The organism is Pseudomonas sp. BIC9C (genome assembly GCF_034541995.1).
Lineage (GTDB): Bacteria > Pseudomonadota > Gammaproteobacteria > Pseudomonadales > Pseudomonadaceae > Aquipseudomonas > Aquipseudomonas fluorescens_CC.
Genome location: NZ_JAWDGM010000001.1, coordinates 115,344 through 230,686 on the forward strand (window position 1 = coordinate 115,344; position 115,343 = coordinate 230,686).

Below are 115,343 nucleotides of genomic sequence, written 5' to 3' on the forward strand. Positions count from 1 at the left end.
CCGGCGCTTCGTGGCTGAAATGGACACTCTGCGGGTTCCACTGGCTGCCCATGACCGATTTGCACGTACGGTGCAGAATTCCAATGGCCAGTTCGGTGGCTTGTCGCTTGGGCACGCCCGCCTCTGCCATGACCTCCTCCCGGATCAGCACCATCTTGCCCACCGTTTCCAGGTTCATGGCCAGCGTCCGATTAAGCAGGTGTCGATACTCGATACTGGTCAGCAACATGTCCCGCAGCGTGCGCTGATGACTGAGCAGCAAACTGACGACGCCGATATCCGACATGCGCCGGGCCTCTGCCATGCGCAGGCCAAAGGTCGGGCACGATGAATGATCCGCGGAACTCTCCAGCAGCCTGAGCGCCGCATCCAGCGGCAGCAAGGATTCCGGATCGTTGAGCATGGTCGGCGTCAGCCCGACACCGCGCAGCATTTCCCCCGGATTCAGACCAAGAGTCTGGGCTACCTCCATGTAGTGCTTGAGCGTTGCAGCTCTTACGAACGCGCCCATCTCGTCTCCTCTGCGCACTGTCGACCGCAATCAGCAAAGCCTGCAATCGATTATATGGCACCGATTGATCACACCTCCGTTCCTGGCACGAAATGAAAGGTATTTGGCATGACATGAGAAGTTTGCGTCTGCCAGCTACCCCACAGTGCAAGCCACGAACACGCGTCACAAAAACAACAACAGATTGGAGTCATGCATGAACTTTCTCGACGGATCCCTGCACCCAGAAAATCAACAGAAGCTCGTCATCACCGTTGCCCCCTACGCTCCGGAGTGGATGCCTTCGGACTTCCCGGAGGACATCCCCGTCACCATGGCAGAGCAGGTGCAGATGGCGGTTGATTGCTATAACGCCGGCGCCACTGTGCTTCACCTGCATGTCCGTGAACTGGATGGCAAAGGCTCCAAGCGACTGTCCAAGTTCAATGAACTGATCGCCGGCGTACGTGAAGCGGTACCGGACATGATCATTCAGGTCGGTGGCTCGATTTCCTTCGCCCCGGAAGGTGATAGCGACGTCGCCAAATGGCTCTCCGATGACACCCGCCACATGCTTGCCGAACTCTCGCCCAAGCCCGACCAGGTGACGATTGCCATCAACAGCAACCAGATGAACATCGTCGAGCAGATGTGCGAGGCCGATCTTGCCGGCACCAGCATTGCCACACCAGAGATCTATCGCGCATACCGCGAAATGACCATTCCGGCCGGCCCGGAATGGGTTGAAGAGCACATCAAGCGCCTCTCGGCAGCTGGCATTCAGACGCAATTCCAGCTCGGCAACATCCCCTCGTTCGAAACGGTCGAGCGCATGATGCGCCGTGGCGTCTGCAACGTGCCGTTGGTCCTGACCTGGGTGGCGATTGGTGGTGGCTCCGACGCGCCCAACCTCTACAACCTGGCGAACTTCGTGCGTGCCTGTCCGGACGGTGCCGTGCTGACTCTGGAAACCGCCATGCTCAATGTCTTGCCGCTGAACGTGATGGCGATTGCCATGGGCATGCATGTGCGTTGCGGCACCGAGGACAACCTCTGGACCCAGGGCCGTGATCGCAAGATGAGCAACGTCGAGCAGATCGAGCAACTGGTGCGCATTTCCAGGGAAATGGGTCGTGAAGTGGCCAATGGCAAAGAAGCCCGCGAGATCTACAAGATCGGCACGTTCTACAAGGACGCCGACGAGACGCTGGCCGAGAACGGCTTTGCGCCGAACCGTCAATCCGGTCAGAAAGGCTTTACCCAATTCGGCTGAGCTCACCCTGCGGGGGGCACGCTTGCCAGACCGGCGTGCGTCCCGCAAACCCCGCAACACGTCATTTCAAGAGCTGCGAATTGCACGCGGCCGTAACAAGAGGAAAGACTCCGTGACTTTGCATGCACCAATGGAAGTACGCAGTGACACCTGGCGACGCGTCGCAAGGCCCTACGCCTGGGTGGTCTTCGCCCTCACCTTCGGCCTGCTGCTGTCAGACTTCATGTCGCGGCAGGTGCTGACGGTGGTTTTTCCGCAGCTCAAGGCCGAATGGGGCCTCTCCGATTCCGAGCTGGGCGCGCTGTCCGGCGTCGTCGCCATTGCCGTCGGTGTGCTGGCCTTTCCGCTGTCGGTGGTCGCCGATCGCCTGGGACGCATCCGCAGCCTGATTCTGATGGCGGCGATCTGGAGCCTGGCCACCCTGATGTGCGGTTTCGCCTCCGACTATCAGGAAATGTTCGTGGCGCGCTTCTTCATCGGCGTCGGTGAAGCGGCCTATGGCAGTGTCGGACTGGCCGTGGTGCTGAGCATCTTTCCACCGCAGCAGCGCTCCACGGTCACGGGGGCCTTCCTGGCCGGGAGCATGGTCGGTTCCGTGCTCGGCATTGGCCTGGGCGGAGTGCTGGCGAGCCATTTTGGCTGGCGAGCGTCCTTTGTTGGCATGGCCATCTATGGCATTGGGCTGACGGTCGTGTACGCGTTGGTCGTGCACCCTGGCCGTCTTGAATCGCCACGCACTAGCGCGGGCTCGAGCCCGGCCAAGGCTCATCCTCCACTCAGCAGCCTGTTCTCGACGTCGTCGGTGCTGAGCATCTACATCGGCAGCGGCCTGCAGTTGTTCGCCATCGCCGCCTTGCTGACGTGGTTGCCCAGCTATCTGAATCGCTTCTACGACATGCCGCTGACCAGCGCCGGTGCCATCGCCGCCCTCTTCATGCTTTGCACGGCGGCCGGCATGCCACTGTGCGGCGCCATCGCCGACCGGCTTTGCAACGGTTCGCCAACCCGCAAGATCTGCTTGACCATGGGCTATTGCCTGCTCTGCAGTGCGCTGTTGACCCTGGCCTTTGCGCTGCCGGTGGGTATTGCTCAACTGGTGATGATCGGCCTGGCCATGTTCGTGGGCGGCGGCATCGTCGGCCCCTCCGGCACCATGGTCGCCGACCTGACGCCGCCGGCCCTGCACAGCACCGCCATGGCCACACTGGCGATTGCCAACAACCTGCTGGGCATGGCCCCGGGCCCCTTCGTCACCGGCTTGCTCGCCGATCGCATTGGCCTCGCCTCGGCCCTGCAACTGCTGCCCTTGGCGGGGATTGCCGCCGCGTTGGTGCTGATGGTGGGGGTTCGCAACTATCGCACTGATCTTGAGCGCATCTGCCCGCAACCCTGTTCCTGATCGGGCGCCATCGCAAGCGCTAGTCGCCGGCCAAGCCCTGCCACACTCTGGAGGCAAAACATGACGCATACCCTGGATGTGCCCGGTTCCGTTGACCTGGGCATCGGTAAGCGCGCTCGCGTGCGATCCGACGGCGTCGATATCGCAGTGTTCAACATCGATGGCCAGATTTACGCCATCGACGACAGTTGCCCCCACAGCGGCGCCTCGCTGTTGTTCGGCAAACTCGAGGGTCGCTTCGTGCGATGCCCCGCCCATGGCCTGAGCTTCGACCTTGCCACTGGCTGCATGCGCGGCGGTGGCATGAACGTGCGCCCCTATCCGGTAGAGGTCGTCGACGAACGCATTCGTATCACTCTGCCCCAACCCATCACCCGCCACCAATAACTTCAATAGCAGGTTGATCATGACCACACCCTTCACTCCCCCTCGTCATTGGCAACAGAGTTACGACGCCCGCGTACCTGCCGATATCAACCCGGATGCCTGTCCTACCGTTGTCGCCATGGCCGAACAGGCCATGCAGCGTTATGCCAGCCACACCGCATTCCACTGCTTCAAGCGTTCACTCAGCTATGGCGATGTAGACCAGCAGTCACGCGCAATGGCTGCCTACCTGCAGCACCTGGGCGTGCAGCGCGGGGATCGTATCGCGGTCATGCTGCCCAATATCCCGGCGTTTCCAGTCGCCATGTTCGGTATCCTGCGGGCCGGTGCAGCCCAGGTTAATGTCAACCCGACGTACACCCCGCAGGAGCTCTTGCACCAGCTCAATGACGCCGGGGTCCAAACCATTATCATCATCGCCAGTGCCCTCCCTACACTGGAATCGATACTGGTCAGCACCACCATCAGGAAAGTCATCGTGGTCCACCCCGGCGACACCCTGGACGGGCCCGTGGGGACCGGCGAGTTCGACCTCCCCTCATCGCCGGCCTTTCCGATAACGCGTTTCACCGATGCCCTGCACGAGGGCGGCCAGCTGGCGTTGACACCGGTCGAGCTGACGGGCGACGACTTGCTCTTTCTGCAGTACACCGGGGGTACCACGGGCCCCTCGAAAGGTGCGGCGCTGTCTCACCGCAATCTGATCGCCAACATCCTGCAGGCGCGCGCTTTTCTGCCTGACATGTTCGACACCGAGGGTGCCAACGTGGTGGTGACGGCGCTACCGCTGTTCCACGTGTTTGCCCTGACGATCAATCTGTTGATCGGTTTTTCGGCCGGCGCCGAGAACTGGCTGGTCCCCGATGCGCGTAACAGCGATGACCTGGTCGACACACTGATCAAGGCCCGGCCGACGCTGTTGACCGGGGTCAATACGCTGTATGGCGCGCTGGTCCGCCACCCGCGCATCCGTGAAGTGGATTTCTCGCGCCTGCGCCTGGCCATTGGCGGCGGCGCGGCGGTTCTGCCGGCCACCTCCACACAGTGGAAGACCATCACCGGGCAGGAAATCCTCGAAGGCTACGGTCTCTCCGAGACGTCGGCCATCTTGTGCCTGAACGTCATGGGACGCAGCCAGTTCTCGGCGGCTGTGGGCTTGCCCCTGCCTTCGACCGACATCGTGCTGCTCAAGGACGATGATCAACCCGCCACCCTCGGCGAGGCCGGGGAAATTTGCGCCAAGGGGCCGCAGATCATGTCCGGTTACTGGCAAAAACCCACTGCCAATGCCAAGGCGTTTACCGCCGATGGTTACTTTCGCACCGGAGACATTGGCATCTTTGCCGCCGATGGTTTGCTCAAGATCGTCGACCGCAAAAAGGACTTGATCATTGTCTCGGGTTTCAACGTCTACCCCAACGAAGTGGAGGTCGTTGTCGCCAGTTGCCCAGGTGTCAGCGAATGCGCGGTAATCGGCATGCCGGATGAGCGCAGTGGTGAATCCGTCTGCCTTTACGTCGTCAAGGCGACCAACGTCACACTCGACGAAGCCACGCTGATCCAGCACTGCCGCGCACACCTTGCGGCCTACAAGGTACCGCGCCAGGTGCGGTTCCTCACGGCACTGCCCAAGTCCACAGTGGGCAAGATATTGCGCAAGGACTTGCGCGTACTCGCCACCGCGGGCAGTTCGCCTGAATCGATCCTGGTCGGATGAACGACGCTACACCGGGTCCATGGCGCCCTGCTCGACCCGGCAATCCAGCGGCCGAATCTGGCATCAATTGAAAGGTCGCTGGCATCAAATGAGAAGCTCTCCAGCGGCCATCGCCTTAGAGTGAATCATCTGCCGCACTGGCAGCTGCCCACCTCCCCATGGCATCGCCTGCGAGGACAAAACTCCATGAGCTCTATCGCTCTCGTCAATATTCACACCCGCGCACTCGACCTTGCGCCGGGTTTTTTCGTCAGCGTGATCGTTGCCATCGCGGCGACCTTCCTCGCCGAGCACTATGGCGCACCGGTGATGCTGTTCGCGCTGCTGCTCGGTATCGCGATGAATTTTCTGGCCGGCGATGGCAAGTGCAAGGCCGGAATCGAGTTCACCGCGCGTACTGTCCTGCGCCTCGGTGTAGCCCTGCTGGGCATGCGCATCACCCTGGAACAGATTGCGACGCTGGGCTTCAAGCCCGTGGCATTGGTGGTGATCGTTGTGGTGGCGACCATCGCGGTGTCGGTGGTAGCGGCCAGGGTCCTGGGCTTCAAGCGTATATTCGGCATGCTCACCGGTGGTGCCACGGCTATCTGTGGCGCCTCGGCGGCACTGGCCCTGGCTGCCGCGCTGCCCAACCATCCGCAAAAGGAACGCGCCACCCTGTTCACGGTGATCGGCGTGTCGGCGCTGTCCACGGTGGCGATGATCCTCTACCCGATGATCGCGAACTGGTTTGCCTTGTCGCCGCAGGACGCCGGCGTGTTCCTGGGCGCGACCATCCATGATGTCGCCCAGGTGGTGGGTGCCGGTTACAGCATGTCCACCGAGACCGGTGACACCGCCACCGTGGTCAAGCTGATGCGCGTGGCCATGCTCCTGCCGGTCATCCTGTGCGCCACGCTGATCACTCGTGCACAGGGCGCGGACGCCACTGGCAAGCGCCCTCCGCTGCTGCCCATGTTCGCCGTGGGCTTCCTGCTCCTGGCCTGTATCAACAGCACCGGCTGGATCGCGCCGGCGGTGCAAGGCTTCGTCAACGAACTGTCGCGCTGGTGCCTGGTGATCTCCATCAGCGCCCTGGGCATGAAGACGCAGCTCAAGGAACTCGCCACGATCGGCCTCAAGCCGATCCTGCTGATGGTCGGGGAAACCGTATTTCTGGTCGGGCTGGTGCTGCTGTTGCTGCACTGGGGATTGTAAAGCGCGGATCAGCGAAGGCCGATCCGGCCTTCGCATCAGAGCAGGAGGAGTCTTGATGATTTCAGAATGTGCCTTGTACCGGTCCCTCGTCGGCGAGTCTTTTGGCTTCCTCGATGAGGATCGGCGCGCCTAGCGCCATGCTGTGGATGCCCAGTATCGAGGTCAGCTGCAGCACCGCCAGGATTTCCTCGACAGTGACGCCCAGCTCCAGTGCCTTGCGGATGTGGCGACGCACGCCCGGGGCATACATATGGGTGCAGGAGGCATCGACGGCGATGGCGATCAATTCGAAGGTCTTGGGTTCCAGAATCCCCTTGCGGATCGGGTGTGTGGCCATGCCGAAAAATTTTTCCACCCATTGCGCATCCAGCTCAGCCAGCGAGTCCCAGGCGGGATTCCAGTTACCGGCATCACGCATGGCATCGCAGGTTGGGGTGCCGGTTTTGCTCTGGTCTTCATTCATCTGCAGTTCCTCAAGGTTGAGTGGTTGCTTTCAACTCTAAGCATTCCAATGTCCCCTGTATTGACTCCAGGGGGCACAGGCATGACATCTCGGGACACGTGCAACGTATGGGTAACTCCTCAATGAAAGGTCTTGTTCGCAGTGCCAGCCTCACCCACTACGCGGAAATTGCCCGCTCGTTGAACGTCGACCCCATGCAGCAATTGCGCGCGGTAGGTCTTGACCCGCGTTGCTTGCTGCAGCCAGACCTGAAAATTTCAATCGATGCGGTGGCACGGTTGCTGGACAGTTCGGCGCGCCAAGCCGGCGTGGAAGATTTCGGCCTGCGCCTGGCAGAAAGTCGCAAAGCCTCCAATCTCGGGCCCCTGGCACTGCTGTGGCGCGAGCCGACCTTGCGCTCGGCCTTGAAGGCGCTCCAGGAGTTTCTCTATCTGCACAATCAGGGGCTGGTGCTGGAGATCGAAGAAAGCGCCGGTGTGGCGGTGTTACGGCTTGAACTGGTGACGGTCAGCCACGTGTTTGTGCGCCAGTCCGTGGAGTTGGCGGTAGCGGTGACTCACCGGATGCTCAAGACCCTGCTGGGCAACCACTGGCACCCTTCAGCGGTGTGTTTGCGCCACTGCGCTCCACGGGACGATAGCCGGCATCAGCGTGTGTTCGGTACGGCGGTACAGTTCAACTGTTTGCTGGACGGCATTGTCTGCCGCACCAGTGATCTCGACCGGCCCCTGCCCAGTGCCGATCCGGAAATGGCTCGCCACGTTCACCAGTATCTGAAAAGTATCCACGAAGATTCCAGGACAGCCCTGCTGGAGCAGGTGCACCAGATGATCTGGACGCTGCTGCCGACCGGGCGTTGTTCGGTAGAACAGGTTGCAGCCCACCTTGGCCGCGACAGACGGACACTGCACCGGCAACTGACGCGCGAGGGTGAGACGTTTTCTTCGCTGCTGGATCAAGTACGCAGGGAACTGGCGGCACGTTACCTGGCAAACCCCCACCATCCGTTGAGCGAAATTGCCGGCGTTCTCGGCTTTTCCGAACTGAGCGCCTTCTCCCGCTGGTTCAGCCGTCTCTTCGACTGCAGTCCATCGTCCTGGAGAACCCAGCCTCCCCGAGCCCCCCAAGAGGTTCCTGAAGTCAGTACTTTTTAGTGCACTTTAAAGGTAGAACAATCCAAGCAATCGCCTAAGCTCCAGGGAGGGTTTCTGGTGTGGACATTGCATTACAGCCTAAGGAGGACTTTGATGGACCGACGCGAATTTCTTGAGAGCAGCGCCCTCGGTCTCAGCGGCCTCGCCATGGCAAGCGCCATGGTTGCCTCGGCTTCCACCGAGGCGGCGGGAGAATCTTCGCAGACCAAGGCCATCGACATGGTGCGGAAATGGGGCCCTGCAAAGCCGAGGCATACCTGAAGGTGAACACGAATCCGTGGACAAACGGTATTCTCGACATCAAGACCATCGAGCTGATTTGCGTCGGCCTGAACGCCGCCTGCACGAACCTGCAGCCAGAACCCACGCGCGGTCACATCAGAGCTGCGCTTCAAGCGGGCGCCACCCGAAACGAAATCCAGCTGGTGATCGAGGGAGCTGCGTTCATGGCGATCCATGCGTGCAGTCTCGGCGCGCCAATTCTGCTCGAGAAGGGTAAGGCGGCCGGGAAGACCCCAACAGTCAAAAAAGTTGCGACTCCTTTGGTCGATATGATGAAGGAAAATGGGATCTGGAATACGGCATGGGACCCGTTCTTCAACCTTGACCCCCTATGGACCGATCAGTTCTTTGCGGCCGTTGGGGGCATTTACGACGGCAAAACCCTCCAACCGAAGTTCGTCGAACTGCTCAGCATCGCATTGGACGCGTCGGTTACGCACATGTACGCACCCGGCACCCGGCACCCGGCGCCATATCAAGGGTGCCCTGGCCCTAGTGTCTCGAGCGGCTAGTTCATTTACTAACGTGTAAAGATATACTGTGTGCCCCCTCGCCCCGAGATGGTTCCACGCATGCCTCGACCAATTGCTCCTTTTGCACTGCAAGCCGCCGACGTCATTACGCTTCAAGGTTGGTTGCGCATGAGTACGCTGGAGCAAAGCCTCGGCCAGCGGGCGCGGATACTCCTTTTACTCGCTGAAGGGTGACGCCCATGGCCATCTGTGGGCAGTTACAGATCACTTCACCGACGGTGTTCAAGTGGCGAAAGCGCTACCTTGAGTCCGGCATCGAGGCCTGAGCGACCTGCCGCGTAGCGGTCAGCCCCCTGAAGCTGGGTGCTGAGAAAGTCAAAGAAATCCTGACCCTGACAACTCAGCGGGTTCCCAAGGAAGCAACGCATTGGAGCGTTCGGTTGATGGCCAAATACGCGCGCGTTACCACCTGGCAAGTTCGACAAATCTGGGCTGCGTCCGATCTCAAACGCACCGGCTGAAGACATTCAAGATCAGCAATGATCCGCACTTCGCCGAAAAGGTCATTGATGTGGTCGGGCTCTATCTGAGCCCTCGGACAACGCCATGGTGCTCTCGGTTGACGAAAACCCAGATCCAGGCGCTGGACCGTACTCAGCCGATGCTGCAACTTCGGCCCGGGCAGATCGAGCGGCGAACCCATGATTACAAGCGCCATGGCACGGCAAGCCTGTACGCCGCGTTTGACATCATGACGGGTGAGTTATGGGCCGGATCACCCAGCGGCACCGGGCCAAAGAGTTCTTGGATTTTCTGCGACAGATTGACAGCAACACGCCTGCCGAGCTGGATCTCCATGTGATTCTGGACAACAGTTCGACCCATAAAACCGCTGCGATCAAGGCCTGGCTGGAAAACATCCGCGCTTCAAGTTGCACTTCACACCGACCAGCGCGTCTTGGCTGAACGCAGTGGAAGGCTGGTTTTCGCAGTTGGAGAGACGGGCGTTGTATCGAGGTGTCTTCTCCAGCGTTACTGACCTGAAAGCTGCGATCCGCCAATTCATAACGGCTCACAACGAGCATTCGGCCAAGCCGTTCAAATGGAACAAGACGGCAGAGGCCATCATCAGCTCGGTACATATGGCAAAGCTGAGCGCGATGAAAAATAAGCTAATGAATTAAGCGATCGGGACACTAGGTGCGACCATGGAAGAGATCATGGAGACGCTCAAGATCGCCACGTCCTTCGGGCAAGTGAGCATCAACATGGCGATACCGATCCTCGCCCAGGAAATTGCTGCATTCGAGAAGACGAAATAGTCTGACTGGTCGGCATATTCCCCCCTAATAGTCGCTCGTAGCGATGAGCGCTTTCGGCGTTGCGAACTCAAGTCATTGTTCAATCACTTGGCATGGCAGCGGCAACTTCAGCTTACGTGCGTTCAAGTCACAACAAGTCTGGTCCGACTATCGTGCATCGAAGGCTGTAGATAAACCCAAGCAATCACCTACGCTCGTACGAGGGATAGCAGTGCTTACATATTTATAGCACCACACTATGAAGCACGCGCTACTGATGCGATTCCATGGATTGAATCCAAGCCACTGGCCCTTCAAGTGTCGGAGATGCCTATGTTCAAGTATTTGCATTTGAGTCCAATTTTTTTACTTGCCGCTACCATCTGTATGGGTGGATCGTCGTGCCACGATCCTAAAGATGAAGATAATTCGCAAAGCAACCCATCGATGAGTGGTGGCCCAAATCGGACGGGAGCAGGGATTGTGCCACGAACACAAATTCAACCCAGAATGAACAGAACGCACTGACTTTGGACACGTCAGCGTATAAGAGTGCTGATGCCGATGCTGAATTGACCCAAATGCCGACACATTGATGACCCAAGCACCTTTGGTAAAAATCCCGCGTTGGCAATGGTTTAGAAAGTAGGAGCTAGGGTCAGTGAAACTTCGGCAACAGCAAGATCGCTCGCAGCGTCCATGAAGCCGCTCGTGATGTGGCACGGCGCATTGCAGCATCGCCGGCATATCAGCGCTCTCGCCACGAACGTAAAAAGGTCGAAATGTTGTTTGCCCACCTCAAGCGCATCCTGAAATTGGATCGCCTGCGGCTACGTGGCATGAGTGGTGCGACCGATGAGTTCGCGCTGGCCGCTGCGGTGCAGAACCTGCGACGGCTGGCCAAATTTACCTCTCAAGGGCCACCGGTCCCGGAATAGGTGCACCTGCACCTGGCGAAAAACCTCAAACCAAGTCCACCCAATAACCGAGCAGCAAAGGTCAACGAAGGGCCGAGAAACGACTCAATGTGGTGAGTAGGTTCTCCAATGGTGGTCGTGCCTGAGTTCGGCCCAGCTGAAAATCCGACTTTTTCAACAGAATCGGCCGTTTCCAGCCTTTCGCCATTAACAGCCATGAGTCGAAAGTTGCCAGTTACCAGTTACCACGTGACGCAATCGACCTCGTGGTGTCTTCTCCCATATTGCCATTGGCCAAGAGGTAAAACGTGTTGATTCAAATGACACACTGGCGCCTGGAGAAACCAACAAAAGTGGGGCCAAACGGGCCACCACTAACTATCAGAAACAGCAGAGTCCATCTAGGACGACCTCTGCTTGGAGATATGTGGCGGATACTTAGAACTTTATACCCGAAGAGGAAAACGCTTTTCCGTATTAACGATAGCAATCGTGCAAGGCTCGCGACCCGAGTCGCTTGAACACCCGCTAACGAGCACCTTAGGTTAATTCCCTACCACCCGACCAACGGATAATCGAAATCCTCAGTGGGGCAAAAAGTGGGGCAAAAATCCGCACCGCGAAAAAATAGTAACCCATAAAAAAATCCAGTCACTGCTAAGTCACTGGATTTCTTAAAGATAAATGGTCGGGACGGAGTGATTCGAACACTCGACCCCTAGCACCCCATGCTAGTGCGCTACCGGACTGCGCTACGCCCCGACTAGGCGTGAAACCTGTTCCTCATCTCGAGGAACGCTCAAGAATATATCGCAAGCTTTTGAAAACTGGAAGTATTTAAAGCAGGAATTTATTTCTTGAGCACCACCAGAACATCTTCGAGCTCCGCGATCATCTGGCGGATCATTTGCTTGTATTGAGTGGTGTCGTCTTTGGCTTCATCACCGGACAAACGCAGGCGCGCGCCGCCGATGGTGAACCCCTGATCATAAAGAAGCGCGCGAATCTGCCGGATCATCAGCACGTCCTGGCGCTGATAATACCGGCGGTTTCCGCGGCGTTTGACAGGGTTGAGTTGAGGAAACTCCTGCTCCCAGTAGCGCAGCACGTGTGGTTTGACCGCACACAGCTCGCTGACTTCACCAATGGTGAAGTAGCGTTTGCCCGGGATGACGGGGAGCTCGTCGTTATGACTTGGTTCCAGCATAAGCCTCAACTCGGGCCTTCAACTTCTGCCCTGGACGAAAGGTGACCACACGGCGAGCCGTGATCGGGATTTCTTCCCCCGTTTTCGGATTGCGGCCAGGCCGCTGGCGTTTGTCCCGAAGGTCGAAATTGCCGAAACCGGACAATTTGACTTGTTCGTTGTCTTCGAGCGCGTGCCTGATTTCTTCAAAAAACAGTTCGACCAATTCCTTGGCCTCCCGTTTGTTCAGGCCCAGCTCTTCATACAGACGTTCCGCCATTTCAGCTTTCGTCAGAGCCCCCATACGTCACTTCCTTAACGTGGCGTTCAACCTTTGTTCGAGCGAGGTGAGGATGTTTTGCGTTGCGGTATTCACCTCATCGTCATTAAGAGTGCGCGATGGATGCTGCCAGGTCAAGCCGACTGCGAGGCTTTTTCTATCAGGATCAATGCCTTTACCCTGATACACGTCAAATAGCCTGAGGTCTGTCAGCCATTCGCCTGCATTTTCACGGATTACATCCAGTACAGCCGTGGCTGCAACGTCTTTGTGTGCAATCAGTGCAAGGTCACGACGCACTTCAGGAAAGCGCGATAACTCGTGGAATTCAGGCATTTTGCCCAGCGCCACTTCCGCAAGAACCAACTCGAAGACGAAGACCGGACGGTCGAGACCGAGGTTTTTCGACAATTCAGGATGGATGGCGCCAATGAAGCCGACCAGACGACCTTCACGCTCGATGCGCGCGGTTTGACCCGGGTGCAACGCCGGGTGCTTGCCCGGCACGAAAGTGAAGGAATCCAGTGCACCGGCAAAACCCAGAACCGCTTCGACATCGGCCTTGACGTCGAAGAAGTCGACGGTATCGCGACCTTGCGCCCAGCCTTCTGGCAGACGGCTACCGTAAACAACACCCGCCAACATCGGCTCTTGCTTCAAACCTTCGAGCTGGCCAACGAAACGCAGGCCGCTTTCGAACAGACGCACGCGATCCTGCTGACGGTTGAGGTTGTGCTGAAGCGCCTTGACCAGCCCCGGCCACAAGGACGAGCGCATGGCAGCCATGTCATTGGAGATCGGATTGGCGAGCAGCAACGGCTCCACACCCGGATTAAACAGCTCGAACTGTTTCGGATCGATGAAGCTGTAGGTAATTGCTTCCTGATAACCACGGGCAACCAGCAGGCGGCGCAGTTCAGGCAGATCGCTACGCGCCTCTGCCTTGGCTTGTGGCGCCAGACGGGCTTGCGGGTAGCGAACCGGCAAACGGTTGTAGCCGTAAAGGCGCGCCAGTTCTTCGATCAGGTCGACTTCCAGGCTGATATCGAAGCGATGGCTCGGTACGTCTACACGCCACTGCCCTGCCCCGTCGGCGGTAATGGTCAGGCCCAAAGCGCTGAGCAGACGCTCGACTTCGGCCGAATCCATTTCCATGCCCAGCATCTGGGTGATGCGTTGGGCACGCAGGGTGATCGGCGCGATCGACGGCAAGTGTTGTTCGCTGACGGTTTCGACGATCGGGCCCGCTTCGCCACCGGTAATTTCCAGCAGCAGGCCGGTGGCGCGCTCCATGGCTTCACGAGCCAGCTTCCAGTCCACGCCACGCTCGTAGCGATGCGAGGCGTCGGTGTGCAGGCCATAGGAGCGAGCCTTGCCAGCAACGGCAATCTGATCGAAGAACGCGCTTTCAAGGAATACATCACGCGTGGTCGCGGAAACACCGCTGTGCTCGCCACCCATGACACCGGCAATTGCCAGCGCTCGGGAATGGTCGGCAATCACCAGCGTATCGCTACGCAGGCTGACTTCCTGACCGTCAAGCAGCACCAGCTGCTCGCCATCTTCAGCCATGCGCACACGGATACCGCCATTGATTTCGGCGAGATCGAAGGCGTGCAGCGGCTGACCCAGCTCCAGCATCACGTAGTTGGTGATGTCGACGGCAGCATCGATGCTGCGCACATCTGCACGACGCAGACGCTCAACCATCCACAGCGGTGTAGGCCTGGACAGATCGACGTTACGAACCACACGACCCAGGTAGCGCGGGCACGCGGCGGGCGCCAGCACTTCTACCGAGCGCACTTCGTCGTGCGCGGCAGGAACCGGAGCCACCACCGGACGGACGACCGGAGCGGCATACAGTGCACCGACTTCACGAGACAGACCGGCCAGGGACAGGCAGTCGCCACGGTTCGGGGTCAGGTCGACCTCGATGCTGGCGTCTTCCAGATCCAGATAAACACGGAAATCCTCACCCACCGGCGCATCGGCCGGCAGCTCCATCAGACCGTCATTACCTTCACCAACCTGCAGCTCGGTTTGCGAGCACAGCATGCCGTTGGATTCAACGCCACGCAGCTTGGCCTTCTTGATCTTGAAGTCACCTGGCAGCTCGGCGCCAATCATGGCGAAAGGAATCTTCAGGCCCGGGCGCACGTTTGGCGCACCGCAAACAACCTGGAAGGTTTCCGAACCGTTGCTGACCTGGCACACGCGCAGCTTGTCGGCGTCCGGGTGCTGCTCGGTGCTCAGCACCTCGCCAACTACCACGCCACTGAAAACACCGGCGGCCGGCGTAACGCTATCGACCTCAAGACCGGCCATCGACAGACGGGCAACCAGCTCGTCGCGACTTACCTGCGGGCTAACCCAGCCACGCAGCCATTGTTCACTGAATTTCATCCTGCTCTCCTAAGAATTCGTTACGACTAGCGAAATTGCGCGAGGAACCGCAAGTCGTTGTCGAAGAACAGACGCAAGTCGTTCACGCCGTAACGCAGCATGGCCAGACGCTCTACGCCCATGCCGAAGGCAAAGCCCGAGAACTCTTCCGGGTCGATACCGGACATGCGCAGCACGTTCGGGTGAACCATGCCGCAGCCCATCACTTCCAGCCAGCCGGTCTGCTTGCAGACGCGACAGCCTTTACCGCTGCACATCACGCATTCCATGTCGACTTCAGCGGATGGCTCGGTGAACGGGAAGTAGGAAGGACGGAAACGCACCGCCAGTTCCTTTTCGAAGAACACCCGCAGGAACTCTTCGATGGTGCCTTTGAGGTCGGCGAAATTGATGTCGCGATCAATCAGCAGGCCTTCGACCTGATGGAACATCGGCGAGTGGGTGATATCGGAGTCGCTACGGTATACACGGCCTGGGCAGACGATGCGGATCGGCGGCTGTTTCGACTCCATGGTGCGGACCTGTACCGGCGAGGTATGGGTGCGCAACAGCATGTTCGCATTGAAATAGAAGGTGTCATGCATCGACCGGGCCGGGTGATGGCCTGGGATGTTGAGCGCTTCGAAGTTGTGATAATCGTCTTCGACCTCAGGGCCCTCGGCAATGCCGTAGCCAATACGGGTGAAGAACTGTTCGACGCGTTCCAGAGTGCGGGTAACCGGATGCAGACCACCAGAGGTCTGACCACGGCCAGGCAGGGTCACGTCAATGGACTCGGCAGAGAGTTTGGCAGCCAGGTCGGCTTCTTCAAACAATGCCTTGCGCGCATTAAGGACCTCTGTGACACGCTCCTTGGCAACGTTGATCAGCGCACCGACCTGCGGACGCTCCTCTGCCGGCAAATTCCCCAGGGTCTTCATCACCTGAGTCAATTCACCCTTCTTGCCAAGGTAGTGAACCCGGATTTGCTCCAGGGCATTGATATCTTCAGCGCTTTGCACAGCCTCTAGAGCTTGAGAGACGAGCGCATCCAGGTTTTCCATGTACAGACTCCAGATACAAAATAGGGGAAGAGCTTGAAGGCTCTTCCCCTATTTATGACGTTTAACACCTGGCCCCACAGATGCGAGGCCGGGTGACTGTCGGGGGTACTTAAGCCAAGGTGGCTTTAGCTTTCTCGACAATCGCAGCAAACGCCGCTTTTTCGTTCACTGCCAGATCAGCCAGAACCTTACGGTCGATCTCGATGGACGCTTTTTTCAGGCCGGCGATGAAACGGCTGTAGGACAGACCGTTGATACGAGCACCAGCGTTGATACGAGCGATCCACAGAGCGCGGAACTGACGTTTTTTCTGACGACGGTCACGGTAGGCGTATTGGCCTGCCTTGATTACCGCTTGCTTGGCAACACGGAATACGCGCGAGCGAGCGCCGTAGTAGCCTTTAGCAAGTTTCAGAATTTTTTTGTGACGTTTACGGGCAATGACGCCACGCTTTACACGAGCCATGAGTTACTTCCTCTATTCTTGACTAAAATTAACGAAGGCGCAGCATGCGCTCGACTTTTGCCACGTCAGACGGATGCAGCAAGCTGCTACCGCGCAGTTGACGCTTACGCTTGGTCGACATTTTGGTCAGGATGTGGCTCTTGAAAGCGTGCTTATGCTTGATACCGTTAGCAGTTTTCAGAAACCGCTTAGCAGCACCACTTTTGGTCTTCATTTTTGGCATGTTCGGATACTCCGCATTCAGTTGATAAACATAATCAGAAGGCCTGCCGTGCCCTGTTGATTACTTCTTCTTTTTCGGGGCGATGACCATGATCAGCTGGCGTCCTTCCATCTTAGGATGCTGTTCGACCGAACCGTACTCGAGCAAGTCACCTTCAACTCGCTTGAGGAGTTCCATCCCCAGCTCCTGGTGGGCCATCTCACGGCCGCGGAATCGCAAGGATACCTTGGCCCTGTCCCCGTCACTCAGGAAACGTACCAGGTTGCGCAGTTTTACCTGGTAATCCCCTTCCTCCGTCCCTGGACGAAACTTGATTTCTTTAACCTGAATCTGCTTCTGGTTTTTCTTGGCCGCAGCAATCTGCTTCTTCTTTTCGAAGATCGATTTGCCGTAGTCCATCAGTTTGCAAACAGGTGGTACTGCATCGGCGGAAATCTCCACCAGATCCAGCTTGGCCTCTTCAGCCTTAAGAAGCGCGTCTTCGATTGACACAATCCCGAGCTGTTCACCTTCAGCCCCAATTAACCGAACCTCGCGTGCCGAGATATTCTCGTTGATCGGGGCTTTCGGTGCAGTTCGTTTATCTTGTCTCATTTCACGCTTAATAATAATTACTCCGAATCTTGGCGACCACGCCGGGAAACCGCTTGGGCGAGGAACTCAGCGAACTGGGCGACGGGCATCGAGCCCAGGTCAGCACCTTCACAGTACGCACAGCGACAGTCTGCATCTCGACTTCCCGATCTCCGATAACCAAGAGATAAGGAACCTTGAGCAAAGTATGCTCGCGGATTTTAAAGCCGATCTTTTCATTTCTCAAGTCAGACTTGGCACGAAACCCGCTTTCGTTGAGAGTTTTTTCGACTTCGGCGGCAAAATCTGCCTGTTTATCAGTGATATTCATCACCACTGCCTGGGTCGGAGCCAGCCACGCCGGGAATGCACCCTCGTAGTGCTCGATCAGAATTCCGACGAAGCGCTCGAAAGATCCCAGGATCGCCCGGTGCAACATGACCGGGTGCTTGCGACTGTTATCTTCGGAGACGTATTCGGCTCCCAGACGGACAGGCAGGTTAAAATCGAGCTGCAGGGTACCACACTGCCAGACGCGACCGAGGCAATCTTTCAGCGAGAACTCGATCTTCGGACCGTAGAACGCACCCTCGCCCGGCTGCAGATCGTACGGCAGGCCTGCGCTATCAAGGGCTGCGGCCAGCGCAGCTTCAGCGCGATCCCAAAGCTCATCGGAACCGACGCGTTTTTCCGGACGAGTGGACAGCTTCATCTCAACATCTTTAAAGCCGAAATCGGCGTAGACGTCCATGGTCAGCTTGATGAACGCAGCGGACTCGGCCTGCATCTGCTCTTCGGTGCAGAAGATGTGGGCGTCGTCCTGAGTGAATGCGCGCACACGCATGATGCCGTGCAAGGCACCCGATGGCTCGTTACGGTGGCATGCACCAAACTCGGCCAGGCGCATCGGCAACTCGCGGTAGCTTTTCAGGCCCTGGTTGAACACCTGCACGTGGCAAGGGCAGTTCATTGGCTTGATCGCGTAGTCGCGGTTTTCCGACTGCGTGGTGAACATGTTGTCGGCGTAGTTGGCCCAGTGCCCGGATTTCTCCCACAGGCTGCGGTCAACGACTTGCGGCGTCTTGATTTCGAGATAGCCGTTGTCGCGCTGAACCTTGCGCATGTACTGCTCGAGCACCTGGTACAAGGTCCAGCCATTCGGGTGCCAGAACACCATGCCCGGCGACTCTTCCTGGGTGTGGAACAGGCCCAGGCGCTTGCCGATCTTGCGGTGATCGCGCTTTTCGGCTTCTTCGATGCGCTGGATGTAAGCCGCCAGTTGTTTCTTGTCCGCCCATGCGGTGCCGTAGACGCGCTGCAATTGCTCGTTCTTGGCATCACCGCGCCAGTAGGCGCCGGACAGCTTGGTCAGCTTGAAGGACTTCAGGAAACGAGTGTTCGGCACGTGCGGACCGCGGCACATGTCGACGTATTCTTCGTGATAGTACAGACCCATGGCCTGTTCGTTCGGCATGTCCTCGACCAGGCGCAACTTGTAGTCTTCGCCACGGGCCTTGAACACTTCGATCACTTCGGCGCGCGGAGTGACTTTCTTGATCACGTCGTAATCTTTCTCGATCAGCTGCTGCATGCGCTGTTCGATGGCAGCCAGGTCGTCCGGGGTGAAAGGACGTTCGAAGGCGATGTCGTAATAGAAACCTTCGTCGATGACCGGACCGATGACCATTTTGGCGGTCGGGTACAACTGCTTGACCGCGTGGCCAACCAGGTGGGCGCAAGAGTGGCGAATGATCTCCAGCCCCTCTTCATCCTTTGGCGTGATGATTTGCAGCGACGCGTCGCTGTCGATGATGTCGCTGGCGTCGACCAGCTTGCCATTGACCTTGCCGGCAACGGTGGCCTTGGCCAGGCCTGCACCAATGGATGCGGCGACCTCGGCTACGGAAACCGGGTGATCGAATGAACGTTGACTGCCGTCGGGAAGAGTAATAGTTGGCATGGCGCCTCCTCTCCTAGTGGTGACCCCTACCAAAGGTCACGTGGGTTGGGATGAGCCAGTACAAGATCCGGTCCAGGCCATTCAATGACGAACGCCTGCCTTACAGCGGCAGAAGCCTTGCGGCCAACCGGGAAACCGAACCAGAGTGACTGGGATTCAAATCAGGGTTAATCGCGCATCTGCCGCTACCGGGACCAAGGGTCCGCCGAAGCCTGCAAACGCCCGAGCGAGGCATGCTAGCACAGATGAACGGTTATCGACTTGCACGCATTCAGACCGTGAAGATTTCCTCACTTTTGGCGCAGAGTGAACTTGAGATGTACGAGTCGCCTCAAATTGACTGAGAATCGCCACAGATACCGATCCCAAGGAGTTCATGTCATGCGCCTTATCCGTCTTTTTGCCGTTGTCGCCCCGCTTGCCCTGCTGCTGCCACTGAGCGCCCACGCCGCTTGGCCAGCGGGCGTGAAAGCACAGTACATGGGCGACTGCACAAAAGCCGCAAGCCAAAGTATTAACCCGAGCGAAGCAAAGAAACACTGCGCATGCGGCGCCGACGTGCTGGAAAAGAAATTCACCACACAAGAGATCGCGCAGCTGATGGACAAAAACAACCCGCCCAGCGCTGAACTGGGCCAGCGCGCCCTGAAAGAAATCTCGGTGTGCAGAGTCCAGAAATAGAGCTCCGCAGGACGCTTTTTGAGTAATCCGGGGGCCTAAAACAGCCAAATATCGGCTGATTCACATAATTTACGCAGCTTTTATGGGTTTTTTTAATCCCCTATTTTGCAGCGCAACCCCCCTGAAACCGGGGCTCACAGCCATTCATGACGGTGAAAGACGTGCAATATGAAAGCAAACAACGCGTCTGGGGGGCTCCCAAAGCGAACATTTCGACTATGATACCCGGGTGTGCCCAGTTGGCCTGAGCAGCACAGTACTACTGAAAATATATGTTTCTTGGAGATACACCATGTCTAATCGCCAAACCGGCACCGTTAAATGGTTCAACGATGAAAAAGGCTTCGGCTTCATCACTCCTCAAGGTGGCGGTGACGACCTGTTCGTACACTTCAAAGCTATCGAAAGCGACGGTTTCAAAAGCCTGAAAGAAGGCCAGACCGTTTCCTTCGTGGCTGAGAAAGGCCAAAAGGGTATGCAAGCTGCTCAAGTTCGCCCAGAGTAATTTCCAGGCGCACTAAAAAAACCCCGTCCATGTGACGGGGTTTTTTATGGGCGAAACAAAAGCCGAAGGATCAGCCGCAGTTGACCCGGGTGACCACCCTGTTGGCATCGGTGTTCAGGTTCAGGCGATCGGAACGGTACTCCAGCGTCACCATGTCGGTTGGCAGCAGGAATCGTGCGTTTTGTGCCCCTGCGCGGGTACGCGCCTGCTCAAGCAACTGCGGCGATGCCTGTTTGCCAATGGTGAACTCCGCAGCCTTCGCTTCACAGCGACTGTGACCCGTGTCAGTCGTCGCAACATCAGCGGTTGCCGACTCCGTAGAGGCAGTGCTGCAACCGGTCAGCGTGGCAACGGCCAGCAAAGTACCCAATGACGCGAGCTTCCAAGGCATGAAGCCTCCTTATTCAATGATTAAGCTGAGATCGTGCGACAACCAGACTGGCGTTTGGTTTCACAGGGAGCACCGGCACCCTGCCCATGATCCGGACGAGCCGCGATTCTGCCTGAGCGTCGCCCTGCCCTTAATCACTGAATCGTGACTGAATATGAACGACGCTCAATAGACGTCGATATAGTCGTAAGGCGGATTGGGCCAGTTCTCTTTCAAGGCATTGAATATCTGCATGACCCAGACTTCATCGCTGGCCGCGACCCGCCCGACATAACCGGAGCCCTTGGCCCAGGTTTCGAGACGAAACAACAACCCGTCGATTTCGGTACCGCCCACGACACCCGAGGAGATATAGGCAATGCCTCCTTTGGTGACCCGCAACTGGGTGTGCTCATCGTCACTGGCGCCAGCCAGCAACTGACGCACGGCCTCGAGGGTCAGGCCATCAGGAGAGTTCAGATCGATCTGCACAGCGCGTTCCTTGAATATTCGTCAGAGACCAAGTGTCGCATAGCCCACCTTTGCTGCCTAAGTCGGCGTGTCAAAAGCCCCGCAAAATGGTTAACTCGGCACTCAGACCTCCCCGATTTCACGAGTGCCAATATGACCACCGTAAGCATCGACGCTGACATCAAGGCCAAGTGGCAGGACGGCCACAGCTCCTACAGTCCAAGCAGCACGGAAGAGCTTGCCATTATCGGTATCGACCTGCTGGTCAGGGATCTTGGAACCGAAGCCGCCCAATCGTTCATCGAGCAGATTTTCGAGAAACATCTGTCGGACCAGAAGGCCTGAGCTGTCAGCGGGCGGAAGTGAAACCCGCAGGCAGGCACCTGCGGGACATGGCGCTTATTTCAGACGAGCCAGACGCTCGGTCAGCAGGTCGAAGAAGCCCTGGGCATCGCCGCTTTCAACCCAGAAGGCATTCCTTGGCGCTTTCAAGCTGTCATACCAGTCAACGATGGTTTGTCCAAAGGTCGGTCCTTCGCGGCTGTCGACAACCACGTTGACCGAGCGACCGCTGAACAACTGCGGCTTGAGCAGGTAAGCGACCACCGTGGCGTCATGCACCGGGCCGCCCGGAATGCCGTAGTGTTCCATGTCGCCCTTGATGTATTCATTGAGAATGTCGCCCACCAGCCGGCCGGCATTGTTGTTCAGTGCCGCAATCTGTTTCAGGCGCGCTTCGCTGGTAAGGATCTTGTGGGTCACATCCAGCGGCAGGTAGGTCAGCTTCACGCCACTCTTGAGCACCACTTCGGCGGCGTGCGGGTCGGCGAACAGGTTGAACTCGGCCACCGGCGTGATGTTGCCGCCATTGAAGTGCGCACCGCCCATGACCACCACTTCCTTGATGCCCTGGACAATACCCGGCTCCTGGATCAGCGCCAGGGCCAGATTGGTCTGCGGCCCAAGTATGGCGATAGTAATGCTGTGGGGCCTGGCCGATTTAAGGGTATCGATCAGATAAGTGATGGCGTTGCCTCGGGCCAGGCCCTGCCTGGGCTCATGCACGGCAATGCCCGACAACCCTTCCTTGCCATGAATGTCCTCGGCGTAGATGGGGGTACGCATCAGGGGCTTCGGCGCCCCCGCATAGACCGGCACCTCTTCGCGCCCCGCCCATTCCCGGGCCAATCGCGCATTGCGCGACGTCTTGTCCAGGCGAACGTTGCCCGCAACGGTGGTCAATGCCCGAACATTCAGCTCGTCAGGCGATGCCAGGGCGAACAACAAGGCAACGATATCGTCAGCCCCCGGATCGGTGTCGATGATCAAATCAATCTTTTGTGCCGCCTGGGCGTTCGTTGCGGTAATCAGGGACAAAAGCAGCAGACTCCGGAGCAGTTGGTGCAGTTTCTGAGCATAGCGATACATGGCGCACTCCTTGCGCATGGAAAATCAAAAAACAGTCAGCCAGTCAAAACGTAACCCCGGCGACCAGCACAATGTTGCAATACGGCTGGCACTCGCCTGTACGAACAATCGCCCTTGCCTGCCGGCTCAGGACCTTGAACTGGTCATGGGTGAGCACCTCACGCCGCCCCAATGCGCCTTCGCCGTTCAGTTCTTCCAGCGCTATCAGGGGCGACGGCTTTTTATCGAAAATTTCCTGCGCCAGTACGTGGCTTTCGACCTGCATCTCACTGAGCACGACCTTCAAGGTGCTGACAAAATCCGGAAGGCCATGGGTCAAGGCCAGGTCGATCAATTCAACGCCCGGAGGAACCGGCAGCCCGGCATCCCCGATGACGACCTTGTCACCATGCCCCAATGAGGCAATCAGCCGCGACAGTGCAATGTTGAGCAATGGTGTCTTTTTCATGGAGTTTTGAACGCCTGTACATCGCTCAAGGCGGGAATCGAAGGTTGCGCGCCGGCACGGGTGACCGACAGCGCCGCAGCCACCTGCCCGAAGCGAATCGCCTGTGCCTCGTCTTTACCCGCGGCCAGCGCCGCAGCGAAGCCGCCCACGAACGTATCGCCGGCCGCCGTGGTATCGACAGCCTTTACGGCGGGCGCGGGGAAATGCTCGAAGCGCTGGCCATTGGCAAACAGCGAGCCTTGCGCACCGAGGGTGATGATCACCTTGCCGGCGCCCAAGGCAATCAGACAGGTTGCCGCGGCTTGCGCGGTCTCCAGGGAGTCGACCGCCAGACCACTCAGGGCCGACGCTTCGCTCTCGTTGGGAATCAGGTAATCGATAGACGCATACCATTCCGATGGCAGCGGACGGCTGACCGGTGCCGGGTTGAGGATAACCGTCTTGCCCAGTTCGCGGCCACGCTTGAGCGCATGGCCAACGGAAGCATCGGGCACTTCCAGCTGGCAGATGAGCACGTCCGCCGCCTGTATCACCGAATCAAAACGATCAATGGCTTCAGCGGTCAATGCACCGTTGGCACCGGGGACGATCACGATGGCGTTCTGGCTGCTGTCGTCGACCACAATCAACGCCACGCCGCTGGAGCCGTCGACGGTGCTGACCGCCTGACAATCGATCTGCTCAGCCAACAGCGCCCCGCGCAGCGCCTCACCATAGGCGTCATTGCCCACGCACCCGATCATCGACACCTGAGCTCCCAGCCGCGCAGCAGCCACGGCCTGATTGGCGCCCTTGCCGCCGGAGACGGTGGCAAACGACTCACCAATCAGCGTTTCACCGCCCTTGGGCAAGCGCGGTGCCCGGGTCACCAGGTCCATGTTCAAACCGCCTATTACCACTACTTTTGCTGGCATACATTGCTACTCATCGATTCTGTTTCGGCGGCGCTGTTGGTTTAGCGGCTTTCTATTTTCAACGGCTCTCTGTTTTCAACGGAATTGGGCAAACACGCCGGCCAGTGGCGCAGTCGATTCACGAATGACAATACTCGGCGTCACGATCCGCTGATCGGTCATCAGGTCTGGCGTGGCGATTCGCCTTAAAAGCACTTCGGCGGCCATTTCGCCGAGTTGCAGGATCGATTGCCCCACCGTGGTCAACGATGGATAGACATACCGACTCATCTGGATATCGTCGAAGCCGATCACCGACAACTCGCTCGGTACGCGAATATTGCGCTCAGCGGCGGCCCGCAGCACGCCGATGCCAATCATGTCGTTGGCCGCAAAAATGGCGCTGGGCGGATTGCTTTCCAGCAAAACCGTGGCAGCACTGTAGCCGCCGGTGCTGGTGAAATCGCTTTCCAGCATGCGCCCGGGAGAGACTTCGACGCCCGCCTCCTTCAAGGCCCGGCGATAACCCGCCAGACGCATCTGCGCCACACTGGTGTTTTCCGGCCCACTGATCGTGGCGATATCCCGGTGCCCCAACTCCAGCAGGTGCCGGGTCGCCAGGTACGCACCGTATTCATGGTCGATGCGCACCAGGTCCGCATCGACAGCGTCCAGTCCGCGGTCGACGAACACCATGGGTGTGCGGACGCCTTTCAGGCCTTGTGCCAGGCCACTGTCACCGCCGGCCGAGGCGACAATCAGGCCGTCGATGCGCTTTTCCAGCAGCACACGCAGGTAGCTGCGCTGCTTGTCCGGATTGTCGTCGGAGTTGCACAGGATGACGCAGTAACCATTTCGCTCGCAGTAATCCTCGATACCCCTGGCCAGTTCGGCGAAATACGGGTTGAGGCTGTTGGGGACCAACAGACCGATGGTGGCCGTGGTTTTGGCCTTGAGTGAACGGGCCACGGCACTGGGAACGTAGTCGAGGGTCTTGATCGCCGCCTCGACCTTGATCCGCACCTCTTCACTGACCGGGCGCGTCTTGTTCACCACATGGGACACCGTGGTGTAGGAAATGCCCGCCAGGGCTGCCACATCTTTGATAGTCGCCATGACTCAGGTCCGCCGGCTTGCGCGTTGACTGCGATAAGTGTCCAGCACAACCGCCACCACAATCACCGCGCCGGTAATGATGCGCTTGGTCGGCTCGGTTGCGCCGATCTGCGCCAACCCCGCGGCCAGTACGGAAATGATCAGGACGCCAAAAAACGTGCTGATCACCGAGCCGCGCCCGCCCATCAGGCTGGTCCCGCCGATCACCACGGCCGCGATCACTTGCAACTCAAGACCGGAACCGGCATTCGGGTCGGCGGCTTCCAGGCGAGATATCTGGAACAACGCGGCAATACCGGCCAGCAATCCCATCAGGCTGAAGACCAGGATCTTGTAAGGCTTCGGATTGATCCCCGCCAGCCGTACGGCCTCTTCGTTGGTGCCGATCCCGATCAGGTAGCGACCGAACACCGTGCGGGTCAACACGGCCTGGGCGACGAAAATGATCAGCAATGCGATGATGAACGACGGCGAAATGCCGAAGGCGATCGGATTGGACAACCAGGCGAACGCATCGCCGATGTAGGCCGTACGCGAACCGGTCATCTGGTACGCCACCCCGCGAGCCATTTCCAGCACGCCCAGGGACACGATGAACGACGGAATCCGCCACGCCACCGTGATCGAGCCGGTGATGGTACCGGCGAGCGCCGCGACGGCCATGCCCAGCAGCGCCGCCGGCAGAACGCCCCAGCCCCAGCCAAGAATCGCCACGCTCACGGTCGAGGCCGCCAGCGCCAGCACCGAGCCTACCGACAGGTCGATGCCACCGATGATCAACACGAAGGTCATGCCGACCGCCAGCACCATCAGGTCCGGAATCTGGTTCGCCAGGGTGCTGAAAGTGTCGTACGAGAGGAAATGACTGCTCAGCACCGAGAACAGCACGATCATCGCCAACAAGGCACCCGCCAGGCCCAGATAGGTGCCCAGGCCGTAGAAGTTGCCACTGCGGTTGCCGGCGAAAGAAGCGGTTTTCATGGAAGATCCCTAGGCGCGGCTTCAAAGAGCTGCGCATCACGTTTTTGGTAGCCGGCGAAAGCCGCGGCGAGCAACTCATCCTGGGTCCAGCTGTCGCGATCGAATGTATCGATCAGGCGCCCCGCCGACAGCACACCGATCCGGTCGCAGATCAGCATCAGCTCGCGCAAGTCGCTGGAGACCACCACCAGCGCCTTGCCCTGGCGGGTCAACTCACCGAGCAGGTTGTAGATATCGAACTTGGCGCCGACATCGATGCCCCGGGTCGGCTCGTCGAACAGCAGTACCGAGCAGTCGCGCTCCAGCCAACGACCGATGACGACTTTCTGCTGATTGCCGCCGGACAGCTCGGACACCAACTGTGCCGGACCGGAGCTACGAATGCGCATAGCGTCAATCTGACGCTGGGCCAAGGCGCTTTCCTTTTCGTTGTCGACAAAGCCCGCACCGGAGATGCCGGGCATGTTGCCCAAGGCGATATTGGCGCCGATCGATTGCGTCAACAAAAGGCCTTCGCCCTTGCGATCCTCAGTGATCAACGCGATGCCATGACCAACCGCATCCACTGGCGAACGAATGCTGACGACTTGCGCCGGCGCGCCCAGGGCGATCGTGCCGCTGTCGGCGATATCGGCACCGAAGATCAGACGCAGCAACTCGGTGCGCCCCGCACCGATCAAACCGGAAATGCCGAAAATCTCACCGGCCCGGACTTCGAACGACACGTCGCGCACCTTGTCGGCACGGGACAGGCCCTTGACCGTCAACACCGGAGCGCCGATCTTGCGCACGCCCATATCGATGTGTTCGCCAAGCTCGCGCCCAACCATCAAGGTGACCAGTTGCTCGCTGTTGTAGTTGGCCATCGGCGCGACACAGACCAGGTTGCCATCACGTAGCACGGCAATTCGCTGCGCGACCTGCGCCAACTCTTCGAGGCGATGGGAGATGTAGATGATCGATACGCCGCGAGCCTGCAGGCGGGTGATCTGCTCGAACAGCATTTCAACTTCGCGCGCAGTCAGCATTGCCGTCGGCTCATCGAGAATCAGCACCTGACAATCGCCAATCAGGTTGCGGGCGATCTCGACCATTTGCTGGTGGCCGATGCCCAGTTCACCGACCAGGGTGTCCGGGTCAATGGCGTCGAGTCCGACCTGAGCCATGGCCTCGATGGCAGCCTTGCGTAACAGCTTGCGACTGATCCAGCCACCGTTGCTGGGCAGATTGTGCAGAAACAGGTTTTCCGCCACCGACAAGGTCGGCAGCAAATTGAGTTCCTGCATGACCATGCGGATACCGAGGTCTTCAGCCTGAGTGCGGCTACCCGGGCGATAGTCCTGCCCTTGAAACTGCATCTGACCGGTGGTCGGCGTGACCAGCCCGCCAATAATCTTCGAAAGCGTGCTTTTGCCTGCGCCGTTCTCGCCGGTCAACGCCAGCACTTCGCCGCGCATGAGCGTCAGGTCGATGCCGGCCAGAACCGGTTGGGCGTAGGTCTTGCCGATACCGCTGACCGAGAGGACAGCGTTCGTAGCGCAAGCGGACATAAAAATTCTCCATGCGCTCGTCCGGCTGGACGAGCGCCGTTGCGTTGCCAGAAGGCTACTGGGTGACCAGCTCTACCGGCGTTTCGATCACGCCATTGGCGCCGCCGTCGACCTTGTCGCCCTTGAGAATTTTCAATGCCGTCTCGATGCCGAACACTGCTTGTCTGGCCGCAAACTGGTCCGCCGTGGCCAGCACACGACCATCCTTGAGCATTGGCTGGATCGCGTTGATGTTGTCGTAGCCGACCACTTGCACCTTGCCGGCCTTGCCCGCGGCGCGCACCGCAGACACCGCACCGACCGCCATGCTGTCGTTGCCGGCCAGCAGGGCCTTGGTTTGCGGGTATTCACTGAGAATCGACGCGGCCACCTTGTTACCTTTGTCGATCTCCCAGTCACCGGATTGCAGGGACACGACCTTGATCTGTGCCGCTTCCATCGCATCCTTGAAACCCGCGGTCCGCTGCTGGGCATTGGTGGTGGTGGACACACCTTCGATGATGCCGACTTCGTCACCGGCCTTCAGCTGTTTGGCCAGGTAATCGCCCACCAGCCGTGCGCCCTTGCGGTTGTCCGGGCCTACGAACGGAACGTTGATGTTTTTGCTTTTGACGACGGCGGGGTCCAGCTGGTTATCGATGTTGATCACGGTGATACCGGCATCGATGGCTTTCTTGATCACAGGAACCATGGCTTTGGAATCTGCCGGCGCAATGACCAGTGCATTGACCTTGGCCAGGATCATTTGCTCGACGATGCGCGTCTGGCCTGCGGTGTCGGTTTCATCCTTGATGCCGTTGGAGATGAGGTCGAATTCGCCGGAGTGATCCTTCTGGTAGGCCTTGGCGCCGTCCTCCATTGTCAGGAAGAACTCGTTGGCCAGGGATTTCATGACCAGCGCGACTTTCGGCTTTTCAGCGGTTTCAGCAAAAGCCGAAGAGACGGGCAGTGCAGCGGATGCGGCAGCCAGCATAGCGACAGCGAGAAGACGTCCAGCGAATGGCAGCTTCATGGGTTCACTCCGATCTTATGATTATTGTGAGCAACGCTTGCGCTGGCGTGAGCTTCACGACCCACCGCGATGAATAGTCACCACTGGAGCCGCGCAAACGTTTGCGTGAACCGAACTATGCGAACCCTGCCGCTATTTGTCAACGACCTGAAAAATGCTTTCAGCAATGTTCTGCGAAAAAAACCGCATTCAGCTCATGCCGTGGTGTTGACCACCGATCCCGTGCCAGAACCCTTGGTCAGCTCTTTGATCAGACTCGCACTCACTTGCAGGATGGCGCCGTTGGTTTCGGCAACCTGCCCCTGAATGGCCGCTACCGCGGTGGTCTTGGCCTGCGGAGTCGGATAGGACGCCGCCTGGGCCTGCGCCAGTTGCTGCTGTTGCTCACGCAGTTGCTGCTGCAGCTCCTTCAGACGTTTAAGCAAGACCTTCACCGCAACACTGGTGTTATCGCTCGCTTCCGTTTCGGCCTGTGCGCCGGCACTTTCTCCCAGTCCTACCGGGCCCGTTTTAACCTGGGTGCCGCCTTCCTTTGCCCCCAGCGCTTGAGCAGCCACATCCTCTGTCACATCGCCCAAAGCACGAATGGTCGTCGCAGACTTTCCCCCGATGGTGATGCCCGCGGCATTTGGGAAGCCAATAGATAACGACATGTGAACTCCTGCAAAAAAGATCCCTTGAAGGAGCATCGACCGACGCACGCATTTCTTTAGTCGTTAACGACGATTCGATGCGTTGAAATCTTAAACATGACTGCCATCCGTTTCGGAGAGCCGAACGTAAAAGCCGAACATGTTCGGCAATCCGAACATCCAGACTCGAAATCACATCGAGCACAAACGACAATACCGTTACAAATCATTAAGTTACGCGTGTTTTTCGATTCAAGGTATTGCTGGTACAGATCCTGCTCTTCCCCTCGTACCCCGGCGTTCAGATTCGCCTGGGGCGCATCTAGATGAACTTGCATCAGCACCGTCTCACAACTAGAAGAGAAAAATAATGACATCTGCACTCAAGACCTTTGTTCCGGGCGCCTTGGCCCTCCTGCTGCTTCTGCCCACTGCCCTTCAGGCCAAAGAAGCCGAAACCCAACAGAAACTCGCCAACGTGGTGATTCTGGCCACCGGCGGCACCATTGCCGGCGCGGGCGCCAGCGCCGCCAACAGCGCGACCTATCAAGCGGCGAAAGTCGGCATTGAACAGTTGATCGCCGGCGTTCCCGAGCTGAGCCAATTGGCTAACGTTCGCGGCGAACAAGTCATGCAAATCGCCTCCGAAAGCATCACCAACGAAAACCTGCTGCAATTGGGTCGTCGCGTAGCCGAGCTGGCCGATAGCAAAGACGTTGATGGCATCGTGATCACCCACGGCACCGACACCCTGGAAGAAACCGCATACTTCCTGAACCTGGTGGAAAAAACCGAGAAGCCGATCATTGTCGTGGGCTCCATGCGCCCGGGCACCGCGATGTCCGCCGATGGCATGCTGAACCTGTATAACGCGGTGGCCGTGGCCAGCAGCAAAGACGCACGGGGCAAAGGCGTGCTGGTGACCATGAACGATGAAATCCAGTCGGGTCGCGACGTCAGCAAAATGATCAACATCAAGACCGAAGCGTTTAAAAGTGCCTGGGGTCCGCTGGGCATGGTCGTAGAAGGCAAATCCTACTGGTTCCGCCTGCCGGCCAAGCGTCACACCATGGATTCGGAATTCGACATCAAGACCATCAAGAGCCTGCCTGACGTCGAGATCGCCTATTCCTATGGCAACGTCAGCGACACTGCCTACAAGTCCCTGGCTCAGTCCGGCGCGAAAGCCATCATCCACGCCGGCACCGGCAATGGCTCGGTATCGTCGCGAGTGGTCCCTACCCTGCAAGCCCTGCGCAAGGATGGCGTGCAGATCATTCGCTCCTCCCATGTCAACGCCGGCGGTTTTGTATTGCGCAACGCCGAACAGCCTGACGATAAATACGACTGGGTCGTGGCTAACGATCTGAACCCGCAAAAAGCCCGGATCCTGGCGATGGTCGCGCTGACCAAAACCAACGACAGCAAAGAGCTGCAGCGGATGTACTGGGAATATTGATTTGCCCTCGCCCGACCGGACCCGGTCGGGCACCCGGTGCGCCATTCGCCAACCCTGGCGAGTGGCTGCCACTCGATCTGACAAAAAAACTCCCTTCGCCTTACGCCAAATGCAACAAACCGCTGTCAGAGGATTTTCTTGATTTTTAAGCAGTTGCGAAATGGCCTACAGTTAAATACTGTATGCACGTACAGCTTAATAAGAATAATTCCGTGGACACCACCTCTACCTCTCCTGACACCTATGTACGCATGGGCCTGCGTGTTCAGAAAATCATCAACTCTCCCACTGCACAAAAGGCCAGGGCAGCGCTGATCTTCCGCCTTCCTGATGAGCCGGTGGATGAATGGGAACGCTTGCTGGAGGAAATCGACGAGAACGATAACGTCACCCTCGCCTATCGCGACGATGGCGGTGTGCAGATTTTCTGGGTTGTGCCGCAGGAAGATTGAGTCGATGAGTGTCCGCTGGTTTGCTTTGTTGTTTCTGTTTTTTGCCATGGCCGCGCAAGCCGACGCTCCGCGCACCTTCACCGAAGCGAAAAAGGTGGCATGGAAGCTCTACGCTCCCCAATCCACCGAGTTTTACTGTGGCTGCAAGTACACCGGCAACCGGGTGAACCTGGCCGCCTGCGGTTATGTGCCACGTAAAAATGCCAAACGCGCATCCCGCATCGAGTGGGAGCATATCGTTCCAGCCTGGCAAATCGGTCATCAACGCCAGTGCTGGCAAGAGGGCGGCCGCAAGAACTGCACCCGCTACGACCCGGTTTATCAGAAGGCCGAGGCTGATTTGCACAACCTGGTGCCCAGCATTGGCGAGGTCAATGGCGATCGCAGCAACTTCAGTTACGGCTGGCTGCCCGAGCAGTCGGGGCAGTATGGTTCCTGCCTGACCCAGATCGACTTCAAGGCCAGGAAAGTCATGCCCCGCCCCTCGGTTCGCGGCATGATCGCCCGCACCTACTTCTATATGAGCAAGCAGTATGGCTTGCGCCTGTCGAAACAGGATCGGCAACTGTACGAAGCCTGGGACAAAACCTATCCGGTACAGGCCTGGGAGCGCCAACGCAACCAGAGCGTGGCGTGCGTCATGGGGCGCGGCAACGAGTTCGTCGGCCCGGTAGACATGAAGGCCTGCGGCTGAATCCAGACTTCACCTGAATCAAAAAAGGCCTCGGAGCTGAACACCCGAGGCCTTTTTGTTACGTCAACGTCTGCGCTACACAATGTTATTGAGCGGCCGGACGCTCGAGCACCAGCAATTCGATGTTCTGCTTCTTGGCGCGAGTGAGCGCCGCACGGACTTCATCCTGCTTGGCTTCGGCCTCGGCTTTCGAATTGAACGGCCCCATCAGGATTCGCGTACTGCCATTGTCCTTGACGACACTGGACATGAAACTGTGCTCGATCAGCCAGCCACTCAAATCGCTGACCGCCTGGGGGGTTTCACCTCGCACTTCAAGATCCCATTGCGGGCCGGACACTGCCGCGGGTACGGCAGCCATGGCCGGCTTCGGCTTCGGCGCATCCACACGGCTGCCCTCGCCACATCCCGCCAGTGCCAATATCGCGATGACCAGAACCATTTTGCGCACGACGCTTCCCTCCAAATGCATAAAGCGGCGATTTTAACATCCATGAATACTTCACGAGTGCCGTAAAATGGGCTCAAAACTACGAGAATGATGGTTGCGGCCTCTGTATAGTTACGCCTTGGGGATTAATGCCGCATCTGCGCGTCAGAAAGAGGCACCCAAACCGTGAGACTTCGCACTAATCTATACATACCACCGACCTCTGCACTGTCCGAATCAGGTGCCCCACAAAGCAATCAAGGAGAAGACCATGCTGATACTCACCCGCAAAGTCGGTGAAAGCATAAACATAGGTGATGACATTACGATCACCATCCTCGGCGTAAGCGGCCAGCAAGTCAGGATTGGCATCAACGCTCCGAAGGACGTTGCAGTGCATCGTGAAGAAATTTATCAGCGCATTCAGGCCGGCCTGACCGCCCCGGAAAAGCCGCAACCCTGAATTCTGTTGCAGTCAGTAGCCAGCCCGTTCAGTCCGGAATCACGGCTGGCTAAAGATTCAGCATCGCTTCGCTTCCGCTTGCTTTCCCACACACGCCTCCAGGGGTCGATACTAGCGACAAACTCAACGCCCTGGCTGTCAGACTTTTCTGGTTTATCCCAAGGAAGGGCGCGTTCGCTCCGTGGCTAACCGAACATCACACCACGCGCCATGCCAGTCGCCGCCACCACCATCAACAACACCAGCAGCGCCTCGACATGACTGATCCGTGCAAACAGCCTCGTACGGCCAGTATCGATAGCCACTTTACGGCCCAGCGCTATCCGCCATTTGATCAACGTCACCATTGGCGCAATTTCCAGCAGCAGGATCAGGACGAACAGCGTCATCTTCAGATGAAACAGCGGCTGATGCAGGTAATAGTCCGTGCCTTTCTCGTACCCGCCAAAGGCTCGCATCCCCCCGCTGACCAGCAAGACGACAGCTGAAATACCCCAGATATTGTCCGCTATCAGAACACTGCGCACTTCTGCGGCCCCATCGGCCAAACGCCGAAAAGCGCTGCCTCGAACCAACACCGCCCAAAATCCCAAGACAACTGCCAGAAGATGAACCGCCGCTAGTAACCAGTGAGTCAGCATCGAGAAACCCCTGCCAGATCGAAGTTGTATGAGCCTGTCAGTAGTAGCCCATGAAATGCCTGCTTGCACGGCAACTGTGGACAATGCCCGGAACACAATATGACAGACCAACTAGACTCCACTGCGCTGGTATTGAGTATCCGCGGCAGTACCAGCCCCCAACAGCAACTCACTCTCACCTCATTGAACTGAGTAAACAAAATCATGTGTAAATCATGTGATTCAAGCTCTGCTTCAAACACAACAGGCCGCCGTCGTTTTCTTCAATTTGCCGGATTGAGCGCAGGCGCCCTGCTGCTGACCGGTACACTGCCCGGCCAGATCATCCAGGCAGCCGAAAAAGCGACAGCCCCACCAAAACCCCAAAACGTAATCAGTCCCGATATGGCGTTGAAAAGACTGATGGAGGGTAATGAACGATATGTAAGCGGTACTTCCACTACACATGATTTCAAGGCCGAGCGAGAGGCCTTGGTTTCCGGTCAAAATCCGTTTGTGGCAGTACTGAGTTGCTCTGACTCGCGGATCGCCCCGGAATACGCGTTTGACACCGCGCGCGGCGATCTTTTCTCGATCCGCGTCGCGGGCAACTTCGTGACCCCGGAAGGCTTGGCCAGTCTTGAATACGGAGTTGCCGTACTTGGCGCCCCGTTGATTCTCGTACTGGGACATGAGAGCTGCGGCGCCATCGAGGCAGGTATCAAGGCCGTGAAGGATCATACGGTATTTCCAGGCCATATCCCGAAACTGACTGATGCACTCAAGTCGGCTATCGAGACAGTGCTGAAGCAACCCGGGAGCTTGATGGAAAACGCCACCGCACAGAACGTCAGAAACTCTGTCAACAGCCTGAAACAGGCCTCGCCCTTGCTGACCGATGCACAAAGCAAGGGCATGCTGAAGATCGTGGGAGGTGTCTATCGCCTGGCGAGCGGCAAGGTAGAGCTGGTCGCCTGAACCGCAATACGCACATCGCCCGCATCGGAGCACAACCCCGCATGCAAAGAGCCCAGCGCGATGGCTGGGCTCTGTTTATCTTCGGTTTTCCATCATTTTGTCAGCAAGGGTTTTGGCCCTCTCGATCAACAGGTTTTGCCTGTCTTCGTGAGTAGCCCCGCCAACAACCGGGGCAGTCAAATTGCTTTCGGCAATCAATGCAGCGCAGAAGTATTGATCCCAAACAGTCTTGTCCACAGATGCCTGCTTGATGATTTGATCGGCGTTCATGGGCGGCTCCTTTCAATGAGGCAGCACCACTAGTTTACGCCGGAATGACAAAGAAACCGGGCTATCACCCACAGTGGCCCGCCATTCGTCGCCTGCGAAAATCCAGCGAAGAAATCACTCGCATCCGTGGCTTGAGGATTGCAAAGTACGCGCGTAGCCGCGCCGGAACGACATGATTCTGACGCAGCAGCCATTCAATCAATGCTTAAGGACTCCAGCGATACGCTAGGTCAGTCACCGGGAGATGTAACGTGTCAACGCTCAACGAAATCGCAATGAACCACGCGAGAATGGCTAAGGAAAAGGCAGCAGAGTCGACCGAACTGAGCGAGCGACACCTCCAGATCGTAGGGAGCTTCGAGGTACCATCCATTGAAGTACAGCAGAACATCCCGATGCACCTGATCGCTGGAGTGCAGGATGGCCAACATGGCATTGCGGCGACCTTTGCCCTCTGACTGCTACCGAGCGCACAGGTCTTGCCCCGACTGCCATTAGCACCTCCACACTGAAGCGTGAATCACACTGCAGACTCAACAAATAACACGCAATATTTGTGGATTTAAAATCCATAGTCCAAACATGACCCCCTCTGTCAGCCCCCACCTATCGATAATGACTCCTGGCAAAAGGGCCCACCTTTAGGTGAGCCCTTCCAGACCGCCCGGCAGAGCGGATTTTGATGGTTAGACACGATGACTCATGGATTGATAGCTAGTAGTTACTTCGCGACATACTTCGCGCCATGTGGAACGTTAAGTTTTGCCTGCAACATCCCCCACTCGCGCTGAATGATCGAATAAGGAATAAAGATGCTGAGCCTCTCGGCCCCCTTTACGCCGGGGTGATCGCTCACATCGTTCAGAGTGGTTGAGTAGAAACCGATATTGATACCGACAATACAGCCGTCGCTGGCAAGAACCGGCCCACCCGACATGCCCTTGACCAGCGGGGCATCGTGGATGGCATAGAGATCACCGCTGTGTTCATCAGCATTGATGAACGGCGTTTGATACACCTTGCCTTTCCCGGAAGCGGCCATGAGGTAAGGACTCGCCCCAGCGGCAGTTATGCTCTCGCCCACACGCGGTGCGCGCCATGATGGGTAACGACCGTTGGCCTTGTGCTGGATGAAGACGAGATCGCAGCCTGTGCTGCAGCTGTACTTCACATTGGGGATGAACGGAGTGTGACGGGTGGTTACGGCGTAGTCCTCGTTCCATTGCACGGCCGAGGCCATGTATAGATACGGCACAGGGAAGCCCGAATAGACTGAAAAATATGAATCATTAGTTGGCCCCGAAAAGTCGGGTTTAACGATGCCGTTGCATCCTGCAGTTACAGCTCCAATTAAAAAGTAGGCCATGATCTTGATCATGATATATCACCGACTTAATAGGGAGAATGTGACTGTTTTTTGTTGTCATTATTTTGGCTTTTATCGGGTTGCAGTACTCCTCGCCACTTGTTCCAGTTGGACGTTTTCTTACTTATGGCCGAGATTGTAATGACGCGTATGAATAAATTGCGCTAAGGTCAATCGCTTTTCGAACAACTGCAAAAGTTCAAATATTTGGCGCCTGAAAAACATTAAACACGAGGAATTAAAACAAGAGCGGCTATCGTTAATATCGTCCGCCTGAATCAATCGCCACGCCCGTCACCCATAATAGCGACAAGAAGCCTGATGTTTGGCACAAACAGTTGCTGCTCTCGGCTCATCTGGTGGAATAGTGCTACTTGGGGATCGAACGTACATAGCAAGCACCCTGGTAATTCCAAGGGGAGTCATTATCCAGGGCGAGAACATTTACATCAGAACCAATGGCTCACTCGGCCAGATCACTGTGGATGGCGGCCCGTTAGAAATTGATGCGGGATTGCGCTTGAATCCCGAGAGCCTCTTGTGAACGTTTTCCTGGGCAAAGAAAAAAGGGAACCCTTGCGGATTCCCCTTCACACCGCTCAGCAGAGCGAATTTCGTTTGGTAGGCGCGACTGGACTCGAACCAACGACCACGCCATGTCAAGGCGACCCGAAACGAAGAATTCATCAAGATGACGGAGTGACTTCTCCGTGTCACAGCCCTGGTTACTGAAAACCTCTATCCAGACGCGATGCGCACCTAATTCCCCCCAACCAAAACAAACGTACGTTCGCGGCTTTTTGAAGATTTCACTCAAGATGAAACGTATCATCAGCGAAATTATCCAGACAGCCACAAAGCGCCTACGCTTTGATCTGCGCCACCACTTGCCTCAACACCTTCCGAATATCGTTCCTGCCCGGAGCGATGTGTGCGAGCAGGTCCATAAGCCAACGGATTAAAGAGACAACGCCATCACAATGATCGTAGATAAAAAAACATCAACACTCGCCTTCGGCACGCCAAGCCCTGTTGGAATAAACAACTCCCTCGAATCACTCATAGCAAAACTACAATCCTGGACGTTCAACAAACCAGAATGCTTGCTGATTAGCGATAAAACGACTATCAACTTGACTCCCACGGAATGCATAGTGCTGGACTTATTAGCAAGTGGATCTGAACGCGTTGTAAGTAACGAAGAAATCCTTGCAAGGTTAAACAAGGACCCTGGCAACTATAAAGGATTGCGCATGTGCCTCAGCAGGCTACAAGCAAAATTCAAGAAAGTTACCAAGGGCGATAACCTCTTTCGGCCGGTAAGAAATCGTGGTTACTGCCTCATCCAGGTAATACATCCTGATTGAGCCCGATATCTCAGGGGCATGTGGCGCCGTGATCGCCCCAGCCCGGTTCGCCAACGTGTACTGCTACAAGGGGCCATGATGGCAAGGGTTCGCCCCGCCAGCCACTTCAGGAGGGGAGCTGCGTTTGACGCAACTGGCGAGGCGAACGATTAAACGCTAGCTGAATTGCCTAGCCAGTCGCCTTCATCCTGTCTGAATGGGTGCCCACCCTGACCAGTTGCTGGCCATTCAGTAATCCATCTGAAACACACCAGGCCGGGCAAGCGGTCATGACTTTACCCAGCGCAGCGCCAAGTGTCCCGAACACAATCCTGAACAAAATTAACATTGAGCCTGCCGGTGAACGGCGCGCAAGGGTCCGGGAAGACGAAGAACCATGGGAAGCCAGTACACCTGGAGATTGTCATGGGCCAGGCGCTGCGGGAGGTGGTGCTGGAGTGCATGAAGTCGCCGATGGTCTGTCCCCTCCTTATCCACTACTCACCGAAGGCGCGCAAACGCCCCAAACTGGACGCCAAGCTACACTGGAGCGCAGTGACGTCGGACCACCTGACCAAATCGCTTGCCCAGGCGCAGGACGACTCGTAGGCCTACGAAGAGCTGCCGGCCGGTGAGCGCCCTACTTTCCATGAAATCCGCACACTCGATGCCTGGCTGTACGAGCAGCAAGGTTTTGAGCAGGAATACATTCAGGGCCTGATGGGGCACCGAGCATTATCAGCCTGGACACAGCGATGATGAGGTGGCTTACAGAAAGGTGAATACCGATTTGAAACTTTGAAAAGTGGTTGGTTTTTCGAAATCGTTTCCAGCGTTTTTCAAAACGGCAACAAAAAAGGGCCCACCTTTCGGTGAGCCCTTCCAGACCGCCCAGCAGAGCGGATTTTGTTTGGTAGGCGCGATTGGACTCGAACCAACGACCCCCACCATGTCAAGAGCCACCATGCTAAGCGCTGAGCCACGCAGCTCAAGGCCTTAAGAGAACGCCCATTCACATTATGAGGCGTCAACAATGGCTAACATCCGCTCCTTACCGTCAGGAAACTGGAACGCTCAGGTACGACTGAGAGGGAAACCTGCCCAGTCCAAAACCTTCCCTACTCAGGCACTGGCCCAAGCATGGGCTAACCAGCTTGAAGCCGTCACCAAGGAACACCAAACCCATACGATTTACACCTTGGGCATGACCTATTGCGAAACCCTACTCAAGGGTAAGGGTAGCTATGACCATGCTATCAAGATCGTTGACCAGCTCTTTGCTGCATTCCCTCAGTCAATCCATGACATCACCCCTCAGCTAGTCAATGACTTCAAGCTGAAGCGCCTACAGACGGTCAAGCCTGCTACCTGTCGCATACAGTTAGCGTTCATGTCCCGTTTTTTCAGGTTCGCTAAGCGTGGCCTGCTAATCGACATACACAACCCCGTAAGTGACATAGCCCTACCCAAGCCGGACAAGTCGAGCGACAAGGTAATCAGTGCTGGCGAACTAAGACAATTGCTCAACAAGCTCTCCCCCACCATGGCGCTCATCGTAGAGCTCGCCTATGAAACGGCTATGAGACGCTCAGAAATACTCAAGCTCACTACTCACTGCCTTCACCTGGAGGAACGTATTGCGGATGTAATTGACGGGAAGAACGGCACTAGGTCTGTGCCTCTAACATTGCGTGCCATAGAGCTACTGAAGGAAGCACAGCGACTAGCATTAGCAGACCGAGCAAGCAAGGGAAGACTATTCACTGTGACGCCTCATAGCGTGTCACAGGCAGTCAGGATAGCAAGGAACAAAGCAGGCCTTGATAGTAGCGTTAGGCTTCATCAGTTGAGGCATACACGCATTACCAATGTAGCCAAGAAAGGATTTAACAACGCTCAGATAATGATTGTGTCGGGACACAGAGACACTAGGTCTGTAGCTAGATACTCTCACTTGAACGCCAAGGATGTACTTCACCTGATTGATTAAGTGCTCTTTTAACCCACAGAAACGACGTTGATTGTAGACACCCCCTTACAACCATACGTTGTCATAGCCCCTTTACAGGGGCTTACAGCGTCACAGAGTAATGGAATACGAGCAACATAGAGTTACTAATAGAAAATAATTTCAGATGCCATGTAGACAATCCTCTTAAAAAATCAGTATATATAAATATAAGGTGTTAATTTTCACCACTTCCTTGAGTCAGTGAGGGGAACTGACTTTGTCTGTATGTTAGAAAAGAAACACCATCACCAACGTAACAGATCGAGCTTATAACCATGATTATCACACTAGAAGAAATCGTAGCTGTACAACATCAAGCGTTAAACACACTACCCCGCAAGATCATCTACTTAATGATTCGCAACGGAAAAGGCAACACAGGTTGGACTACAATATCCAGAGGGCAATTCTCCAGAGCAACTTCACTATCACGCCGTAGCATTGACTACGTAATAGAACACCTAACAAGTATTGGGCTGATCGAACGTCAAAAATCAGCAGCCAATGCCAACGCCCCATACCAATATCGAGTAATTGAAGCTTAAGGAACCATATGAAAACTATTACAATGAGTGATGTACACGAGCTAGCTCGTCGCACAGGTAATTCACCTCAAGCTGTACTGACCGAACTATTCGCAGATGGCTATCAGATTGCAGAGGAAGCCCCTCAACCCAGAGGTAATCCGCTCACATCATCTAAAGACGCCCTTGCACAATGGAAAGCATCTAAACAAAAAGTAGCTGACGAACTTTACAAGGGCGACCCCCTAGTACGCCAGATGATGGATGTAGAGAATACCTATAAAGGGTTTGGCGCCCAACCTCATAAGAGCGTAGTAGTAAGAGATGAAGCTGGAAACGTTTCAGGAACTACTAAGTCCATGCTTACTGGTGCCACAGCGAAAGAGCAAGCTGAACTGATGGCAGCCATCCGTGCTACCTACAATCAAGGGGAGTGATTATGAAGAACGTAGAATTGACACAATCAGAACTGAGAGCCTTAGAAGAACGCCGCTCATCGTTAGGCGCTATAGATTGCAGCATAGCAGAAAAGAACAAACTCATCACAGGCATCAGAGATTATAAGGGGAGCGAATATGGCATGAGCCAATATGGCTCGTATCAGGTGCTTTCCGTTCATGGTTGCAGCTCACTTCCTGTAGAGCTTCAGGGCATCTTCACAGACCCTAGGCAAATCACACGAACAATAGATACTCTAATCACAGAAGGGAAACTGATTGAACCCAAGTGAGCCGAAGGTTATTTACGTAGCAGAAGCCACGCCAGGAACAGGCAAGACAGAGCAATTCATTAGGGAGCTAGACTCAGCACCTTACAAACGCTATCTCTATGCTGTACCTACCAAGGTATTGTCAAAGGATGTTGTTAAGCGCATTCAAGCAATCGGAATCAATCACATCTGCGTAATCAATAGTGACACTCACAAACACGTCACTAACACAGTAGAATGCACACTGCTAGAAGATGACCCTAAGGTTCTTATCATTACGCATAAGACACTATTAGACCTTGACCCTTGCTACCTGCAAGACTGGGTTGTGGTCATTGATGAAGTCCCATCGGTCGCTAACAATCTCACCAGAGATATTGGAGACCATGCTTATACTAACTTCTTAGAAAAATTCATTGAGATTGATGGCGTCTCGACCAAAGCGTCTATCAAACAAGGAATGACAAAGGAAGCAAGGGCCATCTACTCAGATGTAATAGATGACAAGGGAATGTCAACCATCACTACTTGTCTTGGGGCACTCCTTCGGGGCAAGGCTGATGTATTCATCAAGGAGTATCTCAGCAAGAAGGAAAACAAATGGAAATGGCAAGTCAGAGTTATTGATTACTTCGACTTAAGCGGAATCTATGAGCACGCCTTAGAAACACACATCCTCGGAGCTAATGTCACAGGAACCCTAGCCTATCAACATGCCCTCACCAAGGGCTACACCATTGCAGCGTCTAAACTCACACCAGAATACAGACGCTATAAGTTTCCAAGCTACATCTATCCATTGATTGGGGGCAGTAAGGTTAGCAAGACCATGCTGCTTACCCTCCCTGACGGCAGCATAGCCGAGGAATGGAATGATCGAGTATACGGGCACGCACTATTACGCGACGCTATTGAGTTCGTACAAGGTGAACCCATCCTTGTTCAGGTTCATGAGTGGTGCAAGTATCCTTTCGAGGATCATCAGAATGTAATACACATTCCTTTTGATGCGAGGGGATTGAATGGATATTCAGACGTACACCACACGCTATCTCTGATTCATGGAAACCCTAACCCTATTGATGATCAGAATAACTCTGAGATGCTTGAGAAAATGGCCATCTCATCATCAGTAGGTAAGCAAGCCTTGCGCAATGAACGCTACAGAGAACTGATATTCCAAGCCGCTACACGCAGTAGCATTAGAACCTTTAATAATGATAGACCTACGGTTCACTTTGTACCCACAGAGGAATCTGGGCTACATCTAGCGTTTGATCTTAGGGGGTGTCACCATGTCCTCAAGGATCTTACTAGACCAGCACCAAGCACGCACTCAAGAAGCAAGCTAGAGGAAAACATCTTGATAGCAAAAGAACTATCATCTGATGGTTTATCCGCAAGGAAGATCGCTAGTCTAATGAATGTTAGTAACTTCACCATATCAAAGTGGCTAAAGTCATGAGCTATAGACTGTGAGTATTTCCTTAAAGATACTCTAAGAGAAACCTCACACTTAATGCCAAACAATCAAAAGCAAAAGCAACGCCAGCAAGCTGACAAAGAGCACGCATTAAAGAGAGAATCAAAAGCAGAGCATCTACTAGTAATCCGCTCTTGATCTTTCTTATTTGCGTATGCCACCCCGTGGCGTGCTCTTGCTTTTACTTTTGCTTCTGTCACGAAGTGACGTTAAGACACACCCATCATTGGAAAACAAGAATACTCTATACAGATATAATCAAGGAAGCATCAGCTATCTAGACTGCGATCTACCTATTAACTCTATTGCTATGCCTTCAATACTCTCAGCTACTAATCCTACAGATAATGCAGAACTACAGCATTTTAGCCATAGCCCTAAATATCATCTGCTACTCAATCACCCTGATAATTACTACTCAGCACACAAGACAGAGAACACCATGAACCTAACAGATAAAGACAAGACCGAATACATTGAAACAAACTCACACTTTGACCTAGCCAAACGATTAGGCGTAACCATGCTCACCTTAGATACTTACGCTGAGGAACAGGGATGGAAAGAGGAACACCGCATCTACTGGCATGACAAGTCTATTGAGATTCTGAAACAGGAACTCGTCAATGGAAACATTACCGCAGTGAAGGAGATGCTTAAGGTAACAGGTAGTGTAAGACCTGTAGGGCGTCCACGCAAATCAGAAGTTGAGCGCGAAGTGGCGATTGGCAAGCGGATTGCTGACGAATATCAGGCAGACATAGAAAGAATGAAGCTTGTAGACACAAAATAGAATAATTATTTATTAAGATAGGAGGGAGGCATTGGCTTTGAATAACAACAACCAAATTACCGATATTTCCTGACCAGATAGAATCTAAGTAACGACATAATAAAAAGCCGAACAATCACAGCTACAACAATAAAGATCACAGCACCTATGATTTTACCTTTGAACACCGCTATACACACAGCAGCAATCAAGACAGACACCATAAGCATGTTGCATATCATACCTATTGGATGATAAAACGCAGTTACTTTGATCACTGAAGCTAAGCGTGCCTGATCACTATCCAATGTATGCACCATCCGTTTTTTGAATATAGCTAGGGCATAGTGAGCGTTACGCTCAATTTCTAGGAGACTCCTAGATGCCCCTCAGGGGTGCTCAATGCGTTACCACATTGGCCGTTCTTCACAGGGGCTTTCGCCTACTGTGCCTGATAGTTCAGCTACCAGTAACCTGCCAGACTTAACCATCCCAAGTCTGGATATGGAGCTAACCTTTACGGCGTTAGCGACCGGGCCTGTTTACAATCCACCGGCGCGGACTATGCTCACTTTCATTAGGTGACTGTGCTATTCAAAGTCTCACCACCTACATACTCACTCGCTAGCGCCCCCTAAAGGGACATACAGTTGACTAGAATCAGCAAGGCCCGTTTGCCTATGAAACGCATATATACCCTACCCTACCGCATACCGTCAAGCTGAAGCCTCGTCGAACCTGACACGTCATAGCCGCCAATGCTCGCGTAGTCGATTCAGCGTTCTTTGCCTGGGTGATGTATCCCTCTACACAATCACGGAACGGTAAAGTGATAGCGTATGAGAGAACCAGAGCAGAACAAAATATTGAAGCTGCAATCCATTTCATAGCCCCCCTTTTCAAGATAATCAAGCGCTTGGGTTTCTCTTCATATTATTGAGCATCTTCGCATTTACCTGCATGCGCTTTTGAAGCTGATTTCCAGAGAGATTTCTCTTCCTCATAGTGTCAATTGAAAACTTATACTCCCACTCATTTATCCACCCCTTACTATAAGCATGAGTAATGGCTTCAAAATTAAGAGATTTTCCTTCATCCTTTCTTACACGCTTTACAGCCTGAAAAATCAAATCCGAGGGCAGACCAATGAACTTTTTGACACAGCAGTTCCCTACGGTAGCCTTGTTTAGATTTTTCTTATTCTGAAGCACACAGATTTCTTTGATCGGATAATGGCCGCACAAGCAGGTTTCAAACTCATCCGCCTCGTAAATATTGTGAAGCGTCCATTCCCGCTTGGCTTCATCCCATGCAACTGATTGCGAAAGAGCGAGTATCTCTCTCGTCAAATTGAACTCAGACATTGCTTCCCTCCACCACTAGCGTATTGACACCATAGTAGCGGAAGAGGTGAGGATTTCTGGCAGAAATCCATTAGCCACATTGCATACATAAGCACCCCACCCCACACCCCCTGCCCACCCCTGTTAAAGAAACGCGTACAGCCCTCTACAGCCTCACTGAAGGCGTGCACGATTCAACACATAGCGTTGGGGTGGAGAGCGTGGCCGATAGGCGTCTATCACCTCACAGCAGGCACGTAGCTCAGTTGGTTAGAAAGCCTGCCCTTGTGAGGTACGAACAACGGGCAAGGGAGTGAGCTTGCGAACGTACCACCACCTAGACAAGAAAGTGCTCAGGCCATACGTATCAATAGGTTAGGGAGAGTCGTTCACAATTCTGAGTGTGAACAGAGGCAGGCATGAACCTACGTTCACATTGCCTTGTGTGAACGAAGCCTATAATTTGTGAACGTTTTCTTAGGCAAAGAAAAAGGGGAACCCTTTCGGATTCCCCCTCACACCGCCCAGCAGAGCGGATTTTGTTTGGTAGGCGCGATTGGACTCGAACCAACGACCCCCACCATGTCAAGGTGGTGCTCTAACCAACTGAGCTACGTGCCTGCTGTGAGGCGGCATTCTACGGAATTCCGGAGGGGTGTCAACACCTTTTTTCGAGCTAACCCTATGAATATGCAAAATATTTAATTTTGCCGGTACAAAGAAGATTTTCCGGGTGGCTGGCGGCCGATTTTCAACTCGGGTAGGATCAACGCACTCGTAAAATATATTAAACAGAGGCTGCCGGATGGCTAACACCCCCTACCCCGAGTCCTACTACGCCGCATCGGCCAATGCGGTTCCGCCGCGCCCGGCGTTGCAGGATGACGTCGAGACCGATGTCTGTGTGATTGGCGCCGGTTATACAGGGCTGTCATCTGCCCTGTTTCTGCTGGAGAACGGCTTCAAGGTCACGGTGCTCGAAGCCGCCAGGGTGGGTTTCGGGGCGTCCGGGCGTAATGGCGGCCAGATCGTTAACAGCTATAGCCGCGATATCGATGTCATCGAGCGCACAGTCGGCCCCAAGCAGGCCCAGTTGCTGGGGCAGATGGCGTTCGAGGGTGGGCGAATCATTCGTGAGCGGGTCGCCAGGTACAACATTCAGTGCGACTTGAAGGACGGTGGTGTGTTCGCCGCGATGACCGCCAGGCAGATGGGTCATCTCGAATCCCAGAAGCGCCTGTGGGAGCGTTTCGGACACACCCAGCTTGAGTTGATGGATCAACGCCGCATCCGCGAAGTGGTGGCGTGCGATCAATACATCGGCGGCATGCTCGACATGAGTGGCGGCCACATCCATCCGCTCAACCTGGCACTGGGAGAGGCGGCAGCGGTCGAGTCCCTGGGCGGAACGATTTACGAGCAGTCGCCGGCCGTACGCATCGAGCGCGGCGCCACCCCGGTCGTGCACACGCCACAAGGCAAGGTCAGGGCCAGGTTCATCATCGTCGCCGGCAACGCCTATCTGGGCAATCTGGTGCCGGAACTGGCCGCCAAATCGATGCCTTGCGGCACACAAGTGATTACCACCGAGCCACTGGGCGAAGAACTGGCGAAGACCCTGTTACCACAGGATTACTGCGTCGAAGACTGCAACTACTTGCTCGACTACTACCGCCTCAGCGGCGACAAGCGCCTGATTTTCGGTGGCGGCGTGGTATACGGCGCGCGGGATCCGGCGAACATCGAAGCGATCATTCGACCGAAGATGCTCAAGGCGTTCCCGCAGCTCAAGGACGTGAAGATCGATTACGCGTGGACGGGCAACTTCCTGCTGACCCTGTCGCGCCTGCCTCAGGTCGGACGCCTGGGCGACAACATTTACTATTCCCAGGGCTGCAGCGGCCATGGCGTGACCTACACGCATCTGGCGGGCAAGGTTCTGGCCGAAGCCCTGCGCGGCCAGGCCGAGCGTTTTGACGCGTTTGCCGACCTGCCCCACTACCCGTTCCCCGGCGGACAAATGCTGCGTACCCCGTTCGCAGCGCTGGGTGCCTGGTACTACGGATTGCGGGACAAGCTCGGCGTGTGACCGACAGATGCAAAAAGGGCCGCAATGTGCGGCCCTTTTTCATGTGGCTGTGTTTTACAACCGGTCCCGCGCGATACCGCTACGAATCCGCAGGATGTCCGCCAGTACCGCCAGGGCAATCTCTGCTGGCGTCTTGCTGCCCAGGTTCAGCCCAATTGGCGCATGAATCCGCCCCAACTCGACCTCCCCCAGCCCACCAATGCGCCGCAAGCGCTCGAAGCGCTTCCGCGAGGTCTGCATGGAACCCATCACACCGATATAGAACGCCTCGGTGCGCACCGCCTCCATCATCGCCAGGTCATCGATACGCGGATCGTGGGTCAACGCCACCACCGCCGTGTCGCTGTGGCAGCCACCATCGGCAATGAACACCGACGGCAGTTGGCGGCGAATCTCCACGTTTTCCAGCACGACGCCTTCCAGCACTTCGTCCCGCGGATCACACAGGATCACCTCGAACCCCAGGCCCACGGCAAACTCTGCACAGGCCTGAGCGACACTGGAATACCCGGCCAACAACAAGCGCTGGGCGGCGCCGACGCGCACACGCACCCGGTCGATTTCACGCTCGATACGCACACCCTGCTCACGATCCTCGAACAGACTGCGCGCACCGCTTTGCAGGTCGACTTCGCGGATCAACCGACGCCGGCCCAACAGTGCCGACTCCAGCTCCCGCAGATGCGCTTGCACCTCGCAATCGGCGTCAAGCTTCTCGACCAGCACATCCAGCACCCCGCCGCACGGCAGGCTAACGCGGGAGCGCGGGTCGTCGCCTTCGCCGTAACGAACAACGCTGACCGACTGCAGAAACGCCCCCTCGGCGACTCGCTCGAGAAAGTCTTCCTCGACACAGCCACCCGACAGCGAGCCAATCCAGTGTCCATCAGTGTTCACCGCCAGCAGCGAACCCGGTGCGCGCGGTGCCGAGCCATAGGTGGCCAGCACCGTACACAGCCAGATGCGCTGACCGGCCGCCGACCACTCCAGCGCCCGGCGCACGACTTGCAGATCGAGATGCTGCATATCAGTGCGCCTTGTGCTCGAGCGGCGGTGCATCGGCCCGCAACTTCTGCACGTCGTTCAGCGCCAGATCATTCGGCTGACCGCCCCATCCCTGACGCAGGTAGTTCAACAGATCCGTGAGTTGCTCGTCGCTCAACTTCGCGGCGAACCCTGGCATCGGCTGCATGTGTTCGAAACCGGAGAATTTCTGCTCACCGATACCGTCGTCGATCACCCGCACCAGGTTGCGCGGATCTTCCAGGCGCAACGTGGTGTTGCCACGCATGGCCACGGCAATGTGTGGTTTGCCCTCACCGCCCGGCGCATGGCACCCGGCGCAGACATTCAAATATTCCTGACGGCCGCGCTGGGCGCTTGGGTTCAGCTTGTCCAACGGCACTTCGGTGAGCACTTTCGCCGCTGGCGGCTGGTCGCCGAGCAGGAAAGTCGCCATTGCCGCCAGATCCGGATCATTGAGGCCCTGGGTGCTGTTGTGGAACACCGGGAACATCTCGTTGAACATCGTGCCCTGGGCGCTCATACCGTGCTTGAGGAACGAGCTCAGGTCCTGATGATTCCAGCCACGGGCCGCCAGGTCAGCGGCCAGCAGGCTCGGCGCCAGATATCCGTTGAGAATGCCGCCGGTCATGCGCTTGTCCTGCTGCATCGCGCCCGGCAAGCCACGCGGCGTATGGCATTCGCCGCAGTGCCCCAGCACGTCGACCATGTACTGGCCACGCTTCCAGGCTTCGCTCTTGCCCTCGGCAGGCCCCAGCTTCACGTCCTTGCCGTACATCATGTTCCAACCCATCAGGCCCAGGCGCACGTTGAACGGGAAGCTCAGGCTGGTGACCGGCGCTGCACGTTCGATCGGCTCGACGGTTTTCAGGTAGGCATGGATCGCGTCGGAGTCTGCACGGGGCATCAGGTGATAGGAGGTGTACGGCATCGCCGGATACAGGTTTGCGCCATCGCGGCGCTTGCCTTCGGTCAGCGCGGCAAAGAACTCGTCATCGCTGTACAGGCCGATGCCGTGCTCTTTGCTCGGGGTGATGTTGGTGCCGTAGATCGTGCCGAACGGCGACACGATCGGCAGGCCGCCCGCATAGGGCGCGCCACCTGGTGCGGTGTGGCACGCCATGCAGTCGGCGGCGCGGGCGAGATATTCACCTTGCTTGACCTGCACATCATCGGCGTGGGCCAGCAATACAGGCGCAGCCAGGCCGACCGCCAATGCCAGGCGGGAAAGTAGACACTTCATGCTTAACCCTCCTTGACCAGGCCGAGATCGGTCAGCACGTTGCGTGTGGCGCTGTAGTAGCGCACGTACCCGGTGCAACGGCAGATGTGATGACCGAGGCTGTCCTCGATGACTTTTTCCAGCTGGCTTTTGACGATGGGCTGACGCTGCAGCTTTTCCACCAGCACGGTCGCGGCATTCACGAAGCCCGGTGCGCAATAGCTGCACTGGAAGGCGAATTCATCGACGAAGCGCTGCTGGATCGGGTTCAGCTCGGTGACCTTGCCCTGCTCGTCGCGGGTCGCATGGCCTTCGATGGTCCGCACCTTCTTGCCTTCAAAATAGTGCGCACCCGTGATGCAGGTGCGTACTTCTTCGCTGGTGCCATCGGGGTTGTCGACGATCACCACGCAAGCGTGGCAGATGCCCTGGCCGCAACCCAGGCGCGAACCGGTGAGGTTCTTGTACTCGTGCAGGTAATCGATCATCGGCAGGTCATCAGGGATGTCCACCGGGCCGACGGATTGACCGTTGAGGGTCAGTTGAAGCGGACGGTTAGCCATTGAGGGCCTCCTTGATGCGTGCAGAAGTGATAGGCAGGTCGCGGACACGTTTACCGATGGCGTGGGCCACGGCGTTGCCGATGGCACCGACCACCGGGATCATCACCACCTCGGCGATGCCCTTGGACGGGTCGCTTGGCGACAGTGGCGGCAGGATCTCCGCCGTCTGTTTCCCACACCGCAACGTGACGCGCCATCGGCAGTCGGTAACGGTTGAAGTTCCAGTCACCCTCCCCCGGGCCGCCCTCATACAGCGGCATCTCTTCCATCAACGCATGGCCGATGCCCATGGCGATACCGCCTTCGAGCTGGCCCTTGACCAGTTCTTCCACCAACACCCGACCGCACTCGACCCACGAATGGTGGTTGAGCACCGACACTTCCGCCGAGCCCTTGTTGACCTTCACTTCCACCAGCGTCGCGACCGGGCTGTAGTAAGTCACCGCCGCGTTGTTCAGCTGGGTTGCCGGGTAGGCGATGTTCTGCCGATCCAGCAAATGGAAACCGGCGCTGCTCATCTGCGCCCTCTTCGCTTTTGGCGCACCGTCGCCGTACTTGACCGCCAGCCCATCGAGCGGCAAACGCTCACGCACGCCGTCGATGCTGAACTCAGCCTCGGCCCAGCTCCAGCGGTTGAAGCCATGCACGGTCGCGCCAGTCACCAGCCCGCGTTCGTGGGCACGCTTGGCCAGCATCGCGAACGGCAACGGTTCCATGCCATTGGCGGTGAGTTTGCCGTCGACCCAATGGGCGTCTTCACGGCGCACCACGTAAGGGTTGGCCTGACCGCCGTAAGGGCCTTGTCGCCAGATTTCCAGCGCCGCCGGCCACAGGCCGTGGTTGAACAGCACACGCGCCGCTTCACGGGTGGCGTGGCTGAAGTAGTAGGCGGAGTTGGTCGCCGACGACGCCGAAGCGATTTTGCCGACCCAGCGCGGGTTACGCAGGAAGCTGTCCTGCTCGGCCTGGCTCATGATGTAAGGGTTGCCGCCGGTGACCAGCTGCATTTCCTTCCAGTCGGTTTCGCCGGTCTTCACTTCGTGCGCAGGCAGACCGAGGAAGTCGGCCACTACCATCGCTTGCGAAGTGGACATGCCGGTGCCGATCTCGATACCGATGTGACGCAAGTTGATGCGCCCTTCAGCGGTGAATTCGATGCTGGCCATTGGCGCTTCCGAACCGGTACCGAAGTCTTTCTGGCAGATGGCGAAACCAACGCCGTACCAGTTGTCCGGATCGGCGGCTTCGCGTTGTTTCTTGATCGCGTCGCGATTTCTCCAGACTTCGTGAACTGCGGCCTTGTCGAGAATCTCGTGCAGGCGCAAGGCACCGGCCGGGATTGCGCCCTGGGTGTTTTTCATCCCCGAGCGCAGCGCGTTCTTGCGGCGCAGCTCAATGGCATCGATGCCGAGGCGATCAGCGATTTCGTCGACCATCATTTCGGTCGACGCCATGCTCTGCAGGGTGCCGTAGCCGCGCATCGACCCGGCTTCTACCGCGCGGGAATGGTAAGCCGTGACCAGCAGATCGTTCTGCGGCATGTAGTAGATCGATTGTGCAGCCGTGGCGCCCACCGCAGCCACCGAAGGGCTGTAATTGATTCGCCCGCCACCGTCGACGCTCATTTCAGCGCGGAAGATCTTGAAGCTGTAGTCGTTCTTGTCCACCGCCAATTGATAGCGAATGTCGAACGGGTGGCGCTTGATGCCGCTCTGGAACTGCTCGTAGCGGTCGTTGGCCAGGCGCACCGGCACACCGGCGCCGTACAACGCCGCGAGGGCTGCGTAATAGACGAAAATATTGTGGTCTTTTGATCCGTAGCCGACGGTGTAGCCCGGGTGCATATTCAGGTTGGCCAGACCAAAGCGCGACGGCGCGATCATCTTCGCGGTTTCGGTCGCAGCCTCCAGCGGGCATTGGGTGGCGACGACGAAATGCAGGGTCTTGGTGGCCGGGTCGTACCATCCGTTGCCGTTGTCCGGTTCCATGGCGGCCGGTTCGATCGACGGGGTCTTGTAGCGCTCATCGAACACCAGCCAGTTGTCCGGTGGCGTATCGATCTGCTGCTTCATGCGCTCGGCGTAGAACAAACCGCGCTCGGTCAGGTTGCCGTGCAGGTTCGGCTGGGAGTTCCACACCGGACGACGGTTTTTCAGCATCGGGAACAGGATCGAGTCCTTGAGGCTGGCGAACTCATCTTCATCCGCCGAGGTCGCACCGCCGACGCGCACGTACCGGAAGCTGCCATAGGGATCACCTTCGTAGAACGGTACCTGGGCACCGTAACGAATCGCCTTGTCATTGAACTTGAGCTTGCTCTTGGCCTGACGGAAACGCTCGAAGTCGTTCCAGATCAGGATCGCCACGGGGTGCCCGATGAACATCGGTACCTTGCCGGCCGGCAGCAGTGGATCCGGAGCGTGCTCCTCAGGGAACACGATACCGTCCTTGACCAGGTCTTCGGCGGTAACGATGCGGTCCGGCTGCAGCTCGGCACCGAGCCACGAAAGGTCGAGCCCCGCGTAAATGCGGTCTGCCTTGACGGTCTTGAGCAGCATGGCGTGGCCTTGTTGCTGCGGCCAGCCCGGCATGTCCTTGGCGCGGATGTCGCGGGCAAAGACTTTGCTGCCGCAGACCTTGGACAAGGCATCGTTACGGGCGCGCGCCTTGCCATTGTTACCGAGCCACTGCTCGGACGGCACGGTCACGCTGTTTTCCATCAAGGCGGCCAGCGCCTGGCTGCTCAATGGCGTGAGCGTCACGCTCACACCCGCTACCAGCCCGCCCTGAAGGAACGAGCGCCGGGATATATCACGGTTGGACATGGATCATCCTCTGGGCGGTCATGGGGTCCGCCCTTCTGATTATGTACTGGAAAATCTCGAGTCTTGCAGAAGCCCTTCTGGACGTGGCAAAAGGCTGTAATGACAGTGCAAAGCTGACCGAAAGGTTAAGTTTATAGACTTGCGACTCTGCGGAAAACCAAAAATTGACCAAAAGATCAAAAAACCGCGACTTTTTGGCGCAGCGTATTGAGGGTGTCGACGGAAGACGAGAACAAGATTCGCCCTGCCCGAGGACAGGCATGCAGGAAGGACTGACAGGAAAAATACAGGGAGGGGGAAATCAAATTTCAGAAACAAAAAACCCCGGTCTTTCGACCAGGGTCTTTGCTATCGACTCGAATCAGCCAGTGGCTTCTTCGTAGCTCCAAGGCGTTCAGTTGGCCTTGAGGCAGATATGGCGCAGCGGACGGGACTCGAACCCGCGACCCCCGGCGTGACAGGCCGGTATTCTAACCGACTGAACTACCGCTGCGTATCGCTTTGAGCAGATGCTCAAGTAACTCGTCTGATTGAAAGCTCCGAGACTTTTCAATCTCTCTTTCAATCTCGAATCAGGGCATGCCTGACTCGGAAAATATGGCGCAGCGGACGGGACTCGAACCCGCGACCCCCGGCGTGACAGGCCGGTATTCTAACCGACTGAACTACCGCTGCGCGTCGGTGGAGGCATTTCAGCCTACCTCTTGCTTTCGCAAGTATCTCAGGAGTGGTGGGTGATGACGGGATCGAACCGCCGACATTCTGCTTGTAAGGCAGACGCTCTCCCAGCTGAGCTAATCACCCGTTTGCATCTCCGAGGCCGCGAAATTTACGCAGGTAACGAACCTAAGTCAATAGCAGGATTGAAGTTTTTCTGAAAAAGACAAAATTATGTACTCGCAGCAAGACCGCTTTCGCGAGCAAGCCCGCTCCCACAGGGGAATGCATTCCAAATGTGGGAGCGGGCTTGCTCGCGAAAGCGGCAGCACATTCAACATCAATCCCGGAGCTTACTCGCTGTAAATCATCTTCTTGGTCATGCCGCCATCGACCACGAATTCCTGGCCGGTGACAAATCCGGCATTCCTCGACAGCAGCCAGGCCACCATCGCCGCGACATCCTCGACCGTTCCCACCCTGCCCGCCGGATGCTGGGCATGATCGGCCTCGGTCAATGGTTGAGCACGCCGCACCGAGGGTCGCGCGCGTCGATCCAGCCAGGACTGACGGCATTGACCCGAATCTCCGGGCCAAGACTGATGGCCAACGCGTGAGTCAGGGCCAACAGGCCGCCCTTGCTCGCCGCATAGGCCTCCGTATCGGGTTCTGACTGCCCGGCGCGGGTCGAGGCCAGATTGACGATGGCACCGCTGTGAGCGCGCAGGTACGGTGCACAGTACTTGGCCAGGAGCATCGGCCCACTGAGGTTCACCGCCAACACCCGATTCCAGTGAGCCAGATCCAGACTTTCCAGCGTGATGTTGTGCGGATCGGCGACCGCCGCATTGCAGACCAGTGCATCCAGATGCCCGAACTGGCCGAGCACCTCGGCCACACCCAGCGCGACCTGCCCTTCGTTGGCGACATCCATGGCGATGAACCAGGCGTTGTCACCCAGCACCTTCGCCACTTTCGAACCGCGCTCCCGATCCAGATCCGTCAGCACGACTTGCCAGCCTTCGCTGATCAGCCAGGCCGAGATCCCCAGGCCAATGCCCCGCGCAGCACCGGTCACCAGCGCTACGCGGCCATTTGAGCCCGTGGCCGGCACAGACAACTCGATCACAACGCAGCCAGGCCGCGCGCCAGGTCGGCTTGCAGGTCCGCCACGTCCTCCAGACCGACCGCGATGCGGATCAGGCTGTCACGAATGCCCGCCGCTTCACGCTCTTGCGGCGCCAGGCGACCATGGGACGTGGTGCTCGGATGGGTGATGGTGGTTTTGCTGTCACCCAGGTTGGCAGTGATCGAAATCAGGCGCGTGGCATCGATAAAGCGCCAGGCGCCCTCTTTGCCACCCTTCACCTCAAAACTGACGACAGCACCGAAACCCTTCTGCTGACGCAGCGCCAGTTCGTGTTGCGGATGGCTCTTGAGGCCGGCGTAATGGACTTTCTCGATGCCTGCCTGCTGCTCCAGCCACTCGGCCAGTTGCTGGGCGTTGGCGCAATGCGCTTTCATCCGCAGGTTCAGGGTTTCCAGACCCTTGAGGAAGATCCAGGCGTTGAACGGGCTCAGGGTCGGCCCAGCGGTACGCAGGAAACCCACCACTTCTTTCATCTGCTCGCTACGACCGGCGACTACGCCGCCCATGCATCGGCCCTGGCCGTCGATGAACTTGGTGGCCGAGTGCACGACGATGTCCGCGCCCATTTTCAGCGGCTGCTGCAATGCCGGCGTGCAGAAGCAGTTGTCGACTACCAGCATCGCGCCTTTGGCATGGGCGATTTCCGACAGAGCCGCAATGTCCACCAACTCGGCCAACGGATTGGACGGCGATTCAACGAACAGCAGCCTGGTGTTGGCCTTGATCGCTGCATCCCAACCGGACAGATCGGCCAGGGCAACGTAGTCGACTTCGATGCCGAAGCGCTTGAAGTACTTTTCGAACAGGCTGATGGTCGAGCCGAATACGCTGCGCGACACCAGTACGTGATCACCAGCACTGCACAGGCTCATCACCACGGCCATGATGGCCGCCATGCCGGTGGCCGTGGCCACGGCCTGCTCGGCGCTTTCCAGCGCGGCGATGCGCTCTTCGAACGCGCGCACGGTCGGGTTGGTGTAGCGCGAATAAACGTTGCCCGGTACTTCGCCAGCGAAGCGCGCAGCGGCGTCGGCGGCGGTACGGAATACATAGCTGGAGGTGAAGAACATCGGATCACCGTGTTCGCCTTCCGGCGTACGGTGCTGACCGGCACGTACGGCCAGGGTATCGAACGCTACACCTTCGAGGTCGCTGTCCAGCCGACCGGCATCCCATTCCTGACTCATGCTGTCACTCCTTGCCCTGCTCTTGATAGATAAAAGTCTTTTTGCCAGATACAAAACCGGCCCCTCAGGGCCGGTAGTCACTCAGTTGTTGTACAGATCGATGATCGCACTGACCGCCTGCGTCTTGACCTTGGAGGCATCGTTGCGTGCCTGCTCGATCTTGTTCAGGTAAGCCTCGTCGACGTCGCCGGTGACGTACTGGCCATCGAACACCGCGCAATCGAACTTCTCGATCTTGATCTTGCCGCCACCGACCGCTTCGATCAAGTCAGGCAGATCCTGATAGACCAGCCAGTCGGCGCCGATCAGGTCGGCCACGTCCTGGGTCGAACGGTTGTGGGCGATCAGCTCGTGGGCGCTCGGCATGTCGATGCCGTAGACGTTCGGGTAGCGAACCGCTGGAGCCGCGGAACAGAAGTAAACGTTCTTCGCGCCGGCTTCGCGGGCCATCTGGATGATCTGCTTGCAAGTGGTACCGCGAACGATGGAGTCATCCACCAGCATCACGTTCTTGCCGCGGAATTCCAGCTCGATGGCATTGAGTTTCTGGCGTACGGATTTTTTCCGCGCGGCCTGGCCCGGCATGATGAAGGTCCGGCCGATGTAGCGGTTCTTCACGAAGCCTTCGCGGAACTTCACGCCCAGGTGGTTCGCCAGTTCCAGCGCCGCGGTGCGGCTGGTGTCCGGAATCGGGATGACCACGTCGATGTCGTGATCCGGACGCTCGCGCTGGATCTTCTCGGCGAGTTTCTCACCCATGCGCAGGCGGGCCTTGTAGACCGACACGCCGTCGATGATCGAATCCGGACGCGCCAGGTAGACGTGTTCGAAGATGCACGGGGTGAGGGACGGGTTGGTCGCGCACTGACGGGTGTACAGCTTGCCCTCTTCAGTGATGTAGACCGCTTCGCCGGGAGCCAGGTCGCGAATCAGGGTGAAGCCGAGCACGTCCAGGGAAACGCTTTCCGAGGCGATCATGTACTCGACGCCTTCGTCGGTGTGACGCTGGCCGAAAACGATCGGGCGGATGCCGTGCGGGTCGCGGAAACCGACGATGCCGTAGCCGGTGATCATCGCTACGACGGCATAACCACCGACGCAACGGTTGTGCACGTCAGTGACGGCGGCGAACACGTCTTCTTCGGTCGGCTGCAACTTGCCGCGCTGGGCCAGCTCGTGCGCAAACACGTTGAGCAGCACTTCCGAATCGGAACTGGTGTTGACGTGGCGCAGGTCAGATTCGTAAATCTCCTTGGCCAGTTGTTCAACGTTGGTCAGGTTACCGTTGTGCGCCAGGGTGATGCCGTAAGGCGAGTTGACGTAAAACGGTTGAGCTTCAGCCGACGTCGAGCTGCCCGCGGTCGGATAACGCACATGGCCAATGCCCATGTGACCGACCAGGCGCTGCATGTGACGCTGCTGGAACACGTCACGCACCAGACCGTTGTCCTTGCGCAGGAATAACCGGCCATCATGGCTGGTCACGATACCGGCAGCGTCCTGGCCGCGGTGCTGGAGGACGGTTAGCGCGTCATACAGCGCCTGATTGACGTTCGACTTACCGACGATACCGACGATGCCACACATGCGACGCAACCCCTACTTAATGGATCTGAACTGAGCACTACTCACTGAGGCGTTTTGGCCATCGGCAAGAGTTGCTCCTTGAACGGAATATCAGCGGGTACGCTGATTCCGCTGGCAAGCCACTGACTGCTCCACCCGAGGATCAGGTTTTTGGACCAGTCGGCGACCAATAGAAATTTTGGCACGAGCTGGGACTCTTTCCACCACCCGTCCTGCTGTACCGGCCCCAGGCTCAACAGCCCGACGGCGGTAACCACCAGCAACCCGCCACGCGCGGCGCCGAAGGCCATGCCGAGGAATCGGTCGGTCCCGGAGAGCCCGGTGACGCGAACCAGTTCGCCGATAAGATAATTGATCATTGCGCCTACGATTAAAGTGGCGACAAACATGATGGCACAGCCCGTGATAATACGGGCCGACGGTGTTTGGATGTACCCGCCGAGGTACTCGGACAGTGAACCACCGAACATCCAGGCAACGACTCCTGCGATGATCCAGGTCACCAGCGACAGTGCTTCCTTGACGAAGCCGCGGCTCAGACTGATCAATGCGGAGATGGCGACGATTGCTACGATCGCCCAGTCAACCCAGGTAAATGGCACAGTGCAGCCTACAGACGGATAAGGCGGCGCATTTTAGCAGAGCCCGTGCTTATCGGTAAGCTGCGATTGTCTGTGCATTTCATATCGGGGCGATAGTTTCAGCCACGTTCCGGCTGAAAGCGCACGACAAACCCCTTGAGGTTCTGCTGGCGGTTGAGCAAGTCACGCAGACGGTCGGCTTCAGCACGCTCGATCAGCGGCCCGACAAACACCCGGTTTTTACCGTCGGCGGTACGGATGTAGGCGTTGTAACCCTGGCTGCGCAGGGTTTTCTGAAGTTTTTCCGCGCTTTCACGATTCGCCAGACTGGCCAGCTGCACCGACCAACTGACAGACAAACCATTGGCATCGACACGGCTTTGCGTGGTGTCCGGCTTGCCCGGTGCCGCCGTGATGGGCTGGGCAGGCGCTGTCGCAGGCTTGGCGGCCAGAGCCGGGACCGGCGCTGGTGCAGGCGGCGGTGTAACCGGTTTGGCAGCCGGAGCTGGAGCCACCGGCGCAGTTGGCACCGCCGGTGCTTCCTGCTGGGCGATTTCGTCATCGCTCGGCACGGGCTCCTGCGGCAAGGCTTGCGGCTCAGGCACCGCCACGGGCTCGACCTGTACCTGAGGCATCACAGGCGCCTGCGGAGCCGCGGGCGCTTCGACCGTCACCTGGCGCTGTTCGTCCTGGCGGGAAAACAGCATCGGCAGAAAAATCACCGCCAGCGCAACCAACACCAGGGCGCCAACCATGCGCTGCTTGTATGCCTTATCCAGCAATGCCATTTGCCGCGTCCTCCGTGGAGCGCCGGGCCAGCCATTCAAGGGCCTCGGCGACACAATAAAATGATCCGAACAACAGGATTTCGTCGTCGCTCGTGGCCTGGGCGCACTGCCCTTCCAGGGCGGCTGCCACACTTTCGTATGACGTGACCGAAGCACCCAGACCTTGCAACGCATCGTGCAAATCCGCAACCGGACGCGCCCGAGGCGAATCCAGAGGTGCGACGGCCCAGTGCTGGACACTAGCATTCAATTCGCCGACAACACCACCCAGGTCTTTGTCCGCCAGCAGCCCGAACACCGCCAGACGCTTGCCGACCGGTGGGCGACTGGCCAGACGACGAGCCAGATACTCTGCCGCATGGGGGTTGTGCCCCACATCCAGCAGTAGATTCAAGCGCTTGCCTTGCCACTCGAACTCACGGCGATCCAGACGACCGACCACCCTGGTTGCTCGCAGCGCTTCGATGATCTGCGCATCCACCCAGGGCAAGCCGAGCAACAAATAAGCCTGCAACGCCAGCGCAGCGTTTTCCATCGGCAGATCGAGCAGTGGCAGGTCGCGCAACTCGACTGCACGTCCTTGCGCATCGACACCGCGCCATTGCCAGTTGTGATCGGTCACACCGAGGTCAAAATCGCGCCCACGCAGGAAAAACGGGCAATTGAGCTCGCGCGCCTTGTCCAGCAGAGGTTGTGGCGGATTCAGATCACCGCAGAGCGCAGGCGCGCCCTGACGGAAAATACCGGCCTTCTCGAAGGCCACGGACTCACGGGTATCACCGAGGTAATCCGCATGATCGACACCAATACTGGTCACCAGCGCCATGTCGGCGTCGACCACATTGACCGTGTCCAGGCGACCGCCCAGACCGACTTCCAGCACCACGGCATCGAGCCCGGAGCGCTGGAACAGCCAGAATGCCGCCAGGGTGCCCATTTCGAAGTAAGTCAGGGAGGTCTCGCCGCGCCCGGCCTCTACCGCAGCAAAGGCTTCGCACAGCTCGGCATCGGTGGCTTCGACGCCATTGACCTGTACCCGCTCGTTGTAACGCAGCAGGTGCGGGGAGTTGTAGACCCCCACTTTCAAGCCCTGGGCCCGCAGCAAGGACGCCACGAACGCACAGGTGGACCCCTTGCCGTTGGTCCCGGTGACCGTAATCACCCGAGGCGCCGGCTTGCCCAGTCCCATGCGGGACGCTACCTGCTGCGACCGCTCCAGGCCCATGTCGATGGCCGAAGGGTGCAACTGCTCAAGGTAGGCGAGCCATTCGCCAAGGGTACGTTGGGTCATAGGCTGGCAGGTACCGGAGGAACCACGATCGGCTCGATAGGGGCAGCAACGAACTTCGGCGTCGGCAGGCCCATCATTTGCGCCAACAGGTTGCCCAGACGCGGACGCAGCTCCTGACGGTCGATGATCATGTCGATGGCACCGTGCTCCAGCAGGAACTCGCTGCGCTGGAAGCCTTCCGGCAGTTTTTCGCGCACGGTTTGCTCGATCACACGCGGACCGGCAAAGCCGATCAACGCCTTCGGCTCGCCGACAATCACGTCGCCCAGCATCGCCAGACTGGCGGAAACGCCACCGTAGACCGGATCGGTCAACACGGAGATGAACGGAATGCCTTCTTCACGCAGACGAGCCAGTACGGCGGAGGTCTTGGCCATTTGCATCAGGGAAATCAGTGCCTCCTGCATCCGTGCACCGCCGGAAGCCGAGAAGCAGACCATCGGGCAACGTTTTTCCAGGGCGTAGTTGGCGGCGCGAACGAAACGCTCACCGACGATGGCGCCCATCGAACCACCCATGAAGGAAAACTCGAACGCCGAAACCACGACCGGCATGCCCAGCAAAGTGCCGCTCATGGAAACCAGTGCGTCTTTTTCGCCGGTCTGCTTTTGGGCAGCGGTCAGGCGGTCCTTGTATTTCTTGCCGTCGCGGAATTTCAGACGGTCAACCGGCTCCAGGTCCGCACCCAGCTCGGTACGGCCTTCCACGTCGAGGAAGATGTCGATACGGGCGCGAGCGCCGATACGCATGTGATGGTTGCACTTGGGGCAAACGTCCAGGGTCTTTTCCAACTCCGGACGATACAGCACAGCCTCGCAAGACGGGCATTTGTGCCAAAGACCTTCAGGCACCGAGCTCTTCTTGACCTCGGAACGCATGATCGAAGGGATCAGTTTGTCTACTAACCAGTTGCTCATGCTTTCTTTCTCCAGTACCGGCGGCCCGAACGCTCTGGTTCGCAGCCCCGTGTATGCCCTAGCGCTAAATTCATGTGTGCGGCGACGGTCGATGGACTGCCACGGTCAGCGCGAAACATGACCTGCGTGCAACCAGAAACCCTCGGATATGCCTGCTATGTGCAGTGCATCCGCTTTGTACAGTGCAGTGGACGGCGGCAGTCTGCCAGCCGTCACATCAACAGGTGCTACCGCGTACCGCTTTGATGAATGCCTGAATCTTTGCGTGATCCTTGATGCCCTTGCTCGCCTCCACCCCGCCGCTGACATCCACGGCATAAGGCCGAACGCGCGCAACCGCCTCGGCGACGTTATCCGGCGTCAGACCGCCCGCCAGAATGATCGGCTTGCTCAAGCCTTGCGGTATCAATGACCAGTCGAACGCCTCACCGGTTCCTCCGGGAATACCTTCGACATAGGTGTCGAGCAAAATACCGCTGGCGCCTGGATATGCATCACAAGCTGCCGCGATGTCATCACCGGCCTTTACACGCAATGCCTTGATGTACGGTCGGTGCCAGCCTTCACATTCAGCGGCGGTTTCGTCGCCATGGAACTGCAACAGGCCCAGCGGCACGGCGTCGAGGATTTCCCCCAGCTCGCAACGGCTGGCATTGACGAACAAGCCCACGGTGGTCACGAACGGCGGCAGCGCCTTGATGATCGAGCGCGCCTGCTGAAACGTCACCGCACGGGGGCTTTTGGCGTAAAACACGAATCCGATGGCGTCAGCCCCGGCCTCGACGGCTGCCAACGCATCCTCTATGCGGGTAATCCCACAGATCTTGCTGCGAACGGCTGACATGTCGACATAACTCCAAGACAAATCCGGGAAAGTCCCGGATGGTAGCAAAAGCGTTCGAGGGCGTCAGCCGCCAAGTTCCGAGAAGCCGGTCAGGAAGTGCGGACCGATGTAACGCTCGGGCAATTCGAATTCGTCACGGTACTCGACCTGGACCAGATACAAACCGAATGGATGCGCCGTCACGCCGCCGGTCCGTCGAATCCGGCTTTCCAGCACCTCTTTCATCCACTCCACCGGACGCTCACCGGCGCCAATGGTCATCAGCACGCCGGCAATGTTGCGCACCATGTGATGCAGGAAGGCGCTGGCGCGAATATCCAGCACGATCATCTTGCCGTGACGGGTGACGCGCAGGTGGTGCAGCTCCTTGATCGGCGACTTGGCCTGGCACTGGCCGGCACGAAAAGCGCTGAAGTCATGGGTGCCGAGCAGGTATTGAGCGGCCTCGGCCATGCGCTCGACGTCCAGAGGGCGGTGGTTCCAGGTCACTTCTTCGTTCAGGTGCGCCGGGCGAATCTGATCGTTGTAGATCACGTAGCGATAACGCCGGGCGATGGCCTTGAACCGCGCATGGAAATGCGCCGGCATGACCTTGGCCCAACTGACACTGACGTCGTGGGGCAAGTTGATGTTGGCGCCCATGGTCCAGGCCTTCATCGAACGCTCGACCTGGGTGTCGAAATGCACCACCTGTCCGCAGGCATGCACCCCGGCGTCGGTACGCCCGGCGCACATCAGCGAAACCGGTGAGTCGGCGACTTTGGACAAGGCGTTTTCGAGGGTTTCCTGCACGGTGAGCACCCCGGATGCCTGGCGCTGCCAGCCGCGGTAGCGCGAGCCTTTGTATTCGACGCCCAGCGCGATCCGGAAAAAGCCGTCGGCTGCCATTTCGGCGGCCGGGTTATCTATATTTGCCAAGGAGGGACAGCCTGCTGATGTACCAAAGGCGGGCATTATAAGGCCGACTGGAGGGGATGCCAGTACAACCGATGTACTGTGGTGAATGTGACGACCTCTTCGCGGGCAAGCCCGCTCCCACAGGGTTCTGTGGCGCTCACAAACCCTGTGGGAGCGGCGGTGCGGCGATCCGACTTGCCCGCGAAGAGGCCTGAAAGTCGACATCGCTCTCCCGGCAAAACAAAAACGGCAGCCTCAATGGGCTGCCGCTTTTCTTACAACATACCAATCACTCAAGCCAGGCGCGAAAGCATTTCCCTGGCTTCGCTCTTCTGCTCGTCACTGCCTTCACTCACGACCTCTTTGAGGATGTCGCGGGCGCCATCACTGTCACCCATGTCGATATAGGCCTGAGCCAGATCAAGCTTGGTAGCGGCCTCGTCAGTACCCGAGAGGAAGTCGAAGTCATCATCGCCACCCAGCGCAGCATCAGCCTCGGTAAAGGTCGGCTCGCCGATGCTGTCGGACAGGCTCTCCAGCTCGGCGTTGACATCATCCAGCTCTGCCGCGAACGCATCCGGCATGTCCAGCTCGTCAGCCAGTGACAGATCGAAATCGGCCGGCAATTCCAGATCATCCAGCGCGACCTCAGGAACAGCTGGGGTTTCGACAACCGGGAAATCCTTCACCCCGGCATCCAGATCCAGCAGGAAATCGTCCTCAGCCAGCATCGCCGGCGACGATTGCGCACCGAGATCCAGGTCAAGATCGAAGTCCGACAGATCATCGAGGCTTTCCTTGATTTCAGTCTGTTGCTGCAACACCGACTCAAAACTCAGGTCGTCATCCAGCGGGAATTCGTCCAGATCTGCCAGCGTCGCCACTTCAGGCTCCGGCGCGGCTGCAGGCGCCACAGGCGTGATCGCGTCCAGATCGTCCAGGCTCAGGTCGAAAGCGCTATCGAGGTCGTCCTCGAACGGTGCCGGTTCTGGAGCCGGTGCTTGTGGCTCGTCGAGCAACAGATCCTTGACGTATTGCGCATCCAGCTCGGCAGCAACGGCGGCTGCGGCAATGCCACCGGCAGCCACCAGCGCCATGGCCGGGAAGCGGCTTTTGAGTTGTTCAACCTGGGCGAAGTTGTCGCCATTGGCCACCAACTGACGCTCCTGGCCGACGAACGCATCGCGGTCGCCTTGCTGGCCGTAGACTTCCATCAGCTTCAAGCGCAAGTCGCTGCGCTTAGGCTCTTGCTTGACACCGTCCTCCAGCAACGCGGCAGCCTGGTTCAGACGACCGGCATTGATGTGCGACTGGGCCTGGCCCAGCACGTCGTCGGAGCGCTCGGCAGCCGGCGCCACCAATGGCGCGGCGATCGGCGTGGTCATCACCACCGGAGCAACCACCGGCGCTGGCGCGGGAGCAGGCGTCGGCGCAGTCGCCAGCTTCACGCTCGGCGGCGGAACTTCCAGGCCTTCGAAGCTGCTTTCCGGCAAGTCGAAATCGGCCGAGAACGGTTGTTCTTCAGCCAAGGCACGCGCCATGCGCAGATGCTTCTCGGCTGCTTGCTGGGCTTTGCGGCGGCGCGCCAGCAACAGCAGCAAGAGCAGCAGAACCACCCGCACCGCCACCCACCAGGCCCAGCAACACCGGATTGGTCAGCAACTCATTGAATTTCTGATCGTCGGATGCGGCCGGTGTCGCCTCGACAGGTTTCTCGGCCGGCGCCGGAGCTGCCTCAGGCGCTGCGGCCACTGGCGCAGGTGCAACCGGTGCAGTTTCTGCCGGAGCGGGCGCGGCCGCCGGGTTGGCAGCCAGCTCGGCGGACATTGCCGGGGCCGTTGCGGCGGCGGGTGCGCCATTCGCGCCCTCGGTCTGCAACTTGGCCAGTTGATTGTTTTTCAACTCGATCAGGCGTTGCAGCTTGTCCACCTGACTTTGCAGGTCGGCCATGCGGCTTTTCAGTTCGGCGTTATCACGACGACTGGTGTCGAGGCTTTCCTGGGTCAGCGCCAGCTTGTTGGCCAGAGCCCTGGCATCTCCGGCAGCCCTTTACCACGGTTCTTGCCGGACTCGGCGGAAACCAGGCTCAGCTTGTCACCGGCCGCTTGAGCCGGAGCACCATCGGTGCGAGCGCGATGGGTGGCGTCGAGCTGCTGCTGCCCTGCCCCGGGCTTGGCCACATAACGGCGACCCTGACGCCAGGCCTTGTTTTGTGCGGACACTTCGGCAATGGCCTTGGGTTGCGGCAGGCTCGTGCTCTGCGCCTGGTCCGGCATGCGCAGCACCTGGCCGGTTTTCAAGCGGTTGATGTTGCCGTCAATGAAGGCATCCGGGTTCAGTGCCTGAATGGCCAGCATGGTTTGCTGGATCGAACCGCCATTACGCGCTTTTGCGGCGATTTCCCACAGGGTATCCCGTGGCGTGGTGGTGTATTGGGACGGTTTGGTCGCACCGGTAACCGGCGCGGCGACCGATTGAGTCGGTACAGGCTGCGCAGCCGCCTCTGCGGTTTGCGGCGAGAATTTCGACGGATCGAGCAACACACTGTAGTCGCGCAGCAAACGGCCGTTCGGCCACATGACCTGAACCAGGAACTTCACCATGGGTTCGGAGAGTGGCTTGCTGGAGGTCACGCGCAGGATGCTTTGCCGCTGGCGTCAAGCACAGGGGTGAAGGTCAAGTCATTGAGAAACGCCTGGCGATCGACACCGGCCTTGGCGAAATCTTCCGGCGAAGCCAGGCTCGGCACCACTTCAGCAGCGGTGAGGTCCTTGACATCGAGCAGCTCGATTTCCGCTACCAGCGGCTGGTTGAGCGTCGATTTCAGGTCAACTCCCCGAGCCCGAGGGCATGCGCCATACCGGAGGACAGCGCCGAGGCGGCCGCTATTGCTAACACCAGTTTGCGAACTTGAACCATTAGCTCATCCTTAGTTTGAACATTCCTCGGCCAGCGAGAAGGTATTGATAGCCGCTGCCGTCAGGCATTGCGCGCAACGGCGAGGGTCGTCGCGCGCGGTCATTTCATTGATGCCCCGGAAAGCCCCGCGGAGTGGCTCGCCTTCAGCATTCCGGCAAGCATAGGCTCGCCCGGAATCATTCGACAAATTGTTGCAAAGTATCTTTTACAGCAGGTCTTTTATCAACAACTCAGCCAGCTGCACAGCGTTGAGCGCGGCGCCTTTGCGTACGTTATCTGACGTCAGCCACAAATTAAGTTCCGACAGGTCGTCGATACCCTGGCGAACCCGACCCACATAGACCACATCCTGCCCTACCGCATCGCCCACCGGCGTCGGGTAATCGCCGGCTTCCACCAGCTCGATTCCGGGTGCGTCCTCCAGGGCTGCATTGACCTTCGCCAGGTCGATTTCACTCGCGGACTGCAGGGTCACGCTATAGCTATCGCCAAAAAACACCGGGGCTTGAATGCAAGTGATGGAAATCTTCAATGAAGGCAATGCCATGACCTGGCGCAGCTCACGCACCAGGCGTTTTTCCAGCAAGGTATGACCGTGCTCATCCGGTTTGCCGACCTGGGCCAACAGGTTGAAGGCCATTTGCCGATCAAAGAATTTCGGCTCCAGCGGCCGCACATTCAGCAGTTCGGCGGTTTGCCGGGCGAGCTCAGTCACGGCTTCGCGGCCCTGGGCCGATACTGCCAGGCTGGCAGTCAGGCTGATGCGCTGCAAATCGAGCAACTCCATCAGCGGCGCGAGCACTACCGCCAGCGTGGTGGCTGACGGACATGGACTGCTGACCTGAAACGGCTTCTTCAAGCCGGCCAACACCTGAGCGTTGGCCTCGGGCACGACCTGCGGCGCCATTTCGGCCGGCAAGGCACCGGAAAGATCGATCAACGAGCAACCGGCATCGATCGCACGGGAAGCAAAACTCAACGAAACCGCCGGGCCGGCGGCAAAGAATGCCAACTGCACCTTGCTGAAGTCGAACTCATCGACTTCCCGCACCCGCACGTTTTTGCCGCGAAACGGTACGGAACTGCCGGCCGATTCACTGCTGGCCAACAGGTGAAGGGTACCGATCGGGAAATCGCGCTCTTCGAGAATCTGCACGAGTGTTTCGCCAACAGTACCGGTGGCGCCGATCACGGCAATATCAATGGACTGGCTCATGGTTTGACCTCTGGCGAAACGGGGGAGCGGCACTTTACCGGGTGGGTGGGATACAGGCAATTCTGCCGGGCCTCGCGTCGGCTGTGATGCCCCCTTCGCGAGCAAGCCCGCTTCCACAAGGACGGCGCTGAACCTGTGGGAGCGGGCTTGCTCGCGAAGACGGCCGACCAGACAACGAAGAAGCCTCAGACTGTCAGGGATAAAAACCCGCGTCTCTCTCAAGGCGCGGGTTCTTTCATTGCATCAGTCGATCAACGCTCGAGCAGGATCCGCAGCATGCGACGCAGCGGTTCGGCCGCGCCCCACAGCAGCTGGTCGCCGACGGTAAACGCGCCGACGAATTGCGAACCCATGTTCAGCTTGCGCAGACGGCCAACCGGGATATTCAGGGTGCCGGTGACCTTGTTCGGGCTCAGCTCCTGAATGCTGGTCTCACGGTTGTTCGGCACCAGCTTGACCCAAGGGTTGTGCTGGCTGATCAAGCCTTCGATATCAGCGATCGGTACGTCTTTGTTCAGCTTGATGGTCAGTGCCTGGCTGTGGCAGCGCATGGCGCCGATACGCACGCAGATGCCATCGACCGGGATCGGGCTCTTGAAACGACCGAGGATCTTGTTGGTCTCGGCCTGGGCCTTCCACTCTTCGCGGCTCTGGCCGTTCGGCAGTTCCTTGTCGATCCACGGGATCAGGCTGCCGGCCAGCGGTACGCCGAAGTTTTCGGTCGGGTACGCATCGCTGCGCATGGCTTCGGCAACACGACGGTCGATGTCGAGGATCGCGCTGGCCGGATCGGCCAGTTGATCGGCAACAGCGGCGTGGGTCGCGCCCATTTGCTTGATCAGTTCACGCATGTTCTGCGCGCCGGCACCGGAGGCCGCCTGATAGGTCATGGCGCTCATCCACTCCACCAGGCCAGCTTCGAACAGGCCACCGAGGCCCATCAGCATCAGGCTGACGGTGCAGTTGCCGCCGATGTAGTTCTTGGTGCCCGCGTCCAGTTGCTGGTCGATGACCTTGCGGTTGACCGGGTCCAGAACGATCACCGCGTCATCCTGCATGCGCAGACTGGATGCGGCGTCGATCCAGTAGCCCTGCCAGCCGGCTTCGCGCAGCTTGGGGAAGACTTCGCTGGTGTAGTCGCCACCCTGGCAGGTCAGAATCACGTCGAGGGTTTTCAGCTCTTCAATGCTGTAAGCGTCCTTGAGCGGAGCAATGTCCTTGCCCACGGACGGGCCTTGGCCACCGACATTGGAAGTGGTGAAAAACACCGGCTCGATTAGATCGAAATCCTGCTCTTCCAGCATCCGCTGCATGAGCACGGAACCGACCATACCGCGCCAACCGATCAGACCTACACGTTTCATCGCAACTACACCTTCTTGAAATGTGGGCCGCTGCCTTGTCTTGAATTTGACAGCGGGCCCGAGAGATTACAGATTCCGCAGCGCGGCGACTACTGCGTCACCCATTTCCTGCGTACCGACTTTAGTGCAACCGGCCGACCAGATGTCACCGGTACGCAAGCCCTGATCCAGCACCAGGCTGACGGCTTTCTCGATGGCATCGGCCGCCGCCTGCTGGTTGAAGCTGTAACGCAACATCATCGACACCGACAAAATGGTCGCCAGCGGGTTGGCAATGCCCTTGCCTGCGATGTCCGGCGCCGAACCGTGGCAGGGCTCGTACATGCCTTTGTTGTTGGTGTCCAGGGACGCCGACGGCAGCATGCCGATGGAGCCGGTGAGCATCGAGGCCTGGTCGGACAGGATGTCGCCGAACATGTTGTCGGTGACGATCACGTCGAACTGCTTCGGTGCGCGCACCAGTTGCATGGCGGCGTTGTCGACGTACATGTGGCTCAGCTCGACCTCAGGATAATCCCTGGCCACTTGCTCGACCACTTCACGCCACAGCTGGCTCGACGCCAGTACGTTGGCCTTGTCCACCGAGCACAGCTTCTTGCCACGCACCATGGCCATGTCGAAACCGACACGGGCGATACGGCGAATTTCGCTTTCGCTGTACGGCAGGGTGTCATAGGACTGACGCTCGCCGTTTTCCAGGGTACGGGTACCACGTGGTGCGCCGAAATAGATGCCGCCGGTCAGTTCGCGAACGATCAGGATGTCCAGCCCGGCAACGATTTCCGGCTTCAGGCTGGAAGCCTCAGCCAGTTGCGGGTACAGGATCGCCGGACGCAGGTTGCCGAACAGGCCCAGTTGCGCACGGATTTTCAACAGACCGCGCTCAGGGCGGATGTCACGCTCGATAGTGTCCCATTTCGGGCCGCCAACGGCGCCCAACAGTACGGCGTCAGCTGCGCGAGCACGCTCCAGGGTTTCGTCGGCCAGTGGCACGCCGTGCTTGTCGATGGCGGCGCCACCGATCACGTCGTGGCTCAGCTCGAAGCCCAGGGCGAACTTGTCGCTGGCCAATTCCAGCACCTTGACCGCCTCGGCCATGATTTCCGGGCCAATACCGTCACCTGGGAGAATCAGAATCTGCTTGCTCATGCTTTCCTCATGTCATCAGTCGGTGCGCCTGGGGCGCGCCGGAAAATTCTATCGTTCAGAGCTTATCGTTCAACCATCAGCACCAGCACATCGGTACTGAACGAACCATCGGCCTCAATCTCAAAATATTCGCGCACTTCACTGCCCATCGACTGCTGAAGTTCGCGGATCGCTGCGCGCATCACCTCTGGCGTGCGCATGCGTTCGACCCAGGAGTTGTACTCCAGACGCAGCCGCTGACGAGCGGTAGTGCGGGTGTGCAGCCCTGCCTCGCTGACCTGGCGCAACCACTCGCCGGCGGAATAATCGCGTACATGGCTGGTGTCGCGCAGCACTTCGACGCTTTGCAGGTAAGTGTCGAACAGCGGGCTGCCCGGTGACAACACATCGATGAACGCCGCCACACCGCCCGGTTTCAACACCCGGCGCACTTCCCGCAGGGCCAGGCCGAGATCGCTCCAATGGTGCGCCGAATAGCGGCTGAAGACGAAATCAAACTCGCCATCGGCGAACGGCAGGCGCTCGGCGGCACCGTTGACGGTGGAAACGTTGCTCAGGCCCCGATCGGCAGCAGCGCCAGCCACTACATCGAGCATCTGCTGCGACAGGTCGTAGGCCACCACTTCCCTGACCAGCGGCGCCACATGAAAACTCACGTGACCGGCGCCGCAACCGAGATCCAGCACCCGGGCTTCGCCCTGCCCGGCCAGTTCGGCCTGTAGCAGCGCGAACTCAGTGCCTTGGGCATGTACGGCGCTGCTCAGGTAGGCCGAAGCCTGCTCACCGAATTGCTTTTGGACTACCTGGCTGTGCTGGGCGGTGCTGGTCATGGGGACTTCCTTTTGGGGTGAGTCTTGTGGTGTCTGGGCGGCCCTCTTCGCGAGCAAGCCCGCTCCCACATTGGAATGCATTTCAAAATGTGGGAGCGGGCTTGCTCGCGAAGAGGCCGGCCCTATCTATACAAATCCCGGATCAATCAAGCGTCGCGAAACAACCACGGCTGGCTCGCACGGTGCCTGGCCTCAAACGCCGCAATCGCATCGCCGTCCTGCAAGGTCAGGCCGATATCGTCCAGGCCGTTGAGCAGGCAATGCTTGCGGAACGCGTCGATTTCGAAGCTCAACACCTTGCCGTCAGGGCGGGTCACGGTCTGGGCTTGCAGATCGACCTGCAACTGATAGCCCGGATTGGCCTCGACCTGCTGGAACAGTTCGTCGACTTCGGCATCGCTCAAGATGATCGGCAGCAAGCCGTTCTTGAAGCTGTTGTTGAAGAAGATGTCGGCATAGCTCGGCGCGATGATGCTGCGGAAACCGTACTCTTCCAGCGCCCACGGCGCGTGCTCGCGGCTGGAGCCGCAACCGAAGTTCTCCCGGGCCAGCAATACGCTGGCGCCCTGGTAACGTTCGGCGTTGAGGACGAAGTCCTTGTCCAACGGACGCCTGGAGTTGTCCTGATACGGCTGCCCCACATCCAGGTAGCGCCACTCATCGAACAGGTTCGGACCGAAACCGGTGCGCTTGATCGATTTCAAAAACTGTTTCGGGATGATCTGGTCGGTATCGACGTTGGCACGATCCAAAGGCGCGACAAGACCAGTGTGCTGGGTAAAAGCTTTCATGCTGCGCTCCTTCAGATCAATTCACGGACGTCGACGAAACGACCGTTCACAGCGGCGGCTGCGGCCATGGCCGGGCTGACGAGATGGGTACGACCACCAGCGCCCTGACGGCCTTCGAAGTTACGGTTGGAGGTCGAAGCGCAATGCTCGCCCGGCTCCAGACGGTCCGGGTTCATCGCCAGGCACATCGAGCAACCCGGCTCACGCCATTCGAAACCGGCTTCGAGGAAAATCTTGTCCAGGCCTTCCGATTCGGCCTGCGCCTTCACCAGGCCCGAGCCCGGCACCACGATGGCCTGCTTGATGGTCGAAGCCACTTTGCGGCCCTTGGCAATCACGGCGGCGGCACGCAAGTCTTCGATGCGCGAGTTGGTGCAGGAACCGATGAACACGCGGTCCAGCTGAATGTCGGTGATCGCCTGATTGGCGGTCAAACCCATGTACTTCAAGGCGCGTACGATGGAGTCGCGCTTGACCAGGTCCATTTCCTTCGCAGGATCCGGCACGTTCTGATCGACCGCCAGGACCATTTCCGGCGAAGTGCCCCAGCTGACCTGCGGCTTGATCTGGGTGGCGTCGAGTTCGACCACGGTGTCGAACACCGCATCGGCATCGGACACCAGATCTTCCAGGCTTCAACGGCCATGTCCCACTCCGCGCCCTTCGGTGCGAACGGACGGCCCTTGACGTATTCCACGGTTTTTTCGTCGGCGGCCACCAGCCCAACGCGAGCGCCGGCCTCGATGGACATGTTGCAGATGGTCATGCGGCCTTCCACCGACAGGTCGCGAATCGCGCTGCCGGCGAACTCGATGGCGTGGCCGTTACCGCCAGCGGTACCGATCTTGCCGATCACGGCAAGCACGATGTCCTTGGCGGTGACGCCGAACGGCAATTGGCCTTCGACGCGCACCAGCATGTTCTTCATTTTCTTGGCGACCAGGCACTGGGTGGCGAGCACATGCTCGACCTCGGAGGTGCCAATACCATGAGCCAATGCGCCGAATGCGCCATGGGTCGAAGTATGGGAGTCGCCGCAGACCACGGTCATGCCCGGCAAGGTTGCGCCCTGCTCCGGGCCGATGACATGGACGATGCCCTGGCGAACGTCGTTCATCTTGAATTCGACGATGCCGTACTCATCGCAGTTGTCATCGAGGGTCTGGACTTGCAGACGCGAGACCTGGTCAACGATGGCGTCGATGCCGCCCTTGCGCTCCGGCGTGGTCGGTACGTTGTGGTCCGGGGTCGCGATGTTGGCATCGATGCGCCATGGCTTGCGCCCGGCCAGACGCAGGCCTTCGAAGGCTTGCGGCGAGGTCACTTCGTGGATGATGTGACGATCGATGTAGATCAGCGCAGAGCCATCGTCGCGCTGCTTGACCAAATGCGAATCCCAGAGCTTGTCGTAGAGCGTTTTGCCGGCCATCAGACGGTTTCCTCATCAGCTTGTTCTATGCCAGGGAGGTCTGTGTAGCGAGTTTCGTTAGTCAACTTCGGCGCCAGAAGCCCATATCCTGCGTTGCTGCTCCTCGCCATAGCGCGCTATGACTCGTCGCAGCGCCTTGGCTATGGACTTCTGGCATCCGAATTTGAACTAACAAACTCACCACACAGACCTCTGGGCCTTGAACGCATTCAATAACCCTTTGGCTTGTGAGGTCGATCCTAGGGGGTTACATTAAATAACTCAAATTCATATTTTTTATGCTTTGGATAACCAACTGGAATGCGACTATGGACCTGGCCAACCTCAATGCCTTTATTGCCATCGCCGAGACCGGAAGCTTCTCCGGCGCCGGTGAACGGCTGCACCTGACCCAACCGGCCATCAGCAAGCGCATCGCCGGGCTGGAGCAGCAATTGAAGGTGCGGTTGTTCGATCGTCTGGGTCGTGAAGTGGGCCTGACCGAGGCCGGGCGCGCCCTGCTGCCGCGGGCCTACCAGATTCTGAACGTCCTCGATGATACGCGCCGCGCCTTGACCAACCTCACCGGCGAAGTGACCGGTCGTCTGACCCTGGCCACCAGTCACCACATCGGCCTGCACCGTTTGCCGCCTTTATTAAGAGAGTTCACCCGACGCTACCCTGACGTCGCGCTGGATATTCAGTTTCTCGATTCGGAAGTGGCCTATGAAGAAATCCTCCATGGCCGCGCCGAACTGGCGGTCATTACCCTGGCACCGGAACCCCATGCACTGGTCAAGGCCACGCCGGTGTGGGACGACCCGCTGGATTTCGTGGTCGCCCCGGAGCATTCTCTGCTCAACAACGGCAAGGTCAGCCTGGCGGACATCGCCCGACATCCGGCGGTATTCCCCGGCGGCAACACGTTCACCCACCACATCGTGCAGCGGTTGTTCGAAGCCCGGGGCCTGACGCCAAACATCGCCATGAGCACCAACTACCTGGAAACCATCAAGATGATGGTCTCGATCGGCCTGGCCTGGAGTGTTTTGCCGCGCACCATGCTCGATGATCAGGTGGCGCGCATACCTTTGCCGGGCATACAGCTCACTCGCCAGCTAGGCTATATCCTGCACAAGGAAAGGACGCTGTCGAATGCTGCGCGGGCCTTCATGGCCCTGCTGGACGCTCAACTCGATCTGCCAGGGACTCAAGGCTAAGCTGTGCTAATCCTATAGAGCCGCGACTTCCTGCACCAAATGCCCATTCAGCCCAAGGCTTGCCAATGCCCAAATCTGTTGACCGTATTCCGCCAATGCCGCGCATACAGGCAATTGACCCGAAAAGCTCCGAACAGAGCTGGGAAAGCGCCTCGCAATTACTGGCCGCGCTCAACGGCGCGCGCCTGGGTGCCTGGTATTGGGACATAGAGCGCGGGCAGATCAGTTGGTCCCGGGGCACGCAGGCGCTGTTCGGCTTCGACCCCCGCAAACCATTGCCATCGGATCTGGAATACCTCGACCTGCTGCCCCCGGAAGATCGCGCGAAAACCCTTCGCGCCTTCCATGCAGTCATCGCCGGCGCGCCGCTGGAGCAGGCCATGCACCACCGCATTCGCTGGCCCGATGGCAGCCTGCACTGGCTGGAAATCAGCGGCAGCCTGTTGCCGGACAAGCACGGCCGGCCACGAATGATCGGCGTGATCCGCGAAATCACTCACCAGCGCCAGCGCGAACAGGCGTTGAGCAGCTCGGAAAAACGCTTCGCCACCCTGTTTCACCTGTGCCCGAACATGGTCCTGTTGACCCGCCAGGAAGACGGCCTGATCTCCGAAGCCAACCAGTATTTCGAAAGCCTGTTCGGCTGGCCGGTGCAAAATGCGATCGGCCGCACCACCTTGGAACTGGGGCTGTGGGTGCATCCCGAGCAACGGGACGAGCTGGTCAAGGCCACTAAAGCCAAAGGCGACCTGGTCAGCATGGAAGTGCAGTTTCGCGCCAACAACGGCCAGATCCATGACGGCATCCTCAGTGCGCAAAAAGTCGAGCTCGAAGGCCAGCCCTATCTGCTGAGCACGTTCCTTGACACCACCGAACGCAAAGTCGCCGAACAGGCCCTCAAGGACAGCCAGGAACGCCTCGACCTGGCCCTGGACTCGGCGCAACTCGGCACCTGGGACTGGCATATTCCCAGCGGCATGCTCTACGGATCGGCGCGGGCCGCCCAACTGCACGGACTGGACGCCAAACCCTTCCACGAGTCCTTCGACGAGTTCTTCGAAGGCGTGCCCGGCGATGAGCGCGACACCATGCGCGACGCCTACCGCAGCCTGCGTGAAGGCCCGGCCGGCAACTATCAATTGACCTACCGCGTGCAATTGCCCGACGGCAGCTAACGCTACCTGGAAAGCCGCGCCCGCCTGTACCGCGATGAAAACGGCGTGCCGGTGCGCATGGCCGGCACATTGCTCGACATCACTGACCAGGTGGAGCGCGAACAACGACTGGTGGCCTCCGAAGAGAAATTCGCCACGCTGTTCCAGGTCAGCCCCGACCCGATCTGCGTCACCCACCAGGACACCGGCCTGTTCATTGAAATCAACTCCAGCTTCACCCAGACCTTCGGCTGGAGCACCGCCGACGTGATTGGCCGCAGCGCCGACGAAATCGGCCTGTGGGACGCATCGGCGAAAAGCCTGCGACGGATCGAGCAGGTGATCCGCGAACAAGGCCTGAACAACGTCGCCATTCTGGTCCAGCACAAGAATGGACAGGCCCTGACGTGCGTGATTTCCAGCCGCCAGATCAGCGTCAGCGACCAGCCCTGCATCGTCACCACGCTGCGCGATATCACCCAGCAACAGCGCTCGGAAGCGGCGCTCAAGGCCAGTGAAGAGAAATTCGCCAAGGCCTTCCACTCCAGCCCCGACGCCATCACCATCACCGAGCGCGACACCGGACGCTATCTGGAGGTCAACGACGGCTTCTGCCGCCTGACCGGTTACCGCGCCGATGAAGTGGTGGGCCGCACGGTGTACCAGGTCGGGATCTGGGCAGAAGAAAAACAACGCTCGGCGCTGCTGGCGGAATTGCAGATCAAGGGTCGGGTTCATCATCAGGAAATGCTCGGACGCAACAAGCGCGGCGAACTGCTCACCGTCGAAGTCTCGGTGGAGCCGATCACCCTCAACGAAACCGCCTGCCTGCTGTTGACCGCGCGCGACGTGAGCCTGCTGAAAAACGCCGAAGCGCAGATTCGCCACCTGGCCTATCACGATCCACTGACCAACCTGCCCAACCGCGCATTGCTGATGGACCGCCTGAGCCAGCAGATCGCCCTGCTCAAACGTCACAACCTGCGCGGCGCGCTGATGTTCCTCGACCTCGACCATTTCAAGCACATCAACGACTCCCTCGGGCACCCGGTGGGCGATACCGTGTTGAAAATCATCACCGCGCGCCTGGAAGCCAGCGTGCGCATGGAGGACACCGTTGCGCGCCTGGGCGGTGACGAGTTCGTGGTGCTGCTCAGCGGTCTCGAAGGCTCGCGCAGCGAAGTCAGCGATCAGGTTCGCGAACTGGCCGACACCATCCGCGAGCTGCTGTCCGAACCGATGTTCCTTGACGGCCAGCGCCTGCAAGTGACGCCAAGCATCGGCATTGCGCTGATCCCCGATCACGGTTCGACCCCGACCGACCTGCTCAAGCGCGCCGACATTGCGCTCTATCGCGCCAAGGACTCGGGTCGCAATACCGCGCAGATGTACCACAACACCATGCAGAAGGCCGCGAGCGAACGCCTGCGCATGGAAACCGACTTGCGCCTGGCCCTTTCCCGGGGTGAGTTTCACGTGCATTACCAACCCCAGGTCGACGCCCGGGGCGACCGCATCGTCGGCGCCGAGGCCCTGGTGCGCTGGAATCATCCGGAGCTCGGCGCACAATCGCCCACCGACTTCATCAAGGTGCTGGAAGACAGCGGACTGATTCTGGAGGTCGGCACCTGGATCCTCGACGAAGCCTGCAAGGCCTTCAAACAATTGATCGAGGACGGACTGGTGAATCCGTACAAATTCAGCTTGTGCGTGAACATCAGCCCGCGCCAGTTCCGCCAGAACGATTTCGTCGAACGGGTTGAAAACAGCCTCGCCACCTACGGGCTACCCTGCACGTTGCTGAAGCTGGAAATCACCGAAGGCATCGTGATCCAGAACCTGGAGGACACCATCAACAAAATGCGCCGCCTGAAAAAACTCGGCGTGAGCTTCGCCATGGACGACTTCGGCACCGGCTATTCCTCGCTGACCTACCTCAAGCGCCTGCCGGTCGACACCCTGAAAATCGACAAGTCGTTCATCCGCGACGCCACCAGCGACCCGAACGACGCCGAGATCATCCGCGCCATCGTCGCCATGGCCCACAGCCTGGATTTGAAAGTGATTGCCGAAGGTGTGGAAACAGCGGAGCAACTGGAGTTCTTGCAGGGGTTGGATTGTCACTTCTACCAAGGGTATTTGCACAGTCAGCCGTTGCCGTTGGAGGCGTTTCAAAAACTCCTGAAGTGACGGGACACAGTCACAAAAAAGGGCGCCAATGGCGCCCTTTCTCTTGCTCTGACTCAGTGTTGCAGAGCCGGTTTCTGCACCCCGTTGATCGGGATGCGCTTGGCTTTCGCCTCTTCCGGGATCACCCGCAGCAGGTCGATGCTCAACAGGCCGTTGCGGAGGTCGGCAGCCTTGATCTCGATGTGGTCCGCCAGACGGAAGGACAACTTGAACGCACGCTGGGCAATGCCCTGGTGCAGGAAGGTCACGCCTTCGTTGGCGTCACGTTTGCCACCACTGATGGTCAGCACACCCTTCTCGACTTGCAGCTCCAGGTCATCTTCCTGGAAACCGGCGGCGGCTACGACGATGCGATATTGATCGTCACCGTGTTTTTCCACGTTGTAAGGGGGATAGGTGCTGCCTGGCTCATTGCGCAGGGCGGTTTCGAACAGGTCGTTGAAACGGTCGAAACCTACCGAGGAACGGAACAGTGGTGCCAGGGAAAATGCAGTACTCATGTTTCAAATCTCCTGAAAACAATCAGCAAGGTTTTTTGTCTCCGCGACCCGAATTCGGCATCGCGTACCCCTTAGATAGGGACCGCCGATTGCATTTCAAGAGATTTTTCGCTGTTTTTTTCAAAAAAGTTTCAGGCTGCTTCAGCGACCGACAAGCCCAGCAAACGCGAAACCTGGTCCAGTTCGGTCTCACGACGCAGGAGCGAAAACAGCTCCACCGCTTCGGGATAATTGCGGGTCAGCATCGCCAGCCATTGCTTCAGGCGCCCCGGCGATTGGCGTGGCGTCATCTGCGCCTTGGCTTGCAGCCAGAAGTCCTGGATCAGCGGCAGCAATTCCGTCCAAGTCATCTCGACCACCTCTTCACCGGCCCGCGCCGCGGCGATCTGCCGGGCGAGATCCGGACGCGAAACCAGGCCACGGCCGAGCATGATGTCTTCCACGCCGCTGATCTCGCGGCAGCGACGCCAGTCTTCGACGTTCCAGATGTCACCATTGGCGAACACCGGCACCTTGACCACGTCCTGCACGCGCGGAATCCACTCCCAGTGCGCCGGCGGCTTGTAGCCATCCACCTTGGTCCGCGCGTGCACCACGATATGTTCCGCTCCGCCTTCGGCCAGGGCCGTGGCACACACCAGCGAACCGTCCGGGCTGTCGAAGCCTAGGCGCATCTTGGCGGTGACCGGAATGTGTGCGGGGACGGCACGACGAACATGTTCGACGATCTGGTTGAGCAGTTCGGGCTCCTTGAGCAGTACCGCGCCACCACGAGATTTATTGACGGTCTTGGCCGGACAGCCGAAGTTCAGGTCGATCACTTCGGAACCCAGCTCGCAAGCCAGCGCGGCATTTTCTGCCAGGCACACCGGGTCGGAACCGAGCAGTTGCACACGCAACGGCACGCCAGAGGCTGTCCGGGCACCGTTGAGCAACTCCGGACCGAACTTGTGGAAATAGGCAGGTGTCAGCAACTGGTCGTTGACCCGAATGAACTCGGTCACGCACCAGTCAATACCGCCCACGCGGGTCAGCACATCGCGCAGGATGTCGTCGACCAACCCCTCCATGGGCGCCAAAGCAATTTGCATGAAAAACACACTCGAGGAAAAACGTGCAGCAGTTTACTGGATTGCGCGAGAAACCGCAGATCCCCTGTAGGAGCGAGCTTGCTCGCGAAAAACCCGAGACCACCGCGGGGAGCCAGGCTGGTCGCGTTATCGTTGACGACCATCGCGAGCCAGCTCGCTCCTACAGGGGTTAGAGCGACAACAGTGCCGGACCATAACCCTCAATGAACTCCGCCGGCATGCGCTTGGGCTTTCCCGTGGACAGTTCGATGCAGACGAAAGTGGTCTGCGCCCGCAGCAACGTCGAATTATCACTGGGGCGCTTCAACTGGAAGTGCCGGGTCATTTTCAGGCGCTGATCCCAATCGACGATCCAGGTCGCCAATTGCAACTCATCGTCTTCATAGGCTGCTGCCAGGTAATCGATCTCGTGGCGCACTACCGCCATCGCCCGGTCCAGCCGCCGGTACTCGACCAGATCCAGGCCAAGGCGCTGGGAGTGGCGCCAGGCACAGCGTTCGAGCCAGGTCACGTAGACCGCGTTGTTCGCGTGCCCCAACCCGTCAATGTCCTCGGCACCCACTTGCAGATCAATGATAAATGGCGTTTCCCGATCCCAGCCCATGCCCCACTCCCCCGGTCAGATAAATTCGACCGGGGCAGTGTAACGGATGCTCAAGCGGATTGGCGCGATTGCAGACGGCGACCGGCCAGCAGTGATAACACGCCATCAATCACCCGCGGGTCTGCCAGCACCCGCTGATGCCCACCTTCTTGCAGGCGCAGCAAACGGCTGTCGAACCAGGCTTCGTGGATCAACTGAGACTCCTTGACGGAGACCATGTTGTCATCTTCGGCGTGGACGATCAGGCCGGGCATATCGAGCTGATAGTGAGCGACATCCAACGTCGAAGCGCGCATGCCGACGTCATTTTCCACCTGGCGAATGAACGCCGAACGGGCTTTCGGTGGCAGCCCGACATAGCGCGCGAATCCACGCAACACGCCAAGGATCCGCGCCGGGGCGGCAATGGTGACCAGGGTTTCGGTGCGCAGGCCCAACTGCACCGCAAGCATGGCGCTGGCGCCTCCCATGGAGTGGCCAATGACTGCTTGCAGTGGCGGCAATTCGGCGGCGGCTTCGAGCATGGCGCGAGCAAAAAGCACCACATTCGCCTCGCTGCCCGGCGAGCGACCGTGAGCCGGACCATCCAGGGCGACCACGGAGTAACCGGCATCGACCAACGCCGTGATAAGGCTGGCAAACTGCGTTGGCCGCCCTTCCCATCCGTGCATCAGTAAAACGGCCGGGCCCTGCCCCCAACGCAACGCCGAGAGGCCGAAACGCAAGGTGATCCGCTCGGACCTCGCCAACAGCGGCAGCTCCCAGTCACGGGGTGGCAGATCCCGCGGTGTCATGAAGGCCAGTCGCATTTTGCTCGCGACCAGCTTCGGGGCAAACCAGCCCAAGGTGCCATTTACGCCACGAACCCACTTTAACGCGCTCATCGCATTCTCCTCAGGCCGCAGCCTTCAGGTCAACGCACTGCCGATTTGGCGGCGCGCAGCAATCGATCGGACAACTCTCCTGGCCCCAGCGCCCGCGCCAGAGCCAGCCCGCCCACCATCAAGGCCATATCGGCCAGGGCTTTTTCGGTTTCTTCAGGACTGGCCGCCAACTGCGCGACCATCATTTCCACATGCTCATTGAGTGCGACACGAAACGCTTCCGGCAGCCGCCCCAGTTCGCCGACCGATGCCGGGATCGGACAGGCCGATTCGGAGGAATCACGATGCTTGCGCGACAGGTAAAACGCCGCCACCAGAGTGCGACGCTCTTCGCCGGTCAACTCCGCGTCCATGTCGGCAATCAGGTCGCGGCGATGACCGAGCAATTGCTTGAACGCCTCGAGCATCATCGCGTCCTTGCTTTCGAAGTGTGCGTAGAAGCCGCCGACCGTCAGGCCCGCCGCCCCCATCACTTCGCCCACACTTGGCTCGGCCGGGCCGCGCTGAATCAGCGCTGCGCTGGCAGCCTTGAGGATGCGTTCGCGGGTTTGAGCTTTTTTATCGTTCATCGTTGCCTCCGAATATTACGACTAGAATATTATTCTCATAATAATTTTCTGCAAGCCGTGATTGTGACCGCTGGTCTGAAGAACAGTTTGAGAGAGATGGGGGATTTGGCCAAACGCCAGACAAACAAAAGGGCCATTCAATAATTGAATGACCCTTATAAAATCCCGCAGAGCGGGTAATCGTGGCGTCCCCTAGGGGACTCGAACCCCTGTTACCGCCGTGAAAGGGCGGTGTCCTAGGCCACTAGACGAAGGGGACACAAACCCTTCTATACAACTGATCAGTGCTGAGAGCTGATCGATTCAAGGCCGGTGTGGCCAGACCTTGAACTGTAAATTGGTGGAGCTAAGCGGGATCGAACCGCTGACCTCCTGCATGCCATGCAGGCGCTCTCCCAGCTGAGCTATAGCCCCGGATTTTTCGCCTCGCGGCGGAGCGACATCTTGCAACATCGCTTCTGTAAAACTGGCGTCCCCTAGGGGACTCGAACCCCTGTTACCGCCGTGAAAGGGCGGTGTCCTAGGCCACTAGACGAAGGGGACGCAAACCCTTCCATACAACTGATCAACGCTGAGCGTTGATCGCTTCAAGGTCGGTGTGGCCAGACCTTGAAGTGTAAATTGGTGGAGCTAGACGGGATCGAACCGTCGACCTCTTGCATGCCATGCAAGCGCTCTCCCAGCTGAGCTATAGCCCCTCATCGTTGATGTCATCGCTGAGGACGGGGCGAATCTTAAGGGCGTATCGGAAGCCTGTCAAACTTATTTTTCAAAAAATTTAAAATTTTTTGTCGGCATAACAATCACTTACCGCCCTCCCCCCGGAAAATCGGGGGTTTGGGAAAGAACGCAGGCCCGTAGGAGCTGGCGAAGCCTGCGATCTTTTTGGAGCCACCAGAGATCAGGATCAAAAGATCGCAGCCTGCGACAGCTCCTACAGGGGATATCAGGCGATAGCGCCCAACAGCTTTTCCCACTCTTTGTTTTCTTTCTTCGACACACCGCCCAACAGGTCAATGGCCTGGCGCAGACGGAAACGGGTCAGGTCCGGCCCGAGAATTTCCATCGCATCAAGCACCGAGACCGAGCTGGCCTGGCCTGTGATCGCAGCGAACATCAGCGGCATGGCATCACGCAGCTTCAGTTCCAGGGATTCGACTACAGCCTGGATCGTCGCGGTGATGCTGTCCTTCTCCCACTGACGCAGGCTTTCGAGCTTCCACAGGATCAACTGCATCAGCTGGCGGACCTGATCGCCCGACAGCTTCTTGGATTCGAACAACTTCGCATCCGGGTTCACGCCACCGGCAAAGAAGAACCCGGCCAGCGGTGCCACCTGGCTGAAGGTTTCGACCCGGCCCTGCACGTGCGGCGCGATCTTCATCATGTATTCGGAATTGAACGCCCACTTCTGCACGCGTGCGGCGAACTCTTCCACCGGCAGGTCACGCAGCCACTGGCCGTTGAGCCACGACAGTTTCTCGATGTCGAATATCGGCCCGCCAAGGGACACGCGCTTCAGATCGAAGTTGTCGACCATTTCCTGCAACGAGAACTTCTCGCGCTCGTCCGGCATCGACCAGCCCATGCGGCCCAGGTAGTTGAGCATCGCTTCGGGCATGAAGCCCATGCGCTCGTAGAACGTCACCGAGGTCGGGTTCTTGCGCTTGGACAGCTTGCTCTTGTCCGGGTTACGCAGCAGCGGCATGTAGCACAGCTCCGGTTGTTCCCAGCCGAAGTACTCGTAAAGCAGGATCAGCTTTGGTGCCGATGGCAGCCACTCTTCGCCGCGCAATACGTGGGTGATGCCCATCAGGTGATCGTCGACCACGTTGGCCAGGAAGTATGTCGGCAGGCCGTCGGTCTTCATCAGGACTTGCATGTCCATGCGGTCCCACGGGATTTCAACGTCGCCGCGCAGCATGTCCGGCACCACGCAGACACCTTCGCTCGGTACTTTCATACGGATAACGTGCGGCTCACCAGCCGCCAGGCGACGGGCGACTTCTTCCTTGGACAGCAGCAGCGCGCGACCGTCGTAACGCGGGGTTTCACCGCGAGCCATCTGCTCGGCGCGCATCTGGTCCAGCTCTTCGGCGGTGCAGAAGCACGGGAAGGCATGCCCCATGTCGACCAGTTGCTGGCAATACTTCTGATAAATATCGCCGCGCTCGCTTTGACGATACGGACCGTGCGGGCCGCCGACGTCCGGGCCTTCGCTCCAGTCGATCCCCAGCCAGCGCAAGGCGTCGAAAATCTGCTGTTCGGACTCGCGGGTCGAACGCAGCTGGTCGGTGTCTTCGATCCGCAGGATGAACTCACCGCCGTGCTGCTTGGCAAAGCAGTAGTTGAACAAGGCGATGTAGGCGGTACCTACGTGGGGATCCCCGGTAGGCGATGGCGCGATGCGAGTGCGGACGGTGGTCATGGCATGTCTCGAAAAGATAAAAAGCGAAGTTCAAAGCGAACGTCAAACAAGAGGCGAATGGTAACAGGCGACACAGGCCAGGCTCCAGTGAACAGGGCATTTAAGCCAAGGTTGCGTCTGTAACGCCCGTATGGCGCGGTGAATGGCCGAATATCAGCCGATGGCATTTACCGTTTATCGGCTGTATGCCAGATTTGCCCGCTGATAACTTCCCTTACAATTTCTCGACTACAGTTTGCCCCATGCCTGCCCAACTCAAGCGTCGCCTCTTCACCTTCCTGCTGATTGTCCTGTTGATTGGCGGGGGCCTGTTTGCCCACTGGTTCTTCAAGGGGCGCTTTTATGAAAGCACCGACAACGCTTATGTCCAGGGCGAGATCACCCGTGTGTCGAGCCAATTGGGCGCGCGCATCGATCGGGTGCTGGTGCAGGACAACCAGCATGTCGAGAAAGGCCAGTTGCTGATCAAACTCGAAGGCGACGACTTCCGCCTCGCTGTCGACCGTGCCAACGCGACCCTCGCCACCCGCGAGGCCGAACGCCTGCAAGCCCAGAGCAAACTGACCCAGCAGGCCAGCCTGATTGCCGCCAGCGAAGCGCAAGTTGCGTCCAGCCAGGCCAGCCTGGGTCGCTCGCAGATCGACCTGACCCGCGCCGAGACCTTGCGCAAGCCTGGTTATGTCTCGGAAGAACGGGTGACCACCCTGTCCGCCGACAACCACATTGCCCGCTCGCAAGTGGCCAAGGCCCAGGCCGACGCGCAAAGCCAGCGTCAGCAGGTCAACGCACTGACCGCCGAGATCAAACGCCTCGACGCGCAGATCGCCAACGCCAGGACCGACCTCGCCCAGGCCGAACTGAACCTGACCCGCAGCGAAATCCATGCGCCCATCAGCGGCCTGATCGGCCAGCGTGCAGCCCGCGAAGGCCAATACGTGCATGCCGGTGCCTACCTGCTGTCGATCGTGCCGGACGAAGACATCTGGATTCAGGCCAACTTCAAGGAAACCCAGATCGGCCACATGCAGCCCGGCCAGAGAGCCGAGCTGACCTTCGACGCCTACAGCGACACCCCGATCGAGGCACGGGTCGACAGCCTGTTCGCCGCCTCGGGCGCGCAGTTCAGCCTGTTGCCGCCGGACAATGCCACGGGCAACTTCACCAAAGTCGTACAACGGATTCCGGTAAAACTGACCTTCGCCGCCGACAACCCGCTGCGCGGCAAGATCCGCCCGGGCATGTCGGTGACCGCCAAGGTGAACATCAAGGACGCCCCTGACGATGTCACCACCAAATTGAGCAGCAAAGACGCCCCTGACGATGGCCGGTGATCAACTGATCCGCCCGGCCGGCGAACCGACCCGGCGCGACTGGATCGCGGTGATGAGCGTGATGCTCGGCGCCTTCATGGCGGTGCTGGACATCCAGATCACCAACTCCTCGCTCAAGGATATCCAGGGCGCGCTGTCGGCAACCCTGGAAGAAGGCTCGTGGATCTCCACCTCGTACCTGGTGGCGGAAATCATCATGATCCCGCTCACCGCCTGGCTCGTGCAGCTGCTGTCGGCACGGCGCCTGGCGGTTTGGGTGTCCCTCGGGTTTCTCGCGGCCTCCCTGCTCTGCTCCATGGCCTGGAGCCTGGAAAGCATGATCGTCTTCCGCGCCCTGCAAGGGTTTACCGGTGGCGCGCTGATTCCACTGGCGTTCACCCTGACCCTGATCAAGCTCCCGGAGCACCACCGCGCCAAAGGCATGGCCATGTTCGCCATGACCGCCACCTTTGCCCCCTCCATCGGCCCGACCCTCGGCGGTTGGCTGACGGAAAACTGGGGCTGGGAATACATCTTCTACATCAACATCCCGCCCGGCCTGATCATGATTGCCGGCCTGATGTACGGCCTGGAGAAAAAACCAGCGCACTGGGAATTGCTGAAAAGCACTGACTACGCCGGCATTCTCACCCTTGGCGTCGGGCTCGGTTGCCTGCAGGTGTTTCTGGAGGAAGGCCATCGCAAGGACTGGCTGGAGTCGAGCCTGATCGTGACCCTGGGCAGCATTGCGCTGGTCAGCCTGATCACCTTTGTGATCGTGCAGTTTTCCAAACCCAATCCGCTGATCAACCTCGGCATCCTCGGCAACCGCAACTTTGGCTTATCCAGTATTTCCAGCGTCGGGATGGGGGTCGGGCTGTATGGCTCGATCTACCTGTTGCCGCTCTACCTGGCGCAGATCCAGAACTACAACGCCCTGCAGATCGGTGAAGTGATCATGTGGATGGGCGTGCCGCAGCTGTTTCTGATTCCGCTGGTGCCCAAGCTGATGAAATTTGTTTCGCCGAAATGGCTATGCACCCTGGGCTTCGGGTTGTTCGGGTTGGCGAGTTTCTCTTCGGGCGTACTGAACCCGGACTTTGCCGGGCCACAGTTCAATCAGATCCAGATCATCCGCGCCCTGGGGCAGCCACTGATCATGGTGACCATCTCACTGATCGCCACCTCCTACATCCTGCCCCAGGATGCGGGATCGGCGTCGAGCCTGTTCAACATCCTGCGCAACCTCGGCGGAGCCATCGGCATCGCCCTGCTCGCCACCCTGCTGGATGCGCGGACCAAGGTTTACTTTGACTACCTGCGTGAAGCCATCGTGCCGAGCAATCCGCAGGTGGCTGAACGCCTGGCATCGTTGACCAGCACGCTGGGCAACGAAACGGCGGCACTGGGCAAACTCAGCGAAATCGCCCACCAGCAGGCGTCGATCATGGCCTACAACGATGCATTTCATTTTGTCGGGATTGCGCTGGGGGTCAGCATGGTGGCGGTGTTGCTGACCAGGAAACTGCCGGCGGGACTGAAGGCTGGCGAAGCGCACTAGTTGGTACTTTTTGTAGTGCCCTGACTGGCCTCTTCGCGGGCAAGCCCGCTCCCACAGGGACCACACCGAACCTTGTGGGAGCGGGCTTGCTCGCGATGAGGCCAGTTCAGACACTACAAATCAAACAGTAATCAACCGCTCCCGCAACTTGCCAATCTCATCGCGCATCTGCGCCGCCGCTTCAAACTCCAGATCACGCGCCAACGCATACATCTTCTCTTCCAGGGCCTTGATACGCTTGGCGATCTCGCCCGGCGTGCGCAATTCGGCTTCGTATTTGGCGTTTTCCTCGGCGGCCTTGGCCATGCCCTTGCGCTTCTTGCTGCGCGAGCCGGGTACGGTGGCGCCTTCCATGATGTCGGCAACGTCCTTGAACACGCCTTTTGGTGTGATGCCGTTGGCCAGGTTGAAGGCGATCTGCTTGTCGCGGCGACGCTCGGTTTCACCGATCGCCCGCTCCATGGAACCGGTAATCCGGTCGGCATACAGAATCGCCCGGCCATTGAGGTTACGTGCCGCGCGCCCGATGGTCTGGATCAGCGAGCGCTCGGAACGCAGGAAGCCTTCCTTGTCGGCATCGAGGATCGCTACCAGCGAGACTTCCGGCATGTCCAGACCTTCACGCAGCAGGTTGATGCCCACCAACACATCGAAAGTGCCGAGGCGCAGGTCGCGGATGATCTCCACGCGCTCCACGGTGTCGATGTCCGAGTGCAGGTAGCGCACGCGCACGCCATGGTCGGCCAGGTAATCGGTCAAATCCTCGGCCATGCGCTTGGTCAGCGTGGTGACCAGCACTCGCTCTTCCAGAGCGACGCGCTTGGTGATTTCCGACAGCAAGTCGTCAACCTGAGTCAGTGCCGGGCGGATCTCGATTTGCGGGTCCACCAGCCCGGTCGGACGCACCACCATGTCAATGACGCGCCCTGCGTGTTCGGCTTCATAGTTGCCGGGGGTCGCCGAGACGAAAATCGTCTGCGGGCTGATGCTTTCCCATTCATCGAAACGCATCGGCCGGTTGTCCAGTGCCGAGGGCAGGCGGAAACCGTACTCGACCAGCGTCTCTTTTCGCGAACGGTCGCCCTTGTACATGGCGCCAACCTGCGGAACGCTGACGTGGGACTCGTCGATCACCAGCAAGGCATCCGCTGGCAGATAGTCATAAAGCGTCGGCGGCGGCGCGCCCGCTTCGCGACCGGACAAATAACGCGAGTAGTTTTCGATGCCGTTGCAGTAACCCAGTTCGAGGATCATCTCCAGATCGAAACGGGTGCGCTGCTCTAGGCGCTGGGCTTCCACCAGCTTGTTGTTGGAACGCAGGTATTCCAGGCGCTCCTGCAACTCGACCTTGATGCCTTCGACCGCGCCCATCAGGGTTTCCCGTGGCGTCACGTAGTGGCTCTTCGGGTAGAAGGTGAAGCGCGGCAGTTTGCGAATGACTTCGCCGGTCAGCGGGTCGAATGCCGACAGGCTTTCCACCTCATCGTCGAAGAGCTCGATGCGGATCGCTTCAAAATCGGATTCCGCCGGATGGATATCGATCACATCGCCACGCACGCGGAAGGTCGCACGAGCAAAATCCATGTCGTTGCGGGTGTATTGCAGGTCGGCCAGGCGCCGCAGCAATTCGCGCTGATCGAGCCGGTCGCCGCGATCCACGTGCAGCACCATCTTCAAATAGGTTTCCGGGCTGCCCAGACCGTAGATGCAAGACACCGTGGTGACGATGATCGCGTCCTTACGCTCAAGCAATGCCTTGGTCGCCGACAAACGCATCTGTTCGATGTGGTCGTTGATCGAGGCGTCTTTCTCGATGAAGGTATCCGAGGACGGCACGTAGGCTTCAGGCTGGTAGTAGTCGTAGTAGGAAACGAAATACTCCACCGCGTTGTTCGGGAAGAACGCCTTGAACTCGCCGTACAACTGCGCCGCCAAAGTCTTGTTCGGCGCCAGCACCAGGGTTGGACGCTGCACCTGGGCGATCACGTTGGCGATGCTGAACGTCTTGCCCGAACCGGTCACACCGAGCAGCGTCTGGTGCGCCAGCCCGGCCTCAATGCCCTCGACCATCAGGCGGATGGCTTCCGGTTGATCGCCGGCGGGCTCGAAACGGGTGACTAGCTGGAATTCAGACATGAAAAACCTCTGGATCACTCTTGCCGGCAAAACCGGCACGAACGAGAAAGACCGCAAACGACCGATGTCGCCCAAGGAAAAAACTGGATTGTGCTCAATGTGGAGCCGATTGCCATCGCTTTCAAGGCAAACGTCCTACATCCGGTAAAATCTCCGACACGACCAATCGACTAACGGTCGAAAAATAATCGGAAAAACTTACCTTAAAAGACCAATCGCCTGTCGCCATTGATCGCGGATGGCCTCTATACTAGCTCCCCGTTTGTGCACCGCTCTAGTGCATTCGGCTGGAGCGCGACACGTCCCTCCACTCTCCATTCAGAGCCGCCGCAATAATGAGCCTGTTCTCCGCTGTCGAAATGGCACCACGCGATCCAATCCTGGGCCTCAACGAAGCATTCAACGCCGATACCCGGACCAACAAAGTCAACCTGGGGGTCGGTGTTTACTGCAACGAGGAGGGGCGAATTCCACTCCTGCGCGCCGTTGTCGAAGCCGAAACCATTCGCGCCGCTCAACACGTTTCCCGTGGCTACCTGCCAATCGACGGCATCGCCGCCTACGACCAGGCTGTGCAGAAATTGCTGTTCGGCAATGATTCGCCGCTGATCGCCGCTGGCCGTGTGATCACCACCCAGGCCGTTGGCGGTACTGGCGCCCTGAAAATCGGTGCCGACTTCCTCAAGCAACTGCTGCCGAACGCCGTTGTGGCGATCAGCGACCCGAGCTGGGAAAACCACCGCGCGCTGTTCGAAACCGCCGGTTTCCCGGTGCAGAACTACCGTTACTACGACGCCGCCACCCACGACGTGAACCGTACCGGCATGCTCGAAGACCTGAACGCGCTGCCAAACGGCTCGATCATTGTGCTGCACGCCTGCTGCCACAACCCGACCGGCGTGGACCTGAGCCCGGCGGACTGGAAAAACGTTCTTGAAGTAGTGAAAGCGAAGGGCCACGTGCCATTCCTCGACATGGCGTATCAAGGTTTCGGCGATGGCATCGACGAAGACGCCGCTGCCGTGCGCCTGTTCGCGGAATCGGGCCTGACTTTCTTCGCCTCCAGCTCGTTCTCCAAGTCGTTCTCGCTGTACGGCGAGCGCGTGGGTGCCCTGTCGATCGTCAGCGAATCGAGAGAAGAAAGCGCGCGCGTGCTGTCGCAAGTCAAACGCGTGATCCGCACCAACTACTCCAACCCGCCGACCCACGGTGCCAGCGTTGTCGCTGCAGTGCTGAACAGCCCGGAACTGCGCGCCCAGTGGGAAGCCGAACTGGCCGAAATGCGCCTGCGCATTCGTGGCATGCGTACCCAGATGGTCGACCTGCTGGCACAAAAAGCGCCTCAGCGCGATTTCAGCTTCGTCGGTCGTCAGTGCGGCATGTTCTCCTACTCCGGCTTGAGCGTTGAGCAGGTTCACCGCCTGCGCAACGAGTTCGGCATCTATGCCCTGGACACCGGCCGCATCTGCGTGGCCGCGCTGAACCAGAGCAATATCAAGGTTGTGACGGATGCGATTGTTCAGGTGATCTGAGTCGTCCTCTGACACAAAAACGGGAAGCCTTTTGGCTTCCCGTTTTTTATTTGTCGCAGATAATTTTCGGCAACCAGAGCGACCCCTCTAAACTGCATACATCTATCCACTGTGGGAGCGAGCTTGCTCCGGGCGGCGTTCCGACGATAGCGATTGTCCTGCCAACATCAATGTTGAATGGGATGCCCTCATCGCGAGCAAGCTCGCTCCCACAGGATTTGCGTACACCCTGGATTTCTTATGAGAGCCGATATGAAAAACGATGACCTGCGCGCCGACCGCGATGACCTGGATGACTTCATCCCTCGCACCCCAGCCAAACAACGCGGCAACAACCTGGTGATGCAAGTCGCTGCCGGCGTGTTTCTCGGCGGTCTGGCCCTATGGCTGGTGCAACTGGGTGCCACGGCGCTCTACGCCAAACTGATGCTTGGCACCATTACCTTCGGCGGTTAAGCCAGTTCACTCGCACGCTGGCTGGCAGCGTCGTCGTAGGCGACATACAGCGATTCCGCGACCTGGCTCTTGATCGCTTTAGTGCTTTCCAGGCCCAGGACAAAACCTTCGGCCTTGCCACCCGCGCGGTTCAATGCTTCAGCGGTGCCGGCCTGAGTGATGGCGTCGAACAACTTTTCGGCGTGGGGGCCGACACCTTTGGGCAGGCTGATCTGAGAGATGCTCATGGATGCACCCTGTGGTGTCGAGGTGGGGGGGTCAAATGATTCATGGCGCGTACCTTTTCGGCGAATGGCCGGCAGCGCGTGTCACCACTTCCGGGCGGTCATGGTAGACCTCCGGGACGATCCTGGTAACCGCCAATCGCCGCTAAACCACCGCCCGTCCCGATGATTCGCTCCAATTGTTATTCGATGCTTGACTTCTCTTTTTGAATCAGTAACATAGGCGCCATTCCGCGATAGCTCAGTTGGTAGAGCAAGTGACTGTTAATCACTGGGTCCCTGGTTCGAGTCCAGGTCGTGGAGCCAGACAGCAACATCGAAGAGCCCCTGAATCGAAAGATTCAGGGGCTTTTTTTGTGGCCGCTTGAAAAGCCGTCTCCTGAAAAGCAAAAAGCCGATCTGTCCATTCGACAGATCGGCCCTTTTCAGTCGCCGTGAACGTCAGACATGTTCACTGCTTTTCGCGTGCGCCGCCCGTGGTTCTGCCACGCCGTGCTCCGATTCCAGCACCGGAATCTCCTTGCCGTCGCAATCGTGCAGTTTACCGTCGCTGAAATAATCGCCTTCACGCAACGCCGCCAGATCCTGATAACGCAGCACCCGCTCGGTACCGGCCGCAAAGACCGATTGCTGGTCGGAGTTACCGGCGGTGAGGTGGTTGAAGGTCAGGTTCAGCACGATGGCCATGATCGCCGAAGAGCTGATGCCCGAATGGAAAATGGTCGCGAACCAGCTCGGGAAGTGGTCGTAGAAGTTCGGCGCCGCGATCGGGATCATGCCGAAGCCGATGGAGGTGGCGACAATGATCAGATTGACGTTGTTGCGGTAATCGACCTTGGACAAGGTCCGAATGCCGCTGGCCGCCACGGTGCCAAACAGCACGATGCCGGCGCCGCCCAGTACGGAGGTTGGCACGGCAGCTATGACGCGGCCCATGAAGGGCAGCAGGCCGAGGATCACCAGGAACAGACCGCCGGTTGCCACCACATAGCGGCTCTTGATGCCAGTGACCGCCACCAGCCCGACGTTCTGGGCGAAGGCGCTTTGGGTGAAGGAACCGAAGATCGGCGCGAACATGCTCGACAGCATGTCGGCGCGCAGACCGTTGCCCAGGCGCTTGGAGTCAACCTTGGTGCCGATGATCTCACCGACGGCAAGGATATCCGCCGAAGTCTCCACCAGCGTCACCATCACCACGATGCACATCGACAGGATCGCAGCGAAGTGGAAGGTCGGCATACCAAAGTGGAACGGCGTCGGGAAGCCGAACATCGGGCCCTGGGTTACGGACGAGAAATCCGCCATGCCGAGGAACACCGCGATGATCGTGCCGACGACCATGGCCAGCAGAATCGATAAGCGGGAGATGGTCGCACTGCCGATTTTGCTCAACAGCAGCACCAGCACCAGTGTCACCGCCGCCAGGCCGATGTTCGCCATGCTGCCGAAGTCCGGCGCATGACTGTTACCGCCCATGGCCCAGCGCGCGGCTACCGGCATCAGCGTCAGGCCGATGGTGGTAATCACGATGCCGGTCACCAGCGGCGGGAAGAACCTGGTGATACGCGAGAACACCGGGGTTATCAGCAACCCGATCAGGGACGCCGCTATCACCGCACCCAGCACCGACTGAAACCCGCCCTCCCCGCCACTGCTGACAATCGCCACCATGGTCGCGACGCCAGAGAAGGACACGCCCTGCACCAGCGGCAACTGACAGCCAAAAACGGTAAACCCAGGGTTTGCAGCAGCGTTGCCAGCCCCCGCAAACAATGAAGCAGCAATCAACAAACCGATGTCCGCCGGCGAGAGCCCGGCCGCCTGGCCGATGATCAATGGCACCGCGACGATACCGCCATACATGGTCAGAACATGTTGCAGGCCATAAGCCATATTCGCGCCGATCCCAAGATTTTCGTCCTCGGGCCGTTGGTGTGAAACATGGGGCGTTTTCATGGAGGGGTTCCCTGGTTTTTGTTATGTGCACACTGTATGCAATAGTCCTGACAAATGTCTATAGAGTTGTATACAACTTATCAGTCACAAAATGGATACCTGTCCATTCCCCCCTCGCAGCCTCAAGCGTAGCCCCGCCTAAAACCTTGAAATACATCCTTCCTGGGCAACCCCTGTTGCTGACTAGTCTTTTCGGTTCCTGGCGACCATCGGTAAAGCCACCTCTTCCACATACATATAAAGTATGCATAATGAAGTCATTCGACATTCAGTTCCACAAGGCAAAGAACGCAGCCAACAAACTCAAGCACCAAGGCATCAGCCTCGCAGAGACAGAACCGGTATTCCATGACGACCGAGCGCTGACCATCGAGGACAACCACCACGATGAACAACGCTGGATCACCCTGGGACTGGATGCCAAAGGTCGTTTGCTGGTCGTCGCGTACACCTACCGCGATCCGAATTTCGTTCGAATCATTTCCGCGCGCATCGCCACCAAAAGCGAGCGCCGTCAGTATCTGGAGGCATGACCGATGAAAGACGAATACGATTTCAGCAATGCCAAACGCGGGGCCGTGGCGCCCGCCAAAGGCAAGACCCGCATCACCATCATGCTCGATGACGCCGTCATCGAAGCCGCTCGGGCACTGGCAGAAAACGAGGGGTACGGCTACCAGACGGCGATCAACAATACATTGCGCCGGGCCCTGCTCAACGAAGGCAAAAGCGCACAGCTAAAACAAACTATCACCCCTGCCGAACTCAAGGGCCTGGAGAAGAAACTGGCCGAGGCCTTGCGCGAAATTCAACGGGTGATGGCGCCGGGTGTTCGGCCCTGAAACACAAAGGGCTGATCGATCGGATCAGCCCATGGCGATGTGATGTTTTCGATCAACCCGCTATTGCGGCGCTGTGATCAATCGTTCCAGAGTCCGCACCAACTGCGCCTGTTCCGGTACGCGAATGCCGAACTCACTGCCCAGCAGGCCAATCAGTTCCTGAACATCCGTCACCTCCCGCCGCTCGCTGTCATGGCCAATCCGGTGAATCGCGAAGCTGCCGTTATTGAGCGTACGGCGCCACCCTTCCCCGGTACGCGCCACCATCAATTGTTTGGCGAAAGTCGACTCGGGGTGGGTCGAGACGTACCAGTTGCCCACGGCAAAATCGATATCTTCCTGGCGTTGCAGGTCGAAGATGTACATCGCTCGCCATTCGCCCGCAACGTTGGCGCGCAAGGTAAAGCCGTCGACGTGCAGGTCGATGCGATACGACTCGTGTGGGGTAGCTTGTTCGGTGCGGGTATCAAGCAACAGTGGCGCGGTCGGCACCATGCCGCCGAAGCCGACGTCGGTGATGTAGCGTACGTCGTCGATGATGACCAGGCTCAGGCGGTGGGTCCGGGCAGTCCAGGCGCCCTCCGGCTGGCCCATCACCACCCGGCCGCTGATGGCACGGGCGTCGAAACCCAATTCCTGAAGCAAGGCCAGGAACAGGTTATTGAGTTCGTAGCAGTAACCGCCACGACCATCGTGCAAGACCTTCTGCTCGATGGACGGCAAGTCGATCAGCACGGGCTCGCCGGATAATGTGGTGAGGTTTTCAAACGGGAAAACGCCGGTATGGCGCAGTTGCAGTTGGCGCAAGGTTTCCAGGGTCGGTGCCGGAGGTGCATCGAAGCCCAGGCGTTGCAGATACAACGCACGGTCGGTCAGGCGTGGCTCGCTCATCGTTCAGTCCTTTTGCACGCAAGCGGCGGATTGCTCCGCCAGTGGCCGCTATGTATACGGGATCAGGCACTGCGGCCGACAATTGATTTAGCCAATCACCCGGCATGAAAAACTCAATGCCGCTTGTGCGCCCCCAACTGCGCCCCCCTTCACACCCACATCAGGTAACGACTCATCCCGGGAGACGACCATGATGAACATCAGAATGACTTCGCTGCTCTTGGCGGGATTGTTGACGGCAACGCCCCTGGCTACGTTTGCGGCGTCCGGCGATGGCGCTGGCACAACCGGCACGACATCGGGAGCAACCCGCAACCCGATCATGCTGCCAGACAACAAAAGGCCCAGCGCCCCTTCAGGCGACTACGGCCGCGGTCAGGGTTCCAGCTCGTCAATCGGCACCACCGGCGTCAATGGTCCGGGCAGTGGCGCGGGCGGTGGCACCGGCGCCCCGGCGGTGGTACCGGTGGCGCCGGAGGCGGGACGGGCAGCTGGACAGGCAAAAGCAGCCGATGACTGCCTGCTTCCAGTCGTCTGAGGCCTACATCGGCTTGACCGCCGGCGGGTTCCATTTGCCATTCAGCGCCTCGGCTTTCGGGCCGTACAAACGCATGGTCAGATTGAACGGCCCTTCGGGCGCCGGCAGCCAGTTGGCCTCCAGATCCTTGCCGGGGCTTTCGTTCTGGAAATAGAGGTCCAGCGAGCCATCGGCGTTGTCCTTGAACGGCATCCAGCTACTGACCGCAAAACGATTGAGTGAGTTGCCGACCTGGAACCCTTGCGGGTCATACAGGGTGATCGACCAGAAGGCGTTCACCGGCGGCGTCTCGCCCTTATTGAAATGCAGCACGTATTTGTTTGCTCCATCGAGCGGCTTGCCATTGCTGTCGCCGATGTTCAACGGATAAATCGCGTCCTCGGGCAGGTTGGCACCGAGACCCATCTGCGTAACGATGGCGCGCTTGAGGTAGTAGTTGCCGTAGACGCCCATGGTGTCAGTGTTCATCGACCAGCCATTGACCTCCCGCGCCAGGGTCGGCACTTTCCAGGTCATCAGCGCCTGCGCATCCTGGGGCACCGTTTGCAACGCGGCCTGGATTTGCGGGTCCAGCGCGTCCATGTCGAACGGCTTGCCGGCTTCGATGCCGATACGCTTGATCTGCGCCAGCATTGGCTGGTCGGTGCTGTGCGGCGGGTGCACCTTCAGCAGTTCGGCAGCGTAAGTGAAGTAATTGGCGGCCGACATGGAATCGACCTGAATCTTCGGTGGCGTTTTCATGTCCACCTCCGGGTCGATTTTCACGGTGACGGCTTCAGGTTCTTTACCCAACCGGGACAACGGCGTCACCGTGTAGCCGGCCTGGATCTTGTGCACTGCCGCGTAATCTGCCGCGCCGTCCGTCTTGGTACGGCCGATGACCCAGACAAACGGGGTTGGCGCCGGCAGGTGATTCATCCCGGCGGGCACCGTGCCGGTCCACCCCGGTGGCGTCACCAGAAATTGCCCGGCATCGGTGCCCGTGGTGCGCCAGCCCGGCGAAGCGAACACATCCGTCCACATATCGAGCATCGGCAACAGGTAGAAACGCCCGTCGGTATCCGGCGCGGCGATCACCAGCGGTTCCTTGGTCAAGTCCAGCCAGGCAATCGAATACAGTGTGTCGAAGTTAGAGCGCACCACCCCCTTGAATTCGGCAGGCGGGTACTGCGGCACACTCACAAACATGTTCATCGGGCCTTTGCCGAACTCCTTGCCCGGCTCGATGTTGGTGAATTGCTTGCGGGTAATGTCCATGCTCAGCAGCGGGTAAAAATAGATGTAGGCATCCACGCCGATCGCGTGAGCTTCTTCGGCGGTGATTTTCGATTGCGCATGGCTGGCCAGCGGAAAAATGGCAGCGGCTGCGACGGTCAAAGCAACAGCTGTCAACGTTTGAGGTATCAACATGTTGGCGATCGTCCGTACGAAGGGGAGTCTGCCGGATTCGACAGAACTTACGGAACTCTAGACGATCAATTCAGCCAGGCCCGAGAGACGGACAACCGGCAGGAAGAACACTTCAGCGATCGGAACGCATCAACGCCTCGACACCGCCGGCCATCGACAACGTTGCCACACGGTTTCGCCCCGAATGCTTGGCTTGATACAACGCCGCATCCGCCCGCTCGACAAACACGTTCATGCTGTCACGCCCCGACGGCACAAACGAATAGCAACCCAGACTGACCGTCACGTAACCGTTGGGCGAGCCGGTGTGACTGATGCTCTTGTCGATGACACTGCGGCGGATCTGCTCGGCAATCGTCATGGCGCCGTGGATATCGGTGTCGGGCAGCAGCACCGCAAACTCTTCACCGCCGTAACGCACCGCCAGATCGGCCTTGCGGTGGCAGCAACTCTTCAGCGCACGTGCCACTTCGGCCAGGCAGTGATCCCCCACCACGTGGCCGTAGGTGTCGTTGTAGCGCTTGAAGTAATCGATATCGAGCATGATCAGGCTCAATGGGCTCGCCTGCCGGGCGCCGCGCCCGAACTCGATGTCCAGCGCCCGCTCGAACAAGCGGCGGTTGGCCAGCCCGGTCAGGCTGTCGTGGGTGGCGATCAGCTCCAGCGCCTCCTGGGCCCTGCGCAAATCCGACTCGACCCGCTCGCCCACACGCACCTGATGAATGAACACCCAACCGAACAACCCCACGCCCACTAACACCAGGGCAACGATGAGGCTGGAGCGAAACGCCGTGTCGTACCAGCTCGCGAGAATGGATTCCGTGGACGACGCTGCGGTGACCACCAGCGGATACGCCTCCAGCTGTCGGTAACCGTACAGGCGTGTCACACCATCGATGATGGACGTGAACACCGCATTGCCGGAGGTGGCCAGTGGCAGCGACTTCTGGAAAATCTCGCTCTGGGCCAGTGACGTGCCAATCTGCGCCTCGACAAAAGGTCGACGCGCCAACAACGTGCCATCGGTCAAGCCGAGAAACATCGAGCCGTTGTCGTCGAGGCTGAAGCTTTTGAAGAACTGGTCGAAGTACGACATCTTGATGCCGGCCAGCAATACGCCCTGGAAGTGCCCGTTCCTGTCGTTGACCCGTTTGGAAATCGGAATGATCCACTCGCCATTTTCCCGACTGCGGATGGCCGGGCCGATATGCGCCACCGACGATACGTTCTGCTGGTGATACTTGAAGTACTCGCGATCCGCGACCCCGGCCCCCCGGGGCAGGTTTTCGAACGAGGTCACCACCCACTGGCCCTTCTGGTCGAACAGCAGGATGCCGTGCAATTGATCCAGCGCCAGCACTCGCCGGGCGAACGTCTGCTGCAAGCGCGGCCGTTGCTCAGGGCCGAAACCGTCGACCTGAATCCAGTCCACCAGGCTGGTCAGCACCAGGTCGGCCTTCATGAAGGTGTCTTCGGCTTGCTGCGCCATGGCCCGCGTCAGGTTCGAAGACGCCACTTGCGCCAGGCTCAGATCATGGCGACGGGACTGTTCCAGTTGCAGGTAGAGCAAACCGCACAGGCACAGGCACACCGTGGCAATGAACAGCACCGCAGCCTTGCGCAGCGGTATGCGTTTCAATGCGACGCCAGGGGCGTGGTCCGGATCGTTGAAGCGTGTGGGCAAAAGTTCATCCTGTCGGGGGTAAGGCATGGGCAACGACCCAAAGCCCTCAGCCTTTGTGGGGCGTAGTTTACGGGGTTATCCATGATAAATGGGCGATCACTTGCCCAGTGGTCACACTTGCCCGGTGGTGCTGCAAACATGACCCAGGGCAGCGCTGCCTGCGCGTCAACGAGCTACGATTAGAATGACCTCAATACAGGGAATCGACATGCGCAAGGCAGACGAGCTCGCGGCAAAATTGAAACACACACGGCTTATTAGCACGGACCAGGCGATCGATACCTGGCCGGGTCAGGTCTACGATCTGTATCAACGAATAGAGGCCTGGCTACTGCCCTTGACCGAAGTTGGCCTGGTCCTGCGGCGCAACCCCACCCACGTGATCGAGATTTGTCCGATTCGGGGCACTTACCGCTATGCCATCGACCAGTTGGTCATCTCCGGCAACGCCCACAGCCTCACCTTTGACCCGGTTGCGCGCTTCACAGCCGATGGCGAGGGGCGGGTCGAAATTCACTCACAACCCAAAGAGTTCGCCCTGTTGCGTACCGTGGACGAACACGGTGAATCACACTGGTGGCTGCAAACGATCGAACAGGCCACAGCGCAGCTGGACGCGGTGGCGCTAACGGAAACCGATCTGCTGGCAGTGGTGCAACAAGGGTTGGCGCTTTAGGGGGCTTGCCGAACGGCTTGGTAATACCTGTAGGAGCGAGCTTGCTCGCGATGGACTCAAGGGCCCTGCGTTTAGTCAGTAAACACGCGGTATCGTTAACGTCCATCGCGAGCAAGCTCGCTCCTACAGTATTAGCCCATAGGCGCCCGTTTTCAGTCCTTCGTTACAGCTTGTTCTGCCCCGTCACCACCAGCGGTATCTCTGCACGACGCAAGTCCAGAGCCGGCAATTTCGCAGGCTGACTCAAGCCCTGCAACACCTTGGCATCGTAATCATAAATGTCGGGCTTGAACGTCACCCGCCCGTCAACACTCAGGTCCACGGTCCAATAAGCCAACAGCACCGGGACTTTCACCGGTAGCTGGATGTTCTCGGTCCTGCCATTGGCCAACTGCTTCTGAATGCCGGCGCTGTTCCAGCGCACCGGGTCGTTAAACAACAATTCGACCAGTTGCAACGGGTTTTCCACGCGGATACAGCCTGAACTGGTGGCCCGGACCGTTTTCGCAAACAGCTCGCGGTGCGGCGTGTCATGCAGGTAAATCGCATAGTCGTTGGGGAAGCGGATTGCCACCTGCCCCAGCGAGCTGTCAGGCCCGGCATCCTGACGCAGGCGGATGCCTCGCGGGTTGCTCCAGTCAACGTTCGACGGATCGAGCTCATTGCCTTCGCGATCAAACACGCGAATCCGGTTGGCCGCCAAATAGCCCGGATCGTTCTGGACTTTCGGAATCACGTCCTGCTTGAGGATGGTCGGCGGCACGGTCCAGGTCGGGTTGAACGTGATGTAGGTGATTTCGGCCTGGAACACCGGCGTACTGCGCACCGGCTTACCGACTTGCACCCGCGAGCGCCAGATCGGCAGGCCGTCGCGGTACATCGCAACCTTGTATCCGGCGATATCGACGATCACGAACGTGCCCTGAAGCTTGTACAACAGCCAGCGGGCGCGCTCCATGTTGACCCGGACCTGATCGATCCGCGCCTCGACCGGCACGTTCAGCGCCGCCAGCGTCGCCGCCCCCGCCACGCCATCGGCCCCCAGGTATTGCTCGGCCTGGTACTTCTTCACCGCGGCAATGACCTTGTCGTCGTAACCGGCTTTTTTCGACAGGTGCGGGTTCAGGTAACCGCCCGCCACCAGACGCGCACGCAATTGGGCGACCGCCACCCCGTCCATGCCGGGCTTGAGCGATTGCCCTTCAGTGACTTTCGGCCAACCGCCCGCATCACGGACCTGGCGCAACCGGGCCAGGCCCTCGCGCAAGTTGCGGTAAATCTCTTCTTGAGGAGGCGCCTCGGCAAAAGCGCGCGCCACGTCATGGGCATCGAGGGCGGCGAACAGGTTGTTCATGTCCCCTCGGGCATTGCCACCGGCAGGATCGAAGTTCCAGTGAATGTCCAGCCGCGACGGATCGACCTTACCCCGTCGCAGTTGCAGCAGTGCGGTGATGAACGTGCGGGTGGCCGCCATGTCGAACGTCGCCCGTTGCGCCGTGGAAGGCATGGCCGCTACCAGCGATTCATGGGCCTGGGCCAGTTCGGAGATGCGAAAATCCGCCGGATTCAGGCCGTCGATCCGGGTGTCTTCGAGGCTCTTGAGTAACTGGGCCACATCGCGGTCATCCGTCCACGCCGCGCGATAGTTGCGATGCATATAGAAATCCAGCACCACCCGGCTGACATCCACACGCTGATGGCGCCTGGACGTGAGCAACGGCGGAAAGGCCGAACGCAACGGTTCCAGCGTCGCCTGAATCGCCTGGCCGACCGCGTCGTCGGACGCCGCGGCATCGATTGTGCTGCTCGCCGCAGATACCGGCTCAATCGGCGAAGTTTGCCCAATCGCCGCACCGCTGATCAGAAAGCCCATAAAAAACATGCGGCTTATGACGAATGACCTTGTTAATTGCACCATGGATAATCCTTAATCCCCCGTTTCAAACGGCTAGTTTTCCGCTCGCTGCTAGACTCGCAATTATCATGATGAGACCCGACTATGGCGCTAAACCGCTTTGGCCTTTTATTTGCCATTTTACTGACGTGCCTTTCAGTAACGTCAGCCTACGCCGATTCGCTTGAAAACGCGCTGGTCAAAGCAGCACCCGGCGCCGACGCCAAAGTGATTGCCCTGGCCGTTCGTGCCACCCAATGCAGCCGCGCCCAAGGTATCGCCCCAGCCCAAAGGCTGGCAGTGATCGATTATTCCCTGCCCTCGACCGAACAACGCCTGTGGGTCTTCGACCTTAAACGACGCAAGTTGCTGTTTCACGAACTGGTCGCCCATGGCCGCAACAGCGGCGAAAACAAGGCGACGCTGTTCTCCAACCGCAACGAAAGCCATGCCACCAGCCTCGGCCTGTTCCGCACCCAGGAAAGCTACCTCGGCCAGAACGGTTACTCGCTGCGCATGGAAGGCCTGGAGCCCGGCTTCAACGACAACGCCTATGACCGGGCCATCGTCATTCACGGCGCGCCCTATGTCAGCCCGGTGCTGGCCCGCGCCAACGGCCGGATCGGCCGCAGCCTGGGTTGCCCGGCCGTGAGACCGGCGATTGCCCATCGGCTGATCGACTCGATGAAGGACGGGCAGTTGTTGTTTTCCTACTACCCGGACCAGCGCTGGTTGAAATCGTCTTCCTACATCAACTGCGGCAGCGACACTGTGGCCTCAAGGGAAAAGTCCACTTCACGCCAGTAAGCCCCCCCCAACCTGTCAAAACTGTAATCCCCGCCTCAGCCTGCTGAAAGGCACCGCCCGCTAGCCTCGTCGACAAGTTCAACAGGCTGACGGGCGGAACAGACGGCATGCACTCCCACACTTCAAGACGCACCTTCGTCAAAGGGCTGGCCATCGGCGGGCTCTTCGGTGGCCTCGGGTTATGGCGCGCGCCGGCCTGGGCGATCAGCAGCCCCGGCGAACCACAGGTGCTGGCCGGTAACGATTTCGACCTGTTCATCGGCGAATCCCCGGTCAACTTCAGCGGCAGCCCGCGCACCGCGAAGACCATCAACGGCGGCATTCCCGGCCCGCTGCTGCGCTGGCGTGAAGGCGATACGGTGACGCTGCGGGTGCGCAACAAGCTCAAGGACAGCACGTCCATTCACTGGCACGGCATCCTGCTGCCGGCCAACATGGACGGCGTGCCGGGGCTGAGCTTCAAGGGCATCGAGCCGGGCGGCCTGTACGTCTACCAGTTCACCGTGCGCCAGAACGGCACCTACTGGTATCACAGCCACTCGGGGCTTCAGGAACAATCCGGTGTCTACGGCCCGCTGGTGATCGACGCCAAAGACCCGGAGCCGTTCCAGTACGATCGCGACTACGTGGTGATGCTCAGCGACTGGACCGACGAAGACCCGGTCGGCCTGATGAAGACCCTGAAAAAACAGTCCGATTACTACAACTTCAACAAACGCACCGTGGGCGACTTCATCCACGACGTCAGCGAAAAAGGCTGGGGGCCGACCGTCGCCGATCGCAAAATGTGGGCCGGGATGAAGATGAACCCCACCGACCTGGCCGACGTCGGCGGTGCCACTTACACCTACCTGTTGAACGGCCAGGCGCCGGATTCGAACTGGACCGGGGTGTTCCGGCCGGGGGAAAAGCTGCGGCTGCGCTTCATCAACGGCTCGGCCATGACCTACTTCGACGTGCGCATCCCCGGCCTGAAAATGACCGTGGTCGCCGCCGATGGCCTGCACGTCAAACCGGTGAGCGTCGACGAGTTTCGCATTGCCGTGGCGGAAACCTTCGACGTTATCGTCGAACCGACCGAAGCGGCCTACACCCTGTTCGCCCAGGCAATGGATCGCACCGGCTACGCACGGGGCACCCTGGCGGTGAAGGCAGGACAGGTTGCGCCGCTGCCGCCACTGGACCCGCGCCCCCTGGTGACCATGGATGACATGGGCATGGGCGGCATGGACCACGGCAGCATGGCGGGCATGGATCACAGCAACATGGCCATGGGCGACATGCCCGGCATGCAGGCCCACCCGGCCTCGGAAACCGACAACCCGCTGGTGGACATGCAAGCCATGTCCACTTCACCGAAACTCGACGACCCCGGCATGGGCCTGCGCAACAACGGGCGCCGCGTACTCACCTACTCCGACCTGCGCAGTACCTTCGAAGACCCGGACGGCCGCGAGCCTGGCCGTACCCTGGAACTGCACCTGACCGGGCACATGGAAAAATTCGCCTGGTCGTTCAACGGCGTGAAGTTCTCCGATGCAGAGCCGCTGCGCCTCAAGTACGGCGAGCGACTGCGGATCGTGCTGGTCAACGACACGATGATGATGCACCCCATCCACCTGCATGGCCTGTGGAGCGACCTCGAAGACGAGAACGGCCAGTTCATGGTGCGCAAACACACCATCGACATGCCACCTGGCTCCCGGCGCAGCTATCGGGTCACTGCCGATGCGCTCGGCCGCTGGGCCTATCACTGCCATCTCCTGTACCACATGGAAATGGGCATGTTCCGTGAAGTTCGCGTGGAAGAATGAGGCGCACCCCATGATTCGATTCACCCCGGTTTTTTTCGCACTCGTGACCGCGACGGCGATGGCCGCCAGCGATGACATGCAAGGCATGGATCACAGCCAGCTGGGCCACGGCCAGATGCAAGGCATGGATCATAGCCAGATGGACCACGGTCAGATGCAAAGCATGGCCGAGGGTCAGATGCAGCCCGCCGCCCCCAGCGAAAGCCGCACGCCGATCCCGGTGCTGACCGATGCCGATCGCGCTGCGGTGTATGTCGATCCCGCCGGTCACCATGTGCACGACAACACACTCAATTCGTTTTTCCTCGCCGACAAACTGGAATGGCAGGATGCCGATGACGGCAGCACCCTGGCCTGGGATTTGTCGGGTTGGGTCGGCGGCGACATCGATCGCCTGTGGCTGCGCTCCGAAGGCGAGCGCACCAACGGCGTGACCGAGGACGCGGAAATCCAGGCCCTGTGGGGCCACGCCATTTCCCCGTGGTGGGACGTCGTCAGCGGCGTGCGCCAGGACTTCAAACCCGGCGCCCCGCAAACCTGGGCCGCGCTCGGCATGCAAGGCATGGCGCTGTACAACTTCGAGGCCGAAGCCACAGCCTTCATCGGCGAAGGCGGCCAGAGCGCCGTGCGGCTGGAAGGCGACTACGACATCCTGCTGACCAATCGGCTGATCCTGCAACCGACCGTCGAGCTCAATGCCTACGGCAAAAACGATCCGCAACGGGGCATCGGCGCAGGGCTGTCCAACACCGAGGCTGGCTTGCGCCTGCGCTACGAAATCCGCCGGGAAATCGCGCCCTACCTCGGCGTCACCTGGAACCGCACCTACGGCCACACCGCCGACTTTGCCAACGACGAAGGCGAGGACCGCAGCGAGGCACGCCTCGTGCTCGGTGTTCGGCTGTGGTTCTGAACAGATTCACCTCAAACCAATGACAACCGCTTCAAGCGGTAAAGGACCTTGCATGCGCCTCATCAAACCCACCGCCGTCGTCATCGCGCTGTTCACCGGCCTGCTCATGAGCACCCTCGCTCAAGCGCACCCCAAACTACTCTCTTCCACCCCGGCTGAAGGCGTAGAAGGTGCATCACCGGACAAGATCGAACTGCACTTCTCCGAAAACCTCGTCACCCAGTTTTCCGGGGCAAAACTGCTGATGACCGAAATGTCCGGCATGGCCCACGCCCCAATGCCGGTCAAGGCCAAAGTCAGCGGCGGCAGTGATCCGAAGACCATGTTCATCACCCCGACAACACCCTTGACCGCCGGCACCTACAAGGTCGAATGGCGCGCGGTGTCGTCGGACACCCACCCGATCACCGGCAACGTCACCTTCAAAGTGAAATGATCGATGAGCGACTCGGCCAACGTCGTGCTGCGGTTTGTGTTGTATGTGGATTTGATGCTGTTGTTTGGCGTGGCGCTGTTCGGGCTTTTCAGCTTTAAAGGACAGGAACGACTATCCGGGACGGTGCTGCCGTTTCGCGGATTGTTGACGCGAACAGCCGGGCTCGGCGCGATGCTGTCCATCGCCGGCATGGTGTTGATGGTCCGCGCCATGAGCGGCGAATCAGACGTTACCGAGTTGCGCCCTCACCTCGAGATGATGCTGTTCGAGACAGACGTCGGTTTGGCCTGGGGCGTGCGGATGGTTGCATTGGCGGTCGCGGGATTGGCGTTGATGCTCAACCCGCGCGCCCCCGGCATCAGCCTGGTGATCGCTGCCACTGCCGGCGGCATCGCCCTCGCCAGCCTGGCCTGGAGCGGGCATGGCGCCATGGACGAAGGCAGCCGCCGTTTCTGGCACTTTGCAGCGGACATTCTGCACTTGCTGGCGGCGGGCGCCTGGCTCGGCGCGTTGCTGACGTTTGCCCTGATGGCGCAACCCCGGGCCCTGCAAACCGAAGCTCACATACGGTTGCTGGTTCGCGCAGTCAAACTATTTGAACTTGTCGGTGCGCTGATTGTTGTGATCATCACCGTGACGGGCGTGGTGAACTACCTGCTCATAGTCGGGCCGAAGCTCGATGAGGTTTTGCTCAGCCACTACGGAGTTTTGCTGGCGATCAAAGTGCTGCTGTTTGCCGGGATGCTGGTGCTGGCGGCATTGAACCGCTTTCATCTTGGGCCCTTGCTGGAGCAGTCGTTGCGAGAGGGCCAATATCGCGTAGCGGCCCACGCACTTCGGCGCAGTGTGGTGGTGGAAATGGCCGCGGCGGTATTGATTGTGGGGTTAGTGGCGTGGCTGGGGACGTTGAGCCCGGAAGTGGAATGAGCCATCTTCAGGGGGCGTTGATTTTTCACACCGATGAAAGTTTCACTACACTCCCCCCCTCCAAAACCACTCCAGCACAAAAGTCCGATAACAATGACGAAAATCAAAAGAGCAATGATGCTCGGCGGCTTGCTCGCACTCGCCCTTGGCGCCCAGGCAGAACCTTCGCATCTGGACAGCGTCATGCAACAGGGACAACTGCGTGTTTGCACCACCGGTGACTACAAGCCCTACACCTTCAAAGCCGAGGACGGCGAGTATTCCGGCATCGACATCGCCATGGCCCGCACCCTGGCTGAAAGCCTTGGCGTCAAGGTCGAATGGGTGCCCACCACCTGGAAAACCCTGATGCCCGACATGCTCGCCGGCAAGTGCGACATCGCCATGGGCGGCATCTCGGTCACCCTGGAACGGCAGAAAAAAGCCTTCTTCAGCAGCATCCTGGACGTCGATGGCAAAATCCCGCTGGTGCGCTGCGAAGACCAGGCGCTGTACCAGACCGTCGACCAGATCAACCAGCCCTCGGTTCGCCTGGTCGAACCCGCCGGCGGCACCAACGAAGCCTTTGTTCACGCCTTCCTGCCCAAGGCGCAACTGAAGTTGCACGACAACGTGAGCATCTTTCAGGAACTGCTGGATAAAAAAGCTGACGTGATGATCACCGACGCATCCGAGGCGCTGTACCAGCAGAAACTCAAACCGGGCCTGTGCGCGGTCAACCCCACACACTACATGCAATACGGCGAAAAAGCCTACCTGCTGCCCCGGGACGACATCACCTGGAAGCTGTACGTCGATCAGTGGCTGCACCTGGCCAAGGCGACGGGCAATTACCAGAAGATACTGCGGCAGTGGCTGGCGGCGCCTGACGCGAAATAATCGATCGCTCTTTCCCGCACAAAAAAGGGCGCTCCCAACGGAGCGCCCTTCTTCATTGCGGTTCGCGTATCAGTCGTCGTGCAGCAAACCCGAGCCGTATTCACCAAAGCTATTGCCGAGCGCACTGCCATGGAAACTCATCTTGCCGGGGTTGCTGCTGGTCGGTCCCGGGCCAAAGCCGGCAGGCTGCACGGAGTCGGCCGAATAATCGCTATGGGAGTTCACACCCGAACAGGCGCTCAACAACACAGCACCGGCGATCAGCGAGACTTTGACAAGGTTTGCGATCATTTTTTGATTCCTGTGGGTTGAGGCGCGGGGGACATGACCTTTGGTGGTCATCTTATGCCTCGTCTGTGCCGGGCAACATGAAACTTTTGGGGGGTGACAGCGTTGGTTCAGATTGCGAGTGTACTTGAGGGTGTACTGAGGTTTGTGTAAACGGTCATTAGGCGCACACTGCCTTTCCCAAGGAGTTTCAATGACCGAGCCAAAGCGCACCAAACGAGTCAAACCCGACCCTGAGCTGGTGAGGCTGGCCGACAGTCTGTTGGCCAATTACCGAAAGCCTGAGGATTTGATCGGCGAAAATGGCTTGCTTAAGCAGCTCACCAAGATGCTTGTCGAGCGCGCCCTGGAAGCTGAAATGACCGAACAGGCTTTTGCAGGATTAACAGCAACCCCGTTTACACAGAATTCAGTACACCCCCCGATTCTAAGGTCTTGGATGAAAAATCCAATCCAGCCTTCACGAAAAACTCTGTATCTATGAATACGTTCCTTGTTTGAAGCGGCTTTGCGATCTCCTTAAACGAAGGCTATTGGTTGCTCATACTCCCTTTGTCGCCGATGCAAATCAACCTTCCTTTTGTTGACCCTTTCCCGCACTGCTGCAGTGCCGCAGCACGTCAAACGGTCTATGTCGCAACGCAAGAGCCTCTAACGCACATTCGCTCGCGTGCTATTCAAAGCGAGGCAAAAACCGCCAAATCGCACCCTCAACAAAAAAGGGGACAGAATTATTTTTCAACAGTCCCCCACGCACGCCCTCGCGTCAGATGTCTCGAATACCGCTATAAGACTCACCTGAGCCCCACAATCCCAATCCTGATAAACTCCCTCACTTCCCAGCCTCACCGATTCCAAATCCCCCATGTCCGTAACCACCGCCACACCTGCACCGCTCTCCCGCCGATTTTCCGTCGCACCGATGATGGATTGGACCGACCGCCACTGCCGCTTCTTCCTGCGCCTGCTGTCGAAGAACGCCCTGCTCTACACCGAGATGGTCACCACCGGTGCCCTGCTCAACGGCGATCATGAGCGTTTTCTGCGGCACGACGAGGCCGAGCATCCGCTGGCGTTGCAGCTTGGCGGTAGCGTGCCGCTGGACCTGGCCGCGTGTGCGCGCATGGCGCAAGAGCATGGTTACGACGAGGTGAACCTGAATGTCGGCTGCCCGAGCGATCGGGTGCAGAACAATATGATCGGCGCGTGCCTGATGGGGCATCCACAGTTGGTGGCCGATTGTGTGAAGGCGATGCGTGATGCGGTGTCGATTCCGGTGACGGTCAAGCACCGGATCGGGATCAACGGGCGGGACAGTTACGAGGAGCTGTGTGATTTCGTCGGCACGGTGCGGGATGCCGGGTGCACCAGTTTTACCGTGCACGCACGGATTGCGATTCTGGAGGGGCTGTCGCCCAAGGAAAACCGCGACATTCCACCCCTGCGCTACGACGTGGCGGCGCAGTTGAAGGCGGATTTTCCGGAGCTGGAGATCATTCTCAACGGCGGCATCAAGTCCCTGGAAGCCTGCCACGAACATTTGCAGACCTTCGACGGCGTGATGCTGGGCCGCGAGGCGTATCACAACCCTTATGTGATGGCCGAAGTGGACCAGCAGCTGTTCGGCAGCACGGCACCGGTGATCACGCGTGCCGAAGCACTGGCGCAGTTGCGCCCGTATATCGCGGCACACATCGACGCCGGCGGTTCGATGCACCACATCACCCGACATGTACTGGGGCTGGGCACCGGGTTCCCGGGGGCGCGCAAGTTTCGGCAGTTGTTGTCGGTGGATATCCACAAGGCCAAAGAGCCTTTGGCTTTGCTGGATCAGGCTGCCGAGTTGCTTGAAGGGCGTTGATGCCCTGCTATTCCGGCCATTTCAGCCAGGCAGTCTGATCCGCCTGGCTCACCTGTCAGCCTGCGGCCGCCGACGTCCAGCTCACCCAACCGAATACCCACGTTGCCAGAATCAGCAAACCGAATCCGATCCGGTACCAGGCGAATACGGCGTAGCTGTGGTTGGCGATGAACTTGAGCAAACCACGGACGGCGATCATGGCGAAAAAGAACGCCGTGACGAAACCGAGCACAAACACTGGCAGGTCACCGGCCTGGAACAGATCCCGATACTTATAGCCTGAATACACTGCGGCACCGACCATGGTCGGCATTGCCAGAAAGAACGAAAACTCCGTGGCAGCCTTACGCGACAGACCGAACAGCAACCCACCGATAATCGTCGCTCCAGAGCGCGAGGTGCCCGGAATCATCGCCAGGCATTGTGCGAAACCGACCTTGAGGGCGTCGCTCCAGCGCATATCGTCAACATGGTCGACATACACCACATGTTCCCGCTGCTCGGCCCACAACATGATGATGCCACCCACCACTAATGCCACCGCTACAGTGATCGGATTAAACAGATACTCATGGATCTTATCGGCAAACAACACCCCCAGGACCACGGCCGGAAGAAAGCCGATTAATAGATTCAAGGTGAAACGTTGTGCATTGCGCTGGGTCGGCAAGCCGGTAACGATCTCGAGAATCTTGCGGCGAAACTCCCAGACTACCGCGAGGATCGCGCCCAATTGAATGATGATGTTAAAGGCCATGGCTCGCTCGCCGCCGAAGCCGAGCAAGTCCGCGACAACAATCTGGTGCCCTGTACTTGATATAGGCAAAAACTCCGTCAGACCTTCGACCACCCCTAAAATCAACACTGTTATGGTTGTCCAAAGATCCATCAATTCCCTCTCATCGACAAATACCAATGCGTCGGCTTCGCTCAAACTCAACGCCAACACGAAAGTAAAGCGCATTAGGCCGATTAATAAAACTCCATGTTATGAAACGTCCATGACCGACACCACCAACATGAACGTTATATAATGGTTAATATTGGATGGTACCGAGCCAGACAAGAGCAATAACTGGCACTTGAAACAACCAATCCCTGCTGCCTGCTGGCACCCAATCAAAAAAAATCAACTAGCGGGAACTTTAGCGACATGCACGGTCGTATTGGTGCGAAAACGCGGGGTGTCGGCACAAAAGATGGCACATTGCTATGCCGCATCAACTCACGAGATTGCCATCGATCATCAGGCACCTCGAACCACAGGCGGGCAACCGATCACGCCAGAATCACCGGTAATGTTAAAAAAACGAGACGACCACCTGAAAAAACGGTGAAATGTTACCAATTGTCAGTCACAAACGAGAATGGGTGCTTTAACATCCAAATGCCAGCCCCATCCGAGTCAAAGCATGATGCTTACAGGGAAATTAACGACTACAGGCCACAGTGACGTGAAGGAGGAGACAGGTATTCTCACCATTGGACGAACCCATACGCTAGCTGAAGGCTTCAGGGAATTAGTCGAAAGTCACGTAGGCAAGAATATTGCCGTTGATACAATGTGCTTTAGCAACCCGTTCAAAAGAAACAGGAATCCTGTTTCGTACCGTGCAATTTTTATCGTTATCGACAGCCCTCTAGCGTTTGTTGAAAGCCTCACCCTGGTAGAAAGCATTCGCGCCGAAAATCTGGCGTCAATAATTTTCATCGCCATCACCGGTAGAGGCACCTACAACAAGATGAAATATTATCTTGCCGGGGCCGACTACTGTATTAATTGCGACACTTCTGCAGGCGAAAATACCGACGCACTGTCCGAGTTTTTTAGCAGTCCGGAATGGCAAAAAAAGCATAATCTGCTTTTGGACCCCACTCGCATGTGCCTTATCGGCGACTATAAAAAACTGGATGTATCGTTTGCAGAAATGAAAATTCTTGAGGCTTTCTCGCAAACAAAAAACCAGATTTTGAGCCATGATGAAATCGCCAGGATCATGGGGCTGAATATCAATTTTTATGATCCAAGAGCCTTGGAAAAGTCGATCAGTCGCCTTCGCGGCAAAATAAAAGGCATGTATGGCACCAACGCCATTCAAAGCATCCGTGGGCATGGATATCGCTTAATCAGGGGTCTGATCTCGACAACCTGATTTTTAATGTAGAAGGGAGTTTCTGTTTTATGAGCGCAACAGGGAGCGTGCCAATCCATGATCACGCAGAGCATTACCTGTCTCGACAATTGATCCTCACTCGGGATGACCGCCCGTTTGGCAGCGAGATCAGAATACATTTTGACGACTCCGTTTCCGCGCCCTGCGCGCCCGAGCCGTATCAGATGAGTGGTATCTACAGCGAAGTACTGATGCAAACCAGGCTGATTGCCTTTTCGCTGAAAGATCGCAACACCACTAACGGAAATAAATACTTAAGCCGTAGATTTGTTTGCGTAGGCCAGTCAGATCTCGCCAACTCCGCACTCACAGAAGAACTGATACAGTCCGGCGCTGCTCTGCGCGAATTAGGCCAGACACTGGTTATCGCGCTCAATGAGCTCCCCCTCTCGGCAATCAGTTTCGCTGAAAAAAAGAAAATCCTTCACAACCTATATCTGTTGAAAGATCACGGCATAGAAATCGCGTTCGACGACTACAAAATCGACGATGAAAGTATCGAAATCTTTACCACCCTGAATCTATTCGACTACATAAAGATCTCCATTTCCTCTCTAGACTTGAGCCTCAAGCTCAGTGGCAACCCAGAGCTGTTCAATCGCCTCCACGAACGCATGACCATGCTCACTCACAACACTAAAGTCTCCTTTATAGCGGACAGCGTCGAGCATGCTGCTAGCCATATACTGGCACGCGCATTGCCCTTTGATTACTTCCAGGGGAGTCACTACTCCCCTGCCGACAACCTTTGAACCAATACCCAGACGTGCACCTAAGGAGAGAGCCATGGGTAGCAGCACAAACCTCCCCAGAAAATACTTTGTTGTGGTTACTCACAACCCCGCACTGCAACTAGAGCTTGAGGCATTGCTGTCCAGCAAGCGATACAACAGTTACGGCACGTCACAGGCAAAGATGTTTTTTGAAGGCGTTGCCCCGCCCACTTCTGCCCCAAAGCTAATGGAGCTTATTTCCCCACAGGTGGCCAGAATGGTTCCTCCGGTTATCAAGCATGATACTCAGCGCGTGCTTTCGACGTTCAAGTCCGAATGGCAAGCCTCTCAATCCGTAACGAAATTCACTCACTTCACATCAACCGCAGTCAACTCCAGAGATGACACCAGGGAATTCGTCTCCCAACCGGCCAAACCGCACGCTCCGATGGCGGAAACCTGGCGACTGAACGATGTCAGCGGCGCGTTGATCAAAGATGACGTGGAGATCGTCTTGACTGGCCTGGAGACCACGCAGCTTAAAAAAATGCTGCACCATGATGATCGTGTGGTCAGCAAGGAGGACCTTATCCGCAGCATCGGCAGAGAACCTGAACATTATCGGGGTCTCGAAATGTGCCTGAGCCGACTACAGGAAAAGTTTAAAACCGCCAGTAACGGCGAACGCCTTTTTCGTGCAGTCAGGAATCGTGGGTACTGCCTGATACAAAAAATCGTACGGGTAAAAAATCCAGCCTGAACAAATAAAATGGTTCGCTCCGGCAGTGCAATACAACAATAATAAAGCACGCCATTTTATCTCCGCCGCACCCTGCTCACCGCCCTCCTGTAAAGCTGCGTTATAAAAGTTTAATCCAGACTATTTCTAACGCTCTTCTCGCCCAGATATATCAACCCGACACACCAACCACTCGTTAAAAGTCGTCAGACAGTGCTCGCACCAATAAATTAATCTATCCGTTGATGATGACGCCGCCCTTTTGGCGCCTCGCTCGTCAATGCTTCGCCATCTAACGTGAACAATAACTCTTAGCGCATTAATTTTGGCTCTTGTCTGTCGAAACACGAATGGACGTATTTTGGGGATACCGTATGGTTAACAATCTTCGTATCAGTCGAAATACCACCCTCAAAGGACTGACCTTCTGGGGACAGTGGGTACTGGGTTTGGGCTTTGTTGTCGCCCTGTTACTTCTATTGGTTTATTACCAGAATGGAACGGTAGAGTTCTATTATCGAGTCTGCGCGACGCTGACTGTGCTGGCATCGGTTCCGGCCTATACATGGTGCGGCGTCTATGCAAAGAAGGACAATTACCTGGAGGGGTTGATAAGACTACTGATGGGTTGGTCAATGACACTGGCAGCGCTGGCTATTGTCGCCTTTCTCTGCAAGGCCAATGAACTGTTTTCTCGTCAAATCATTCTGATATGGGCTTTCTGCAGCTACATCGGGCAGGCGCTGCTGTACGTCCCGCTGCATGGTTTTTCGAAGTACTACCAACGGTCGCTTCAAATTGAGCGTAGAACACTGATTGTGGGTACTGGCGAACTGGCGCTGGGATTGGCCAACAAGCTTCGTGCCCTCGAGCACTTCCCATTGGTCGGCCTGGTAAGCTCCGACACCACGCCTTTGCTGGAGACTGGCGCACCACCGGTCGTAGGCCCGCAAGAGGAACTGCTCGAACTGATCAAGACTCATGACATCCGACGCCTGTACATCACCCTCCCCCTGAGCGAAGCGGCACAAATCGAAGAAATGTATGTCGACTTGCTGGACGCCAACGTCGATGTGGTCTGGGTCCCTGACTTGAACAGCCTGACGCTGCTCAATCACTCGGTCAGTGATGTGGATGGCATGCCGGCAATCCATTTGATTGAATGCCCGCTGACCAGCCAACCCACTGCCGCATTGAGTAAAAGCCTGTTCGATAAAAGCGTGGCGCTGATGGCCATTGTCGCTCTCAGCCCGTTACTGCTGATCATTGGCCTGGCCGTCAAATTCACCTCCCATGGCCCGGTATTTTTCAAACAGGACCGCCACGGGTGGAACGGGAAGGTCATCAAAGTCTGGAAGTTTCGCTCCATGCGCGTGCACGACGATCACGAGGTGAAGCAGGCCAGTCGTAACGACTCGCGGATTACCCCGATCGGGCGCTTTATCCGTCGCACGTCCATCGATGAGTTGCCGCAGTTGTTCAATGTCTTGCAAGGTCATATGGCACTGGTCGGGCCACGTCCTCATGCCGTTGCGCACAACAACTACTACTCCGGCAAGATTCTCGCCTACATGGCTCGCCACCGAATCAAACCGGGGATCACCGGGCTGGCTCAAATCAACGGTTGCCGCGGCGAGACCGACACCATCGACAAGATGCAGAAGCGCGTCGAGATCGACCTCAAGTACATCAATAACTGGTCGTTGTGGCTGGATGTGAAAATCCTGGTGAAGACGCCGTTCACCTTGCTGTCAAAGGACATTTATTGAGGGTGTGCCTGCAGGCTAACCTGCAGGCGCGAGCCATTTAACCAGTGCGCTTGCGCCGTCACTTGTGGCTGGGCTTTCTCCAGCCATACCTGCAACCGCACCAACACCGGCAGGCTGTTCTGCTGCCGACTCTTTCGGCGATGCTCATCGCCGACCTCTCTTAATTCTCCGCTCGATAACGTACAGCTTCTTGGTCAGATTCAAGGCGCTATCGGCACGCCCGGGCTTACCTTCAGGCAGGCGCAGCGGCAGCAGTTGAACTGCTAAAAAAGTGGATGCCGGATAATCGCGTGGCGACAAACACCGCATTCGCGAACGGGAGCGTCAGCCATGCCGCAAAGCAGCGGTCCTGGCCAAGACCGCTGCTTTCCTGGTGCTGCGACAAAAGCTTGATGCCTACTAGGGAGGGGGGGGAACGAAGACGAGGGCAACTGATCTTGTTGCCAGAACGGTATCTGCTCGTTGATTGGCTGGCCGGGAGCAACGCTCCGTGTCAATGCTTACTGATACCAACCAGGGGCATGCTGATTCTTTGCTCACGCTGCAGCAATGTCATCAGGAGCAGCACTCGCTGCTCTCCCTCCATCGCCAGGAAGATCGCTTCCACATCGACAAAAGGCCCCTCATTGATACGCACCCGCTCGCCACAGGCAAACCGGGCCTCCACAGGGGCTCCGCTATCGTGCTCATGAAGTTGCGCGATCAAGTCATCACCCACGGGCAGCGGTTTGCCTCCAAAACTGACAATTCGCAACACGCCGCGGGTAGAACGCAAAGGCGCCCAGCTCTCACCTGAGCCGAGCTGGATGAACAGATAACCCGGAAACAGCGATTCGCGAACAATCCGCCTACGCCCCTGCAAATCACGCTCGCGCCGATGCGTAGGGCGAAAACAGGTATATCCCTGGTTAACCAGATTGATCTCTGCACGCTCGTCCTGACTCGCCTTGCATTGCACCAGATACCATGCGCTAGCGGTGAGACGCTCAGGCAAGGTCGCTTGAACAGCCGAAGCACTATGGATGGACACAATCAGCCCCTTCTGCACCTGTGTGGTCAAGTCGCTCCGTGGTTTTCTCATCGATCTTGCGACGGATGTCACCCAAGAATGCAAATGCACCGGAAAAACGGAGTTGGCCGATCATGGAAACTTCACCCTTCAAAAACTTGCGAAACTTATTAGCAATACACGAACGCCAGAGAACTCTTCGCCCAAGGCAACCCCCCCGGACATCTTTAGCATCAAATTACCTATCAAGACGTTTAACACACTCCAATAATGGACAACACAAAAAAGCCAAAAACGTTAAAAATCGTCAGTCAATAACCTCTAATGTTATTTAATATCTGGCTTTATGTATGGAATTTTTTCTGCCATATGCATTCAATAATTGCGTGGCATTTAATGGTTGATGTTGTCGTGGGTTGCCAGTTATGATTTTTAGCATAGCAACTGTCAAGCACACTCCTAGTCCAGATTCCAGCAGGCCAGAGTCTTCGCAGTCAAAAGCTTCATCCAGCACGGTAACTCCTCACGGAAAGAGGCACACACCCAATAGCTGCAAGCCGTCACAAAAGTGCCATTGAAGAAAAGCATAGTTTTAGTCTTTCCAATTGCACCATCACCGCAAGTGTGAAATTTCCAGGGAGGTTGCCTTGTTTAACAAGATTCTAATCGTTTGCATTGGCAACATTTGCCGAAGCCCCACTGCCGAACATTTGTTGCGAGCAGCACTGGGGCAGTCCGATATCGAAGTCAGCTCTGCCGGTCTTGGCGCACTACAAGATCACCCGATCGAACCCACCGCCCGGATCGTACTGGAAGAGCATGGCCATCTGCCAGAAGAGCACAAAGCCAATCAACTGACCCATGCCGCCATCAGCGAGTCGGATCTGATCCTGGTGATGGAGCAGTCGCACATAGACCGTGTTCTCAAGCTCGCGCCTGAAGCGCGAGGCAAGGTCCTCTTGCTGGGCAAGTGGCAGGACAACCGCGAAATCAGCGACCCCTACCGTCAAGGCAAACCCGCTTTTGTGCATGCATACGCGTTGATTGAAGAAGCAGTAACCGCCTGGGCAAAGCGTCTCGCACGCTAAACCACTCCTCGAATACCTGTTAAAAAAGAACCCACTTATGCAGCAAACTCCAGCATTAACCTCACATGACGATGATGAAATCGACTTGATGGGCCTACTCGGGACACTGGTCGATCATAAATGGTTGATTGCCGGGATCACTGCTGCCTCCATGGCCGTTGGCACGGCCTATGCTGTGTTGGCCAATCCTGTTTACCAGGCAACTGCCCTGATACAGGTGGAGGCCAAAAAAAATGACATGCTCGGCTTCTCCGATATCAACAGCATGTTGGGTAAAGAGTCACCTTCAGCCACAGAAATTGAATTAATCAAGTCACGCGCCATCATCGGCAAGGTTGTCGACAATCTATCGCTCGATATTACCGTCGAGCCGAACCGTTTTCCGGTGATCGGCGACTTTATTGCTCGTCGGTTCAAGCCAGACACTGTTAATGCGGTTGCGGCGCCATGGTTTGGCATGAGCAGCTATGCCTGGGGCGGCGAAACCCTGAAAATATTTCAGCTCGAACTCCCACAAGAACTCCTGAGCAAGACGCTCACATTGGTCACCGGTGAAAACGGTCACTTCACGTTGCTGGATGAAGACGACAATGTCCTGGTCCAAAGCCAGGTAGGCCAAGCCTATGACCAGAACGGCATTAAACTGCAGGTCGAAGTGTTGCAGGCGAATCCGGGTACAAC

103 protein-coding genes, 10 tRNA genes and 10 pseudogenes (2 of these 123 cut by a window edge) are annotated in these 115,343 nt (G+C 58.1%); 53 read left to right on the forward strand and 70 right to left on the reverse strand.

The genetic code is table 11. The features are described from left to right. Positions 1 to 511 carry the beginning of an AraC family transcriptional regulator gene (locus RS887_RS00525; protein WP_322614000.1) on the reverse strand. 512 nt of this gene lie to the left of the window's left edge, so 511 of the gene's 1,023 nt are visible here — the first part of the coding sequence; it begins with the start codon at positions 509 to 511; its stop codon lies off the left edge, out of view. A 196-nt stretch (positions 512 to 707) separates the two neighbouring features. On the opposite strand from RS887_RS00525, the gene RS887_RS00530 reads away from it, so the two are divergent. The 5 genes from RS887_RS00530 to RS887_RS00550 all read left to right on the forward strand — a co-directional run bounded on the left by RS887_RS00530 (position 708) and on the right by RS887_RS00550 (position 6,463). Continuing rightward, complete coding sequence (locus RS887_RS00530; RefSeq protein ID WP_274075323.1) at positions 708 to 1,763, forward strand: 3-keto-5-aminohexanoate cleavage protein; 1,056 nt, start codon at positions 708 to 710, stop codon at positions 1,761 to 1,763. 130 nt (positions 1,764 to 1,893) lie between these two features. Further along, on the forward strand, positions 1,894 to 3,162 hold the full coding sequence (locus RS887_RS00535) for an MFS transporter (RefSeq protein ID WP_416339945.1): 1,269 nt from the start codon (positions 1,894 to 1,896) through the stop codon (positions 3,160 to 3,162). 60 nt (positions 3,163 to 3,222) lie between these two features. Next, positions 3,223 to 3,549, forward strand: a complete 327-nt coding sequence (locus RS887_RS00540) for a Rieske (2Fe-2S) protein (RefSeq protein WP_322614002.1) — start codon at positions 3,223 to 3,225, stop codon at positions 3,547 to 3,549. A 19-nt stretch (positions 3,550 to 3,568) separates the two neighbouring features. Then, complete coding sequence (locus RS887_RS00545) at positions 3,569 to 5,266, forward strand: AMP-binding protein (RefSeq protein ID WP_322614003.1); 1,698 nt, start codon at positions 3,569 to 3,571, stop codon at positions 5,264 to 5,266. 186 nt (positions 5,267 to 5,452) lie between these two features. Further along, positions 5,453 to 6,463, forward strand: coding sequence for a YeiH family protein (locus RS887_RS00550; RefSeq protein ID WP_322614004.1), 1,011 nt, complete (start codon positions 5,453 to 5,455; stop codon positions 6,461 to 6,463). Between the two features lie 61 nt (positions 6,464 to 6,524). On the opposite strand, the gene RS887_RS00555 is transcribed toward RS887_RS00550, so the two are convergent. Next, positions 6,525 to 6,926, reverse strand: coding sequence for a carboxymuconolactone decarboxylase family protein (locus RS887_RS00555; protein WP_322614005.1), 402 nt, complete (start codon positions 6,924 to 6,926; stop codon positions 6,525 to 6,527). A 122-nt stretch (positions 6,927 to 7,048) separates the two neighbouring features. Between RS887_RS00555 and RS887_RS00560 the strand changes: the two genes are divergently transcribed. The 5 genes and pseudogenes from RS887_RS00560 to RS887_RS00580 all read left to right on the forward strand — a co-directional run. Continuing rightward, positions 7,049 to 8,080: an AraC family transcriptional regulator gene (locus RS887_RS00560; RefSeq protein WP_322614006.1), complete on the forward strand. Its 1,032-nt coding sequence runs from the start codon at positions 7,049 to 7,051 to the stop codon at positions 8,078 to 8,080. Between the two features lie 93 nt (positions 8,081 to 8,173). Continuing rightward, positions 8,174 to 8,341: a hypothetical protein gene (locus tag RS887_RS00565; protein ID WP_322614007.1), complete on the forward strand. Its 168-nt coding sequence runs from the start codon at positions 8,174 to 8,176 to the stop codon at positions 8,339 to 8,341. Positions 8,342 to 8,343: 2 nt separating this feature from the next. After that, complete coding sequence (locus RS887_RS00570) at positions 8,344 to 8,874, forward strand: carboxymuconolactone decarboxylase family protein (protein WP_322614008.1); 531 nt, start codon at positions 8,344 to 8,346, stop codon at positions 8,872 to 8,874. Between the two features lie 60 nt (positions 8,875 to 8,934). Then, positions 8,935 to 10,019, forward strand: a pseudogene (locus RS887_RS00575) (IS630 family transposase). 782 nt (positions 10,020 to 10,801) lie between these two features. Then, positions 10,802 to 11,074 (forward strand): annotated as a pseudogene (locus RS887_RS00580) (transposase); the annotation flags it as partial. Between the two features lie 664 nt (positions 11,075 to 11,738). On the opposite strand, the gene RS887_RS00585 reads toward RS887_RS00580, so the two are convergent. The 9 genes and pseudogenes from RS887_RS00585 to thrS all read right to left on the reverse strand — a co-directional run bounded on the left by RS887_RS00585 (position 11,739) and on the right by thrS (position 19,190). Continuing rightward, positions 11,739 to 11,815 (reverse strand) — tRNA-Pro (locus RS887_RS00585). 88 nt (positions 11,816 to 11,903) lie between these two features. Beyond that, positions 11,904 to 12,260 carry a MerR family transcriptional regulator gene (locus RS887_RS00590; RefSeq protein WP_003179985.1) on the reverse strand — a complete coding sequence of 119 codons (357 nt, stop codon included), beginning with the start codon at positions 12,258 to 12,260 and terminating at the stop codon, positions 11,904 to 11,906. Beyond that, positions 12,241 to 12,543 (reverse strand): integration host factor subunit alpha, encoded by a 303-nt coding sequence (ihfA, locus tag RS887_RS00595; protein ID WP_002553164.1) that lies wholly within the window; start codon positions 12,541 to 12,543, stop codon positions 12,241 to 12,243. Before ihfA ends, RS887_RS00590 begins: the two co-directional genes overlap by 20 nt. A gap of 3 nt (positions 12,544 to 12,546) precedes the next feature. Then, positions 12,547 to 14,925: a phenylalanine--tRNA ligase subunit beta gene (gene pheT / locus RS887_RS00600; RefSeq protein ID WP_322614009.1), complete on the reverse strand. Its 2,379-nt coding sequence runs from the start codon at positions 14,923 to 14,925 to the stop codon at positions 12,547 to 12,549. A 26-nt stretch (positions 14,926 to 14,951) separates the two neighbouring features. After that, positions 14,952 to 15,968: a phenylalanine--tRNA ligase subunit alpha gene (gene pheS / locus RS887_RS00605; RefSeq protein WP_007975711.1), complete on the reverse strand. Its 1,017-nt coding sequence runs from the start codon at positions 15,966 to 15,968 to the stop codon at positions 14,952 to 14,954. Positions 15,969 to 16,077: 109 nt separating this feature from the next. Further along, positions 16,078 to 16,434 (reverse strand): 50S ribosomal protein L20, encoded by a 357-nt coding sequence (rplT, locus tag RS887_RS00610; RefSeq protein ID WP_007905879.1) that lies wholly within the window; start codon positions 16,432 to 16,434, stop codon positions 16,078 to 16,080. Between the two features lie 28 nt (positions 16,435 to 16,462). Next, complete coding sequence (gene rpmI, locus RS887_RS00615; protein WP_002553160.1) at positions 16,463 to 16,657, reverse strand: 50S ribosomal protein L35; 195 nt, start codon at positions 16,655 to 16,657, stop codon at positions 16,463 to 16,465. A gap of 60 nt (positions 16,658 to 16,717) precedes the next feature. Further along, positions 16,718 to 17,269: a translation initiation factor IF-3 gene (gene infC / locus RS887_RS00620; protein WP_172435703.1), complete on the reverse strand. Its 552-nt coding sequence runs from the start codon at positions 17,267 to 17,269 to the stop codon at positions 16,718 to 16,720. After that, a pseudogene (gene thrS / locus RS887_RS00625) lies at positions 17,269 to 19,190 on the reverse strand (threonine--tRNA ligase). Before thrS ends, infC begins: the two are co-directional and overlap by 1 nt. A 381-nt stretch (positions 19,191 to 19,571) precedes the next feature. Here thrS and RS887_RS00630 point away from each other — a divergent pair. Both RS887_RS00630 and RS887_RS00635 read left to right on the forward strand, forming a co-directional pair. After that, entirely contained in the window at positions 19,572 to 19,871 is a 300-nt protein-coding gene (locus RS887_RS00630) for a hypothetical protein (RefSeq protein ID WP_322614010.1), read from the forward strand. A 292-nt stretch (positions 19,872 to 20,163) separates the two neighbouring features. Then, positions 20,164 to 20,376, forward strand: coding sequence for a cold-shock protein (locus RS887_RS00635; RefSeq protein WP_003179963.1), 213 nt, complete (start codon positions 20,164 to 20,166; stop codon positions 20,374 to 20,376). Between the two features lie 70 nt (positions 20,377 to 20,446). Here the strand turns inward: RS887_RS00635 and RS887_RS00640 are convergent, their stop codons facing one another. Both RS887_RS00640 and RS887_RS00645 read right to left on the reverse strand, forming a co-directional pair. After that, positions 20,447 to 20,767, reverse strand: a complete 321-nt coding sequence (locus tag RS887_RS00640; protein WP_322614011.1) for an I78 family peptidase inhibitor — start codon at positions 20,765 to 20,767, stop codon at positions 20,447 to 20,449. A 165-nt stretch (positions 20,768 to 20,932) separates the two neighbouring features. Continuing rightward, positions 20,933 to 21,238: a hypothetical protein gene (locus RS887_RS00645; RefSeq protein ID WP_322614012.1), complete on the reverse strand. Its 306-nt coding sequence runs from the start codon at positions 21,236 to 21,238 to the stop codon at positions 20,933 to 20,935. Positions 21,239 to 21,370: 132 nt separating this feature from the next. Here RS887_RS00645 and RS887_RS00650 point away from each other — a divergent pair, with 132 nt between their 5' ends. After that, positions 21,371 to 21,562, forward strand: coding sequence for a hypothetical protein (locus RS887_RS00650; protein ID WP_008016387.1), 192 nt, complete (start codon positions 21,371 to 21,373; stop codon positions 21,560 to 21,562). Between the two features lie 54 nt (positions 21,563 to 21,616). On the opposite strand, the gene RS887_RS00655 is transcribed toward RS887_RS00650, so the two are convergent. The 8 genes from RS887_RS00655 to RS887_RS00690 form a co-directional block, all read right to left on the reverse strand. After that, a complete protein-coding gene (locus tag RS887_RS00655; protein ID WP_322614013.1) occupies positions 21,617 to 22,645 on the reverse strand; it encodes a nucleoside hydrolase in 1,029 nt (342 codons plus the stop codon). A 43-nt stretch (positions 22,646 to 22,688) separates the two neighbouring features. Further along, positions 22,689 to 23,093 (reverse strand): D-ribose pyranase, encoded by a 405-nt coding sequence (rbsD, locus tag RS887_RS00660; RefSeq protein ID WP_322614014.1) that lies wholly within the window; start codon positions 23,091 to 23,093, stop codon positions 22,689 to 22,691. Continuing rightward, positions 23,090 to 24,007 (reverse strand): ribokinase, encoded by a 918-nt coding sequence (rbsK, locus tag RS887_RS00665; RefSeq protein WP_322614015.1) that lies wholly within the window; start codon positions 24,005 to 24,007, stop codon positions 23,090 to 23,092. The genes rbsD and rbsK overlap by 4 nt, the downstream gene beginning before the upstream one ends. Before the next feature lie 75 nt (positions 24,008 to 24,082). Then, positions 24,083 to 25,102, reverse strand: a complete 1,020-nt coding sequence (locus RS887_RS00670; protein ID WP_322614016.1) for a LacI family DNA-binding transcriptional regulator — start codon at positions 25,100 to 25,102, stop codon at positions 24,083 to 24,085. 3 nt (positions 25,103 to 25,105) lie between these two features. Beyond that, entirely contained in the window at positions 25,106 to 26,083 is a 978-nt protein-coding gene (locus RS887_RS00675; protein ID WP_111282081.1) for an ABC transporter permease, read from the reverse strand. Then, positions 26,080 to 27,633, reverse strand: coding sequence for a sugar ABC transporter ATP-binding protein (locus RS887_RS00680; RefSeq protein ID WP_322614017.1), 1,554 nt, complete (start codon positions 27,631 to 27,633; stop codon positions 26,080 to 26,082). Before RS887_RS00680 ends, RS887_RS00675 begins: the two co-directional genes overlap by 4 nt. Positions 27,634 to 27,688: 55 nt before the next feature. Then, entirely contained in the window at positions 27,689 to 28,645 is a 957-nt protein-coding gene (locus RS887_RS00685) for a sugar ABC transporter substrate-binding protein (protein ID WP_322614018.1), read from the reverse strand. Positions 28,646 to 28,839: 194 nt separating this feature from the next. After that, a complete protein-coding gene (locus tag RS887_RS00690; RefSeq protein ID WP_322614019.1) occupies positions 28,840 to 29,298 on the reverse strand; it encodes a hypothetical protein in 459 nt (152 codons plus the stop codon). A gap of 349 nt (positions 29,299 to 29,647) precedes the next feature. On the opposite strand from RS887_RS00690, the gene RS887_RS00695 reads away from it, so the two are divergent. The 3 genes from RS887_RS00695 to RS887_RS00705 all read left to right on the forward strand — a co-directional run bounded on the left by RS887_RS00695 (position 29,648) and on the right by RS887_RS00705 (position 31,882). Further along, entirely contained in the window at positions 29,648 to 30,736 is a 1,089-nt protein-coding gene (locus RS887_RS00695) for an asparaginase (RefSeq protein WP_111282089.1), read from the forward strand. Positions 30,737 to 30,918: 182 nt separating this feature from the next. Continuing rightward, positions 30,919 to 31,188: a DUF1654 domain-containing protein gene (locus tag RS887_RS00700; RefSeq protein WP_322614020.1), complete on the forward strand. Its 270-nt coding sequence runs from the start codon at positions 30,919 to 30,921 to the stop codon at positions 31,186 to 31,188. Positions 31,189 to 31,192: 4 nt separating this feature from the next. Continuing rightward, positions 31,193 to 31,882, forward strand: a complete 690-nt coding sequence (locus tag RS887_RS00705) for an endonuclease I family protein (protein ID WP_322614021.1) — start codon at positions 31,193 to 31,195, stop codon at positions 31,880 to 31,882. Between the two features lie 85 nt (positions 31,883 to 31,967). On the opposite strand, the gene RS887_RS00710 is transcribed toward RS887_RS00705, so the two are convergent. Beyond that, positions 31,968 to 32,333 carry an SPOR domain-containing protein gene (locus RS887_RS00710; RefSeq protein ID WP_322614022.1) on the reverse strand — a complete coding sequence of 122 codons (366 nt, stop codon included), beginning with the start codon at positions 32,331 to 32,333 and terminating at the stop codon, positions 31,968 to 31,970. Between the two features lie 250 nt (positions 32,334 to 32,583). On the opposite strand from RS887_RS00710, the gene csrA reads away from it, so the two are divergent. Continuing rightward, positions 32,584 to 32,775, forward strand: a complete 192-nt coding sequence (gene csrA, locus RS887_RS00715) for a carbon storage regulator CsrA (RefSeq protein ID WP_053161267.1) — start codon at positions 32,584 to 32,586, stop codon at positions 32,773 to 32,775. Between the two features lie 185 nt (positions 32,776 to 32,960). Here the strand turns inward: csrA and RS887_RS00720 are convergent, their stop codons facing one another. Further along, complete coding sequence (locus RS887_RS00720; RefSeq protein ID WP_322614023.1) at positions 32,961 to 33,416, reverse strand: DUF2214 family protein; 456 nt, start codon at positions 33,414 to 33,416, stop codon at positions 32,961 to 32,963. A 204-nt stretch (positions 33,417 to 33,620) separates the two neighbouring features. On the opposite strand from RS887_RS00720, the gene RS887_RS00725 reads away from it, so the two are divergent. Then, on the forward strand, positions 33,621 to 34,373 hold the full coding sequence (locus RS887_RS00725) for a carbonic anhydrase (RefSeq protein ID WP_322614024.1): 753 nt from the start codon (positions 33,621 to 33,623) through the stop codon (positions 34,371 to 34,373). A gap of 75 nt (positions 34,374 to 34,448) precedes the next feature. Here the strand turns inward: RS887_RS00725 and RS887_RS00730 are convergent, their stop codons facing one another. Beyond that, positions 34,449 to 34,643 carry a hypothetical protein gene (locus RS887_RS00730; RefSeq protein ID WP_007993363.1) on the reverse strand — a complete coding sequence of 65 codons (195 nt, stop codon included), beginning with the start codon at positions 34,641 to 34,643 and terminating at the stop codon, positions 34,449 to 34,451. A 251-nt stretch (positions 34,644 to 34,894) separates the two neighbouring features. Between RS887_RS00730 and RS887_RS00735 the strand changes: the two genes are divergently transcribed. After that, positions 34,895 to 35,101, forward strand: coding sequence for a hypothetical protein (locus tag RS887_RS00735; RefSeq protein WP_322614025.1), 207 nt, complete (start codon positions 34,895 to 34,897; stop codon positions 35,099 to 35,101). Between the two features lie 263 nt (positions 35,102 to 35,364). On the opposite strand, the gene RS887_RS00740 is transcribed toward RS887_RS00735, so the two are convergent. After that, entirely contained in the window at positions 35,365 to 36,021 is a 657-nt protein-coding gene (locus tag RS887_RS00740) for a serine protease (protein ID WP_322614026.1), read from the reverse strand. Positions 36,022 to 36,989: 968 nt separating this feature from the next. On the opposite strand from RS887_RS00740, the gene RS887_RS00745 reads away from it, so the two are divergent. The 8 genes from RS887_RS00745 to RS887_RS00780 all read left to right on the forward strand — a co-directional run bounded on the left by RS887_RS00745 (position 36,990) and on the right by RS887_RS00780 (position 42,875). Further along, complete coding sequence (locus RS887_RS00745) at positions 36,990 to 37,376, forward strand: helix-turn-helix domain-containing protein (RefSeq protein WP_322614027.1); 387 nt, start codon at positions 36,990 to 36,992, stop codon at positions 37,374 to 37,376. Positions 37,377 to 37,781: 405 nt separating this feature from the next. Further along, a complete protein-coding gene (locus tag RS887_RS00750; protein ID WP_322614028.1) occupies positions 37,782 to 37,964 on the forward strand; it encodes a hypothetical protein in 183 nt (60 codons plus the stop codon). Positions 37,965 to 38,388: 424 nt separating this feature from the next. Continuing rightward, on the forward strand, positions 38,389 to 39,345 hold the full coding sequence (locus RS887_RS00755; RefSeq protein ID WP_322614029.1) for a site-specific integrase: 957 nt from the start codon (positions 38,389 to 38,391) through the stop codon (positions 39,343 to 39,345). Positions 39,346 to 39,641: 296 nt separating this feature from the next. Next, complete coding sequence (locus tag RS887_RS00760) at positions 39,642 to 39,911, forward strand: hypothetical protein (RefSeq protein ID WP_322614030.1); 270 nt, start codon at positions 39,642 to 39,644, stop codon at positions 39,909 to 39,911. Between the two features lie 8 nt (positions 39,912 to 39,919). Beyond that, positions 39,920 to 40,327 carry a hypothetical protein gene (locus RS887_RS00765; protein ID WP_322614031.1) on the forward strand — a complete coding sequence of 136 codons (408 nt, stop codon included), beginning with the start codon at positions 39,920 to 39,922 and terminating at the stop codon, positions 40,325 to 40,327. Positions 40,328 to 40,329: 2 nt separating this feature from the next. Continuing rightward, positions 40,330 to 40,620: a hypothetical protein gene (locus RS887_RS00770; RefSeq protein WP_322614032.1), complete on the forward strand. Its 291-nt coding sequence runs from the start codon at positions 40,330 to 40,332 to the stop codon at positions 40,618 to 40,620. Beyond that, on the forward strand, positions 40,607 to 42,064 hold the full coding sequence (locus RS887_RS00775; protein ID WP_322614033.1) for a DEAD/DEAH box helicase family protein: 1,458 nt from the start codon (positions 40,607 to 40,609) through the stop codon (positions 42,062 to 42,064). Before RS887_RS00770 ends, RS887_RS00775 begins: the two co-directional genes overlap by 14 nt. 460 nt (positions 42,065 to 42,524) lie before the next feature. After that, positions 42,525 to 42,875, forward strand: a complete 351-nt coding sequence (locus RS887_RS00780) for a hypothetical protein (protein WP_322614034.1) — start codon at positions 42,525 to 42,527, stop codon at positions 42,873 to 42,875. Between the two features lie 887 nt (positions 42,876 to 43,762). Here the strand turns inward: RS887_RS00780 and RS887_RS00785 are convergent. Next, positions 43,763 to 44,218 (reverse strand): hypothetical protein, encoded by a 456-nt coding sequence (locus tag RS887_RS00785; RefSeq protein WP_322614035.1) that lies wholly within the window; start codon positions 44,216 to 44,218, stop codon positions 43,763 to 43,765. A gap of 523 nt (positions 44,219 to 44,741) precedes the next feature. Further along, positions 44,742 to 44,818, reverse strand: a tRNA-Val gene (locus RS887_RS00790). A 184-nt stretch (positions 44,819 to 45,002) separates the two neighbouring features. On the opposite strand from RS887_RS00790, the gene RS887_RS00795 reads away from it, so the two are divergent. Beyond that, positions 45,003 to 46,286 (forward strand): FAD-binding oxidoreductase, encoded by a 1,284-nt coding sequence (locus RS887_RS00795; protein ID WP_322614036.1) that lies wholly within the window; start codon positions 45,003 to 45,005, stop codon positions 46,284 to 46,286. A gap of 54 nt (positions 46,287 to 46,340) precedes the next feature. Here the strand turns inward: RS887_RS00795 and RS887_RS00800 are convergent, their stop codons facing one another. The 23 genes and pseudogenes from RS887_RS00800 to leuC all read right to left on the reverse strand — a co-directional run bounded on the left by RS887_RS00800 (position 46,341) and on the right by leuC (position 71,516). After that, a complete protein-coding gene (locus RS887_RS00800; RefSeq protein ID WP_322614037.1) occupies positions 46,341 to 47,312 on the reverse strand; it encodes an XdhC family protein in 972 nt (323 codons plus the stop codon). Position 47,313: 1 nt separating this feature from the next. Further along, positions 47,314 to 48,552 carry a cytochrome c gene (locus RS887_RS00805; RefSeq protein ID WP_322614038.1) on the reverse strand — a complete coding sequence of 413 codons (1,239 nt, stop codon included), beginning with the start codon at positions 48,550 to 48,552 and terminating at the stop codon, positions 47,314 to 47,316. A gap of 2 nt (positions 48,553 to 48,554) precedes the next feature. Continuing rightward, the gene (locus RS887_RS00810) at positions 48,555 to 49,094 is read right to left on the reverse strand and encodes a (2Fe-2S)-binding protein (protein WP_007982256.1); all 540 of its coding nucleotides are present in this window, start codon (positions 49,092 to 49,094) and stop codon (positions 48,555 to 48,557) included. Then, positions 49,087 to 51,919 (reverse strand): annotated as a pseudogene (locus RS887_RS00815) (xanthine dehydrogenase family protein molybdopterin-binding subunit). Before RS887_RS00815 ends, RS887_RS00810 begins: the two are co-directional and overlap by 8 nt. 416 nt (positions 51,920 to 52,335) lie before the next feature. Next, positions 52,336 to 52,412, reverse strand: a tRNA-Asp gene (locus RS887_RS00820). A 105-nt stretch (positions 52,413 to 52,517) separates the two neighbouring features. Further along, positions 52,518 to 52,594 (reverse strand) — tRNA-Asp (locus RS887_RS00825). A gap of 53 nt (positions 52,595 to 52,647) precedes the next feature. After that, positions 52,648 to 52,723, reverse strand: a tRNA-Val gene (locus RS887_RS00830). A gap of 206 nt (positions 52,724 to 52,929) precedes the next feature. Further along, a pseudogene (locus RS887_RS00835) lies at positions 52,930 to 53,705 on the reverse strand (SDR family oxidoreductase). Next, positions 53,702 to 54,913, reverse strand: a complete 1,212-nt coding sequence (locus RS887_RS00840) for an O-succinylhomoserine sulfhydrylase (RefSeq protein WP_057396126.1) — start codon at positions 54,911 to 54,913, stop codon at positions 53,702 to 53,704. The pseudogene RS887_RS00835 and the gene RS887_RS00840 overlap by 4 nt, the downstream one beginning before the upstream one ends. 81 nt (positions 54,914 to 54,994) lie before the next feature. Then, complete coding sequence (gene purF / locus RS887_RS00845) at positions 54,995 to 56,500, reverse strand: amidophosphoribosyltransferase (RefSeq protein ID WP_111282125.1); 1,506 nt, start codon at positions 56,498 to 56,500, stop codon at positions 54,995 to 54,997. Positions 56,501 to 56,541: 41 nt separating this feature from the next. Next, positions 56,542 to 57,102 (reverse strand): CvpA family protein, encoded by a 561-nt coding sequence (locus tag RS887_RS00850; RefSeq protein WP_322614039.1) that lies wholly within the window; start codon positions 57,100 to 57,102, stop codon positions 56,542 to 56,544. Positions 57,103 to 57,200: 98 nt separating this feature from the next. Continuing rightward, a complete protein-coding gene (locus RS887_RS00855; RefSeq protein ID WP_322614040.1) occupies positions 57,201 to 57,869 on the reverse strand; it encodes an SPOR domain-containing protein in 669 nt (222 codons plus the stop codon). Then, positions 57,853 to 59,160, reverse strand: coding sequence for a bifunctional tetrahydrofolate synthase/dihydrofolate synthase (folC, locus tag RS887_RS00860; protein ID WP_322614041.1), 1,308 nt, complete (start codon positions 59,158 to 59,160; stop codon positions 57,853 to 57,855). The genes RS887_RS00855 and folC overlap by 17 nt, the downstream gene beginning before the upstream one ends. Next, positions 59,157 to 60,077: an acetyl-CoA carboxylase, carboxyltransferase subunit beta gene (accD, locus tag RS887_RS00865; protein ID WP_111282132.1), complete on the reverse strand. Its 921-nt coding sequence runs from the start codon at positions 60,075 to 60,077 to the stop codon at positions 59,157 to 59,159. The genes folC and accD overlap by 4 nt, the downstream gene beginning before the upstream one ends. 217 nt (positions 60,078 to 60,294) lie before the next feature. Further along, entirely contained in the window at positions 60,295 to 60,921 is a 627-nt protein-coding gene (locus RS887_RS00870) for a phosphoribosylanthranilate isomerase (RefSeq protein WP_322614042.1), read from the reverse strand. Between the two features lie 63 nt (positions 60,922 to 60,984). Further along, positions 60,985 to 61,809: a tRNA pseudouridine(38-40) synthase TruA gene (truA, locus tag RS887_RS00875; RefSeq protein WP_032829430.1), complete on the reverse strand. Its 825-nt coding sequence runs from the start codon at positions 61,807 to 61,809 to the stop codon at positions 60,985 to 60,987. 302 nt (positions 61,810 to 62,111) lie between these two features. Next, positions 62,112 to 64,737, reverse strand: a pseudogene (locus tag RS887_RS00880) (FimV/HubP family polar landmark protein). Positions 64,738 to 64,942: 205 nt separating this feature from the next. Beyond that, positions 64,943 to 65,953: an aspartate-semialdehyde dehydrogenase gene (locus RS887_RS00885; protein ID WP_322614043.1), complete on the reverse strand. Its 1,011-nt coding sequence runs from the start codon at positions 65,951 to 65,953 to the stop codon at positions 64,943 to 64,945. Positions 65,954 to 66,204: 251 nt separating this feature from the next. Further along, complete coding sequence (gene asd / locus RS887_RS00890) at positions 66,205 to 67,317, reverse strand: aspartate-semialdehyde dehydrogenase (protein WP_057715575.1); 1,113 nt, start codon at positions 67,315 to 67,317, stop codon at positions 66,205 to 66,207. A 66-nt stretch (positions 67,318 to 67,383) separates the two neighbouring features. Beyond that, a complete protein-coding gene (gene leuB, locus RS887_RS00895; RefSeq protein WP_322614044.1) occupies positions 67,384 to 68,466 on the reverse strand; it encodes a 3-isopropylmalate dehydrogenase in 1,083 nt (360 codons plus the stop codon). A gap of 62 nt (positions 68,467 to 68,528) precedes the next feature. Next, a complete protein-coding gene (locus tag RS887_RS00900; RefSeq protein WP_322614045.1) occupies positions 68,529 to 69,296 on the reverse strand; it encodes a class I SAM-dependent methyltransferase in 768 nt (255 codons plus the stop codon). A gap of 146 nt (positions 69,297 to 69,442) precedes the next feature. Continuing rightward, a complete protein-coding gene (gene leuD / locus RS887_RS00905; RefSeq protein ID WP_322614046.1) occupies positions 69,443 to 70,087 on the reverse strand; it encodes a 3-isopropylmalate dehydratase small subunit in 645 nt (214 codons plus the stop codon). 11 nt (positions 70,088 to 70,098) lie between these two features. Then, positions 70,099 to 71,516: pseudogene (gene leuC / locus RS887_RS00910) on the reverse strand (3-isopropylmalate dehydratase large subunit). A gap of 308 nt (positions 71,517 to 71,824) precedes the next feature. Between leuC and RS887_RS00915 the strand changes: the two are divergent. Beyond that, the gene (locus RS887_RS00915) at positions 71,825 to 72,715 is read left to right on the forward strand and encodes a LysR family transcriptional regulator (protein WP_322614047.1); all 891 of its coding nucleotides are present in this window, start codon (positions 71,825 to 71,827) and stop codon (positions 72,713 to 72,715) included. 65 nt (positions 72,716 to 72,780) lie between these two features. Continuing rightward, positions 72,781 to 76,059 (forward strand): annotated as a pseudogene (locus tag RS887_RS00920) (EAL and GGDEF domain-containing protein). Between the two features lie 53 nt (positions 76,060 to 76,112). Here the strand turns inward: RS887_RS00920 and RS887_RS00925 are convergent. The 10 genes from RS887_RS00925 to gltX form a co-directional block, all read right to left on the reverse strand. Continuing rightward, positions 76,113 to 76,559, reverse strand: a complete 447-nt coding sequence (locus RS887_RS00925; RefSeq protein WP_322614048.1) for an Hsp20 family protein — start codon at positions 76,557 to 76,559, stop codon at positions 76,113 to 76,115. A 131-nt stretch (positions 76,560 to 76,690) separates the two neighbouring features. Next, positions 76,691 to 77,650, reverse strand: a complete 960-nt coding sequence (locus RS887_RS00930; RefSeq protein ID WP_322614049.1) for a tRNA dihydrouridine synthase — start codon at positions 77,648 to 77,650, stop codon at positions 76,691 to 76,693. Positions 77,651 to 77,819: 169 nt separating this feature from the next. Further along, positions 77,820 to 78,254: a thioesterase family protein gene (locus RS887_RS00935; protein ID WP_322614050.1), complete on the reverse strand. Its 435-nt coding sequence runs from the start codon at positions 78,252 to 78,254 to the stop codon at positions 77,820 to 77,822. Positions 78,255 to 78,304: 50 nt separating this feature from the next. Next, positions 78,305 to 79,138, reverse strand: coding sequence for an alpha/beta fold hydrolase (locus RS887_RS00940; RefSeq protein WP_322614051.1), 834 nt, complete (start codon positions 79,136 to 79,138; stop codon positions 78,305 to 78,307). Between the two features lie 29 nt (positions 79,139 to 79,167). Further along, positions 79,168 to 79,707, reverse strand: coding sequence for a TetR/AcrR family transcriptional regulator (locus RS887_RS00945; RefSeq protein ID WP_223457063.1), 540 nt, complete (start codon positions 79,705 to 79,707; stop codon positions 79,168 to 79,170). 183 nt (positions 79,708 to 79,890) lie between these two features. Beyond that, positions 79,891 to 79,966, reverse strand: a tRNA-Glu gene (locus RS887_RS00950). Between the two features lie 79 nt (positions 79,967 to 80,045). Then, positions 80,046 to 80,121, reverse strand: a tRNA-Ala gene (locus RS887_RS00955). Between the two features lie 53 nt (positions 80,122 to 80,174). Further along, positions 80,175 to 80,250, reverse strand: a tRNA-Glu gene (locus RS887_RS00960). A gap of 79 nt (positions 80,251 to 80,329) precedes the next feature. Next, a tRNA-Ala gene (locus RS887_RS00965) sits at positions 80,330 to 80,405 on the reverse strand. Positions 80,406 to 80,653: 248 nt separating this feature from the next. After that, a complete protein-coding gene (gene gltX / locus RS887_RS00970; RefSeq protein WP_007956429.1) occupies positions 80,654 to 82,135 on the reverse strand; it encodes a glutamate--tRNA ligase in 1,482 nt (493 codons plus the stop codon). A 242-nt stretch (positions 82,136 to 82,377) separates the two neighbouring features. Between gltX and RS887_RS00975 the strand changes: the two genes are divergently transcribed. Beyond that, positions 82,378 to 83,466, forward strand: a complete 1,089-nt coding sequence (locus RS887_RS00975; protein ID WP_322614052.1) for an HlyD family secretion protein — start codon at positions 82,378 to 82,380, stop codon at positions 83,464 to 83,466. A gap of 49 nt (positions 83,467 to 83,515) precedes the next feature. Then, positions 83,516 to 85,006, forward strand: coding sequence for an MDR family MFS transporter (locus RS887_RS00980; protein ID WP_322615237.1), 1,491 nt, complete (start codon positions 83,516 to 83,518; stop codon positions 85,004 to 85,006). A 120-nt stretch (positions 85,007 to 85,126) separates the two neighbouring features. On the opposite strand, the gene uvrB is transcribed toward RS887_RS00980, so the two are convergent. After that, entirely contained in the window at positions 85,127 to 87,142 is a 2,016-nt protein-coding gene (gene uvrB, locus RS887_RS00985; RefSeq protein ID WP_322614053.1) for an excinuclease ABC subunit UvrB, read from the reverse strand. A gap of 335 nt (positions 87,143 to 87,477) precedes the next feature. On the opposite strand from uvrB, the gene RS887_RS00990 reads away from it, so the two are divergent. Next, positions 87,478 to 88,674, forward strand: coding sequence for an amino acid aminotransferase (locus RS887_RS00990; protein WP_322614054.1), 1,197 nt, complete (start codon positions 87,478 to 87,480; stop codon positions 88,672 to 88,674). A gap of 252 nt (positions 88,675 to 88,926) precedes the next feature. Further along, positions 88,927 to 89,130 (forward strand): hypothetical protein, encoded by a 204-nt coding sequence (locus RS887_RS00995; protein WP_111282164.1) that lies wholly within the window; start codon positions 88,927 to 88,929, stop codon positions 89,128 to 89,130. Here the strand turns inward: RS887_RS00995 and RS887_RS01000 are convergent. Then, complete coding sequence (locus tag RS887_RS01000) at positions 89,127 to 89,357, reverse strand: hypothetical protein (RefSeq protein ID WP_108217803.1); 231 nt, start codon at positions 89,355 to 89,357, stop codon at positions 89,127 to 89,129. The genes RS887_RS00995 and RS887_RS01000 overlap by 4 nt on opposite strands. A 227-nt stretch (positions 89,358 to 89,584) precedes the next feature. Between RS887_RS01000 and RS887_RS01005 the strand changes: the two genes are divergently transcribed. Continuing rightward, positions 89,585 to 89,660: transfer RNA gene (locus RS887_RS01005), tRNA-Asn, on the forward strand. 135 nt (positions 89,661 to 89,795) lie between these two features. Here RS887_RS01005 and RS887_RS01010 read toward each other — a convergent pair. Beyond that, complete coding sequence (locus RS887_RS01010) at positions 89,796 to 91,310, reverse strand: nucleobase:cation symporter-2 family protein (RefSeq protein WP_322614055.1); 1,515 nt, start codon at positions 91,308 to 91,310, stop codon at positions 89,796 to 89,798. Between the two features lie 251 nt (positions 91,311 to 91,561). Between RS887_RS01010 and RS887_RS01015 the strand changes: the two genes are divergently transcribed. Next, positions 91,562 to 91,843, forward strand: a complete 282-nt coding sequence (locus RS887_RS01015) for a BrnT family toxin (RefSeq protein WP_322614056.1) — start codon at positions 91,562 to 91,564, stop codon at positions 91,841 to 91,843. 3 nt (positions 91,844 to 91,846) lie between these two features. Next, the gene (locus tag RS887_RS01020) at positions 91,847 to 92,152 is read left to right on the forward strand and encodes a BrnA antitoxin family protein (protein ID WP_322614057.1); all 306 of its coding nucleotides are present in this window, start codon (positions 91,847 to 91,849) and stop codon (positions 92,150 to 92,152) included. Between the two features lie 60 nt (positions 92,153 to 92,212). On the opposite strand, the gene RS887_RS01025 is transcribed toward RS887_RS01020, so the two are convergent. Continuing rightward, positions 92,213 to 93,043, reverse strand: coding sequence for an arylamine N-acetyltransferase (locus RS887_RS01025; RefSeq protein WP_322614058.1), 831 nt, complete (start codon positions 93,041 to 93,043; stop codon positions 92,213 to 92,215). Positions 93,044 to 93,233: 190 nt separating this feature from the next. On the opposite strand from RS887_RS01025, the pseudogene RS887_RS01030 reads away from it, so the two are divergent. After that, positions 93,234 to 93,559: pseudogene (locus RS887_RS01030) on the forward strand (hypothetical protein). Positions 93,560 to 93,584: 25 nt separating this feature from the next. Here RS887_RS01030 and RS887_RS01035 read toward each other — a convergent pair. Together RS887_RS01035 and RS887_RS01040 are read right to left on the reverse strand one after the other, a co-directional pair. Then, positions 93,585 to 94,991 (reverse strand): DUF1254 domain-containing protein, encoded by a 1,407-nt coding sequence (locus RS887_RS01035; protein WP_322614059.1) that lies wholly within the window; start codon positions 94,989 to 94,991, stop codon positions 93,585 to 93,587. 112 nt (positions 94,992 to 95,103) lie between these two features. Next, entirely contained in the window at positions 95,104 to 96,675 is a 1,572-nt protein-coding gene (locus RS887_RS01040) for a diguanylate cyclase (RefSeq protein WP_322614060.1), read from the reverse strand. A 208-nt stretch (positions 96,676 to 96,883) separates the two neighbouring features. On the opposite strand from RS887_RS01040, the gene RS887_RS01045 reads away from it, so the two are divergent. Continuing rightward, on the forward strand, positions 96,884 to 97,351 hold the full coding sequence (locus RS887_RS01045; protein ID WP_322614061.1) for a hypothetical protein: 468 nt from the start codon (positions 96,884 to 96,886) through the stop codon (positions 97,349 to 97,351). 163 nt (positions 97,352 to 97,514) lie between these two features. On the opposite strand, the gene RS887_RS01050 is transcribed toward RS887_RS01045, so the two are convergent. Then, a complete protein-coding gene (locus tag RS887_RS01050) occupies positions 97,515 to 99,269 on the reverse strand; it encodes a L,D-transpeptidase family protein (RefSeq protein ID WP_322614062.1) in 1,755 nt (584 codons plus the stop codon). A gap of 81 nt (positions 99,270 to 99,350) precedes the next feature. On the opposite strand from RS887_RS01050, the gene RS887_RS01055 reads away from it, so the two are divergent. The 6 genes from RS887_RS01055 to RS887_RS01080 all read left to right on the forward strand — a co-directional run bounded on the left by RS887_RS01055 (position 99,351) and on the right by RS887_RS01080 (position 105,021). Continuing rightward, positions 99,351 to 100,052, forward strand: a complete 702-nt coding sequence (locus RS887_RS01055) for a murein L,D-transpeptidase catalytic domain family protein (RefSeq protein WP_322614063.1) — start codon at positions 99,351 to 99,353, stop codon at positions 100,050 to 100,052. A 107-nt stretch (positions 100,053 to 100,159) separates the two neighbouring features. Then, a complete protein-coding gene (locus RS887_RS01060) occupies positions 100,160 to 101,866 on the forward strand; it encodes a copper resistance system multicopper oxidase (RefSeq protein ID WP_322614064.1) in 1,707 nt (568 codons plus the stop codon). Positions 101,867 to 101,876: 10 nt separating this feature from the next. After that, the gene (locus RS887_RS01065) at positions 101,877 to 102,779 is read left to right on the forward strand and encodes a copper resistance protein B (protein ID WP_322614065.1); all 903 of its coding nucleotides are present in this window, start codon (positions 101,877 to 101,879) and stop codon (positions 102,777 to 102,779) included. 52 nt (positions 102,780 to 102,831) lie between these two features. After that, positions 102,832 to 103,215 carry a copper homeostasis periplasmic binding protein CopC gene (gene copC, locus RS887_RS01070; protein WP_322614066.1) on the forward strand — a complete coding sequence of 128 codons (384 nt, stop codon included), beginning with the start codon at positions 102,832 to 102,834 and terminating at the stop codon, positions 103,213 to 103,215. Between the two features lie 3 nt (positions 103,216 to 103,218). After that, on the forward strand, positions 103,219 to 104,142 hold the full coding sequence (gene copD, locus RS887_RS01075; protein ID WP_322614067.1) for a copper homeostasis membrane protein CopD: 924 nt from the start codon (positions 103,219 to 103,221) through the stop codon (positions 104,140 to 104,142). Between the two features lie 93 nt (positions 104,143 to 104,235). Continuing rightward, positions 104,236 to 105,021: a transporter substrate-binding domain-containing protein gene (locus tag RS887_RS01080; protein WP_322614068.1), complete on the forward strand. Its 786-nt coding sequence runs from the start codon at positions 104,236 to 104,238 to the stop codon at positions 105,019 to 105,021. 69 nt (positions 105,022 to 105,090) lie between these two features. Here the strand turns inward: RS887_RS01080 and RS887_RS01085 are convergent, their stop codons facing one another. Then, on the reverse strand, positions 105,091 to 105,312 hold the full coding sequence (locus tag RS887_RS01085; protein ID WP_322614069.1) for a hypothetical protein: 222 nt from the start codon (positions 105,310 to 105,312) through the stop codon (positions 105,091 to 105,093). Between the two features lie 190 nt (positions 105,313 to 105,502). Between RS887_RS01085 and RS887_RS01090 the strand changes: the two are divergent. Beyond that, a pseudogene (locus RS887_RS01090) lies at positions 105,503 to 105,674 on the forward strand (IS256 family transposase); the annotation flags it as partial. A gap of 500 nt (positions 105,675 to 106,174) precedes the next feature. Further along, positions 106,175 to 107,170 (forward strand): tRNA dihydrouridine(20/20a) synthase DusA, encoded by a 996-nt coding sequence (gene dusA / locus RS887_RS01095; protein WP_322614070.1) that lies wholly within the window; start codon positions 106,175 to 106,177, stop codon positions 107,168 to 107,170. Positions 107,171 to 107,225: 55 nt separating this feature from the next. Here the strand turns inward: dusA and RS887_RS01100 are convergent, their stop codons facing one another. Further along, positions 107,226 to 108,059, reverse strand: a complete 834-nt coding sequence (locus RS887_RS01100; RefSeq protein ID WP_322615238.1) for an undecaprenyl-diphosphate phosphatase — start codon at positions 108,057 to 108,059, stop codon at positions 107,226 to 107,228. Positions 108,060 to 108,582: 523 nt separating this feature from the next. Here RS887_RS01100 and RS887_RS01105 point away from each other — a divergent pair. The 4 genes from RS887_RS01105 to RS887_RS01120 all read left to right on the forward strand — a co-directional run bounded on the left by RS887_RS01105 (position 108,583) and on the right by RS887_RS01120 (position 112,565). Continuing rightward, a complete protein-coding gene (locus tag RS887_RS01105; RefSeq protein ID WP_322615239.1) occupies positions 108,583 to 109,323 on the forward strand; it encodes a winged helix-turn-helix domain-containing protein in 741 nt (246 codons plus the stop codon). Positions 109,324 to 109,352: 29 nt separating this feature from the next. Beyond that, the gene (locus RS887_RS01110; RefSeq protein WP_322614071.1) at positions 109,353 to 110,096 is read left to right on the forward strand and encodes an EAL domain-containing protein; all 744 of its coding nucleotides are present in this window, start codon (positions 109,353 to 109,355) and stop codon (positions 110,094 to 110,096) included. Between the two features lie 34 nt (positions 110,097 to 110,130). Next, on the forward strand, positions 110,131 to 110,817 hold the full coding sequence (locus RS887_RS01115; protein ID WP_322614072.1) for a winged helix-turn-helix domain-containing protein: 687 nt from the start codon (positions 110,131 to 110,133) through the stop codon (positions 110,815 to 110,817). 353 nt (positions 110,818 to 111,170) lie between these two features. Then, positions 111,171 to 112,565 (forward strand): undecaprenyl-phosphate glucose phosphotransferase, encoded by a 1,395-nt coding sequence (locus RS887_RS01120; protein WP_322614073.1) that lies wholly within the window; start codon positions 111,171 to 111,173, stop codon positions 112,563 to 112,565. A 493-nt stretch (positions 112,566 to 113,058) separates the two neighbouring features. Here the strand turns inward: RS887_RS01120 and rfaH are convergent, their stop codons facing one another. After that, on the reverse strand, positions 113,059 to 113,589 hold the full coding sequence (rfaH, locus tag RS887_RS01130; protein WP_322615240.1) for a transcription/translation regulatory transformer protein RfaH: 531 nt from the start codon (positions 113,587 to 113,589) through the stop codon (positions 113,059 to 113,061). Positions 113,590 to 114,221: 632 nt separating this feature from the next. Between rfaH and RS887_RS01135 the strand changes: the two genes are divergently transcribed. Beyond that, positions 114,222 to 114,662 (forward strand): low molecular weight protein-tyrosine-phosphatase, encoded by a 441-nt coding sequence (locus RS887_RS01135; RefSeq protein WP_322614074.1) that lies wholly within the window; start codon positions 114,222 to 114,224, stop codon positions 114,660 to 114,662. Positions 114,663 to 114,699: 37 nt separating this feature from the next. Then, positions 114,700 to 115,343 carry the 5' end (the start) of a polysaccharide biosynthesis tyrosine autokinase gene (locus RS887_RS01140; RefSeq protein WP_322614075.1) on the forward strand. 1,582 nt of this gene lie beyond the right edge of the window, so the window shows 644 of its 2,226 coding nt (coding positions 1-644); it begins with the start codon at positions 114,700 to 114,702; the stop codon falls past the right edge of the window.

Bases quoted from the DNA above. Each gene is read 5' to 3' on its own strand.
- RS887_RS00530 (WP_274075323.1), top strand. From the start codon at position 708: ATGAACTTTCTCGACGGATCCCTGCACCCAGAAAATCAACAGAAGCTC.
- RS887_RS00535 (WP_416339945.1), top strand. From the start codon at position 1,894: ATGGAAGTACGCAGTGACACCTGGCGACGCGTCGCAAGGCCCTACGCC.
- RS887_RS00540 (WP_322614002.1), top strand. From the start codon at position 3,223: ATGACGCATACCCTGGATGTGCCCGGTTCCGTTGACCTGGGCATCGGT.
- RS887_RS00545 (WP_322614003.1), top strand. From the start codon at position 3,569: ATGACCACACCCTTCACTCCCCCTCGTCATTGGCAACAGAGTTACGAC.
- RS887_RS00550 (WP_322614004.1), top strand. From the start codon at position 5,453: ATGAGCTCTATCGCTCTCGTCAATATTCACACCCGCGCACTCGACCTT.
- RS887_RS00555 (WP_322614005.1), bottom strand. From the start codon at position 6,926: ATGAATGAAGACCAGAGCAAAACCGGCACCCCAACCTGCGATGCCATG.
- RS887_RS00560 (WP_322614006.1), top strand. From the start codon at position 7,049: ATGAAAGGTCTTGTTCGCAGTGCCAGCCTCACCCACTACGCGGAAATT.
- RS887_RS00565 (WP_322614007.1), top strand. From the start codon at position 8,174: ATGGACCGACGCGAATTTCTTGAGAGCAGCGCCCTCGGTCTCAGCGGC.
- RS887_RS00590 (WP_003179985.1), bottom strand. From the start codon at position 12,260: ATGCTGGAACCAAGTCATAACGACGAGCTCCCCGTCATCCCGGGCAAA.
- ihfA (WP_002553164.1), bottom strand. From the start codon at position 12,543: ATGGGGGCTCTGACGAAAGCTGAAATGGCGGAACGTCTGTATGAAGAG.
- pheT (WP_322614009.1), bottom strand. From the start codon at position 14,925: ATGAAATTCAGTGAACAATGGCTGCGTGGCTGGGTTAGCCCGCAGGTA.
- pheS (WP_007975711.1), bottom strand. From the start codon at position 15,968: ATGGAAAACCTGGATGCGCTCGTCTCTCAAGCTCTAGAGGCTGTGCAA.
- rplT (WP_007905879.1), bottom strand. From the start codon at position 16,434: ATGGCTCGTGTAAAGCGTGGCGTCATTGCCCGTAAACGTCACAAAAAA.
- rpmI (WP_002553160.1), bottom strand. From the start codon at position 16,657: ATGCCAAAAATGAAGACCAAAAGTGGTGCTGCTAAGCGGTTTCTGAAA.
- RS887_RS00630 (WP_322614010.1), top strand. From the start codon at position 19,572: ATGCGCCTTATCCGTCTTTTTGCCGTTGTCGCCCCGCTTGCCCTGCTG.
- RS887_RS00635 (WP_003179963.1), top strand. From the start codon at position 20,164: ATGTCTAATCGCCAAACCGGCACCGTTAAATGGTTCAACGATGAAAAA.
- RS887_RS00640 (WP_322614011.1), bottom strand. From the start codon at position 20,767: ATGCCTTGGAAGCTCGCGTCATTGGGTACTTTGCTGGCCGTTGCCACG.
- RS887_RS00650 (WP_008016387.1), top strand. From the start codon at position 21,371: ATGACCACCGTAAGCATCGACGCTGACATCAAGGCCAAGTGGCAGGAC.
- RS887_RS00655 (WP_322614013.1), bottom strand. From the start codon at position 22,645: ATGTATCGCTATGCTCAGAAACTGCACCAACTGCTCCGGAGTCTGCTG.
- rbsD (WP_322614014.1), bottom strand. From the start codon at position 23,093: ATGAAAAAGACACCATTGCTCAACATTGCACTGTCGCGGCTGATTGCC.
- rbsK (WP_322614015.1), bottom strand. From the start codon at position 24,007: ATGCCAGCAAAAGTAGTGGTAATAGGCGGTTTGAACATGGACCTGGTG.
- RS887_RS00670 (WP_322614016.1), bottom strand. From the start codon at position 25,102: ATGGCGACTATCAAAGATGTGGCAGCCCTGGCGGGCATTTCCTACACC.
- RS887_RS00675 (WP_111282081.1), bottom strand. From the start codon at position 26,083: ATGAAAACCGCTTCTTTCGCCGGCAACCGCAGTGGCAACTTCTACGGC.
- RS887_RS00680 (WP_322614017.1), bottom strand. From the start codon at position 27,633: ATGTCCGCTTGCGCTACGAACGCTGTCCTCTCGGTCAGCGGTATCGGC.
- RS887_RS00685 (WP_322614018.1), bottom strand. From the start codon at position 28,645: ATGAAGCTGCCATTCGCTGGACGTCTTCTCGCTGTCGCTATGCTGGCT.
- RS887_RS00690 (WP_322614019.1), bottom strand. From the start codon at position 29,298: ATGTCGTTATCTATTGGCTTCCCAAATGCCGCGGGCATCACCATCGGG.
- RS887_RS00695 (WP_111282089.1), top strand. From the start codon at position 29,648: ATGACATCTGCACTCAAGACCTTTGTTCCGGGCGCCTTGGCCCTCCTG.
- RS887_RS00700 (WP_322614020.1), top strand. From the start codon at position 30,919: ATGCACGTACAGCTTAATAAGAATAATTCCGTGGACACCACCTCTACC.
- RS887_RS00705 (WP_322614021.1), top strand. From the start codon at position 31,193: ATGAGTGTCCGCTGGTTTGCTTTGTTGTTTCTGTTTTTTGCCATGGCC.
- csrA (WP_053161267.1), top strand. From the start codon at position 32,584: ATGCTGATACTCACCCGCAAAGTCGGTGAAAGCATAAACATAGGTGAT.
- RS887_RS00720 (WP_322614023.1), bottom strand. From the start codon at position 33,416: ATGCTGACTCACTGGTTACTAGCGGCGGTTCATCTTCTGGCAGTTGTC.
- RS887_RS00725 (WP_322614024.1), top strand. From the start codon at position 33,621: ATGTGTAAATCATGTGATTCAAGCTCTGCTTCAAACACAACAGGCCGC.
- RS887_RS00730 (WP_007993363.1), bottom strand. From the start codon at position 34,643: ATGAACGCCGATCAAATCATCAAGCAGGCATCTGTGGACAAGACTGTT.
- RS887_RS00740 (WP_322614026.1), bottom strand. From the start codon at position 36,021: ATGATCAAGATCATGGCCTACTTTTTAATTGGAGCTGTAACTGCAGGA.
- RS887_RS00745 (WP_322614027.1), top strand. From the start codon at position 36,990: ATGATCGTAGATAAAAAAACATCAACACTCGCCTTCGGCACGCCAAGC.
- RS887_RS00750 (WP_322614028.1), top strand. From the start codon at position 37,782: ATGGGCCAGGCGCTGCGGGAGGTGGTGCTGGAGTGCATGAAGTCGCCG.
- RS887_RS00755 (WP_322614029.1), top strand. From the start codon at position 38,389: ATGGCTAACATCCGCTCCTTACCGTCAGGAAACTGGAACGCTCAGGTA.
- RS887_RS00760 (WP_322614030.1), top strand. From the start codon at position 39,642: ATGATTATCACACTAGAAGAAATCGTAGCTGTACAACATCAAGCGTTA.
- RS887_RS00765 (WP_322614031.1), top strand. From the start codon at position 39,920: ATGAAAACTATTACAATGAGTGATGTACACGAGCTAGCTCGTCGCACA.
- RS887_RS00770 (WP_322614032.1), top strand. From the start codon at position 40,330: ATGAAGAACGTAGAATTGACACAATCAGAACTGAGAGCCTTAGAAGAA.
- RS887_RS00780 (WP_322614034.1), top strand. From the start codon at position 42,525: ATGAACCTAACAGATAAAGACAAGACCGAATACATTGAAACAAACTCA.
- RS887_RS00785 (WP_322614035.1), bottom strand. From the start codon at position 44,218: ATGTCTGAGTTCAATTTGACGAGAGAGATACTCGCTCTTTCGCAATCA.
- RS887_RS00795 (WP_322614036.1), top strand. From the start codon at position 45,003: ATGGCTAACACCCCCTACCCCGAGTCCTACTACGCCGCATCGGCCAAT.
- RS887_RS00800 (WP_322614037.1), bottom strand. From the start codon at position 47,312: ATGCAGCATCTCGATCTGCAAGTCGTGCGCCGGGCGCTGGAGTGGTCG.
- RS887_RS00805 (WP_322614038.1), bottom strand. From the start codon at position 48,552: ATGAAGTGTCTACTTTCCCGCCTGGCATTGGCGGTCGGCCTGGCTGCG.
- RS887_RS00810 (WP_007982256.1), bottom strand. From the start codon at position 49,094: ATGGCTAACCGTCCGCTTCAACTGACCCTCAACGGTCAATCCGTCGGC.
- RS887_RS00840 (WP_057396126.1), bottom strand. From the start codon at position 54,913: ATGAGTCAGGAATGGGATGCCGGTCGGCTGGACAGCGACCTCGAAGGT.
- purF (WP_111282125.1), bottom strand. From the start codon at position 56,500: ATGTGTGGCATCGTCGGTATCGTCGGTAAGTCGAACGTCAATCAGGCG.
- RS887_RS00855 (WP_322614040.1), bottom strand. From the start codon at position 57,869: ATGGCATTGCTGGATAAGGCATACAAGCAGCGCATGGTTGGCGCCCTG.
- folC (WP_322614041.1), bottom strand. From the start codon at position 59,160: ATGACCCAACGTACCCTTGGCGAATGGCTCGCCTACCTTGAGCAGTTG.
- accD (WP_111282132.1), bottom strand. From the start codon at position 60,077: ATGAGCAACTGGTTAGTAGACAAACTGATCCCTTCGATCATGCGTTCC.
- RS887_RS00870 (WP_322614042.1), bottom strand. From the start codon at position 60,921: ATGTCAGCCGTTCGCAGCAAGATCTGTGGGATTACCCGCATAGAGGAT.
- truA (WP_032829430.1), bottom strand. From the start codon at position 61,809: ATGGCAGCCGACGGCTTTTTCCGGATCGCGCTGGGCGTCGAATACAAA.
- RS887_RS00885 (WP_322614043.1), bottom strand. From the start codon at position 65,953: ATGAGCCAGTCCATTGATATTGCCGTGATCGGCGCCACCGGTACTGTT.
- asd (WP_057715575.1), bottom strand. From the start codon at position 67,317: ATGAAACGTGTAGGTCTGATCGGTTGGCGCGGTATGGTCGGTTCCGTG.
- leuB (WP_322614044.1), bottom strand. From the start codon at position 68,466: ATGAGCAAGCAGATTCTGATTCTCCCAGGTGACGGTATTGGCCCGGAA.
- RS887_RS00900 (WP_322614045.1), bottom strand. From the start codon at position 69,296: ATGACCAGCACCGCCCAGCACAGCCAGGTAGTCCAAAAGCAATTCGGT.
- leuD (WP_322614046.1), bottom strand. From the start codon at position 70,087: ATGAAAGCTTTTACCCAGCACACTGGTCTTGTCGCGCCTTTGGATCGT.
- RS887_RS00915 (WP_322614047.1), top strand. From the start codon at position 71,825: ATGGACCTGGCCAACCTCAATGCCTTTATTGCCATCGCCGAGACCGGA.
- RS887_RS00925 (WP_322614048.1), bottom strand. From the start codon at position 76,559: ATGAGTACTGCATTTTCCCTGGCACCACTGTTCCGTTCCTCGGTAGGT.
- RS887_RS00930 (WP_322614049.1), bottom strand. From the start codon at position 77,650: ATGCAAATTGCTTTGGCGCCCATGGAGGGGTTGGTCGACGACATCCTG.
- RS887_RS00935 (WP_322614050.1), bottom strand. From the start codon at position 78,254: ATGGGCTGGGATCGGGAAACGCCATTTATCATTGATCTGCAAGTGGGT.
- RS887_RS00940 (WP_322614051.1), bottom strand. From the start codon at position 79,138: ATGAGCGCGTTAAAGTGGGTTCGTGGCGTAAATGGCACCTTGGGCTGG.
- RS887_RS00945 (WP_223457063.1), bottom strand. From the start codon at position 79,707: ATGAACGATAAAAAAGCTCAAACCCGCGAACGCATCCTCAAGGCTGCC.
- gltX (WP_007956429.1), bottom strand. From the start codon at position 82,135: ATGACCACCGTCCGCACTCGCATCGCGCCATCGCCTACCGGGGATCCC.
- RS887_RS00975 (WP_322614052.1), top strand. From the start codon at position 82,378: ATGCCTGCCCAACTCAAGCGTCGCCTCTTCACCTTCCTGCTGATTGTC.
- uvrB (WP_322614053.1), bottom strand. From the start codon at position 87,142: ATGTCTGAATTCCAGCTAGTCACCCGTTTCGAGCCCGCCGGCGATCAA.
- RS887_RS00990 (WP_322614054.1), top strand. From the start codon at position 87,478: ATGAGCCTGTTCTCCGCTGTCGAAATGGCACCACGCGATCCAATCCTG.
- RS887_RS00995 (WP_111282164.1), top strand. From the start codon at position 88,927: ATGAAAAACGATGACCTGCGCGCCGACCGCGATGACCTGGATGACTTC.
- RS887_RS01000 (WP_108217803.1), bottom strand. From the start codon at position 89,357: ATGAGCATCTCTCAGATCAGCCTGCCCAAAGGTGTCGGCCCCCACGCC.
- RS887_RS01010 (WP_322614055.1), bottom strand. From the start codon at position 91,310: ATGAAAACGCCCCATGTTTCACACCAACGGCCCGAGGACGAAAATCTT.
- RS887_RS01015 (WP_322614056.1), top strand. From the start codon at position 91,562: ATGAAGTCATTCGACATTCAGTTCCACAAGGCAAAGAACGCAGCCAAC.
- RS887_RS01020 (WP_322614057.1), top strand. From the start codon at position 91,847: ATGAAAGACGAATACGATTTCAGCAATGCCAAACGCGGGGCCGTGGCG.
- RS887_RS01025 (WP_322614058.1), bottom strand. From the start codon at position 93,043: ATGAGCGAGCCACGCCTGACCGACCGTGCGTTGTATCTGCAACGCCTG.
- RS887_RS01035 (WP_322614059.1), bottom strand. From the start codon at position 94,991: ATGTTGATACCTCAAACGTTGACAGCTGTTGCTTTGACCGTCGCAGCC.
- RS887_RS01045 (WP_322614061.1), top strand. From the start codon at position 96,884: ATGCGCAAGGCAGACGAGCTCGCGGCAAAATTGAAACACACACGGCTT.
- RS887_RS01050 (WP_322614062.1), bottom strand. From the start codon at position 99,269: ATGGTGCAATTAACAAGGTCATTCGTCATAAGCCGCATGTTTTTTATG.
- RS887_RS01055 (WP_322614063.1), top strand. From the start codon at position 99,351: ATGGCGCTAAACCGCTTTGGCCTTTTATTTGCCATTTTACTGACGTGC.
- RS887_RS01060 (WP_322614064.1), top strand. From the start codon at position 100,160: ATGCACTCCCACACTTCAAGACGCACCTTCGTCAAAGGGCTGGCCATC.
- RS887_RS01065 (WP_322614065.1), top strand. From the start codon at position 101,877: ATGATTCGATTCACCCCGGTTTTTTTCGCACTCGTGACCGCGACGGCG.
- copC (WP_322614066.1), top strand. From the start codon at position 102,832: ATGCGCCTCATCAAACCCACCGCCGTCGTCATCGCGCTGTTCACCGGC.
- copD (WP_322614067.1), top strand. From the start codon at position 103,219: ATGAGCGACTCGGCCAACGTCGTGCTGCGGTTTGTGTTGTATGTGGAT.
- RS887_RS01080 (WP_322614068.1), top strand. From the start codon at position 104,236: ATGACGAAAATCAAAAGAGCAATGATGCTCGGCGGCTTGCTCGCACTC.
- RS887_RS01085 (WP_322614069.1), bottom strand. From the start codon at position 105,312: ATGATCGCAAACCTTGTCAAAGTCTCGCTGATCGCCGGTGCTGTGTTG.
- dusA (WP_322614070.1), top strand. From the start codon at position 106,175: ATGTCCGTAACCACCGCCACACCTGCACCGCTCTCCCGCCGATTTTCC.
- RS887_RS01100 (WP_322615238.1), bottom strand. From the start codon at position 108,059: ATGGATCTTTGGACAACCATAACAGTGTTGATTTTAGGGGTGGTCGAA.
- RS887_RS01105 (WP_322615239.1), top strand. From the start codon at position 108,583: ATGATGCTTACAGGGAAATTAACGACTACAGGCCACAGTGACGTGAAG.
- RS887_RS01110 (WP_322614071.1), top strand. From the start codon at position 109,353: ATGAGCGCAACAGGGAGCGTGCCAATCCATGATCACGCAGAGCATTAC.
- RS887_RS01115 (WP_322614072.1), top strand. From the start codon at position 110,131: ATGGGTAGCAGCACAAACCTCCCCAGAAAATACTTTGTTGTGGTTACT.
- RS887_RS01120 (WP_322614073.1), top strand. From the start codon at position 111,171: ATGGTTAACAATCTTCGTATCAGTCGAAATACCACCCTCAAAGGACTG.